Origin of the sequence: Chryseobacterium rhizosphaerae (assembly GCF_003385455.1) — a bacterium.
GTDB lineage: Bacteria > Bacteroidota > Bacteroidia > Flavobacteriales > Weeksellaceae > Chryseobacterium > Chryseobacterium rhizosphaerae.
Map to the genome: position 1 here is coordinate 57,672 of NZ_QNUF01000006.1, position 115,343 is coordinate 173,014.

The 115,343-nt window shown below is 35.4% G+C and carries 119 protein-coding genes and 1 other RNA gene (2 of these 120 cut by a window edge); 51 read left to right on the forward strand and 69 right to left on the reverse strand.

The genetic code is table 11. The annotated features are described in order from the left end of the window. On the reverse strand, positions 1 to 1,568 hold the 5' end (the start) of the coding sequence (locus tag DRF57_RS06965; RefSeq protein WP_115917624.1) for a TonB-dependent receptor. It extends 1,618 nt beyond the left edge of the window; only the first 1,568 of its 3,186 coding nucleotides appear in the window; its start codon is at positions 1,566 to 1,568; the stop codon falls past the left edge of the window. A 507-nt stretch (positions 1,569 to 2,075) separates the two neighbouring features. Here DRF57_RS06965 and DRF57_RS06970 point away from each other — a divergent pair. From DRF57_RS06970 to DRF57_RS06980, 3 genes are all read left to right on the forward strand, one after another. Beyond that, a complete protein-coding gene (locus DRF57_RS06970) occupies positions 2,076 to 4,235 on the forward strand; it encodes a T9SS type A sorting domain-containing protein (protein WP_115917626.1) in 2,160 nt (719 codons plus the stop codon). A gap of 101 nt (positions 4,236 to 4,336) precedes the next feature. Further along, positions 4,337 to 5,227 carry a DUF72 domain-containing protein gene (locus DRF57_RS06975; RefSeq protein WP_115917629.1) on the forward strand — a complete coding sequence of 297 codons (891 nt, stop codon included), beginning with the start codon at positions 4,337 to 4,339 and terminating at the stop codon, positions 5,225 to 5,227. 178 nt (positions 5,228 to 5,405) lie between these two features. After that, complete coding sequence (locus DRF57_RS06980) at positions 5,406 to 5,636, forward strand: hypothetical protein (protein ID WP_047488290.1); 231 nt, start codon at positions 5,406 to 5,408, stop codon at positions 5,634 to 5,636. Between the two features lie 51 nt (positions 5,637 to 5,687). Here the strand turns inward: DRF57_RS06980 and DRF57_RS06985 are convergent, their stop codons facing one another. From DRF57_RS06985 to DRF57_RS07010, 6 genes are all read right to left on the reverse strand, one after another. Beyond that, positions 5,688 to 6,227, reverse strand: coding sequence for a hypothetical protein (locus DRF57_RS06985; RefSeq protein WP_228406056.1), 540 nt, complete (start codon positions 6,225 to 6,227; stop codon positions 5,688 to 5,690). Positions 6,228 to 6,325: 98 nt separating this feature from the next. Next, the gene (locus DRF57_RS06990) at positions 6,326 to 6,970 is read right to left on the reverse strand and encodes an HD domain-containing protein (protein ID WP_115917631.1); all 645 of its coding nucleotides are present in this window, start codon (positions 6,968 to 6,970) and stop codon (positions 6,326 to 6,328) included. Beyond that, positions 6,967 to 7,812: an alpha/beta hydrolase family protein gene (locus DRF57_RS06995; RefSeq protein ID WP_047488533.1), complete on the reverse strand. Its 846-nt coding sequence runs from the start codon at positions 7,810 to 7,812 to the stop codon at positions 6,967 to 6,969. Before DRF57_RS06995 ends, DRF57_RS06990 begins: the two co-directional genes overlap by 4 nt. Positions 7,813 to 7,901: 89 nt before the next feature. Further along, complete coding sequence (locus tag DRF57_RS07000; RefSeq protein WP_047488274.1) at positions 7,902 to 8,792, reverse strand: ribokinase; 891 nt, start codon at positions 8,790 to 8,792, stop codon at positions 7,902 to 7,904. Positions 8,793 to 8,859: 67 nt separating this feature from the next. Next, positions 8,860 to 9,495: a DUF4241 domain-containing protein gene (locus DRF57_RS07005; RefSeq protein ID WP_084085254.1), complete on the reverse strand. Its 636-nt coding sequence runs from the start codon at positions 9,493 to 9,495 to the stop codon at positions 8,860 to 8,862. 221 nt (positions 9,496 to 9,716) lie between these two features. Next, on the reverse strand, positions 9,717 to 12,332 hold the full coding sequence (locus tag DRF57_RS07010; protein WP_047488269.1) for a valine--tRNA ligase: 2,616 nt from the start codon (positions 12,330 to 12,332) through the stop codon (positions 9,717 to 9,719). 128 nt (positions 12,333 to 12,460) lie between these two features. On the opposite strand from DRF57_RS07010, the gene DRF57_RS07015 reads away from it, so the two are divergent. From DRF57_RS07015 to DRF57_RS07030, 4 genes are all read left to right on the forward strand, one after another. Next, positions 12,461 to 12,925, forward strand: coding sequence for a DUF1573 domain-containing protein (locus tag DRF57_RS07015; RefSeq protein ID WP_047488266.1), 465 nt, complete (start codon positions 12,461 to 12,463; stop codon positions 12,923 to 12,925). A 177-nt stretch (positions 12,926 to 13,102) separates the two neighbouring features. After that, positions 13,103 to 13,972 carry a polyphosphate kinase 2 family protein gene (locus DRF57_RS07020; protein ID WP_047488264.1) on the forward strand — a complete coding sequence of 290 codons (870 nt, stop codon included), beginning with the start codon at positions 13,103 to 13,105 and terminating at the stop codon, positions 13,970 to 13,972. Positions 13,973 to 14,108: 136 nt separating this feature from the next. After that, positions 14,109 to 14,486 carry a hypothetical protein gene (locus DRF57_RS07025; RefSeq protein ID WP_084085258.1) on the forward strand — a complete coding sequence of 126 codons (378 nt, stop codon included), beginning with the start codon at positions 14,109 to 14,111 and terminating at the stop codon, positions 14,484 to 14,486. A gap of 57 nt (positions 14,487 to 14,543) precedes the next feature. Next, positions 14,544 to 15,074 carry a hypothetical protein gene (locus DRF57_RS07030; RefSeq protein WP_047488260.1) on the forward strand — a complete coding sequence of 177 codons (531 nt, stop codon included), beginning with the start codon at positions 14,544 to 14,546 and terminating at the stop codon, positions 15,072 to 15,074. A 66-nt stretch (positions 15,075 to 15,140) separates the two neighbouring features. Here the strand turns inward: DRF57_RS07030 and rnpB are convergent. Next, positions 15,141 to 15,465, reverse strand: an RNA gene (gene rnpB / locus DRF57_RS07035) — RNase P RNA component class A. Between the two features lie 138 nt (positions 15,466 to 15,603). On the opposite strand from rnpB, the gene DRF57_RS07040 reads away from it, so the two are divergent. The 10 genes from DRF57_RS07040 to DRF57_RS07085 all read left to right on the forward strand — a co-directional run bounded on the left by DRF57_RS07040 (position 15,604) and on the right by DRF57_RS07085 (position 26,908). Next, complete coding sequence (locus tag DRF57_RS07040; protein ID WP_027374652.1) at positions 15,604 to 16,095, forward strand: RNA polymerase sigma factor; 492 nt, start codon at positions 15,604 to 15,606, stop codon at positions 16,093 to 16,095. Next, positions 16,088 to 16,762: an MFS transporter gene (locus tag DRF57_RS07045; protein WP_047488257.1), complete on the forward strand. Its 675-nt coding sequence runs from the start codon at positions 16,088 to 16,090 to the stop codon at positions 16,760 to 16,762. Before DRF57_RS07040 ends, DRF57_RS07045 begins: the two co-directional genes overlap by 8 nt. A gap of 59 nt (positions 16,763 to 16,821) precedes the next feature. Further along, entirely contained in the window at positions 16,822 to 18,447 is a 1,626-nt protein-coding gene (locus DRF57_RS07050; RefSeq protein ID WP_115917633.1) for an AMP-binding protein, read from the forward strand. Positions 18,448 to 18,832: 385 nt separating this feature from the next. Beyond that, complete coding sequence (locus DRF57_RS07055) at positions 18,833 to 19,723, forward strand: carboxypeptidase-like regulatory domain-containing protein (RefSeq protein ID WP_115917635.1); 891 nt, start codon at positions 18,833 to 18,835, stop codon at positions 19,721 to 19,723. 200 nt (positions 19,724 to 19,923) lie between these two features. Further along, positions 19,924 to 20,109, forward strand: coding sequence for a class I lanthipeptide (locus DRF57_RS07060; RefSeq protein WP_047488251.1), 186 nt, complete (start codon positions 19,924 to 19,926; stop codon positions 20,107 to 20,109). A 62-nt stretch (positions 20,110 to 20,171) separates the two neighbouring features. Next, positions 20,172 to 21,089 carry an LLM class flavin-dependent oxidoreductase gene (locus DRF57_RS07065; RefSeq protein WP_115917637.1) on the forward strand — a complete coding sequence of 306 codons (918 nt, stop codon included), beginning with the start codon at positions 20,172 to 20,174 and terminating at the stop codon, positions 21,087 to 21,089. After that, a complete protein-coding gene (locus DRF57_RS07070) occupies positions 21,082 to 22,239 on the forward strand; it encodes a lanthionine synthetase LanC family protein (protein ID WP_115917639.1) in 1,158 nt (385 codons plus the stop codon). Before DRF57_RS07065 ends, DRF57_RS07070 begins: the two co-directional genes overlap by 8 nt. Next, on the forward strand, positions 22,236 to 25,286 hold the full coding sequence (locus DRF57_RS07075) for a lantibiotic dehydratase (RefSeq protein ID WP_115917641.1): 3,051 nt from the start codon (positions 22,236 to 22,238) through the stop codon (positions 25,284 to 25,286). Before DRF57_RS07070 ends, DRF57_RS07075 begins: the two co-directional genes overlap by 4 nt. A 1-nt stretch (position 25,287) precedes the next feature. Further along, the gene (locus DRF57_RS07080; RefSeq protein ID WP_052188592.1) at positions 25,288 to 26,523 is read left to right on the forward strand and encodes a DUF6625 family protein; all 1,236 of its coding nucleotides are present in this window, start codon (positions 25,288 to 25,290) and stop codon (positions 26,521 to 26,523) included. A gap of 16 nt (positions 26,524 to 26,539) precedes the next feature. Next, positions 26,540 to 26,908 carry a cysteine peptidase family C39 domain-containing protein gene (locus tag DRF57_RS07085; RefSeq protein WP_115917642.1) on the forward strand — a complete coding sequence of 123 codons (369 nt, stop codon included), beginning with the start codon at positions 26,540 to 26,542 and terminating at the stop codon, positions 26,906 to 26,908. A 67-nt stretch (positions 26,909 to 26,975) separates the two neighbouring features. Here DRF57_RS07085 and rpoN read toward each other — a convergent pair whose 3' ends face one another. The 5 genes from rpoN to DRF57_RS07110 form a co-directional block, all read right to left on the reverse strand. Continuing rightward, positions 26,976 to 28,439 carry an RNA polymerase factor sigma-54 gene (gene rpoN / locus DRF57_RS07090; RefSeq protein ID WP_047488238.1) on the reverse strand — a complete coding sequence of 488 codons (1,464 nt, stop codon included), beginning with the start codon at positions 28,437 to 28,439 and terminating at the stop codon, positions 26,976 to 26,978. A 159-nt stretch (positions 28,440 to 28,598) separates the two neighbouring features. Further along, the gene (gene asnS, locus DRF57_RS07095) at positions 28,599 to 30,047 is read right to left on the reverse strand and encodes an asparagine--tRNA ligase (RefSeq protein ID WP_047488235.1); all 1,449 of its coding nucleotides are present in this window, start codon (positions 30,045 to 30,047) and stop codon (positions 28,599 to 28,601) included. Between the two features lie 880 nt (positions 30,048 to 30,927). After that, complete coding sequence (locus tag DRF57_RS07100) at positions 30,928 to 31,527, reverse strand: CDP-alcohol phosphatidyltransferase family protein (protein WP_115917644.1); 600 nt, start codon at positions 31,525 to 31,527, stop codon at positions 30,928 to 30,930. A gap of 12 nt (positions 31,528 to 31,539) precedes the next feature. Further along, positions 31,540 to 32,199 (reverse strand): LA_2272 family surface repeat-containing protein, encoded by a 660-nt coding sequence (locus DRF57_RS07105; RefSeq protein WP_123863297.1) that lies wholly within the window; start codon positions 32,197 to 32,199, stop codon positions 31,540 to 31,542. A gap of 21 nt (positions 32,200 to 32,220) precedes the next feature. Continuing rightward, positions 32,221 to 32,856: an LA_2272 family surface repeat-containing protein gene (locus DRF57_RS07110; RefSeq protein ID WP_115917647.1), complete on the reverse strand. Its 636-nt coding sequence runs from the start codon at positions 32,854 to 32,856 to the stop codon at positions 32,221 to 32,223. 106 nt (positions 32,857 to 32,962) lie between these two features. Here DRF57_RS07110 and DRF57_RS07115 point away from each other — a divergent pair, with 106 nt between their 5' ends. The 5 genes from DRF57_RS07115 to DRF57_RS07135 all read left to right on the forward strand — a co-directional run bounded on the left by DRF57_RS07115 (position 32,963) and on the right by DRF57_RS07135 (position 38,557). Then, positions 32,963 to 33,889 carry a helix-turn-helix domain-containing protein gene (locus DRF57_RS07115; RefSeq protein ID WP_084085280.1) on the forward strand — a complete coding sequence of 309 codons (927 nt, stop codon included), beginning with the start codon at positions 32,963 to 32,965 and terminating at the stop codon, positions 33,887 to 33,889. Between the two features lies 1 nt (position 33,890). After that, positions 33,891 to 34,694, forward strand: coding sequence for a helix-turn-helix domain-containing protein (locus DRF57_RS07120; RefSeq protein WP_115917649.1), 804 nt, complete (start codon positions 33,891 to 33,893; stop codon positions 34,692 to 34,694). 66 nt (positions 34,695 to 34,760) lie between these two features. Beyond that, complete coding sequence (locus tag DRF57_RS07125) at positions 34,761 to 36,404, forward strand: serine hydrolase domain-containing protein (RefSeq protein ID WP_115917651.1); 1,644 nt, start codon at positions 34,761 to 34,763, stop codon at positions 36,402 to 36,404. A gap of 267 nt (positions 36,405 to 36,671) precedes the next feature. Beyond that, entirely contained in the window at positions 36,672 to 37,511 is an 840-nt protein-coding gene (locus DRF57_RS07130; RefSeq protein WP_115917653.1) for an SDR family NAD(P)-dependent oxidoreductase, read from the forward strand. A 131-nt stretch (positions 37,512 to 37,642) separates the two neighbouring features. Continuing rightward, the gene (locus DRF57_RS07135; RefSeq protein ID WP_084085865.1) at positions 37,643 to 38,557 is read left to right on the forward strand and encodes a helix-turn-helix domain-containing protein; all 915 of its coding nucleotides are present in this window, start codon (positions 37,643 to 37,645) and stop codon (positions 38,555 to 38,557) included. Positions 38,558 to 38,762: 205 nt separating this feature from the next. On the opposite strand, the gene rimM is transcribed toward DRF57_RS07135, so the two are convergent. From rimM to DRF57_RS07165, 6 genes are all read right to left on the reverse strand, one after another. Beyond that, entirely contained in the window at positions 38,763 to 39,305 is a 543-nt protein-coding gene (rimM, locus tag DRF57_RS07140; protein ID WP_047488208.1) for a ribosome maturation factor RimM, read from the reverse strand. A 15-nt stretch (positions 39,306 to 39,320) separates the two neighbouring features. Continuing rightward, the gene (locus tag DRF57_RS07145) at positions 39,321 to 39,887 is read right to left on the reverse strand and encodes a 30S ribosomal protein S16 (protein WP_047488204.1); all 567 of its coding nucleotides are present in this window, start codon (positions 39,885 to 39,887) and stop codon (positions 39,321 to 39,323) included. A 143-nt stretch (positions 39,888 to 40,030) separates the two neighbouring features. Further along, positions 40,031 to 40,543, reverse strand: a complete 513-nt coding sequence (locus DRF57_RS07150; protein ID WP_084085286.1) for a nitroreductase family protein — start codon at positions 40,541 to 40,543, stop codon at positions 40,031 to 40,033. A 46-nt stretch (positions 40,544 to 40,589) separates the two neighbouring features. Then, positions 40,590 to 41,225 carry a DoxX family membrane protein gene (locus DRF57_RS07155; RefSeq protein ID WP_115917655.1) on the reverse strand — a complete coding sequence of 212 codons (636 nt, stop codon included), beginning with the start codon at positions 41,223 to 41,225 and terminating at the stop codon, positions 40,590 to 40,592. A gap of 42 nt (positions 41,226 to 41,267) precedes the next feature. Further along, entirely contained in the window at positions 41,268 to 41,717 is a 450-nt protein-coding gene (locus tag DRF57_RS07160; RefSeq protein ID WP_047488195.1) for a hypothetical protein, read from the reverse strand. A 151-nt stretch (positions 41,718 to 41,868) separates the two neighbouring features. Further along, positions 41,869 to 42,399, reverse strand: coding sequence for an SRPBCC family protein (locus tag DRF57_RS07165; protein WP_047488191.1), 531 nt, complete (start codon positions 42,397 to 42,399; stop codon positions 41,869 to 41,871). Positions 42,400 to 42,609: 210 nt separating this feature from the next. On the opposite strand from DRF57_RS07165, the gene DRF57_RS07170 reads away from it, so the two are divergent. The 8 genes from DRF57_RS07170 (at position 42,610) to DRF57_RS07205 (ending at position 48,833) form a co-directional block, all read left to right on the forward strand. Next, the gene (locus tag DRF57_RS07170; protein WP_047488516.1) at positions 42,610 to 44,628 is read left to right on the forward strand and encodes a M3 family metallopeptidase; all 2,019 of its coding nucleotides are present in this window, start codon (positions 42,610 to 42,612) and stop codon (positions 44,626 to 44,628) included. 14 nt (positions 44,629 to 44,642) lie between these two features. Further along, entirely contained in the window at positions 44,643 to 45,083 is a 441-nt protein-coding gene (locus tag DRF57_RS07175; protein WP_115917657.1) for a hypothetical protein, read from the forward strand. Beyond that, positions 45,070 to 45,603 (forward strand): hypothetical protein, encoded by a 534-nt coding sequence (locus DRF57_RS07180; protein WP_115917659.1) that lies wholly within the window; start codon positions 45,070 to 45,072, stop codon positions 45,601 to 45,603. Before DRF57_RS07175 ends, DRF57_RS07180 begins: the two co-directional genes overlap by 14 nt. A 122-nt stretch (positions 45,604 to 45,725) precedes the next feature. Further along, a complete protein-coding gene (locus DRF57_RS07185) occupies positions 45,726 to 46,109 on the forward strand; it encodes a tetratricopeptide repeat protein (RefSeq protein WP_047488184.1) in 384 nt (127 codons plus the stop codon). Positions 46,110 to 46,138: 29 nt separating this feature from the next. Further along, positions 46,139 to 46,339 carry a YqaE/Pmp3 family membrane protein gene (locus DRF57_RS07190; RefSeq protein ID WP_047488181.1) on the forward strand — a complete coding sequence of 67 codons (201 nt, stop codon included), beginning with the start codon at positions 46,139 to 46,141 and terminating at the stop codon, positions 46,337 to 46,339. Positions 46,340 to 46,482: 143 nt separating this feature from the next. Then, entirely contained in the window at positions 46,483 to 46,905 is a 423-nt protein-coding gene (locus DRF57_RS07195; RefSeq protein WP_115917661.1) for a hypothetical protein, read from the forward strand. After that, a complete protein-coding gene (locus DRF57_RS07200) occupies positions 46,892 to 47,623 on the forward strand; it encodes a class I SAM-dependent methyltransferase (RefSeq protein ID WP_084085298.1) in 732 nt (243 codons plus the stop codon). The genes DRF57_RS07195 and DRF57_RS07200 overlap by 14 nt, the downstream gene beginning before the upstream one ends. A 124-nt stretch (positions 47,624 to 47,747) precedes the next feature. After that, positions 47,748 to 48,833: a serine hydrolase domain-containing protein gene (locus DRF57_RS07205; RefSeq protein WP_115917663.1), complete on the forward strand. Its 1,086-nt coding sequence runs from the start codon at positions 47,748 to 47,750 to the stop codon at positions 48,831 to 48,833. A 3-nt stretch (positions 48,834 to 48,836) separates the two neighbouring features. Here DRF57_RS07205 and DRF57_RS07210 read toward each other — a convergent pair whose 3' ends face one another. Both DRF57_RS07210 and DRF57_RS07215 read right to left on the reverse strand, forming a co-directional pair. Further along, positions 48,837 to 50,249: an MFS transporter gene (locus tag DRF57_RS07210; protein WP_115917665.1), complete on the reverse strand. Its 1,413-nt coding sequence runs from the start codon at positions 50,247 to 50,249 to the stop codon at positions 48,837 to 48,839. A 40-nt stretch (positions 50,250 to 50,289) separates the two neighbouring features. Beyond that, positions 50,290 to 50,841 carry a TetR/AcrR family transcriptional regulator gene (locus tag DRF57_RS07215; protein ID WP_115917667.1) on the reverse strand — a complete coding sequence of 184 codons (552 nt, stop codon included), beginning with the start codon at positions 50,839 to 50,841 and terminating at the stop codon, positions 50,290 to 50,292. Between the two features lie 104 nt (positions 50,842 to 50,945). On the opposite strand from DRF57_RS07215, the gene DRF57_RS07220 reads away from it, so the two are divergent. Together DRF57_RS07220 and DRF57_RS07225 are read left to right on the forward strand one after the other, a co-directional pair. Continuing rightward, on the forward strand, positions 50,946 to 51,404 hold the full coding sequence (locus DRF57_RS07220; RefSeq protein WP_228450321.1) for a VOC family protein: 459 nt from the start codon (positions 50,946 to 50,948) through the stop codon (positions 51,402 to 51,404). Between the two features lie 91 nt (positions 51,405 to 51,495). Continuing rightward, entirely contained in the window at positions 51,496 to 52,104 is a 609-nt protein-coding gene (locus tag DRF57_RS07225; protein ID WP_047488166.1) for a hypothetical protein, read from the forward strand. Positions 52,105 to 52,127: 23 nt separating this feature from the next. Here DRF57_RS07225 and DRF57_RS07230 read toward each other — a convergent pair whose 3' ends face one another. Together DRF57_RS07230 and DRF57_RS07235 are read right to left on the reverse strand one after the other, a co-directional pair. Further along, positions 52,128 to 53,147: an NAD-dependent epimerase/dehydratase family protein gene (locus tag DRF57_RS07230; RefSeq protein ID WP_047488507.1), complete on the reverse strand. Its 1,020-nt coding sequence runs from the start codon at positions 53,145 to 53,147 to the stop codon at positions 52,128 to 52,130. A 59-nt stretch (positions 53,148 to 53,206) separates the two neighbouring features. After that, a complete protein-coding gene (locus tag DRF57_RS07235) occupies positions 53,207 to 53,782 on the reverse strand; it encodes a Crp/Fnr family transcriptional regulator (protein WP_115917669.1) in 576 nt (191 codons plus the stop codon). A gap of 135 nt (positions 53,783 to 53,917) precedes the next feature. On the opposite strand from DRF57_RS07235, the gene DRF57_RS07240 reads away from it, so the two are divergent. After that, entirely contained in the window at positions 53,918 to 56,293 is a 2,376-nt protein-coding gene (locus tag DRF57_RS07240) for a TonB-dependent receptor domain-containing protein (RefSeq protein WP_115917671.1), read from the forward strand. Positions 56,294 to 56,362: 69 nt separating this feature from the next. On the opposite strand, the gene DRF57_RS07245 is transcribed toward DRF57_RS07240, so the two are convergent. Both DRF57_RS07245 and DRF57_RS24165 read right to left on the reverse strand, forming a co-directional pair. After that, positions 56,363 to 56,749, reverse strand: coding sequence for a hypothetical protein (locus tag DRF57_RS07245; protein WP_115917673.1), 387 nt, complete (start codon positions 56,747 to 56,749; stop codon positions 56,363 to 56,365). After that, positions 56,749 to 56,883, reverse strand: coding sequence for a hypothetical protein (locus DRF57_RS24165; RefSeq protein WP_262511485.1), 135 nt, complete (start codon positions 56,881 to 56,883; stop codon positions 56,749 to 56,751). The genes DRF57_RS07245 and DRF57_RS24165 overlap by 1 nt, the downstream gene beginning before the upstream one ends. A gap of 93 nt (positions 56,884 to 56,976) precedes the next feature. Here DRF57_RS24165 and DRF57_RS07250 point away from each other — a divergent pair, with 93 nt between their 5' ends. The 7 genes from DRF57_RS07250 (at position 56,977) to DRF57_RS07280 (ending at position 62,310) form a co-directional block, all read left to right on the forward strand. Then, the gene (locus DRF57_RS07250) at positions 56,977 to 57,609 is read left to right on the forward strand and encodes a TetR/AcrR family transcriptional regulator (RefSeq protein ID WP_052188590.1); all 633 of its coding nucleotides are present in this window, start codon (positions 56,977 to 56,979) and stop codon (positions 57,607 to 57,609) included. Next, the gene (locus DRF57_RS07255; protein WP_115917675.1) at positions 57,606 to 58,073 is read left to right on the forward strand and encodes a GNAT family N-acetyltransferase; all 468 of its coding nucleotides are present in this window, start codon (positions 57,606 to 57,608) and stop codon (positions 58,071 to 58,073) included. The genes DRF57_RS07250 and DRF57_RS07255 overlap by 4 nt, the downstream gene beginning before the upstream one ends. Positions 58,074 to 58,078: 5 nt before the next feature. After that, entirely contained in the window at positions 58,079 to 58,903 is an 825-nt protein-coding gene (locus DRF57_RS07260) for a helix-turn-helix domain-containing protein (protein ID WP_228450323.1), read from the forward strand. Between the two features lie 79 nt (positions 58,904 to 58,982). Continuing rightward, a complete protein-coding gene (locus DRF57_RS07265; RefSeq protein WP_115917679.1) occupies positions 58,983 to 59,573 on the forward strand; it encodes an NAD(P)H-dependent oxidoreductase in 591 nt (196 codons plus the stop codon). Between the two features lie 337 nt (positions 59,574 to 59,910). Then, a complete protein-coding gene (gene tyrS / locus DRF57_RS07270) occupies positions 59,911 to 61,113 on the forward strand; it encodes a tyrosine--tRNA ligase (RefSeq protein ID WP_115917681.1) in 1,203 nt (400 codons plus the stop codon). Positions 61,114 to 61,315: 202 nt separating this feature from the next. Further along, positions 61,316 to 61,837, forward strand: coding sequence for a 3'-5' exonuclease (locus tag DRF57_RS07275; protein WP_115917683.1), 522 nt, complete (start codon positions 61,316 to 61,318; stop codon positions 61,835 to 61,837). Between the two features lie 23 nt (positions 61,838 to 61,860). Further along, complete coding sequence (locus tag DRF57_RS07280; protein ID WP_115917685.1) at positions 61,861 to 62,310, forward strand: GNAT family N-acetyltransferase; 450 nt, start codon at positions 61,861 to 61,863, stop codon at positions 62,308 to 62,310. 12 nt (positions 62,311 to 62,322) lie between these two features. Here DRF57_RS07280 and DRF57_RS07285 read toward each other — a convergent pair whose 3' ends face one another. The 8 genes from DRF57_RS07285 to panD all read right to left on the reverse strand — a co-directional run bounded on the left by DRF57_RS07285 (position 62,323) and on the right by panD (position 69,812). Beyond that, positions 62,323 to 63,834 (reverse strand): helix-hairpin-helix domain-containing protein, encoded by a 1,512-nt coding sequence (locus tag DRF57_RS07285; protein ID WP_115917687.1) that lies wholly within the window; start codon positions 63,832 to 63,834, stop codon positions 62,323 to 62,325. A 6-nt stretch (positions 63,835 to 63,840) separates the two neighbouring features. Continuing rightward, a complete protein-coding gene (locus DRF57_RS07290; RefSeq protein ID WP_052188589.1) occupies positions 63,841 to 65,109 on the reverse strand; it encodes a PP2C family serine/threonine-protein phosphatase in 1,269 nt (422 codons plus the stop codon). A gap of 89 nt (positions 65,110 to 65,198) precedes the next feature. After that, entirely contained in the window at positions 65,199 to 66,242 is a 1,044-nt protein-coding gene (locus DRF57_RS07295; protein ID WP_084085330.1) for a TerY-C metal binding domain-containing protein, read from the reverse strand. Between the two features lie 18 nt (positions 66,243 to 66,260). Then, positions 66,261 to 66,899 (reverse strand): vWA domain-containing protein, encoded by a 639-nt coding sequence (locus tag DRF57_RS07300; protein ID WP_047488132.1) that lies wholly within the window; start codon positions 66,897 to 66,899, stop codon positions 66,261 to 66,263. Positions 66,900 to 66,987: 88 nt separating this feature from the next. Beyond that, positions 66,988 to 67,662 carry a TerD family protein gene (locus tag DRF57_RS07305; protein ID WP_047488130.1) on the reverse strand — a complete coding sequence of 225 codons (675 nt, stop codon included), beginning with the start codon at positions 67,660 to 67,662 and terminating at the stop codon, positions 66,988 to 66,990. Positions 67,663 to 67,688: 26 nt separating this feature from the next. Continuing rightward, entirely contained in the window at positions 67,689 to 68,264 is a 576-nt protein-coding gene (locus DRF57_RS07310) for a TerD family protein (RefSeq protein ID WP_047488127.1), read from the reverse strand. Between the two features lie 171 nt (positions 68,265 to 68,435). Further along, on the reverse strand, positions 68,436 to 69,458 hold the full coding sequence (locus tag DRF57_RS07315) for a lysylphosphatidylglycerol synthase transmembrane domain-containing protein (protein WP_115917689.1): 1,023 nt from the start codon (positions 69,456 to 69,458) through the stop codon (positions 68,436 to 68,438). Positions 69,459 to 69,461: 3 nt separating this feature from the next. Further along, a complete protein-coding gene (panD, locus tag DRF57_RS07320) occupies positions 69,462 to 69,812 on the reverse strand; it encodes an aspartate 1-decarboxylase (RefSeq protein ID WP_029294648.1) in 351 nt (116 codons plus the stop codon). A 399-nt stretch (positions 69,813 to 70,211) separates the two neighbouring features. On the opposite strand from panD, the gene DRF57_RS07325 reads away from it, so the two are divergent. Then, positions 70,212 to 70,502: an HU family DNA-binding protein gene (locus DRF57_RS07325; RefSeq protein WP_084085334.1), complete on the forward strand. Its 291-nt coding sequence runs from the start codon at positions 70,212 to 70,214 to the stop codon at positions 70,500 to 70,502. A 236-nt stretch (positions 70,503 to 70,738) separates the two neighbouring features. Here the strand turns inward: DRF57_RS07325 and pdxH are convergent, their stop codons facing one another. After that, positions 70,739 to 71,380 (reverse strand): pyridoxamine 5'-phosphate oxidase, encoded by a 642-nt coding sequence (pdxH, locus tag DRF57_RS07330; protein ID WP_047488116.1) that lies wholly within the window; start codon positions 71,378 to 71,380, stop codon positions 70,739 to 70,741. Between the two features lie 24 nt (positions 71,381 to 71,404). Here pdxH and DRF57_RS07335 point away from each other — a divergent pair, with 24 nt between their 5' ends. Both DRF57_RS07335 and DRF57_RS07340 read left to right on the forward strand, forming a co-directional pair. Further along, the gene (locus tag DRF57_RS07335; RefSeq protein ID WP_084085336.1) at positions 71,405 to 71,953 is read left to right on the forward strand and encodes a YqgE/AlgH family protein; all 549 of its coding nucleotides are present in this window, start codon (positions 71,405 to 71,407) and stop codon (positions 71,951 to 71,953) included. Between the two features lie 105 nt (positions 71,954 to 72,058). Next, positions 72,059 to 72,640: an N-acetylmuramoyl-L-alanine amidase family protein gene (locus tag DRF57_RS07340; protein WP_084085338.1), complete on the forward strand. Its 582-nt coding sequence runs from the start codon at positions 72,059 to 72,061 to the stop codon at positions 72,638 to 72,640. A gap of 79 nt (positions 72,641 to 72,719) precedes the next feature. Here DRF57_RS07340 and DRF57_RS07345 read toward each other — a convergent pair whose 3' ends face one another. The 14 genes from DRF57_RS07345 to DRF57_RS07410 all read right to left on the reverse strand — a co-directional run bounded on the left by DRF57_RS07345 (position 72,720) and on the right by DRF57_RS07410 (position 87,538). Next, positions 72,720 to 73,532 carry an aminotransferase class IV gene (locus DRF57_RS07345; protein ID WP_115917691.1) on the reverse strand — a complete coding sequence of 271 codons (813 nt, stop codon included), beginning with the start codon at positions 73,530 to 73,532 and terminating at the stop codon, positions 72,720 to 72,722. Positions 73,533 to 73,610: 78 nt separating this feature from the next. Beyond that, complete coding sequence (locus DRF57_RS07350; RefSeq protein ID WP_034696870.1) at positions 73,611 to 73,997, reverse strand: START-like domain-containing protein; 387 nt, start codon at positions 73,995 to 73,997, stop codon at positions 73,611 to 73,613. Between the two features lie 189 nt (positions 73,998 to 74,186). Then, positions 74,187 to 75,362, reverse strand: coding sequence for an aspartate aminotransferase family protein (locus tag DRF57_RS07355; RefSeq protein WP_115917757.1), 1,176 nt, complete (start codon positions 75,360 to 75,362; stop codon positions 74,187 to 74,189). Between the two features lie 133 nt (positions 75,363 to 75,495). After that, on the reverse strand, positions 75,496 to 76,272 hold the full coding sequence (locus DRF57_RS07360; RefSeq protein WP_047488104.1) for a hypothetical protein: 777 nt from the start codon (positions 76,270 to 76,272) through the stop codon (positions 75,496 to 75,498). A gap of 1 nt (position 76,273) precedes the next feature. Continuing rightward, positions 76,274 to 77,101, reverse strand: coding sequence for a hypothetical protein (locus DRF57_RS07365; protein WP_047488102.1), 828 nt, complete (start codon positions 77,099 to 77,101; stop codon positions 76,274 to 76,276). A 1-nt stretch (position 77,102) separates the two neighbouring features. Further along, complete coding sequence (locus DRF57_RS07370; protein WP_123863298.1) at positions 77,103 to 78,005, reverse strand: hypothetical protein; 903 nt, start codon at positions 78,003 to 78,005, stop codon at positions 77,103 to 77,105. Between the two features lie 328 nt (positions 78,006 to 78,333). Beyond that, positions 78,334 to 80,076 (reverse strand): OstA-like protein, encoded by a 1,743-nt coding sequence (locus tag DRF57_RS07375; RefSeq protein ID WP_115917695.1) that lies wholly within the window; start codon positions 80,074 to 80,076, stop codon positions 78,334 to 78,336. Between the two features lie 3 nt (positions 80,077 to 80,079). Next, complete coding sequence (locus DRF57_RS07380) at positions 80,080 to 80,553, reverse strand: Fur family transcriptional regulator (RefSeq protein ID WP_047386665.1); 474 nt, start codon at positions 80,551 to 80,553, stop codon at positions 80,080 to 80,082. 67 nt (positions 80,554 to 80,620) lie between these two features. After that, the gene (locus tag DRF57_RS07385) at positions 80,621 to 82,615 is read right to left on the reverse strand and encodes a KUP/HAK/KT family potassium transporter (RefSeq protein ID WP_084085346.1); all 1,995 of its coding nucleotides are present in this window, start codon (positions 82,613 to 82,615) and stop codon (positions 80,621 to 80,623) included. Between the two features lie 116 nt (positions 82,616 to 82,731). Then, positions 82,732 to 83,712, reverse strand: a complete 981-nt coding sequence (locus tag DRF57_RS07390) for a pyruvate dehydrogenase complex E1 component subunit beta (RefSeq protein WP_047488092.1) — start codon at positions 83,710 to 83,712, stop codon at positions 82,732 to 82,734. A gap of 100 nt (positions 83,713 to 83,812) precedes the next feature. After that, positions 83,813 to 84,430: a hypothetical protein gene (locus DRF57_RS07395; RefSeq protein ID WP_115917697.1), complete on the reverse strand. Its 618-nt coding sequence runs from the start codon at positions 84,428 to 84,430 to the stop codon at positions 83,813 to 83,815. A gap of 1 nt (position 84,431) precedes the next feature. Continuing rightward, on the reverse strand, positions 84,432 to 84,929 hold the full coding sequence (locus DRF57_RS07400; protein WP_115917699.1) for an RNA polymerase sigma factor: 498 nt from the start codon (positions 84,927 to 84,929) through the stop codon (positions 84,432 to 84,434). Positions 84,930 to 85,034: 105 nt separating this feature from the next. After that, entirely contained in the window at positions 85,035 to 85,454 is a 420-nt protein-coding gene (locus tag DRF57_RS07405) for a DUF2147 domain-containing protein (RefSeq protein ID WP_047488084.1), read from the reverse strand. 155 nt (positions 85,455 to 85,609) lie between these two features. Continuing rightward, the gene (locus tag DRF57_RS07410) at positions 85,610 to 87,538 is read right to left on the reverse strand and encodes an LTA synthase family protein (RefSeq protein ID WP_115917701.1); all 1,929 of its coding nucleotides are present in this window, start codon (positions 87,536 to 87,538) and stop codon (positions 85,610 to 85,612) included. Between the two features lie 89 nt (positions 87,539 to 87,627). On the opposite strand from DRF57_RS07410, the gene DRF57_RS07415 reads away from it, so the two are divergent. The 5 genes from DRF57_RS07415 to DRF57_RS07435 are packed head-to-tail and all read left to right on the forward strand — an operon-like array spanning position 87,628 to position 90,744. Beyond that, positions 87,628 to 88,341 (forward strand): CDP-alcohol phosphatidyltransferase family protein, encoded by a 714-nt coding sequence (locus DRF57_RS07415; RefSeq protein ID WP_115917703.1) that lies wholly within the window; start codon positions 87,628 to 87,630, stop codon positions 88,339 to 88,341. A gap of 59 nt (positions 88,342 to 88,400) precedes the next feature. Next, complete coding sequence (locus DRF57_RS07420) at positions 88,401 to 89,165, forward strand: 3'-5' exonuclease (RefSeq protein WP_115917705.1); 765 nt, start codon at positions 88,401 to 88,403, stop codon at positions 89,163 to 89,165. A gap of 3 nt (positions 89,166 to 89,168) precedes the next feature. Beyond that, a complete protein-coding gene (locus DRF57_RS07425) occupies positions 89,169 to 89,591 on the forward strand; it encodes a putative signal transducing protein (protein ID WP_047488074.1) in 423 nt (140 codons plus the stop codon). A 49-nt stretch (positions 89,592 to 89,640) separates the two neighbouring features. Then, positions 89,641 to 90,246: a fumarylacetoacetate hydrolase family protein gene (locus DRF57_RS07430; RefSeq protein WP_084085869.1), complete on the forward strand. Its 606-nt coding sequence runs from the start codon at positions 89,641 to 89,643 to the stop codon at positions 90,244 to 90,246. A gap of 60 nt (positions 90,247 to 90,306) precedes the next feature. Then, positions 90,307 to 90,744: a universal stress protein gene (locus DRF57_RS07435; protein ID WP_047488068.1), complete on the forward strand. Its 438-nt coding sequence runs from the start codon at positions 90,307 to 90,309 to the stop codon at positions 90,742 to 90,744. Between the two features lie 83 nt (positions 90,745 to 90,827). On the opposite strand, the gene DRF57_RS07440 is transcribed toward DRF57_RS07435, so the two are convergent. Further along, on the reverse strand, positions 90,828 to 91,061 hold the full coding sequence (locus DRF57_RS07440) for a DUF6341 family protein (protein ID WP_047488066.1): 234 nt from the start codon (positions 91,059 to 91,061) through the stop codon (positions 90,828 to 90,830). A gap of 42 nt (positions 91,062 to 91,103) precedes the next feature. Here DRF57_RS07440 and DRF57_RS07445 point away from each other — a divergent pair, with 42 nt between their 5' ends. Both DRF57_RS07445 and DRF57_RS07450 read left to right on the forward strand, forming a co-directional pair. After that, the gene (locus DRF57_RS07445) at positions 91,104 to 92,009 is read left to right on the forward strand and encodes a DUF6427 family protein (RefSeq protein WP_047488062.1); all 906 of its coding nucleotides are present in this window, start codon (positions 91,104 to 91,106) and stop codon (positions 92,007 to 92,009) included. Between the two features lie 6 nt (positions 92,010 to 92,015). Then, positions 92,016 to 92,600: a DUF3109 family protein gene (locus tag DRF57_RS07450; RefSeq protein WP_047488059.1), complete on the forward strand. Its 585-nt coding sequence runs from the start codon at positions 92,016 to 92,018 to the stop codon at positions 92,598 to 92,600. A gap of 77 nt (positions 92,601 to 92,677) precedes the next feature. Here DRF57_RS07450 and DRF57_RS07455 read toward each other — a convergent pair whose 3' ends face one another. The 17 genes from DRF57_RS07455 to DRF57_RS07535 all read right to left on the reverse strand — a co-directional run bounded on the left by DRF57_RS07455 (position 92,678) and on the right by DRF57_RS07535 (position 111,978). Further along, a complete protein-coding gene (locus tag DRF57_RS07455; RefSeq protein WP_115917707.1) occupies positions 92,678 to 95,539 on the reverse strand; it encodes a M16 family metallopeptidase in 2,862 nt (953 codons plus the stop codon). 137 nt (positions 95,540 to 95,676) lie between these two features. Continuing rightward, a complete protein-coding gene (locus DRF57_RS07460) occupies positions 95,677 to 96,363 on the reverse strand; it encodes a hypothetical protein (RefSeq protein ID WP_047488052.1) in 687 nt (228 codons plus the stop codon). Between the two features lie 120 nt (positions 96,364 to 96,483). Continuing rightward, positions 96,484 to 97,818, reverse strand: coding sequence for a trigger factor (locus DRF57_RS07465; protein WP_047488050.1), 1,335 nt, complete (start codon positions 97,816 to 97,818; stop codon positions 96,484 to 96,486). A 162-nt stretch (positions 97,819 to 97,980) separates the two neighbouring features. Then, a complete protein-coding gene (locus tag DRF57_RS07470; protein WP_115917709.1) occupies positions 97,981 to 98,571 on the reverse strand; it encodes a hypothetical protein in 591 nt (196 codons plus the stop codon). Positions 98,572 to 98,614: 43 nt separating this feature from the next. Beyond that, positions 98,615 to 100,936 carry a TonB-dependent receptor gene (locus DRF57_RS07475; RefSeq protein ID WP_228450325.1) on the reverse strand — a complete coding sequence of 774 codons (2,322 nt, stop codon included), beginning with the start codon at positions 100,934 to 100,936 and terminating at the stop codon, positions 98,615 to 98,617. A gap of 341 nt (positions 100,937 to 101,277) precedes the next feature. Further along, positions 101,278 to 101,634: a hypothetical protein gene (locus DRF57_RS07480; RefSeq protein WP_047488041.1), complete on the reverse strand. Its 357-nt coding sequence runs from the start codon at positions 101,632 to 101,634 to the stop codon at positions 101,278 to 101,280. A gap of 147 nt (positions 101,635 to 101,781) precedes the next feature. Then, positions 101,782 to 103,707, reverse strand: a complete 1,926-nt coding sequence (abc-f, locus tag DRF57_RS07485) for a ribosomal protection-like ABC-F family protein (RefSeq protein ID WP_115917713.1) — start codon at positions 103,705 to 103,707, stop codon at positions 101,782 to 101,784. A gap of 213 nt (positions 103,708 to 103,920) precedes the next feature. Continuing rightward, positions 103,921 to 104,169, reverse strand: coding sequence for a hypothetical protein (locus DRF57_RS07490; protein WP_047488035.1), 249 nt, complete (start codon positions 104,167 to 104,169; stop codon positions 103,921 to 103,923). 60 nt (positions 104,170 to 104,229) lie between these two features. Then, the gene (locus DRF57_RS07495) at positions 104,230 to 105,255 is read right to left on the reverse strand and encodes a hypothetical protein (RefSeq protein WP_115917715.1); all 1,026 of its coding nucleotides are present in this window, start codon (positions 105,253 to 105,255) and stop codon (positions 104,230 to 104,232) included. Positions 105,256 to 105,261: 6 nt separating this feature from the next. Further along, positions 105,262 to 105,903: a hypothetical protein gene (locus DRF57_RS07500; RefSeq protein WP_047488029.1), complete on the reverse strand. Its 642-nt coding sequence runs from the start codon at positions 105,901 to 105,903 to the stop codon at positions 105,262 to 105,264. Between the two features lie 45 nt (positions 105,904 to 105,948). Beyond that, positions 105,949 to 106,686, reverse strand: a complete 738-nt coding sequence (locus DRF57_RS07505; RefSeq protein WP_047488026.1) for a hypothetical protein — start codon at positions 106,684 to 106,686, stop codon at positions 105,949 to 105,951. Positions 106,687 to 106,942: 256 nt separating this feature from the next. Beyond that, positions 106,943 to 108,298 (reverse strand): phospholipase effector Tle1 domain-containing protein, encoded by a 1,356-nt coding sequence (locus DRF57_RS07510; protein WP_115917759.1) that lies wholly within the window; start codon positions 108,296 to 108,298, stop codon positions 106,943 to 106,945. Positions 108,299 to 108,456: 158 nt separating this feature from the next. Beyond that, positions 108,457 to 109,134: a response regulator transcription factor gene (locus DRF57_RS07515; RefSeq protein ID WP_047488024.1), complete on the reverse strand. Its 678-nt coding sequence runs from the start codon at positions 109,132 to 109,134 to the stop codon at positions 108,457 to 108,459. Beyond that, positions 109,100 to 109,834: a sensor histidine kinase gene (locus DRF57_RS07520; RefSeq protein ID WP_228450327.1), complete on the reverse strand. Its 735-nt coding sequence runs from the start codon at positions 109,832 to 109,834 to the stop codon at positions 109,100 to 109,102. The genes DRF57_RS07515 and DRF57_RS07520 overlap by 35 nt, the downstream gene beginning before the upstream one ends. 50 nt (positions 109,835 to 109,884) lie before the next feature. Next, on the reverse strand, positions 109,885 to 110,508 hold the full coding sequence (locus tag DRF57_RS07525; protein WP_047488021.1) for a hypothetical protein: 624 nt from the start codon (positions 110,506 to 110,508) through the stop codon (positions 109,885 to 109,887). Between the two features lie 13 nt (positions 110,509 to 110,521). Continuing rightward, on the reverse strand, positions 110,522 to 111,292 hold the full coding sequence (locus DRF57_RS07530) for a hypothetical protein (protein ID WP_228406064.1): 771 nt from the start codon (positions 111,290 to 111,292) through the stop codon (positions 110,522 to 110,524). Between the two features lie 65 nt (positions 111,293 to 111,357). After that, the gene (locus DRF57_RS07535; protein ID WP_115917717.1) at positions 111,358 to 111,978 is read right to left on the reverse strand and encodes a DUF5715 family protein; all 621 of its coding nucleotides are present in this window, start codon (positions 111,976 to 111,978) and stop codon (positions 111,358 to 111,360) included. Between the two features lie 221 nt (positions 111,979 to 112,199). On the opposite strand from DRF57_RS07535, the gene aqpZ reads away from it, so the two are divergent. After that, a complete protein-coding gene (gene aqpZ, locus DRF57_RS07540; RefSeq protein ID WP_047488488.1) occupies positions 112,200 to 112,916 on the forward strand; it encodes an aquaporin Z in 717 nt (238 codons plus the stop codon). A gap of 53 nt (positions 112,917 to 112,969) precedes the next feature. Here aqpZ and DRF57_RS07545 read toward each other — a convergent pair whose 3' ends face one another. The 3 genes from DRF57_RS07545 to DRF57_RS07555 all read right to left on the reverse strand — a co-directional run. Further along, on the reverse strand, positions 112,970 to 113,515 hold the full coding sequence (locus DRF57_RS07545; RefSeq protein ID WP_084085368.1) for a hypothetical protein: 546 nt from the start codon (positions 113,513 to 113,515) through the stop codon (positions 112,970 to 112,972). Between the two features lie 189 nt (positions 113,516 to 113,704). Beyond that, positions 113,705 to 114,691, reverse strand: a complete 987-nt coding sequence (locus DRF57_RS07550; protein WP_115917761.1) for a LuxE/PaaK family acyltransferase — start codon at positions 114,689 to 114,691, stop codon at positions 113,705 to 113,707. 199 nt (positions 114,692 to 114,890) lie between these two features. Beyond that, positions 114,891 to 115,343, reverse strand: partial view of a UDP-2,3-diacylglucosamine diphosphatase gene (locus tag DRF57_RS07555; protein ID WP_047488010.1) — the 3' portion only. It continues 318 nt past the right edge of the window; 453 of the gene's 771 nt are visible here — the last part of the coding sequence; the start codon falls outside the window, past its right edge; the stop codon is at positions 114,891 to 114,893.

Sequence of the window (115,343 nt, forward strand, 5' to 3'; positions counted from 1 at the left end):
GTACCTCTTATTCTTGCAGGGTTGGAATTATAAAAATCATTGAGACTTTTGTAAGAAATTCTACCATTCAAGGCATTTACAAAACCATAATTAATATTATACAACTCATTATGAGTTCCCAATAAAAAAGTATGATTTCCTGTTTTATAAGTCAGATTATCCGTAATTTCAAAAGTCTTCTGTTTCATATTAAAAACGGTAGCTTCTCTATCGTTTCCCAACAAAATAGTTCCGCCATTATACGCAATTTCAACCTGGGGAAACATTGCGTTACCTGAAGTAGGATCTCTGTAATCATGAATAGAAGAATACCCTAGAACTAAATTATTATTCCATTTATCATTAAAACGACTTTTCAACTCAAGTGTAGTGGTGGAAGCCGTATTTTTCTGAATAAAATCCATACTGGAAAATCTGAAATTGGCACCGTCTCTTTCCAGGTTGGAAGCTTGTGAAAATACTGTATTATTTTTAATAGATAATGTATGTTGATCATTGATTTTCCAATCTAGTTTATTAAAAAGCTTAGAACTTTCAGAGAAATTGTTGTATTGATTAAAACTACCTACATTGAACCCGTATTTAGTTCTTACAAAATCTGAAATCCGCTGTGCTACTCCCTCATTAACCAAAGCATTGGGATCATTAGCATTATAAAACACAGGATCTGTTCTTTTGGTATACTCCAGATTGGTAAATAGAAATAATTTATCTCTTACAATCGGTAATCCTACTCTTCCCCCGTAAATAAAATCTGAAAAATCTTTTGGCATTTTTGAATTATCTCCCACTCTGTTATTTCCCGTAATGCTTGCATTCCTTCCATATACATACATGGAACCCGTTACATCATTACTTCCACTGCGCGTGACAGCATTGATACTTCCTCCAAGAAAATTCCCCAGCTTTACATCATAAGGAGCGATATAAACCTGTACATCCTGAATAGCATCTAAACTTATGGAATTGGAGCGGGTACTGCTTCCCGGCATTCCCGAAGTACCTGTTTGCCCTCCTAGAGAAGGGCTGAAACCAATTGCATCATTATTGATGGAACCATCAATAGTAACGTTATTATAACGGAAATTGGTTCCGTTAAAAGAATTATTAGCACTCTGAGGAACCAATTTGGTAACATCCTGGATTCCTCTGTTGATATTAGGTAGTCCTGAAATCTGTGCCTGACTGATCCCTATACCGTTTTTCACACTGTTTTTTTTAGAGGTAATCTTTACCTCATCAAGAGTCCTTTCTGTATTTCCTAATTCTACTACCGGCAAATCATTACTTCCCAAAGCAAGTTGTACGTTCGTATTTTCGTAAATAATTTTTGAGCCATCAGATATCATTATCTTATAAGGACCACCAGGCTGAAGATTATCCAGACTGAACTGCCCTTTACTATTACTTTTGGTTTCAAAAGTACTATTGGTAGGTATATGTATTACCTTTACTGTAACTTCAGAAGAAATTCCTTTTAATCTCCCAAAAATTTTAGAGCTTGTTTCCTGTGAAAATGCAAATCCAAAAGACAGTAAAGCAAAAGCACAGATCAATTTTTTCTTCATATTTTTATTACTACGAATTTGAAGGTAAAATTAGATTTCAGAGAAATGAAGTACGGTAACATATAATTAACATTACGTAACATAAAGTTTAACATTTCCTTAAAAAAAACTTAATATCTATATCATATCAGCTGTGTAAATTCTCATCTTTTCTATAGAAATCAATGAAAAAAAATGCTTATTTTAAAGATTAAAATAATTTAATATGAAATTCGGACAGGTAGAAGCCCTTTATAAAATAGATTTTGCTCTTCCCAAAAATCACTCTAAAACCAAAGAAATTTTAAATAGATCACATAGATATTTTTCTATACAAAAGAATAATACCATATTTATTTTTTAAATTCATTAAAAATTTTAATCACAATACACTAAAACCACCATATTTAGCATATAAAAAACAAAAACACATTTAAAACCACTAATAATCAACCTATTAAAAAAGGACTAATTTAGCATTCACATGAATGGATAGTCAAAAAATCTAATACCATTAAAAACTCAATTATGAAAAAAATACTATTTACTTTATCAGTAAGCTGTTTTTCTATGGCTTATACTCAGACCCTCAACTTTTCTGATGTAAAATTCAAAGCACTTCTGCTAAGTGCCAATCCCACCAATCAGATTGCAAAAGACCTTAATGGAAATGCTATTGTTATTGACCAGAATGGGGATGGAGAAATTCAGCTTCCGGAGGCTCTACAGGTAAAAATTCTGAATATAAAGGTGGATGCTGACCAGATGTATATTAATCCTGCCGGAGACCGAAATGATCCTAACAATATAAATTCTACCTATTACAACAGCCATCTTCCTGATGGTATTTCAGACGCCTTACTTTTCTCCAATCTTGAAGAACTTTACTTTTGGAATACCAGAACCGCCAATATCAGCTTTATCAATAACGGTAAAATCAAAAAAGTACAGGGAAGACCTTTCTACTATGACCTCTCTCAATCCGGACAATATACAGCAGCCCCTATTAATCTTTCATTTGACAACTGCCCGGGAATCCAAAATATTACAGATGTCATCGCCTATCAGGCTACAGGTAATCCGTGGTATTCTCCTGAAAACAGTTTAAGTATAAAAAACTGTCAACAGATCAACAGCAATGCGATTATTGATTCAGCTGAACTTAAAGAACTTCATATTCAGAACTCAAGTATTACCAGTTTAACTTTTAATTCGTGTAAGTTTTTATCAAAAATTTCGGTTCCTAATCTAAGCACTTTAACAAAGATATCCGTACTGGGTGATAACGGAACATTTTCCTCCAGCAACAGTCAGGATATCGAACTGATTGCCAACAACTGTACTAATTTGCAGGAAATCATAGCAGACACCGATCACTATTCTTCAACCGGAGCCTATTTTTCTGCAGTGAACCTGAATGGCAGTACTTCATTAAAGAAAATAAAAGGACTGAATGCTCCCACTATTGATTTTAGTACAGCAGGGCTTGTTAATCTGGAAGAATTAGATTGCTCTTTCTACAACAGATACGGATACAATACTACATCTGGTATTTATTTTGGGAATGTAAATGCACTGAACCTTGCGGGTCTTCCAAAACTTAAAATATTAAAGGCTTTTAATCAGAAAATATCCAATAGTATCAACTTCATTGCTGCACAAGCTTTGGAAAATATTGATATCACCAACTCATGTGGTTATATGAATACAGTAAATGTTAGTAATCTTGCGAGTCTTACCACTTTAAAAACCGGCAGAGTCGAGGCCTTAAATACTCAAGGTAACGATGATCTACAAAAAATTACTGCTAAAAATTGTACCTCATTAGCAAATTTCATTTTTAATGGCAACAGTCATTTAAAAGAATTAGATATAGAGAACTGTACTGCTATACAAAAAATAGCGATCGGTTATTACGTAATAGAAAGAGATGGTGTTTTTCCTGAATTAAATTCAATTAATTTATTACAATGTACTGGTATTAAAGAAATTACCATTCATAATACAGAAATAAATACCTTAAATACTTCACAATGTTCCGCTTTAAAAACATTAGAGCTTAAAGATGACAACTTACTATCTTCTATTGACATTTCTAACAATTTTAACTTAGAATCCATTACGTTACAGTCACTACCTCTAATTTCACAAGTGAATACTTTAAATAATATAAAGCTAAAAACTGCATTTATTAGCAACAGTCCTCAAATAACACAACTGAATTTTTCTACTGCAACAAATTTTGAAGGACTTTCACTTTGGAATATGCCAAACCTCACTTATGTTAATATAAGAAATGGATCTATAGAGGAATTTCATGATTACAATGGCTATAACATCAATCTCCAAATGTGTGTCGACGATGCCCAATTAAGCGATCTACAATCAATGTATCCTGATATTACATTTACAGCAAACTGTGGGAGCTTTCTTCAAAACAGAAATGTAAAAGCTAATATAAAATCTTTCCAAGTTTTCCCAAATCCTGTAAAAGATATCCTGCAGGTTAATTCTGACTCTGTTATAAAAAATATAAAAATAGTTGATACTCAGTCAAGGATTATCTTCAACCAGGATTTTAATCAGGAACTTATAAAAATTGATCTTTCAAGCTATCCTAATTCAGTTTACATCATGAAAATAACCACTGATAAAGGACAAGTAACGGAGAAGATTATAAAAAGATAATCTTCTTCAAAACACATCTTTTTTACCAAAAATCATAGAACGTTCTATGATTTTTTTGGTTTATATTTGTGTATATTGTTTAATACCATAAAACGAGATATATGAAATTCGGACAAGTAGAAGACCCTTCAAAAATAGATTTTACCCTTCCCAAAGATCATTCTAAAACCAAAGAAATTTTAAATCTTAATAAAAAAGGGTTTGAAAACCTATCTATAGGATGCGCCAAATGGAACAAAACCGACCTTAAAGGATTTTATCCTAAAGGAACAAAGGATGAGCTGACCTATTATGCCACTCAATTTAATTCTATTGAACTGAATGCTACATTTTACGGAATGCCTACTCCGGATCAGGTGAAAACATGGAAGGAAAAAACACCTGAAAATTTTAAATTCTTTCCTAAGATCACCAATACGGTATCGCATTTCAGAAGACTTATTGACGTTACGGATCCTGTAACTCATTTTGCTTCTGCCGTCATGAATTTTGATGAAAAATTAGGAATGGCTTTTCTTCAGCTTCATGATAATTTTAAACCGAAGGATTACGACAGGCTGGAAAAGTTTGTGAAAGAATGGCCCAAAGAAGTTCCTCTGGCTATAGAGCTTAGAAATACGGAATGGTTTACTGACGAAGAGATACTCAATACAACCTGCGAGCTCTTTGAAGCCCATAACATCACCAACATCATCGTAGATACTGCGGGAAGGAGAGATATGCTCCATATGCGTCTTACTACTCCTAATGCATTTATCCGTTATGTAGGAGCTAACGCAGAGAGTGACTATGAAAGATTGGATGACTGGTTAAAGCATCTGACAAAATGGAAAAAAGAAGGTTTACAAAATCTTTATTTCTTTGTTCATCAAAATATAGAAAAAGCTTCTCCTCTGCTGTCTGCTTACTTCATTAAAAAAGTCAATGAAGAATGGAAAACTGATATTCATGTTCCGCAGATGGCCAGTGAAAGTACAGGAACATTATTTTAGTCCAAACAGAGTACTGTCAAATAATAATATACTCATTCACAAAAACTTATATAGAATGATTCCAGTTTATTGCTAAAATTCATTTCTCAGTGATAAAAACCTTTTCTTATCATAAATTTTTATACTTTAGTGAACTAATATATTTCACACAACAGTGTAAACTTAAAAAAACGAGATAATGGAAAAGGAAATCTGTAGAATTAGCATCGCCAACAACTGGTTAGGCGATGAGTATATTTTTTATGAAAATGGTACCATAAAAAGAATATATGATAACCATAGTATGAGCTCCAATGTTACTGAATGGTTGGAACCCGGACAAATAAGTAAACTGAATAAAGATAAATTGGTTAAAAGCTGCCCGGAAGAACTTAAAGAGCAAGTCATGCATATTCTGGATTATCCTTAATATAAAATAAAAAAAAGAGTAATAAACTATGGTTTATTACTCTTTTTTCATTTAGTGTGATTTATTTTTTCTCAGAAGCAATACCAGATTAAGGAATAAAAGCAGAAAATCCAATGAGATCCAGATTCCCAGTTTTGTATTTTCATAATTGTAGGCATCAACCTGTTTTTTTGCAGCTTCAGAAAGCTTTACACTTTGATTGATATAATTTTGTACCTCTACGATCTGATCAATATTCTTATTGGGAACAGAATGTTGAGAAAAATAAACAAGGTTCTTTTTCCCCAAATACCCCACAATCCAATACTCATCAGATGTATCCATTTTAAGATATTCTATCCTATAGTATTCCGGACGTATTTTCCCTATATGCTTAGGCTCTAGTATTATGTTTGACTGTACCTTATTCACATTGATCAGATAAAAATCCAGCGTCTGTGGAAGTTTATTCACAACCTGAAGCCCCACTGAATTGTCAACAAATGCGACAGCGCTTTTTTTGATAAACCAATACGCAAAAAAAGAAATTGAAAAAACAACCGTGAGAATACGGAACAGCTTTGCCCATTTTGCCACCTTTCCTGATTTCACTTTATAAAAAACCAAAGAAAACACACAAGCCCAAAAGATAACAAAAATGATAAATTCCATATTGCAAAGATACTGATTTCAGAATTTTCAGGAGAGCCTTAGTCTACATTCCATTCTTTATAGAACTGGTCAAGGAAGTTTAGCATATAATTGTGCCTTTCTTCAGCCAGTTTTTTCCCCGTCTCCGTGTTCATTAAATCTTTCAGAAGCAATAATTTTTCATAAAAATGATTGATGGTTGTCCCATTTGATTTTTTATACTCTTCTTTAGACATATGTAGGCTGGGTTTAATTTCAGGGTCGTACATCGGATTATTTTTGAATCCTCCGAAATTAAATGTTCTGGCAACCCCAATGGCACCAATAGCATCAATACGGTCTGCATCCTGTACTATTTTAAGCTCTATAGAAGGATCTAAAGGAGCATTGCCTCTGTTTTTAAATGATATATTTTCAATAACAAAAAGAACTTTCTCTATAGTCTCTTCAGAAACATTTTGCTCTGTAAGAAATTCTCTGGATATTTTAGGAGCTATCGTTTCATCTCCATTATGAAATTTAGGATCTGCGATATCATGAAGAAGCGCCGAAAGTTCTACCACTTCCTGATCGCAGGTTTCGGTTTCCGCAATCTTTCTGGACAGTTTCCAAACTCTTTCAATATGAAACCAGTCGTGTCCGGCTTCTGCCCCCATTAATTTTTCTTTTACAAATTCTACGGTGTTGTCAATTGTACTTTTCATTTATCTATCAGTTCATTTAAAATAATATCCCAAAGTTTTTTATTATAATTTCTAAAAAAATTAACGTGTCCTATTTCTTTTTTTTCAGATTCGGAAGTTTTTACAAGTCTGTACGTGGGTGTAAGGTTAGGATAGGTATTGTTTAATAAACTTAATACTCCTTTCTCTGTTAACCATATATCATCTTCCGCCCTGACCACGAATACTTTTTGTTTTAAATTTTTAGAATAGTCATCAATTTTCTCCAACAGCTTGTTGGTTGATTTCTTGTTTAAAATTAAGGTTCTCCAGTCATATGCACAATTTTTTGGAAGACTTTCTCCAAGCCCAAACCAATGCGCCGGAAAATACCCTAACAGTGAGGTCGTTAAGGGCTGCACAATTCCAAAGCCAAGATAAGCTTCAATTTTTGTTCTCTTTTTAAGGTTTCCCACAAAAGCATTCTGAGTTCCCACAAAAATAAGTTCTTCAAACATCTCAGAATCTTTATTCATTCCCAGAATTAATGCTCCTACGGAATGTCCCAAACAATACTTCCTGTAGTCTGAGAATTTCACCTTGATATAGCGGGTGAGCTCTTTATAGTCTTTTGAGCCCCAAAGCCTCATAGAGCCATGAAATCCTCTCATATTCTCAGGTTTGGAAAGCCCTATTCCCCTGTAATCATAAGTGATAACTGTGAATCCCTGTTCCGAAAAATATTGGGCAAATGAAAAGTACACCTGTTGTTTAACCCCTGTTGCGGAATTAATAAGCAGTAATTTTCCATTGCTTTTTTCAGGCCTGAAAAGGTGTGCTGTTAAAGAAACATGATCTTCTGTGGTAAGTATTAGTTTTTCCATAGTATAAAAGAAAAAATCCACTATAAAAGTGGACATTTTCATTATATTTTTATGTTAAGTTTTTAAATTTTAATATGCCTCAAATAATTTTAAGAAAAGAATTCCGACATCTTAGGTAATCCCGTCTGTGAACCTTTACCTCCTGAGACTCTTGCCGAAACTTCATTTCCAAATTTCACGCAATCTTCTATCGTATTTCCATGGCACAGGGCTATAGCAAATCCTGAAGTGAATGCATCTCCCATCCCCATCTTATAAACAGTCTTATCTTTGTCATTCCTGAAATATTTCATCTCAGTACCGTCAAAATAAATTGTAGAATTCGTATCATCTCTTACAAATACTTTGTTGAAGTATTTTTTAAGGACTTCTTCCCTTTTCTCTTCGCCAAAAATAATATAGAGTTCATTGCTTTTCGCTACAATAAAGTCGACATTTTCAATAATTGCTTCATTTACAGGCATAGCAGGAGAAGCATAAAGCCCCACTTTCTTGCCATATTTTTTTGCTTTTTTTACTGTATATTCTACAACCTCGATAGAAACTTCAAGCTGCACAAGAACAAGGTCTGCGCTATGAAAATACCGGTCTGCTTCATCTATATGAGCTTTATTAAGATATTTATTTGCCGCCGGAACCACTACAATAGCCGCATTTCCGTTACAGGTTGTTACATAAGCTGTTCCTGTGGACTCTTTGTCTGTTTCATGAACAAAACCTACATTCACATTTTCACTCACAAGATTCCTCATGATCTGCTGGCCCAGTGGATCCATCCCCACACACCCTATAAAATAAACACTAGCCCCAAGCCTCGCCGTTCCTACCGCCTGGTTGGCTCCTTTCCCTCCAAAATAGCTGTCTGAATTAACGGCTAAAACGGTTTCATTAGGTAAAGGAAGCTTTTCGGTTTCTAAAACCAAATCTATTGATGAGCTGCCTACAACAATAATTCTGGGTTGTTCTGAGGAGAATTTCATTGTGCTTTATATTAGTTTTAACATTTATATCTGGTGAAAATCAGTGATCCAAAAGTAACTATTTTAATTAACTTATTTCAATAAATTCAGTAATTATCTTTACAGGCTGCTGATCCTTATCATAAGCTATATAACTGGCATAAAAACCTTCACCATATCCGGTCTCAAAAGCAAATATAGTTCCAGGGTGTTCGTCTGCCGGTTTCAGGAAGGCATATTGATCTATAGCGCCATTCTCATCAAAGAAATAGTCGTGGAAAAATTCTTCATAGATTCCCATAAAGTCTCCTCCTTTCTTTTGATACAGTTTTTGTTCCAAATCATTAAGACTGGTTTGGGTATCCACATCCATCAGACAACCCATTCCACTTTCTACAGGATATCCGAAAACTTCTCCTTCTGCAAGATCTTTGATATTCTGTCCCGCTGTAGTAGCCAGTTTCCAATCTGTAATCGCAGAATTACTGAATATTATTTCTGCATACGCTACACAATTGCTTTCTCTTTCTTTGTGTAACATCACTGAGAAATTTCCTTTTGGAAATTCTGTGGTAAAAGGAAGCATATCATTGGTAATTAAGGGATCACAAGCGATCAGTTTTCCACTGGAAAGGTAAATTTTCCCAACTTCAAAACTCTCCAACAAAGGGCTTTCTACAAAGTCTTTTGAGAATAGTTTCCGTATGTTTTCTATATGTGTCATGTTATTTATTACTTTTTTTCAATGGCCAGCTGGATATCGTCGAAAATAAAACCTTCAACTGATCCAGTGATCGTTGGCAATGGTTTATTTTTCATTCTACTCCAGCCGTACACTTATTTTTCAGGCGCAGGGGCCTGATTTCTATCATTAATACATAAAAGAAGACGAGATTAACTGGTCTTCTTTTATAGGTATAGCTTTCAGGGAATTTCCTTGATTAATTACAAGCTTTTCAGTTTCTCTTCCAAAATGGCAATTTTATCCTGAGCGTCTTTTTGTTTTTTACGCTCAACTTCTACCACTTCAGGTTTGGCATTGGCAACAAACTTTTCATTGGAAAGTTTCTTTTCAACTGAAATTAAAAACCCTTTTAAATACTTTACTTCTTCTTCAGTTTTAGCTTTTTCTTCTCCCAGGTCTAGGTTTTCACTTAGAGGAATAGACACTTCTGTCGCTCCTACCAGGAAGGTGAAACTTGGCTTATCTGTTTTCAATCCAAAGTGGATCTCCGAAATATTAGCTAATTTTCTTACCACATTATCATTGGCAAATTCAGAAGCATTTGTAAATATTTCAACTTCTTCTCTTGGAGAAATCCCTTTGGTCTGACGATAATTTCTAACTCCCGAAATCAGTTCTTTTGCGATTTCAAAGTTTCTGATGATTTCTTCATTAAAGCTATCTGCATTTTTCTGCTGAGCAATAACAAGAGCTTCTTCCATACTTCTTTCTGAAATCAACTGCCAGATTTCTTCTGACTGGAAAGGCATGAACGGATGAAGTAGCTTCATTAATTCTTCAAAGAAAACAATTGTTCTGTCATATACTTCTTTAGAAATACCCTCTCCATAATTAGGCTTAATAGCTTCAAGGTACCATCCGCAAAAATCATCCCAAATTAATTTATAGATCAAATGCAGGGCATCAGAGATTCTGAATTTATCAAACTGATCATTGATTTCAACAATCGTTTTATTTAATTTGTTTTCAAACCATTCAATAGCCTGATGGTCTGTAGCTATTGCAGGTTTGTCTTCATGCTTCCATCCTTGAATCAAACGGAAAGCACTCCATATTTTTGTCATGAAATTTCTTCCCTGAAGCATCAGATCTTCATCGAAAAGAAGGTCATTTCCAGCTGCGGAACTCAATAGGATTCCTACACGAACACCATCAGCACCATATTTATCCATCAGCTCAAGCGGATCCGGAGAGTTTCCTAAAGATTTTGACATCTTTCTTCTCTGCTTATCTCTTACAATTCCTGTAAAATAAACATTTTTAAAAGGAACTTCTTTTCGGTACTCCAACCCGGCCATAATCATTCTTGCTACCCAGAAGAAAATAATATCCGGACCGGTAACCAGATCAGATGTCGGATAATAATAATTAATATCTTTATTATCAGGATCAATCAATCCATCGAATACAGACATTGGCCACAACCATGATGAGAACCACGTATCTAAAGCATCATCATCCTGTCTAAGGCTTTCTGCGGTTAATTGCTGATTTCCTGTTTTTTGTTTTGCCAGTTCTAAAGCTTCTTCTTTAGTTTCAGCTACTACAAAATCTTCATCTCCTGTACCATAATAATACGCAGGGATCTGCTGTCCCCACCAAAGCTGACGGGAAATATTCCAGTCACGGATGTTTTCCATCCAGTGCTTATAAGTATTTTTAAACTTTTCAGGATAGAATTTCACCTCATCATCCATTACTACATCCAAAGCAGGTTTAGCAATGTCAGACATTTTAAGGAACCACTGTACTGAAACTTTAGGCTCAATAACAGCGCCTGTTCTTTCCGATGTTCCTACTTTATTCACATAGTCTTCTGCTTTTAACAAAAGATCTTTTTCTTCTAATTCTTTAGCGATCTGTTTTCTTACTTCAAATCTGTTTTTCCCTGCATAATGAAGACCGTGCTCATTAAGATTTCCGTCATCATCCAAAGCATCAATCATTTTCAGCTGGTGCTTCTGACCGATCTCATAGTCATTGGTATCGTGTGCAGGAGTAATTTTCAATGCTCCGGTTCCGAATTCAATATCTACATATTCATCTTCAATAATCGGAATGATGCGGTCTACAATCGGAACAATTACATTTTTACCTTTCAGATGAGCATATCTCTCATCATTAGGGTTAATACATACAGCGGTATCCCCAAAAATAGTTTCAGGACGGGTTGTAGCCACTGAAAGAAATTCTTCAGAGCCTTCAATTTTATATTTAAGGAAATAAAGCTTCCCGTTCTGTTCTTTAAATATTACCTCTTCATCTGAGATATTGGTTTTCGCTTCCGGATCCCAGTTTACCATTCTGTAACCTCTGTATATTAATCCTTTGTTATAAAGATCTACAAAGCTTTTAATTACCTGTTGTGAAAGTTTGTCTTCCAGGGTAAAACGGGTTCTGTCCCAATCGCATGAACATCCTAATTTCTTTAGCTGCTCAAGGATTGTTCCTCCATATTTATCCGTCCATTCCCAGGCATGCTCCAGGAATTGTTCGCGGGTAATATCTGACTTACTGATTCCTTCAGACTTCAGTTTAGCAACAACTTTAGCTTCGGTAGCAATGGAAGCATGGTCTGTTCCCGGAATCCAACAAGCATTAAATCCACGCATTCTTGCACGACGGACCAGAACATCTTGAATGGTATTGTTCAGCATATGTCCCATGTGTAATATCCCCGTAACGTTTGGCGGAGGTATTACCACAGTATATGGAGGTTTCTCATTAGGTTCTGAGTGGAAATACTTATTTTCCAACCAGTAATTGTACCATTTTTGTTCTGTTTCCTGTGGATTGTACTTTTCTGAAATCTGCATAAATTCTATTTCTTTGGCTTGCAATTTGCAAAAATAGTCTAAAGAAAAAAATTTTTAAGCATGAATTAAAATAATTTTTAACTTTGTTTCACAAAATTTATCTAACAAACATATTAACATTCAAGAATATGAAGAAATTAATTGCAGGAATTGCTTTATTCGGAACATTTGCTCTGGCATCTGCACAAACTATTACATTTGACAAAACTACTTTCGACTACGGTACTATTAAGCCTAATGCCGATGGAACAAGGTTTTTTACAGTAACAAACACTGGTGACAAACCTTTGATCATTTCAAACGTAAAACCATCTTGCGGATGTACAACTCCGGAATTCAGCCAGGATCCTATTATGCCAGGAAAATCTGCTAAGATCAAAGTTGGATACAATACAGCTCTTAATGGAGGATTCAACAAAATGATTGAAGTTTTCTCTAATGACCCTGCCAACAGCAGAAGCGTAATTTACATCAAAGGTAATGTAGATGCTAACGCTCCTGAAGCAAAAGTATTGACTCCTGCTGAGCAGAAAGAAGCTGCAAAAGCTGAGAAAAAAGCTGCAAAACTAGCTAAAAAAGCTGCAGTGAAGTAAATTCTACTTAAAAAAATAAAGAAACCGTCTCCTTTGAGGCGGTTTTTTTATTACATTTATATAAGGGTAGATGTTTAGCGAAGTCCTTTTAATCTTTTAATCTTTTAATCTTTTAATCTTTTAATCTTTTAATCTTTTAATCTTTTAATCTTTTAATCTTTTAATCTTTATACATATATGGACACCAATTTCTCAGATGATTTTCAGGTAAACGGCAAATTCTCGATAAAAAAAACGCCAACAGCGTATAAGGGAAAACTTACCAAAGAAGAAGGAGCACAATTGTTAATTAAAGAAAAGGAAAAGCTCCGTGAATTACAGGAAAAATTATATGCAGACGGTAGCCAGTCTCTGCTCGTTATATTACAGGCAATGGATGCTGCCGGGAAAGACAGTATGATAGAACATGTCTTCGGAGGAGTAAATCCACAAGGCTGTAACGTAACCAGTTTTAAAACGCCAAGTTCCCGGGAATATTCGCATGATTTTTTATGGAGACATTATCTGGCACTACCTCAGAAAGGAATGATCGGAATATTCAACCGTTCGCATTATGAAAGTGTCCTGGTATGTAAAGTACATCCTGAATATAATCTAAGTGAGAAAACCTGGTCTTCGGTAGAAGATTTTGATAATAAATTCTGGGAAAACCGGTATGAAAGCATTAGAAATTTTGAAAAGCATCTTTCGCAAAATGGAACAACCATTATTAAGATCTTTTTGAATGTGTCTAAAGATGAGCAGAAGAAAAGGTTATTGGACAGAATTAATGAACAGGAAAAAAATTGGAAATTTTCTGCCGGAGATCTTCCGGAAAGAGCATTATTTGATCAGTATATGGAAGCTTATGAGACTGCTATCAATGAAACATCAAAGGATCACGCACCATGGTATGTACTTCCTGCCGATAATAAATGGTTTGCCAGGGTGGCCGCTATACAGATCATTATTGATACTCTTGAAAAAATGAATTTAAAATACCCGGAGCTTTCTGAAAAAGACAAACAGGGTCTTATAGACTCTAAAAACATTCTTGAAAATGAATAATAATTTAATACAATTAACTATTTAATGTAAATATTTTCAACATAAACACTAAATAATGTGAATAATTTTCTATTCACATTATTTTTTTATATATTCATCACCTCAATTTTTTACCTATATCATTAAAACTTTAACTATGAAAAAACAGCTCTTGCTATCAGCCTTTATTCTCTTAGGCTTAGCTTCCTGCAGTAATGAACAAACTGCTCTCAACACTATGGAGAATATGAAAACTTCCGAGATGGAGGCCTTTGATAAAGCTTTTATACGCTTAGGGGAACCGCAAAATCAGCCTACACAAGAAGAAAGAAGGAATAACTCTGTAGAACTTAGTGACCGTAGAAAAGAAATTCTTATTCCGGCTTCCAAAGCATTAATTATCTCCACAGGGGTTTCAGAAACGGAAATAAACAAAAAAACCGGAGGCGATAAAGCAAAAATTATAGCCTGGGCTCTAGATATTAATTTTAAAAAGAAAGATGAAATATATAGAAAAATGAAATCTGACCATTAAGCTCAAACATTTTTTAATCATTTATTTATTATTTCTATTCCATTTAAAATTATTATCATGAAAAAAATAATGTCATTCACGTTGTTCCTTTTAGGAATACTCAGCTTTTCACAAACACAGGATAATGTACTTGTGATCTCCAACCATACTTCACTCACCATTGAAGGCAGATTAATCACCTGTAATCCTGTTAATTTTTACCCTGTTGTTAAACCTATATCTACCAATCCTTCCGGACTGTTTACTGTGCCCCCACATACTGAAATGAAGTTTGATTCTTTTGATACATCTGGTACAGCCATAATCCCCGTTTATCAATGGGCAGTTACTACATCTCTCGGTAATACAGCCATCTATAATTATAATGATCCCTATATTACAAGCATAATGCCTAATACAAGATGGGCATTTTATGACTTCAGAACAGTCGATAGCTCGGGAGTAGTTTGGGATGGCTTCCAAATGGGAGATCCCAATATCTACCCGGCACCTGTTAATACAATCCAATATGGACTACAAATGCCTAACGTTCATGCAGAATGGATTCAGTTTGCCGACTATGTAAGCTTACATGTATATGAAAACTAAAAAAAATAAGCGGAGAAAAGTCTCCGCTTATTTTTTATACTATTTGAGTATCTTCAATACAAGAAAAATACGAGAAAATCTATAAGCCGGATTTTGTACTTCCGAAGAAGTGCCTGTTATTTATCTACGTCTTACATTGCTGCAAGACTTGAGCTGATTACCCCTCGGCTTTCAGGACGAGCCGCCCCTATTTCCATTGCTGAAAAGAACCGATATACTTACCATTGCACCGCAAAGAGTTTACCTGGTTTCACTACAGCCGAACTGTACCTGCTTTCTGTTGCACTTGTCCTACCCTCACGGGTGACGGATGTTATCCGCTTTGCTGCTCTATGGTGTCCGGACTTTCCTACCTCCCATAAGATGGGAAATCAACAAGCCGATTTTCTCGCGGATGCAAAGATACATAAATTTAAGGAAGGCTGGAAAACCGAGCAGATAAATAAGTCGATTTGCTATTTTAGCATTTGTCCAATATAATTCTTCATCAATTACCACATTATTATTATCTTCGTGCCATTATACATCTATGAATTCCAGGGAAAAAGAATTTGCGCAGCTTATTAAAGATAATCAGGGTCTGATTATTAAAGTATCTCGCTTATACACCAATTCTCTTGAAGATGAAGAAGATCTTTTCCAGGAAATCGTCTTACAGCTTTGGAGAAGTTATGATTCTTTTAAAGGAAATTCCAAAATTTCGACATGGATGTATCGTGTAGCGCTTAATACAGCCATTACTCTTTTCCGAAAAAAAAGCAAAAGCCTTCCTACCAATGAACTGGACATCAACCACAAAGATTTTGTGGAAGATGACGATGAAAAACAACAACAGATTTCGCTTTTGTATACTGTAATCAAGACTCTTCCTAATATAGAAAGAGCCATTGTCATGATGTATCTTGACGATCTGCCTTACAAGGATATTGCAGAAAACCTCGGGATTACCGAAGTCAACGCACGTGTGAAAATGAACAGATTAAAGAAAACCCTTAAAGAACAGATGGAAAAATATGCCTGAATTTGATTTAGATAGCTTTAAGAAGACATGGCAGGAACAGCCTGTACAGCCAAAATATGACAACACTGAGATCCTTCAGATGCTGAATAGAAAATCACGCAATTATGTAAAGTATATTTTCTGGATCAGTGTTGTAGAATTCCTTTTCTTTTCTGTTTTAGGGTTGTTTTATTTTTTCCAGGAGGAGGAATCAGACAGTTTCCGTAAAGTACTGGAAAGGTTGGGTGCGCAGGGAGCTCCTGAAGTAGAAGATAATTTCGGTCATGCTTATTTAGCAATAAAAGTTTTAAGCCTGCTCATCACAGCATACTTTGTATTGAAATTCTATCAAAACTACCGTAAAATAAAGATTGAAGAGAATCTTAAAGGGCTTATTACAAGAATTATCAAGTTCAAGAAAACAGTGAATGCCTTTATTCTCATTAGTATTGTTCTTTTGGTAGCCTTCACCTTTGTGTTAATTGCGTTCATATTTTATACTTTAAATTCCCAGAATATCCAGCCTTCCAATTCTAATCTCACAATCATTATTGTCGGAATTGTAGTCAGCACCCTTCTTGCTGTATCGATGATATGGTTTTATTACAAATTAGTATATGGAAGTATCATTAAAAAGCTTGACAAAAATCTGGACCAGCTGAAAAGGATAGATTCCGAGGAAAATTAATATAGACAGCCCATAGTTAAAGATATATTTGTTAAATTTATTTAACCAAATCTTATACTATGCCACTATCTTATGTCTACGGAGCTTCTGAAATTCCGTTATTAGGACAAACTATCGGAGGAAATCTTAAAAATACAGTTGAAAAATACCCCAACCAGGAAGCATTAGTCTGTGTTCATCAGAATTACAGAGCCACGTATCAGGAGTTTTATAATCAGACAACCGCTATTGCAAAAGCCTTATTATTTTTAGGAGCAAAATCCGGAGACCGGATCGGAATATGGTCTGCTAACCGGTATGAATGGGTACTTTTACAGTATGCTACTGCCAGGATAGGAACTATTCTAGTCAACATTAATCCGGCCTACAGAACTCATGAGCTCACCTATGTTCTCAACCAGTCTGAGGTACGCTTTATTTTTTCTTCATTAAGTTTTAAGTCCAGTAATTATAAGGAAATGGTAGAGTATGCAAAAGAAGTATGCCCTAGCCTTGAACATGAAATTTTCTTTGACGAAAACTGGGATGATTTTGTGAATAACGGACAGGATATTTCAGATGAGGTCCTTCATAGTTTTGAGGAACATGTACAGTTTGATGATCCGGTTAATATTCAATATACCTCAGGTACTACGGGATTTCCGAAAGGCGTGACATTATCCCATCATAATATTTTAAATAATGGCTACTTTATAGGAATAAGGTTGAAATACACAGAAAAAGACAGAGTCTGTATTCCTGTTCCTTTCTATCACTGTTTTGGGATGGTTATCGGAAATATATGCTGTACGACCCACGGAGCCTGTATGGTCATTCCTAACGACAGTTTTGATCCCGATATGACATTAAAGACAGTTTCTGATGAAAAATGTACCTCATTATATGGCGTCCCTACTATGTTTATTGCAGAACTGGCTGTCAAAGATTTCGATACTTATGATTTTTCAAGTTTAAGAACCGGTGTTATGGCAGGATCGGTCTGTCCGCCGGAAATCATGAAAAAAGTGGAAAACCTTATGAATATCAAAGAAATGAGCATCTGCTACGGAATGACGGAAACATCCCCTGTTTCTACTCAGACGCTGATAGGAACTTCTTTGGAAAAGCAGGTCAGCACGGTAGGAACTGTTCAGGATCATTTGGAAATAAAGATCATTGACGAGAATGGAAGAATACTAAAACGGGGAGAGCATGGCGAACTATGTACCAGAGGGTATTCTGTCATGCTGAAATACTGGAATGATTCTGAAAATACCCAAAAAGTACTGGATACTGCCCGATGGATGCACACCGGTGATATGGCGGTCATGGATAAGGACGGATATATTACAATTTCAGGAAGAATTAAAGATCTTATTATCAGAGGTGGAGAAAATATTTCCCCAAAGGAAATTGAGGATTTCCTATATACATACACCCATATTCTTGATGTTCAAATCATTGGCATACCCAGTGAAAAATTTGGAGAAGAAGTAATGGCCTGGGTAAAGGTGAGAAAAGGTTTCACAATCACGGAAGAAGAATTATTAGACTATTGTAAAGGAAAAATTGCTCATTATAAAGTCCCAAAGTACTGGAAATTTGTAGATGAATTTCCAATGACCATTTCCGGAAAGGTAAGAAAAGTGGAAATGAGAGAGATTTCTATAAAGGAATTAGGTATAGAAAATTCAAGAAATTTATAAAAAATCCGGAATCGCCCACTATAAAGGAAAAAAAGGAAAAAAATGCTTTCCTTTTTTTTATGAAAAATTTTATAAAAAAGCGGAATGAGTTCACCATTTAATCGGTGAACTTTATTTTTTTCGAAAAAAATTATGCTTCTCGAATTAAAATATAAAAAAATTAGAATTATGTAAGGTACGACTGAGTGAAAAGCTCTTGAATAAAGGATTAGAGCCAACATAAAGCCATTGAATATTCAATGCTTATTTTTGATATTTAATGTGAATAAGTTATCTATTTTAAGGAAAATACATACATATGACAAATAAAATTTGTTTTTTTCTCCTTTACAAGTGAGTAATGTAGAATAAAATCCTATATTTAGACCAGACAAAAAAACTAATAATGAAGATCGGACTGGCAATTTGTGCTCTACTACTTACTATACATATGTATGCACAAAAAATTTCAGGAACTGTCAAAAATGAAAACAAAGAAGTTATTTCTTACTGCTCAATAAGTTTTGGGAATGAAAACATAAGTACTATTACCGATATCAATGGTAACTATTCTCTGGAAATTCCTCAAAATACCGATAAAAGTGACGAGATCATTTTTGAATCCAACGGCTATGAAACTAAAAAACTGAGCGTCAACGAAATAACTGAAAACCCAAACATTATTTTAAACAAAAGAGTATATGCTATTCAGGAAATTAATATAAACGGAAGAAAAACCAAAAGAGAAATCATAGGTGCAGAAAAAAGACCTATGTTTACCTTCTCTAAAATGTTTGATAAAAACATTCCCACCGTTGAACAGGGGCAGATATTTGATATCTATAACTGGACAAAGCTAAACGCTTATAATTTTTATATTATTCCAAGCTCCAGGTTCAAAGAAATTACCTTAAAATTAAATATATATACTGTTAAGGATGGTTTACCAGAACAAACTCTCCTTAATGAAAATATAATATATAAGACCAGTACAACGGGCTGGCAGAATATCGATCTGCAACAATACAAACTGATCTTTACAGGCTCAAGCAAGCTGGCTATTACCCTGCAGCTTGTAGATTATATACGGGAAGATGCTATTGATTTTGTCTTTGGAATCTCTGCTAAAAAGACCTTATCCAATGACTTGCTCTATCGTTATCAGAGCCAGGGAAAATGGGAGGCCAGGAAAGGAAGTTTTATCTCAAATATAGATATTAATTATAATAAAGATAAACCCGGAAAGGTAAGTACAATGAAGAATCAGGATGAAGCTGTTTCTAAAAGTATAGAATAAACCACTTCTAATTTTATAACGATAATTGCTTTACGCAACACATTATGTTCTTTATAGAGCAGTATACCGTTATATTTTAAAACCAAAGGACTGGTTTTTCATTTAAATACTGATAAACAAGGTATTATATAATAAATACATATAAAAAAGCGGAAACCGAAAAGCTAACGAGTAGGTAAATTATTTAAATTTTTTTAACCATGAGCAAAAAGCTTACAAAAAAGTTAACTCTTAAAAAAGAGAAGTTATCTCAATTAAACTCTGACGAAATGAAATCAGTAAAAGCTGGAAAAGAGGCATTTTTATCTATTTTTGATTGTACACACTGGACATGTACAGCTGGAAGCAGCAGATCTTCTGAACTGTGTGTTTGTACTGAAGTATAATATTTCACAAAAAGTATTAAAGCTACTCCTTTGCGGGAGTAGCTACTTTTTAATAACTAGTTATGGCAAATAAATTAAAAATAGGGCTTTTGGAATTTGGTATAAGAGAAAATTCTCTTAACAATTCTAAAAAATCGTTGTACGATATCATTGACTATGCAACCCGAGCAGACGAGCTTGGTTTTTCGAGGTTTTGGGTTACTGAAAATTATTTTTCAAAAGCACATGACATGGCCTGGTCTACTCCTGAAATGCTTCTACCCATACTATTGGGATTAACAGATAAAATAAAGATAGGAATTGCTGGGGTTATTATGCCATTACAAAGTCCATTCAGAGTAGCTCATAATTATAAACTATTATCCAGCTTATATCCTAAAAGGTTAGATCTTGGTTTTGTAAAAGGGCTAGTGGGAGAATATGATCTTCAATACTTTAACGTAGATGTTGATAAAGACAGCTATTTTTCATCATTTCTTCCGAAGCTTGAATCTACTCTCCGGTTTCTGAGGGAAGAAAACGAACTGTTGAAAGAAAATTTAATTATCCCACCTTACAAAGGAAACATTCCTGACGTATGGTATATGGGATCTTCACATTCAGGGTTGAAAGTAGCTTTGCAGCACGACCTCAATTTTGCGAGATCTATATTTCATGGAGAGTCCAACAAAGATTATCTCAAGGAAGAGCTACAAAACTTCAGAACAGAATACAAAGCAAAGCACGGAAAAGATCCATCTATGGTATTGACATTTTCCGGATGCTGCCATAAAACCAAACAAAAAGCACTAAAAGTAGCAAAAAGCGGTACTAATGGTTCTATAGACAATATAAGTCTTATTGGAGACGGAAGTTTTTTCCAGGAAAAATTACTGGAATTTAAAGAACTCTACGGATACAATGAGTTTATGTTTAATAATGTTTCCAGAACACACAAAGACTCTCTAACAGCTATTGAAATATTAAGCCAATATGTATAAAGATAAAATTGATTTTTTTTTAAGCGAGATTTCAAAAAAATGTATTGCAGATAAAGGTGACAATATCACATTCAGCTTGGGGAGTAATTATTACTCATTATTCTACAATAATGATATTGAGATTGAAAAAATTGAAAGTCTGATAGACCTGGCTTCTGAAGACACTTATTATTCTTTTGCCAGCGGAAGTTTAGCTGTGATTTATTTCATGAGGCTTCTTCATACTTCCAATATTATTACAGATGAGGATATTGATGCAATAGAAGAAGATTCTATAGAATTCTTTTTAGAGTTGATCTCTATTTATGCAGACAAAAAAGAATATGACCTGTTTACAGGTTTGATTGGATTAGGTCTTTACTTTCTGGAAATCCAGAAACTTGATACAGTCGCAAAAATAGTGTCATATATTGACCACTTAAAATATGAACAAAACAAATCCATTTTCTGGGTTGATCATAATATAACAAAAGAAGAAAACATCTGTGATCTGGGTCTTGCCCATGGTCTTCCTTCAATCATATCCTTTTTAGCAGAATGTTATCATAAAGGCTGTGAAAAAGAAACCTGTAAAAGACTGATCCAAGGAGCGGTACATTTTCTTTCTGAACTGTATGAGGAAAATAAAGATTCTCAGTATATATTTCCTTCAAAAATCAATGTCGTTACCCGCAAAAAGCAACCCGCAAACAGGTTGGCATGGTGCTATGGTGACTTAGGTATTGCGATAGGGATATGGAAAGCCTATACTGTTTTGCAGGATGAAGACCTGAAAACAATGAGTCTTTCTATCATTTTGAATTCATCAAAAATCAGATTGGATAACGCCGGGGTTTTTTACAGTAACAAAAATGATTGTATAGACACTGGGATCTGTCATGGATCATCCGGAATTTCACATATTTTCAATAAATTTTACAGAGTATTTAAGCAGGAAGAGCTCAAAGAAGCACATGATTATTGGATGGCTATTACCCTTCAGCAACTGGATAAAGGAACCAAGTTTCCTTATGATCTGAAAAATGATGAATGGGTAGAACATACCGGATTACTGGAAGGAATTTCAGGAGTGGGAATGGTATTACTGGATTATCAGTATCCTGAGAAAGCTAAAGATTGGGATAAAATTTATTTAATGAACATAGAATGAAATACAACGACATAGAAAAGCTGAACTTTTACCTGTTGAGGACTCCTCTTTTTCCACAAAAAAGTATTGATACATGGGAAAAAGACATCAATAGTGAAAACTTTCGTAAGGCAATTTATTTATCTTCCCCGGATCTCTATGAGCAGCTTATCAATTGGGATGAAAAAAAACTTTCGAAAGAAAAAGCAGATAAAATAAAAAAGTCTTTGCTTAAATACTGGCTTAGAATACATTTCAGAACCATCCCCTTTGGAACCAATGCAGGAGTAAGCATGGGACAATGGGACAGTAATACCCTGATCACACTGGATAAAGGGCAGGATAAGATTTATGCACGACTGGATATGCAACTGGTACATGATATCATTACAGAACTGGAGCAAAAAATGTTTGTCAGACAAATCTGTAAGTTCTATACCAACAATACCATATACAGTACCAAAAATAAATACCGTTATATTGAGTCTTCTGCAAATAACGGAGGATTGAAATATGAAATTATTTCTACAGAAAAAAACAAATATCTGAATTCTATCATAAAAGCCTGTACCAACGGGCTGGAGCTATCATCCATAATAGAGGTATTGGTTAAGCAGGATATTTCTTATGAAGACAGCTTTGACTATGTCAATGAGCTTATCGACTCAAAAATACTTGTCAGTGAACTTTCTCCAAAGGTTACTGACAAAAACTTCCAGGATTTTATCTATCAGTTTTTAAAAGGACTGAAAATTCCTGCTACCCAAGAAAATAATGAGGATGCAGCTTTCATTCGCCACATCATCAGCATATTTGAAATTGTTCAAAAAATAAATATAACCAATGACATTGATGATGCTGTTGAGAAAATTACTCAAATCTTAACTGAAGCAGGGATTAAAAGCTATAAAAAAAATATTATCCAGACAGACCTGCTAAAAGGTAAAGTATCCAACACACTGAACAATACTATTTTTAAAGATTTCAAAAAGGTACTTTCAACAGTCTTTAATATCGGTACATCAGATAAAATTGATGCACTGGAGAGTTTTAAAAATGTATTTCTTGAAAGATATGATCAACAGGAAATACCTTTATTGTTAGCACTTGATCCCCTATCAGGAATCAATTATCCCGTACATTCAGATAATGATGCTTCGGATCTGATTGGAGGAATCCAGTTCAAGTCTGAAAATAATTCTAATATTATTCAGGGATCTGTAAAATGGAATCAATTTTTGGGTGAAAAATTAATTAGTGCCGTTAAGAACAACGAAGATAAAATTATAATCACTCAAGATGAGGTTGCTCCGTTTTCAGACGAAAATAAAAATATACCTTTTTCAATGTCTTCTCTGGTACAGGTATATAAGGACGAGGAGGGACAACCTGTCATTTTTCATAAATTCAGTGACGGACCTTCGTCCTCTACTTACCTGGGACGTTTTTGTCATTTGGACAACGAACTGGAAGAATCAGTAAAACAAGCTTTATTAGAGGAAGAAAATTTCTTTGAAAATCAGATCATTGCTGAGATTGTGCATAATCCGCAACCAAGGGTAGGTAATATCCTTCTCAGACCGCATCTGAGAAAATATGAAATTCCCATTCTTAGCCCCCATCATTCAGACAGTGAACCGATCTACCTGAATGACCTTATGATTTCCATCAAGAACAACAGGGTTGTCCTTCGTTCCAAAAAATACAATAAAGAGGTTATTCCTAGTCTTTCATCTGCCCATAATTATAATCTGCATAAAGTACCGACGTATCATTTCTTATGTGATCTTCAGTATCAGAATATCACCCCGTCTTATAACTGGAACTGGGGAATGTTTACCAATTATGATTATTTACCAAGGATAATGGTCAACAACGTCATCCTGTCAAGAACATCATGGCGACTGTCATCCGAGAAAATATTCAATGGAAAGCAGGCTTCAGTAGCTATTCTCAGGGATTATCTAAGAGAAAAGAATATTCCTGAAATCTTTACTTTCTCGGAGAGGGATATGGAACTCCCTGTATTTATGAACAATGACCTTTCTCTGGAAATCTTACTGGATCATCTTGCGAAGGAAAAGACAATAAGAGTGTTCGAAAACCTTGCAAATCAATATGAAAGTATAGCCAAAGATACGGAAGGAAATATCCATAGCAATGAGATTGTTATTCCATGGCATAACCTAAGCAGTACGAAAAACAAAGAACTTTCCGTCTTTCCTGTTAAGAATACCATTACCAGAAATTTTATTCCGGGAAGCGAATGGCTCTTCTATAAAATCTATAGCAGTACCAAAGTTTCGGATCAGATCATCAAAGATTCTATTTATAAATTTGCCAGTGGACTCATTAAAAAAGGGATTATCAAAAAGTGGTTTTTCATCCGTTATAGCGATCCGGATCATCATATCAGAATAAGGTTTCTGACAACATCATCTGATCATAATATATCCAATCAGATCTATCAATTGCTCGATAAGTATTTGACACAGGAGATGATTATCCATAAAATTGTTCTGGATACCTACAATAGAGAGATTGAGCGATATGGAGAGTCTACCATAGACTACATGGAAAGTATATTTCATTTTGACAGTGAATGCGTTTGCCAGCTATTGAAAGAGGCTGAATTGACGGAAACTGCAATTTGGAAAGGAGCTATTGTGGGAGTAAACAGGATTTTGGATGATTTTGGCTATGAGCAAACCGAAAGAAGAGATATTATGAATCACCTGGCCAATGGGTATGGTATGAGGCTGGATGAAAACTCTAAGGCAGCTTTAAAAGATAAATATAGAAACCACAGAAGTGAAATATTGGGTCTCTTAACAGGTGGTGATGATTTTTCTGCGATATTGAATGGCAGAACCAAGAAAACAAAAAAATATATAGCTGAAGTTAAGGAGCTCCAATCTAAGCAAATGGTTAAATCATTAGTGATAAGTTATATTCATATGTTTATTAACCGAATGTTTGCCTCGAAACCGAATCTCTATGAGTCCATTCTTTATTATTTCTTACACAAAAGTTATGACTCATTACTCAATATTAAAAAACTGACGTAGGATGACCAAAATCGCATTAATAAATTGTTATTTCGGAAAAAGCTGGCCATCTTATTTCAGCCATTTTTTGTTCAGTTGCAAATATAATCCGGATGTTGATTTTATATTGTTTACTAATTTAGAAGCTCCTTTTCATATCCCCAATGTACACTTTGTGCACATTAAGGACCTTACTGAATTCAGTGCATTAGCCAGTAAAAAGCTCAATCTGAATATCAACATTCTGGATGGCTACAAATTATGTGATTTTAAACCTACCTATGGGCTGATCTTTCAGGAATATCTGAAAAATTATGATTTCTGGGGATATTGTGATATCGATATTGTTTTCGGTAATATCAGGTATTTTATGACTGAAAAAATATTGCAGAAATACGATGTCATCAGTCCTCATAAGAATTATCCTGCAGGATTTTTCACCTTATTGAAAAATAATGAGCAATGTATCAATCTCTTCAAACAGAGTAAAGATTATGCCCGTATTTTAGAGAACAGCCGTCATTTCTGCTTTGATGAATGCAATTTTGAATTCAACAGGGTTCATACTACAGATATTACCCAGATCAATACAGAGATTGAAAGCTTCACCTTGGTGTTAAGAAGACTGGAACTTCAAAAGGAAATTAAGTATTATCATAAACCCATTGTACAGGAATTTACCTATACAGATGTCGTTCACCATTGGGTAGAGGGTAATATTTTCAATAGTATTACTGAAAAACAGTACCTACTGATTCATCTTATCAATGTAAAGGACAATCAATTTTTCTTTATAGATCCATTTGAAAACAAAGCTAAATTTTCGATTTCGCCAAAGGGCATCCACTACAAATTCAGCCAGTATTCTCATACCTTAAAAAAAATAAAAAGCAGGATCAATGAAAATATCAGACAAACCAATTACAGGTTTCTGCTGCTAAAATCAAAATTGCTTTCTTATACCCAAAAAGAACATGTAAATTTTCTGGAAGAGCAATCATACAAAATCGGAAAAACACATATTACCTTTTATCCGCAGGATAAAAACAAGCTGGTCATTATCAATGAAGCAGACTATACACTGCACTACAATCAGTTTTCCCTTTATAAAATTAAGGACAATAAATGGATAGGAATCAGTAAAAAGGCAATCAGTACAATCGATTTTCATTATAAAAATGAAGAAGATATTCCTTATAAAATAAGTATAAATAATATCCAGAAACGGATCAACGAAAACGCATATTATATCTATTAAATATATTTCTGCATCTATGACTGAAAAAAATGGACATGTGACCTCCTTTAATTTTTTACTGAAAAAATTTATACAACAAAATATAAAGCCCGGTAAAATAAAAAATTACGACATCCCTGTGGAAGATTATAATTTTTTGAGTTTCCACACGATCTTAAAAGATGATTTTGATATTGAAACGATGGTGGTAAGACTGGAGCTTGAAGATCTTGAAGACCTTCCCTTCCCTGCCATTGCATTTTTGAAGATCAATAGCGGTACTTTTGCATTAATTAATGATTATAAAGAAGGGAAAGTGTATTGGGAAAATAAAGAATTTGGAAAACAGATCAATACCCTCAGTCTTTTTAAAAGAATAAGTGATACTGTATTTCTGATCTCTTAATATATACAATAAAAAAGGTGAACATTAGCGTTCACCTTTTTATACATTGAAAGTACAGTATTGACAACTATAACTCTTTTCTTAATCTTGCTACAGGAATATTCAGCTGCTCACGGTATTTTGCAATTGTTCTTCTTGCAATATTGTAGCCCTGTTCTTTTAAGATCACTACCAAAGCATCATCGGTAAGCGGTTTTCTCTTATTCTCCTTACTGATCACTTCCTGAAGGTGGGTTTTAATCTCTTTTGTAGAAACTTCTTCCCCATCATCATTAGTTAAACTGTCCGAGAACAGATCTTTAAGATATACAATCCCGTTTGGTGTATCAGCATATTTACTTTTTACTACTCTTGAAATGGTAGAAATATCAAATCCTGTAATATCTGCTATATCTTTTAGAATCATCGGTTTCAGTGACTTTTCATCCCCTGTGATAAAGTAATCCTTCTGGAACTTTACAATGGCCGTAATGGTCTGTAAAAGGGTATTCTGACGCTGATTAATGGCATCAATATACCATTTGGCAGCATCAAGCTTTTGTTTGATAAATAAAGCAGCCTGTTTATGCTCAGATGAATTTTTATCATGAGAGTAGGTGGTAAGAATATCCTTATACTCCTCTGAAACTCTTAAAGTAGGTGCATTTTTGCTGTTAAGCATAGGAATTACCAATCCATCCTTTACCTGGATCACAAAGTCAGGGATAATTTCCTGGTTGATTGTAATAGTCTGGGTATCAAAGTTCCCTCCCACTTTAGGTGATAATTTTGAGATTTCTTCCAAAGCATCTTTCAGATCTTCTTCCTCAATATCATATTTCTGAATAATCTTATTATAGTGCTTATTCGTCAACGCATCAAACTGATGTCTCAGAATGCTTGCAGCTAAAGAAACCGCTTTATCCGAGCTTACTTTCTTTTCAATCTGAAGTAATAAACATTCCTGAAGACCTCTTGCCCCTACTCCTGATGGATCCAGTTTCTGAACATAATTCTCCAGGATATCTTCCACTTTTTCTTTTGTAGTATAGATTCCCTGTGAGAAAGCCAGATCATCAACGATAGACTTGATTTCCCTTCTTAAATATCCATCCGTATCCAGATTTCCAATAAGGTATTCCGCGACTCTTAAATCTTCATTATTGATATTTACCAAATGAATTTGTTCCATCAGGTAATCATACAATGACTGCCCCTCTGTTAAAAGACTTTCATTATCAAATTCTTCATCGTCAGGAGAATAGTTGCTGGATGCCGTTTTATAGTTGGGTTCGTCGTCATAAATATATTCATTGACGTCAAAATCTGTTTCAATGCTATCGGTACCCTCATCCTGATAGGTTTCTTCCAAAGAAGCATAATCATCTTCCTTAGATTCTTCCTTTGCAATTTCTAATGCAGGGTTTTCTTCTAGCTCTCTCTCCAACTCCTCTTCAAATTCAAGAGTATGAAGCTGAATAAGCTTCATCAACTGGATCTGCTGGGGAGCCAGCTTCTGTCCTAATTTGAGTTGTAAGTGTTGTTTAAGCATAGTAATATTGGCGTTTTAACATAACATATTCTACGAATTTAATAAATTTATTTGATAATAAACACATTTAGCATGATTTTTGCAGTATAGTTCTTATCATAATAAACTACTAAAAAATAAAAAAAGCCTTAAATTTCATTAAGGCTTTTTTTTATTATTCTAGAATTCAGCACTTTTCGGCGTCCTTGGGAAAGGAATTACATCTCTGATATTCGTCATCCCTGTCACAAAAAGAACTAATCTTTCTAATCCTAAACCAAATCCTGCATGAGGAACAGAACCAAATTTACGGGTATCCAGATACCACCAAAGTTCGTGCTCATCTACATGCATATCAGTCATTTTCTGTTTTAGTACATCTAATCTTGCTTCTCTTTCGGAACCACCGATGATTTCACCGATTCCAGGGAAAAGAACATCCATTGCTGCCACAGTTTTGTTGTCGTCATTCAATTTCATATAGAAAGCTTTGATCTCTTTCGGATAATCAAATAATACAACCGGGCTCTCAAAATGTTTTTCAACAAGATATCTTTCATGCTCAGACTGAAGATCTGTTCCCCATTTCTCAACAGGGTAAGCAAATTTACCTTTCTTATTTTCTTTAGAGTTTAGTAAAATTTCAATAGCTTCTGTATAGCTTACACGCTTGAAACGTTTAGCAATCACATTCTGAAGTTTTTCAATAAGACCTTCTTTTGCTCTTTCCTTCTCAGGTTTTGTTTTCTGATCTTCTTCAAAACGCTTATCCAGGAATTCAAGATCGTCTTTACAGTTATCCAATACATACTGGATCACATACTTTAAGAAATCTTCAGCAAGGTCAATATTGTCTTCCAGGTTATTAAAAGCAACTTCCGGCTCAATCATCCAGAATTCAGCAAGGTGTCTTGTTGTGTTTGAATTTTCAGCACGGAAAGTAGGTCCGAATGTATAAATTCTTCCTAATCCCATAGCTGCAGTTTCCCCTTCAAGCTGTCCTGAAACTGTAAGATTTGTTTTTTTACCAAAGAAATCCTGTGAGAAATCAATTTCACCTTCTTCTGTTCTTGGCATATTTTCAAGATCAAAGTTGGTAACTCCAAACATTTCTCCCGCTCCTTCTGCATCTGCACCGGTAATTACTGGTGTGTTGATATAGAAGAACTGATTCTGGTTAAAAAACGAGTGAACCGCAAAACTCACGGCATGACGTACTCTGAAAACAGCTCCAAATAAATTGGTTCTGAATCTTAGGTGGGCCTGCTCACGAAGTTTTTCCAAACTATGTTTTTTAGGTTGAAGAATCGTACTTTGAAGCTCTTCAGTAAAGTTATCTCCTAAAACGATGATCTTTTTAGCAATAATCTCAACGCTTTGACCAGCACCCTGGCTTTCTACCACTTCTCCTACCACTTTAAGGGAAGAAGCAGTACTGATATTCTTGATAACCTCTTCATCAAAATTTTCGAAATCAACAACTATCTGCAAATTATTAATAGTAGATCCATCATTAAGTGCAATAAAGCGATTAGCACGGAATGTTCTTACCCATCCGTAAACTGTAATGTCATGATGTAATACTTTCTTGTAATCCTTCAGGATTTCTTTGATCGTCTGCTTTTTCATTTGTTGATGATAAATTTTTGTATAAAAATTAATGTTTGCAAAGTTACAAAAAAACAGCGCAACTTAATGGTTACGCTGTCTTTAAAAATCATTTATCAGGTAATTAAACTTTCTGTTCAGTAAAATTATCTTTTTTCACTCTTCTGCATTCGTTTCTAAAGTATAATTTTAAGATTCTGAACTTCATAAAATTTGTCCTGACTTGAACCTGGTACACTCACATCATATCACTTTTAAGAGGAATAAGTTGACTTATTCTTGGTTTTTTCATAAGAACAGGCTTCTTATGTATGGAAAATAGTTATTAGTTTTTAGTTTTTAAATGATAATTCTGATTTCTCAAGTTCATCATTAGCTCTGTCTTATTCAGTTAGAATTCATTCCCTGACATCGCTAATGGTTTCAAACAAATTTTGTTTACTTACAACATAATAAATTACTTTTGGTGATCACTACTCTAACTTTTTAATTAATTCATTAACTCACGTAGGATTTTAATATTTACATTCTTGTACTGTACACATACAAAAATATAAATGCTGTGTTTTTACCTTGAAGCAAAGATGCAGTAAAGCGATGTGATAATACAAGTGAATACTCTATAGATTCATAAATTTATATATCTAAATTCATGAATTAAAAAACAACAAACAATTAAAAACCAATACATTAATATTATTTCATATGGATTATGTCATTTTATTTTCACTTCATGAAAAATAGCATTTCTATTCTTTTTTTAACAGATCAACGCATCATTTATCGATTTTCTTCGCTTCATTTTTCCATAATATTCTATCATGTGGGATATTTTATGTTCAAAATTCCCCAGCATTAATAACCTCTTATCATAGAATGTTTTTTTTAATTATTTCAATACTCAATTAAAGAAAATTGTTTTTCTTCTCTTTTTTCCCTTTCTGATCATCCAGGCATGGTAACAGCTGGGGACATCATACCTCCATTGGGGAAGAATAAGAATAATCAGGATAACATCTATATGGGAAATCAATCCTAAAGTAACAGAGAGATAAAAAGGCCAGCCCGTTTCCTGAAATCCGATGAGATAGGTAAAAGCCAGTAAAAGGCTTAGTCCCCAGATTTTTGCCAAAAAAGCATGAGTACAGGTTTCCTTTCCAAATTTCCAGATACTGATGATATAGCATGAGGCTTCCATTATAAAAATGAACAGAATACTTTTCCATTCTCCTTTTATCAGTTCCGGATTAAGCTGATAGGAAATCCATCCCAGTGAAAGCCAGAAAATAAGATCCACCTGGCTGTCTAAGCGCCTTAGTTTTTCAGAAGAAACTCCTGTTTTACGGGCAATAATCCCATCAAAAACATCAGTGAATATCCCGAAATACATTAATCCTACAATATATCCGCGGGCCCCCTCTCCAATGCAGTAACCCAAATACAGAATAATCAGAGCTGCTGCAAAACGGGAAGCAATGAGTATATAAGGTATATTTTTCATAAGTCTTATTATTTAAAAATTAATGATTGGTAAGCTTCTTTTAGCATTCTTATTCCATATTCCAATCTGAAGTCCTTTCATTTTCTTAGATGAATTGACCACACCCACCTGTACACCCCTCATTTCTTCGGCCTTATTGATGAGCCCAAGCTGTAAGCCCTTCATCTTTTCAGATCCATTAAATACGGAAATGCTTACGCCTCTCATATCATCCACACCATTCATCAACCCGGAGATGACGATACCATTTCCTTTATCAATAGAAGTGGAGAGCCCGGAAACCAAAAAGCCATTCACTTTTCTTCCATAATTATAAACAGAAACGGAAAGTCCATTTTGATCCACATTTCTTCCATATCCGGCACCGGAAAGTGTAATTCCGTTTATCGTAAGAAAAGTATGTTCATTTTTTTCTTTAGCGGGATCAAAAAACATCCAGATGAGAAGCCCCACGGGATTAACATCCAGATTAAGCCCGTTAATGGACTGGGTACGTTGTGTATTACGATCAGCAAGACTGCCTCCCAATCCCACTGCCAGCCCATTAACTTCTTGTACATGTTCACTCAGTGGAGTCAATGATACCCATCTTGTTTTTATTTCAGGAGCATCCTGGCTGTATAGTATTCCTGACAATAAAAAAATGCCTGTTATTAAAAATAATTTTTTCATGATCTGTTATTTTTATGGTGATTATTGCTTAGAGCCTTTAAAGTTCCAATTGATCAAAGGAAGTTTTCTCTTCCCGTTCTCATTCCATGCCCCGATCTGGATACCTCTGAAATCATTACATTTATTATACAGACCAATCTGGACTCCTCTGCATTTCTGTCCCACATTGGCTAAGGATGCTACAGAAACCCCTTTTATCTCATCATGTATATTGAAAAGTGGTGAAACAGAAACTCCGTTCGTCACGGTATACACTCCAATATTGCTTGAGATATTTACCTCCAGTCCATTGGTTACAGTAGGTTCCATATTGATGAGTGAAAGCTGTACACCGTTAATTTTGTTCATACGCTCCCTGGGCATGATCTCATAACTGTTAAAGCTCCAGTGATCGGCCCCTGGTAGGTTAAATAGTAAAAGTGGCGGAATAAAAATACCTACAAGATTAAATCCCATTCCTAAGCCATTTACTTTTTTAGGCGTAAACCCCTCTTCTTCGTCAAAATATTTAAATAAAATTCCGTTCACATTGCTGGTATTCTTCGAAGGTGAAGCGGCAATAATTTTAGGCTTCAAAGAATCTGCTTTTATGGTATCTGATGCATACACCAGACTATTCACAAAAAAAACTGTTATTAATAAGATTCGTGTTTTCATAACTCATTATTTTAAAAATTACATTTCAAAATTATCATCAGAACACCATCTCCTGAATGTGAAAAAGAATTAAAAAAAAGGTTACATTTGTGAAAATCACAAAACCATGCATCAGGAAGCTTTATTAAAGGAAATCCGAAGAAAGATTGGTGGCAAATCATTAAACGATGAAATTGCCAATATTCTAAATATCAGCTACGATGCAGCGCACCGGCGAACTTCTATGAAGGCCAAATTCAGCTTTGAGGAAGCCCTGGAACTTGCTAAATACTATCAGATTTCCCTGGATCAGTTTCTGGGAACAGAAAACCAACTGGTTGTAAGACGCACCCAACCCGTAAAAACAACTGAAGATCTGTTAAACTATTTTGAAAGCTCTCTGAAGATCTTGCATGTATTTCAGGATATTACAAACTCCCAGGTATTTTACTCCGCGAAAGATATTCCGTTTTTCTATACCATTTCAGATTCAATACTGTCGCGCTTCAAGTTTTATGTCTGGATGAATTTATTGAATCAGGATAAATTTTTAAGTCCTTTCGATACGTTTAATTTAGAATATCATTCTGTAAAAAATGAACTGCTCATTGATCTTTATGAAAAACAAAATGTCACTGAAATATGGAATGACACAACTATTTTAAGTGCTTTACGGCAGATTTCCTTCTATTTTGAAATCGGATTATTAAAAAAGAATGACACGGATCTTATATTGGATGATCTAAAAAGTTTAATAAAAAATCTAGAACATAAAACACTTGAAAAACCTAATTTTCAAATATTTGTAAATGATTTGGTTATTTTAAATAATAGTATTTTATTTAAAAATGAACAGCAGTCTTCTTTTTTTATCCCGTTCAGTATGTTTGGGTATATGATGACTACGGATGAAATGACATGCCAGGATTCTCTGAGTTATTTTGAACATCAGATTAAAAATTCAAAATCCCTGAATGCTTCGGGAAACCGTGATCGGGCCTTATTTTTCAATACAATGTATGAACAGATTGAAAGTTTAAAACAAAAATTATAAAATGAATACCCTTTATAATGGAGAATTCTTTGGGCAGACCAATGAAACCCTGAATTTTGACGGACTCACAATTACAGATACAGAATATACACATCCTTATGTAGATTGGCATTATCATGAAAATGCTTATTTCACGTTTCTTATTCAGGGAAATATGAAAGAAGGAAACAAAAAAGAAATCTACGACTGCTCTGCCGGAACTTTACTGTATCATCATTGGGAAGATGCTCATTATAATATAAAACCGGATATTTTTACAAGAGGTTTTCATATCGAAATTTCAGAAAGCTGGTTTGAAAAATTTCAGATTTCACACAATAGAATTGAGGGTAGCCTTAACATCAAAAATCCCTCTTTACAGCTCTCAATTCATCAGATTTTCAAAGAAACGAAAATGAATGATCTTTCTTTTGAACTCTCGGTTCATCAACATCTGCTTACTATTTTCAGTCAGCTATCCAGAAAAAATGAAAATACAGATAAAAAGCCCGGTTGGGTACATAAGATTGAAGAGATGCTTCGTGAAAATTTCATTGAGAAGCAGAGCCTCACAGAACTCTCGAAGATTTTGGATATTCATCCGGTTCATTTGAGCAGAGATTTTCAGAAACATTTTAACTGCAGCTTAGGGGAATACATTAGAAAACTGAAGGTCAATAAATCCATAACGCTTCTTCACACTTCTCAATCTTTATCCGAAACAGCACTGGAATGTGGTTTCGCAGATCAGAGCCATTTTATCAGATCATTCAAAGAAAATACAGGAATTACCCCTTTACATTACAGAAATCTCTTAAAGAAATAGCAATGTTAATTTCATTCTATTTTTTCATAACATTACACCCTATTTTTGTTTAAATAAAATACTGAAATGAAATCTATCCTTGTATATAGCTTATTTCTTATGTCTGGCCTCTATTTCGGACAAATTAACAACATTATTGATCCTGAACCAGCCATAAATACTATCCATAAAAAGTATACCGGCAACATTATTTTTCTATCAAAAGCAATTTCTCTGGACAGCCTGAAAGAAGCTGATTTCATTACCCAAGAAGTATTTCAGGAAGATAAAGATTTAAATCTCCGTATTTTTTTAAACAATTCTTTAGTGAATTACCTGCATCAGCTTGAACCTTCTTTAGCTGTAGATGAACTGCTGAAAAAAGGAAATTATCAATTTAATTTTTACATTGACGGAACATTAATCTATACAGAAAATCTGAATCCCGGAGCAGGAACGGCCGAAGATAAAAAGAAGAAAACCACTTTTAGAATTCCTCTCATCAGTTCAAAAAATGAAGATTCCTGGGGAAGATATTTATGGATGAGATTTTATCTTGTCAATGGGGGAATTGATCAGCTCAATGAAGGAAATCACCTTTTAAAAGTTGAAATAAAACCTTATTTGAAGGCTACTACTTTAAAGGTAGGAAATACGATTGCTTCGGGTGAGATTCACTTAACCATTCCAAAAAAAAATATTTCAGAACAGCAGATTGCTATTCAAACTATAAACCCAAACAGCGGATGGAAAGTCTCTGATGAAAAATTGGATAAAGAAAAAATAAGGCTTTTAAATAAAAAAATTGCAGAAAACAGATTCAGGAATATCACAGGAATCGTGGTCATCAAAAATGAAAAACTTCTGGTGGAAGAATACTTCAGTAATTCCGCCAGAGATTCACTGCAGGATACACGTTCGGTTGGTAAGTCGTTTGCCTCAGCCTTAACAGGAATTGCGATTAAAGAAGGCTATCTTAAAAGTGAAAACCAAATGCTGAAAGACTTCTATGATCTTAAGCAATTCAAAAATTACTCATCTCATAAAGACAGCATGACTATAAAAAGCTTATTGACCATGAGCTCAGGTTTTGACGGCAATGATGCGGATGAGGAATCACCTGGAAATGAAGAAAATATGTATCCTACTGATCACTGGGTAAGATTTACGTTAGATTTACCTGCAACAGAAAATAAAATCGGAAAAAACTGGCAGTATTTCACAGCAGGTGTTGTAGTGACAGGAGATATCCTCAATCAGTCTGTTCCCAAAGGGCTGGAAAATTATGCAGAACAGAAATTATTCCATCCACTGGGTATCAAAAACTATAAATGGCAGTATACCCCACAGCAAAAACCTTCTCTGGCCGGTGGATTGCGCATGAGAGCATTAGACTTCGCAAAATTTGGACAGCTTTATAAAAATAAGGGAATATGGAATGGTCATAACATTATTGATAAAAGTTGGATAAAAAAGTCTTTTACCAACTACTTTACCAATGACAAAGACTTTGAGGGATATGGCTATTTATTCTGGAGAAAAGTATACCGGGTGGGAAACCAAAGCTTTGAAGCGTATCAGTGTAGTGGAAATGGGGGTAACAAAATTATTATATTTACTGAAATTCCTGTAGTGATGGTGATCACAGCTAAAGCCTATAATACATCTTATGCCCATTCCCAGGCTGATAAAATTGTACAGGAATATTTACTCCCGGCAATTGGGAATTAGCAGATACCTTAAGCTTTTGAAATCATGGTTCCGCATCGGAGCACAACATTGAAGATCCACCCTATTCATCTCAGCAGGGATTATTTCCAATACAATCTGAGTGATTACACCCTGAAATCTTTTAAAAATCACCCAAAAACATGTTTACACCAAAGGAGATAGCATCATCATCCACGATTTAGATACATCATTCCCCGATTTGGATACATTTCCCTTTTCGCAAGTTTCCATCTTTGTATCATCATTTAAACAAAAAAATATTTAAAAATGGAAACAAAAAAAGTATGGTTCGTAACAGGAGCTTCAAAAGGTTTAGGATTTGAGTTGGTAAAAAAATTATTATCCGAAGGATTTCAGGTTGCTGCAACCAGCCGAACTGTTGAATCTCTTTTCTCAACTATTGGAGAAACATCAGAGAATTTTCTTCCGCTGAGCGTCAACATCACAGACAACAACGACATAAAATCTGCCATTGAAAAAACAGTTGACCATTTTGGACGAATTGACGTGGTTGTCAACAATGCAGGCTATGGGCAAATCGGAACCCTTGAAGAGCTTACTGATGAAGAGTCAAGAGAAAATTATGCAGTGAATGTTTTCGGAACATTGAATGTGATCAGAAATGCCATGCCTTATCTTCGTGAACAAAGATCAGGGAATATCTTCAATATATCTTCTGTTGGCGGATATTCCGCTAATTTTCCAGGTTGGGGAATCTATTGTTCTACAAAATTTGCTGTTGCTGGATTTACAGAGGCATTGGCCGAAGAAGTGAAAGACTTCGGAGTTCATGCTACTGTTGTTTATCCCGGATATTTCCGTACAGATTTTTTAACTAAAGATTCTGTGAAAACGCCTTCTAATCCTATCCAAGCCTATGAAGCAGCAAGAAATTCAGAACAGGCTCACCTTAATGAAATCAATGGAAACCAGCCTAATGATCCCGAAAAAGCAGCTGATGTCCTGATTCAGATCAGTAAAGAGAAAAATCCTCCGGTACATCTGTTATTGGGTGTAGGAACGATGGAATTTCTGAATAATAAGATTGATATTTTAAAAAAGGATGCTGAAAAATGGGAAAGTCTGACAGTTTCAACAGCGATTTAACTTTGTAATAATAATCTTCAGCTCCGTTCGGGATGACCTTCCTGATACTTACAAAAGTCGGTCAGAATGGAGCTGAAGGTTTTCTAAAACAGTTCATTATACTTTTTACAAAAACAATTAACTTCGCTATTATGAAACAGCCTGTCCGCTTTAACTCTATTTCAGATTTTCATGCTTTCTGTGGTCTGCCCAATCCTGAACATCCGCTGATCAGTTTAATAGATTACAGCAAAGTCCATTATACTGTAGACAATGAAGAACTGAAATGGATTCAGAATTTTTATTCAATTGGTTTGAAAAAGAATGTCAGCCGAAAGTTCAATTATGGACAACAGCAATATGATTTTGATTCCGGAGTCTTGTGCTTTGTTTCACCCCAGCAGTTTTTAAGTCTTGAAATCAATCCCGATGTTGAGGTAGAGCCTACCGGATTTTTATTGCTTATACATCCTGATTTTCTGTGGAACACTTCATTAACAAGGAAAATAAAATCTTATGACTTCTTCAGCTATCAGGTGAAAGAGGCTCTTTTCCTTTCTGATAAAGAAGAGAAAATCCTTGTTAATATTCTTAAAAATATTGAAAGGGAATATCAGTCAAATATCGATAGGTTCACACAGGAGCTTATCATTGCTCAGATTGAATTATTACTGATTTATTCTGAACGTTTTTATGAACGTCAATTTTTCACCAGAAAAAAGTCAAGCCACGAATTGTTATTTAAGTTTGAAGACATTCTTTCCCAATATTTTAAAAGCGAAAATCTCCTCGAAAATGGTATTCCCTCTGTGAAATGTATTGCCGAACAGATGAATATTTCTCCTAATTATCTTGGGACCTTACTTCGTCTTCATACTCAGCAAAACACACAGCAGCATATTCAGAATAAATTAATTGATTCTGCCAAAGAACGTTTGAGTACTACAAGTTTGTCTGTGAGTGAAATTGCTTACGAACTGGGGTTTGAACATCCACAGTCTTTCAGCAAACTCTTCAAACAGAAGACGAATCAGTCTCCGGGAGAATTCAGAAAGTTATTTAACTAGATTCTATAGGGAATCAGTAGATACCTTAACCTTTTAAAGTCATGGTTCCACATTGGAGCATAACATTGATCAAATACATAAAAATTGATCAAAGAAGACCATACAAAACCGATGGTTTCTGATCCTATACAAAAGTTATGGGAAATATTTCTTAGTAAATAATGCGAAAGAGAATAAATTTCAGGTGTATTTTCTGAAAAAGAGATTACTCATCTTTTTTTGATGGAACAAGGAAAACGTCCATCAGGCCTTCCGGCAACTGCATTTTAATAAATCTTTCTTCTCTGTTCACTTCCAGGATCCAATCTTTAATAAGAGGGATCACAATTTCACGGCCTTCAAATCCAAGAATGAAATAATTTTGGGCCGTCTGATCGTTTACAGATCGTATTACCCCACAGTCATTATCATTTTCGTCAAGGATATTATACCCTATTATTTCGTGATAATAGAACTGTTTTCCTGAAAGTTGGGGAAGGGTAGCAAGCGGCAGGTAAACACTTTTACCTAAAACCTGATCTACCATAGATTCTGAGGAGCCTTTAAAAGCAAGGTTTAAAGCATCTAATTTGCTCCATGAGGATTTTTCAATAAAAAATGGAACCAATAATCCGTTGATTTCAACGAATATTGATTCCAATTTATTGTAAAGCTTGGGCTGATCGGTATCCAATTTAAGGATAACGTTACCCGCAAGTCCATGTCTGCGTGTGATTTTACCTAAAAAATAGCAATCTTCTTTACGCATAACAGGATTTGTTTATTAAGCTTCAGTGTTTTCTTCAGTTTCAGCAGCAGGAGCTTCTCCTTCTGTAGCTTCAGCAACAACTTCTTCAGCAGGTGCGTTAGCAGCTTCCTCAGCAGCTTTAGCATCAGCATCAGCTTGTGCAGCAGCAGCAATTCTAGCTTCGTTTACTTTAACTTCAGCTTCTAAAGCAGCTTTCTTAGCGTCAGCCTGAGCTTTAGATAAACCTTCTACTTTACCTTGTACTTTAGCATCTTTAGCGTCTACCCAAGCAGCAAATCTTTTTTCAGCTTCTGCTTCGTCAAAAGCACCTTTAGCTACACCACCTTGTAAGTGTTTTTTGTAAAGGGCACCTTTGTAAGAAAGGATAGCTCTAGCAGTATCAGTAGGCTGAGCACCATTGTTTAACCACTGTACAGCAGAATCAACGTTTAATTCAATAGTTGCAGGGTTAGTAATTGGGTTGTAAGTTCCTAGTTTTTCGATGAATCTACCATCTCTTCTTGCTCTAGAATCTGCAACCACGATGTGGAAAAAAGGTTTACCTTTTTTACCGTGTCTTTGTAATCTGATTTTTACTGACATAATGTTTGAATTTTACGGGAACTCGTCCCAGTTAAATATTTAAGAGTGCAAAGATAAACAAATTTTTCAATTTGGTAATTTGAAAATGGGATAATTTGATATTTTTTTTCACTCATTCATTATCATCTCTTCAAAATGATTCATTAATCCACTGCCCCCATATAGAAAAGCCCTAAACACTTTTGGTTTTCCTCAATGGTTAAAGATTCCTTCAAAAGGTCAACAATAGAGGGAGAACTCCAGTAACATCCTATATTATGGGCCGTACAGGTAAGATACATATTCTGAACAGCCATTGAAGTGGCAGCAATCTCTTCCCATTCCGGAACCATCCCGCTGAAATTAACCACTATGGAAACAACCACATCAGCTTTATTGATTTTAAAACCGATATCATTAAATTTTTTCTCTAAAAAAAGCTGTTCAGGCTGTGTAGCTTTATAGATAGCCTGCATTTCTGAAGCCAGATTTGCCTTTTCCTCCCCTTTGAATACCTTGAAGCGCCAAGGCTTTGTACGCTTATGATTGGGTGCAAATGTTGCCGAGCTTAGAATTTCATCAATAACCTCCTGAGAAATTGCTGCGTCTGTATAATCTTTTGGAAAAATACTTCTCCTTTGTTCTATGATTTGTTTTACTATTTCTGCTTTATTCATAACTGCAAATTTACAATATGAGATCCAATCTCCAACATTTAAAACATCAGGTATTTACTACTATTTTACAGTTTTTATAGGCTTTATAATTGCTTGTAGCAAAGGTCAGCAGAATTATTGCTGCAAATGCCTTCGTTAGCCACTTTTCATATACCGCTCCATGTACGGGATCCAGCATATACAATACGATAAAGCTGAAAGCATATATCATTCCTGCAATAATCCAGATACGGCCGGGATCAGGATATTCCTTAACGATACTCGATTTGTTATAATTAAAAATTGGAAGCAATTTATGCCCGTCCCATATCAGTAATATAGAAACAGCAAGCATCATTAACGAAGTGATCATCCAGGTTCCGGAGAATGAAAGACTAAGTGTAATCACCCAAATATTAGTCAATATTGCAAAAAACACTAAGGCTCCCAGCGTTGCATAACGCTGTGTCAGCAGTAAAATGCCTGCCGTTACCTGTGCCCATCCTAAAAAGTTCCAGTAGAAACCGGATTGGTACAATGCTTCAAAAAAGTAACCTATTGGATTTTCTGTTGAAATACGGGTAAACCTATTTCCTATTAATTTGGTTAATCCTGATGGAAAAAAAGCAAAGCCCACCAGATAGCGCAAATGGATAATAATCCATTGATTGATTCTGTTTGTTCTTAAATTAGCGAATTTCATGGGTATTGTGGATAGTTATGGCTTCATCATCAGAGTATCTTCTTACAATACTTCCACTATTTTTTGATGAATTTTGTTCAACACAAACTCATCTCCAGCCTTCATTCCCATTATCTTTTTAGCCATTGGGCTCTCGGGTGAGATCGCATAGAAACGGTCTCCTTCAAAAAAGAATTCACCTAATGAAACTGAAATATAAAAACGGGCTTTATTGGTAATCACCAATGAGCCTAGCTGTGCTCTGTCTGTACTTGTGTTAAGAACTTTTGCCATATTTCTTTTAAGATCATTCAAAGCTCCCAATTGTCGTTGCATCTGGTAAATCTCCTCCTGCATTTCTTCTCTCATACTGTCATATTTCGGAGTTTTTTTGATGTCACGGCTTGCTTCCAGAGTAAACTCAATAAATCTTTTAAGTTTTTCAATTTTCTCTGTAATGGTAGTTTTTACGAAGTCTCTGATATCACTTTTTTCAAATACAATCTTCTCCATAAATCGAATCTTTATATAAAGATAATATTTTTCTCATAATAAATTATATTTTCATTTCTTCATCAAAAAATGAATGATTCAAATCCTACCAGCAAGGGTAATAATCCTTAAAGCAATAGAAAAGCCTTGTAAAATTTACAAGGCTTCTGTTTTATTTTTCTGATATTTGTTTCAGTCCGTCAAGTCCCTGGCCAAACATTTTATCCATATTATTATCCATCATAGGTTTCATAATCTTCATCATCGTATTCAGCTCATTATCGATCATCCAGGTTACTTTTGTTCCATTTCCCTCGGGAGTCAGTACAAAGGTACTTTTAGCATTTCCTTCAAAAGGCTGTATAAAATGAAGTTTGGTAACCATTTTTTCATTAGGTACTATTTCGGCAATTGCCTGTTCTCCCTCGCCTACATTTTTATCTCCTTTCCAATGATAGGAATCTCCTATTTTGTCACCATCACCTGAATAGGTAATCACTATATTTTTATCTGCTTTAGAGAAAGGATCCCATACATTATATTCTTTTAAAGAACCTACATGTGACCATACTTTTTCTTTTGGAGCTTTAATAACAACAGATTTTTCAAAATGATAATCTTTACTGAAAGCCAGCATTGCAATAATAGCATATACAGCAATCAACAGAATGATAATTCCGATAATTTTTAAGAGTGTTTTCATAGTTTATATATTTAGGTTATTTATTGTAATGACAACGTTTAAATCTGTTCTCAAAATTAAATATTTCAACATCACCCCCACTTTCCATATGACAAGATTATTTAAAGATAAGTATTTTTGTCATAACTTGTTATTCAGGCATTATTTTTGAACTTTTCGGCTGTGATTCCTGATGAATCACTACATTTAACTTTAATTAAAAATCAAAAAATGAATATTTTAACTGAAAAATTTAACACTCCATATCATTCCGCACCGTTTACTTCTATTAAAAATGAAGATTATCTTCCTGCTTTTAAAGAATTAATTCAAAAATCTGAAGAGGAAATCAATGCGATTGTTAATAATCCTGAAGCGCCTACTTTTGAAAATGTAATTGAAGCTTTAGCGTATTCTGGGGAGCAGCTGGATGTTGTCTCCAATATATTTTTCAATTTAAATTCTGCAGAAACAAGTGATGAAATCCAGCAGATTGCTCAGGAAGTTTCTCCTATTTTAACAGAATATTCTTCAAAAATTTCTCAAAACGAAGCTCTTTTCAGCAAAATCAAAAAGGTATATGATGAAAAGGAAAAATATAACCTCAACGGGGAACAAAAAATGCTTCTGAATGAAACCTATAAAGGTTTTGTAAGAAGTGGAGCTTTGCTGAATGAGGAAGACAAAGAAAAATTAAAAAAGATCAGCATGGACCTTTCTCTGAAATCCCTGCAGTTCGGACAAAATGTACTGGCCTCTACCAATGCTTATTTCAAACATATTACCCAGAAAGAAGATTTGGCAGGTATCCCCGAAGCTATTATTGACCAATATGCTGAGGAAGCTAAAGAAAGAAACCTTGAAGGCTGGGTTGTTACCTTGCAGTACCCAAGCTATATCCCATTCATGACTTACGCGGAAAACCGTGAACTGAGAAAAGAACTGGCCCTGGCCAATGGCAAAAAATCTTTTGATGGTGGTGAGTTCGATAACCAAAATATGATCAAAGAACTTCTGTCCTTAAAGCAGCAAAAAGCCGAACTTTTAGGTTATCAGGATTATGCTGATTTTGTCCTTGAGGAAAGAATGGCCAAGTCCCCGGTAAAAGTTTTTGATTTTTTAAATGAACTTCTAACCAAAGCCAAACCTTATGCTGATAAAGAAATCGAAGAATTAAAATTATTGGCTAAAGCAGATGGCATTGAGGATATGCAAGGATATGACCATGCTTTTTACGCTGAAAAACTTCGTAAACAGAAATTCGACCTTAATGATGAGGAACTGAAACCTTATTTCCCTTTAAACCAGGTACAGGATGCTGTTTTTGGATTGGCTGGAAAACTTTTCGGATTAACATTTGAAGAAAGAAATGACATTCCGAAATACCATGAAGAAGTAAAGGTATATGAAGTAAAAGAAAATGGCACTTATAAATCTCTGCTTTACGTTGACTATTTCCCAAGAAAAGGGAAAAGAGCGGGTGCATGGATGACAAGCTACAAAAATCAGTATCAGCAGAACGGAGAAAATTCACGTCCGCATATTTCTATTGTCTGCAATTTCAGTAAACCGACAAAAGATACTCCTAGTTTATTAACATTCCAGGAAGTGACCACCTTATTCCATGAATTTGGACATGCCCTTCACGGAATGATGGCCAATACCCAATACCCTTCTCTTTCGGGAACTTCTGTAAAATGGGACTTCGTGGAACTTCCATCCCAATTCCTGGAAAACTTCTGCTATGAACCTGAGTTCTTAAAAACTTTTGCGAAACATTACAAAACAGGAGAAGTTCTTCCTGATGAAAAAATTGAAAAGATTGAACAGTCTAAAAACTTTATGGAAGGATATCAAACTCTGAGACAGATTGGTTTTGGACTTCTGGACATGAATTACCATACTAAAGCTGGAGAATTAGAACATGAGACTGTAAAGGAATTTGAAGATAAATACACCAAAGCAACTACGCTGTACCCTACAAATCCGGAAACAGCAATGAGCCCAAGTTTCTCCCACATCTTCCAGGGAGGATATTCTGCGGGATACTATTCTTATAAATGGGCAGAAGTATTGGATGCTGATGCTTTCCAGTATTTTAAAGAAAACGGAATCTTCAATCCGGAAATTGCAGCTCAGTATAAAGTACTTCTTTCCTCTGGGGGAACGAAAGACCCCATGGAACTGTATAAAGATTTCAGAGGAAGTGAGCCCAAAGTTGAAAGCCTATTGAAAAGAGCTTTCGGATAATCCTACCACTGAACATGATACAGGAACTTAATAAATTTGAAGCTGTTTTTAGGGATTCTCTAAAAACAGCTTTCATTAATGTAGATCCCGAATACATTGATGCTCTCCTCGATAAAAGAGACCTTCCCGAATTTTCAGATGGATGGATGGAAGCCTATCAGGCTGTGGACGGAAAAGCAATAAACTTGGAAACAGAGGAAAAAATCAATGATATCCGAAAGGATATTTTTGTATTTGTTTTCAGAATCACTGGTTCATCTGATATGTCGGCCTATATTTCTGATGATGTAGGTCTTATTTGCGCCTATTACATTCATAATATTGATCATAAATGGCTGAACGATTTATTTTTCACTTATCTCACTCATCAGATTCCCCACGGTGAGCTTATGAAAACAGACCAAACAATAAGAGAATTAATCAACTCCTACCCCCTCAACGATGAGAAATTATAAATATTGGGAAACCTGTATTGAATTGATAGAAAGCAGAAAGATTGAAGAAGCAACCCATTTTGTTCTTGAAACGACTTCAAAACTTGGACTTTCTAAAGAATTAGTGGAAAAAATAATGACTGTTTCTTTAAAGGGTTTTGAGAAAAAAATTGAAGGAAAAATGAAGGATTGCCTGGAAAAGGCAAGAGAAGAAAATGCCGAAGCCCTTTGTTTGTATTATAGTGTAGACAATGGCTGGGATAGTACCATGTATATCTGTAAAGGTTATACCAAGGAGAACAGTTCCTGGATTTCTGAAAGCAGAAGCTGGATTGAACTTGGAAAAACAAGAGGTTTCTCAGAAATCTACAAAAAAACCGCAGAATCAGCTTTTTTCACCAACAAAATAAGTTCAGCCGTTTGTATTCTTTTAATGTTTAGAACAAGCATTGCCTTTTATAATGTGGCTCAGAAGTTTCCAGACTGTGGATTCAAGCTTTGTATTACCGCAACGGAAAGTGACTTTGTAAGAGTTGCATAAGCCAACCCTGTGCAATATATTGAGAGGTAAAGCAAATAGATCACATTCTTTCAGCAAGATTTATTTTAAGAAAGCTAAATTTGTACTGTACAACATAAGCATTCATTCTGTAATTTTAAATAATGAGCAATATAACATCCAGATTAGAAAACGTAAAAAAACTTCAGGCAAAAAGATGGGAAAATGAAGATCATTGGGATACTTTAAATGATTTATTAGTCCAGGAATTAGATGAAATTTTACTTATTGAGCCTGAAAACACCTCCGCTTTAATCAATATCGGGGCTATTTATTCTGATATGGGAGAAAATGAAAAGGCATTATCCTATTTAAAGAAGGCCTTAGATCTTGGGTCGAGCGACAAAAATTTATATGTAAATCTTGCGGTTGTGCTTATTTATATGGAAAAACACCAGGAAGAATATTTGGAATACCTTGAGGAAGTGGAAGATAAAATTGAAGATCCGCTTACTTTTAAAGCGTATTTTGATCCTCAGTCTCATTAGAAATCTAATATTAATTAAAATTTTAACCCATGTTACTAGCCATTTTACTTCCCTTCTTATCCTTTATGGTTCGTGGAAAAATTATCACCGGAGTGATCTGCCTGATTTTACAGATCACCTTAATCGGCTGGCTTCCTGCTGCCATATGGGCGGTTTTATCTTTAAATAACGCAAGAGCAGATAAGAGAACGGATAAACTGATTAAGGCCATGCGCAATAATCAAAAATAAATTGGCGTTTACCGTCAGAATCTCTTTATTCACGCAAGGGAATTTTTAAGACTTAATTATACCTTCTTCATCAGAAATTACTAAATAATTGTCGTATTTTTACAATAGACTCGGTTGACCCCATTCAACCGGATTACCCTATCATGGAAATTGCGTTTAAGAATAAAAGAATTATTACCAATATAGCACTCGGTCTTGTTTGGATCGGGATAGGAAGCAGTTATTTATTTGAATCAGAAAAAAAACTATGGAAGCCTTATGTCATTATAGCATTGGGAATAGCTTATATCATCATGGCTTCTTATGAATATTTCTATAAATATCTCATCATTAGTGATAAGCAGATTCAGGTTAATATATTCCCTAAAAAGCAGATCAATATTGATGAAATAACTTCGGCAGATTACAATCTCAATGACTACACGTTCACTACTTCCCGTAAGACCCTGAAGGTGGTAAGATCACGGATCAGCCCGGATGATCTTCCAAAGTTCGAGACGTTCTTTAATGAAGTTCGGTCAAAATTAAGAGACCAAGATCCACTTTTATCCTATGAAAGAAAATAAATATGACAACCCGGCTTTTTTTGACCAGTATGAACAAATGCTTCGGTCACAATTAGGCTTAGAAGGAGCAGGAGAATGGCATGCTCTGAAAAATATGTTACCCGATATCAAAGGAAAAAAAATTCTTGATCTGGGTTGTGGATTCGGATGGCACTGCCGCTATGCTATGGAAAACGGAGCGAAATCTGTTATTGGAATTGACCTTTCGGAGAAAATGCTTGCTAAAGCTAAAGAGATCAACAATCTGGAAGGCATCCATTATGAAAGAAAAGCACTGGAAGATGTAGAATACCCTGCTGAAAAATTTGACCTTGTTTTGAGTTCACTAACCCTTCATTATGTGGAATCATTTGATGCTCTTGCTCAAAACATTTACCACTGGCTGGTCTCAGGAGGTCATTTTGTATTTTCAGTGGAGCATCCTGTGTTTACCGCGGAAGGAGGTCAGGATTGGGTATATGATAAAAATGGGGAAAAAGTTTGCTGGCCCGTTGACCGGTATTTTATCGAAGGGAAAAGAAACACCACCTTTTTAGGTGAAAATGTCATCAAATACCACAGGACTTTAACCTCTTATCTCAATACTTTATTGAAACACGGTTTTAAAATTAAAGAAATCATTGAACCGGAGCCCAGTCACAATATGCTGAAGGAAATTCCGGAAATGAAAGATGAACTTCGCAGGCCAATGATGCTGTTAATCTCTGTAGAAAAATAATCGTCCTTTCAATACCCTTGAAAATCAACATCCTATTTTTAAATCAAGAAAACACCAATAGCTATTTTGTATAACATGGTAATAAAAATAATTTATATCTTTGTATAACACAATACAAATCGATATGATTATCTCAAAACTTATAACCACTCTTATACTACTTGTGTTCTTTAGCAGTCAGATGAGTGCCCAAGCCCTTGAAAAAAGCGTTGAAAAGAAAATTGACAGCCTGATCCAAACCGAATTTGGAAATAAAAATGAGCCGGGCGGTGTATTTATGATGAGTCAACATGGCAAAAACCTCTATCGGAAGGCTTTTGGAAAAGCTAATCTGGAACTTGATGTCAATATGACTCCGGACCAAGTTTTTCAAATCGGATCTATGACCAAACAATTTACAGCCGTTGCCATTCTGATGCTGGAACAACAGGGGAAACTTTCTGTAAACGATCCTGTTTCAAAATACATCAAAGACTATCCTTCGGGGGACAAAATAAGTATTCATCATCTTCTGACCCGTACTTCGGGAATTAAGGATTTTACAAAGATGAAATCTCTTTCCGGTATTGCCCAGAAAGAAATGAAACCCATAGAAATGGTAGATTTTTTCAAAAATGAACCGGCTGATTTTGCTCCGGGAGAAAAATTTGAATACAATAATTCCGGCTATGTGGTTTTAGGATATATTATAGAACTTATTTCAGGAGATACTTATGAAAACTTCATCAAGAAAAATATTTTTGATAAGACAGGAATGTCGAATTCCTACTACGCTTCCGATAGAAAACTTATTCCCAAAAGGGCTTATGGATATCATAAAAAAGAATCTGGATTTGTCAATAAAACAATGATCAACTTTAGCATTCCCTTTTCGTCTGGCTCATTAATGTCTACTGTGGATGACATGCTGAAATGGCAGCAGGCTTTAAACCAGAATATTCTATTAAATGCTAAAGAAACCCAAAAAGCATTTCAAAAATACAAACTGAATTCGGGTGAAGAATTTACCTATGGATACGGATGGCATCTGAAAGATACTAACGGCATTCCGGACCGGGAGCACGGCGGAAGTATTTTTGGATTCAAAAGTATGGAAGTTTATATCCCGGGCAAAGATATTTATGTGATCGGTTTAAGCAACTGTGACTGCCATTCACCGACAGAAATTACCCGAAATATTGCGAAAATCGTGTTGAATCATTCGAAATAGCACTTACGGATTCTTTGCCATCTTACTTTTCGGAAGGATATGCTCAGGAAGCATAAAAATAGAAGCTGCTACAAAAACCAGACATACAATATTGATAACAATAGCCATTAAAAAAGCATAATGGTAATCTTGCGCTGACGGCTGTTTTCCCAGAAAATAATAAAAAACACCACCCACCGCAATAATTCCGATGATCGCTGCCACCTGCTGAAAGGTATTGTAAACTCCCGACGCATTTCCTACAAGGGTTGCAGAAATCCCGGACAATGCCATATTGGCAAGAGAAGGGATAACAGAACCTACTCCTGCTCCATGCAAAAAAAACAGGAGGTAAAAAAGGTAAAAAGGTGTCTGCAAATTGAAAGTAAAAATCTGTATAATAAGAACACCAGCGATCAGCCCTATCCCTCCAATTAGTGTATTCTTTCCATATTTTAAAACCAGTTTTGCAGAAAAAAGGGAAGCCAAAATAAACCCAAGCCCCTGAAAAACAATAATCTCACCGGCATGCAGCGGACTGATTCCTAATCCATCCTGAAAAAAAAGCGATACAATATAAAAGTAGGAATCCAGCATAATAAAAAAGAAAACCACCGCCCAGATTCCCAGGTTGAAATTCTTATACCTGAACAATTTAAAATCAATCAGATAAGGGCGGTTCTTTTTTATTTTTCCTTTCTGATTTTTTATAAAATAGATCAAAATACAGCCTGAGATCAGAAGAAGGGCAGTGTTTTTGAGATTAAAGCCCTGATGTTCAGACATCGTCAAAGCATATGTTGAACAAAAAAGACCAGCAGACAAAGCTGCTACCCCCCAAATATCAAAGGCATTTTTTACCGGAGTTTTAGATTCATTCAAAAATTTCATGCTGAAAAATACAGATAAAATACAGATAGGTACATTTATCAGAAAAATCAGTCTCCACGGTTCCTGCATAAAGGATAGCGATGAAAAATACCCTCCAAAAAACTGTCCTGCAATGGTTCCAATCCCAATTGTTATTCCGTACCATCCCATTGCTTTTGTTCTTTCTTCATGAACCGGAAACAGGATCTGTATCATAGACAAAACTTGTGGGGCCATCAAAGCAGCACTCATTCCCTGAATAAAACGGGCAATGATCAATGGTCCGGCACCCGTTGAAATTCCGCAGCCTACAGAGCTCAGCATAAAAAATATCAACCCAACAATGAAAATCTTTTTCCTGCCATATACATCCCCCATCCTTCCCCCTGTAATCAGAAAAGAAGCAAATCCAATAAGATAGGAAGAGATCATCAGCTGCATTTCTCCATTGGAGGCATGAATATCCTTCTGGATAGATGGAATAGATACATTTATAATAAAGATATCCATGATGGTAAGCAATTGTCCCGAAAGTACAATCAACAATTTCAAATATTTAGAGTTCATAATTATATAGATATATCTATTTTTTGACAGTAAAAAAAAATTAAAACAACAGTCCCTGAACAATTTTTTTAGCGTGATCGAAAGAATCTGTTTTTTTTTGGATTGTAGAGGTTACCACAGCACCTTCAATAAGCAGAAAAATAGTTTCCGCCGCAAGATCAATATCCGGTAATTGACTTTGTTCCACTAATGTTCTGATGAGATCTTTCTGTTTTTCTTTATGTTTCTTTACAAAGTCAGACACCACAGGATTAGTGTCTCCAATTTCTGAGATGATTTTAATAAAATGACATCCGGCAAAAGTAGAGGATTTTTGCAGCTGCTTCCTGTAATCCATTAAAGCTTCTATTTTTTCTTTAGGATCCGAGCAGCCTTCAATACTTTTTTCAACACCTTCAAACCATGCCAGTTCTTCTTTAATAAGATATGCATGTAAAAGCTCATTCTTGGATGAAAAATGATTATACAGGGACCCGATTGCAATATTGGCATCAGCAATAATCTGATTGATCCCGGTAGAATTATAGCCCTGTCTGTAAAACAGATCCGAAGCTACCCTGATGATTCTATCTTTCACTTTTTCTTTTTTCATCCTGAAAATTTTTACAAAACTAAATAAAAAATAGATAAGTCTATCTATTTTTAAATGATAAATAATATTTTTATCTTAGTCTATATAAACTGGTCAAAAAATTTATGAGAAGGGCTGCATCAATTATTATTTTTTCTTTCTGGATGGTCCTATCTTGTAATCAGGCTCCCAACCCCAATCCTATGAGTACTTCCAACCCTGTTGTTTATTTTGAAATTCCTGTCAGTAATCTGGACCGTGCAGAAAAATTTTATACTGCCGTTTTTAATTTTAGTTTTGAAAAAGAGTTGATCGACCATTATGAAATGGCGCTGTTTCCATTTGAAGAAAAAAACAGTGGAATTACAGGAGCACTGGCTAAAGGAGATGTATACAAACCTTCTAAAGACGGCGTCATTATTTATTTCAAAACCGAAAATATAGATGAAACCTTACAAAAAGTTATTCAAAATGGAGGAAAGCTGCTCTATTCAAAGAAAATAGATCCAAAACACGGCTTTGCGGTTGCTGAATTTGAAGATTCCGAAGGAAACAGAATTGCATTACATGAGACGATCGATTAATACAATTTAGTACATATTATTTTTTCATTGAAATATCTGCATATTTTGTATCTTTAATTACCATATTCATAAAAATATTGGGTGAAAATTTATGACAGAAGAACTTCATTTTATCAAAACAAACCCTAATATTGCTAAAATTAATTTATACAATAAGCTCTGTCGGGAAGAAGAGAACATTTTAAATTTTCTCCAAACCAACAACACGGCCCAGCTTGAAACCATTAAGGAGAAAGTAAAAGAGTCTGTAGATGAGCTTACCAAGGAAGAATTGATGAATATCTTTTCATGGTTCAGCCATATGTATCCTTCAGATCCTGAAGAAACCAAAACACAGCTTTTCATCCATGGTATTGATCTCTTTTACGAAATACCATCTAATGATAAGGTACAAAGTTTCCAGCAGATTCTTTCAGATTATGAAAAGTACTCACAGCAGCCCATGGGTTATATTGTCAATTCTCAGAATTTTAACCAGTTCCTGATTTACGGAATATTTATCACAGCATTACTCCATAGAGACCAGGAAAATATTCTTTGTGATTATTTAAAAGCTGACCATCAGGATTTATATGTTCTGGCTGAAAACCAGTTGTATTTAAAAGAATCTGATATCCAAAACAGTACTAATCTTCAACTTTATTTCAATGATCTGTATGATATGACAAAATTTTATAAAGGTTCTATTATCCAGCTTTAAAGTGACCGTCATAAAAGAGGCTTTCAGGCCTCTCTTAAGATTTCAGGATTTTTTATCAGGTAGCTTAAAGCCTCAGCCACAGCCTGCTCAGGTTTTTTCGGATTAAATCCTAATTCATTTCTTGCTTTGGAAATATCAAAATCCTGCTGCAATCCTGAAAACATGGCAATATCTTTTCTGGTCAGTACCGGAGCTTTTCCACTTAGTCTGGCTGTAAATTCCATGATGGCAGCAATACCCAACAAAACTCCTTTTGGAACTGAGCTAGGTATTTTAAGTTTCAGTTCAGGATAAAGTCTGTTTGCTAAAATGGTGGTGTCTGTAATGCTCATGCATTTTTCATTGGCAAGAATATAACGTTCTCCGGATTTTCCTTTTTGGGCAGCAAGATAACACCCTTCTGCAACGTCTTTTACATCTACCCAGTTTAGGGTAATTTTAGTATCTACAGGGATTTTTTTATTCAGAATAAGTTTCAGAACTCCATAAGAAACGTTCAAGGGTGAAAACGCTTCACTCCCTATCATAGCAGCAGGCATTACAGAAACAAGCTCTATTCCGAGTTTGGCAGCCAGCTCAAAAGCAAGTTTTTCACCGTCATTTTTGGAATTATAATACATATCCCTTCTGTCCGGATTGTAACCATTACTTTCTTTGGTGGGAAGTTTTGTATAATTCAGTGCAGCAATAGAACTTACATAGATTATTTTTTTCACTCCTGCTTCTGCAGCGGCTTCAATAGTATTACGTGTTCCGTTGATATTAACATCATAGATTTCTTTCTGGGGATCCTGAGCCCATAATTTAAAAGAAGCACCTACAGCATAAAATGTTTCTACTCCCTGTAATGCTTTTACAAAAGAGGCTTTATCAGTGATATCCGCATGAACTACTTCACAATCCAGCCCTTCAAAAGGCTTTTTATTCCTTATATTCCTTACTGTTGCCCGTACGGGAATTTTCTGCTGCAATAAAAATCGCACTAAATTATTTCCCAAATGTCCGTTTGCTCCTGAAACCAGGCTTAAAGTATTCTTTGTCATTGCATTCATTTTAATGCTGCAAAGTTCACTTTCCTGTTTGCGGAACCACTTGACTTTTGTTAGTTAATTATTTTTCTCCTGATTCTGCTGAGACTTTCCGGTTTCATCCCTAAAAATGAAGCGATGTATTGAATGGGAACATGCTGAATGATATCGGGAAATTCTTTCAATAATTTAAGGTAGCGTTGCTCAGCACTCAAAGCAGATAATTCTCTGGAGCGGTTTTCATTGTAGGCAATAGACTGTTGAAAAACCGAAATACTGAAATCTTTCATCATCCGGCTATGGGCAACCAGATGATCAAGATTCGCTTTGGAAATCCGCAAAAGTTCACAATCTGTAATGCATTCCACAAAATCATCAGATCTTGTTTTGTTGATAAAATGAGTATAAGACGTAAAAAAATCGGGCGGACAGTTGATATGGGTAGTGACCTGGTTTCCATTCTGATCCATATAAAACAACCTGAGGTATCCTGAAACAATATAATAAAGATAGTTGGGTACTTTACCTGCTTCTTCTATCACCGTGTTTCTGGAGAATTTTACCGGTTCAAAACAGGTTTTTACCGTTTCAATTTCTTCGGGGGTAATCTCCTGTCCTAAGCGTATATATTGCAAAAGTTTATCATGCATTGAGGATGAATATTGATGAATCTGTCACAAAAATAGCCAAAAGAAAACTTCGGACCCTCTTCCGGCTAAAAAAAGATTTTTCACAGACCAATGTAATATCTTTCTCCTAAAAATTGTCTTGTATAAAAACTAAGTATGAATCGGAAGATAATTATTCTTTTAAGTCTTGTATCAAGTTCATTCATTTTTGCACAAAGCATTGAAGGAACTATTACGGACCAGGAAAATAAACCGGCGGCGGAAACAGAGGTACTGATCACAAAAGATAATCTTAAATTTTCTGCGATCACAGATGAAAAGGGAATGTTTAAAATCCCTTTAAAAGAAAATGGAAATTATGTATTTGAAATTATAAAAGACGGGATAAAAACAAACAGTGAAAAAATAGCAGTAAAAGGGGCCGTCAAAAAAGATGTTCAGTTTGGTGAAGCTCCTCCTACAGTACAGAAAGTAGAAGGGGTAACCATTACAGCCAAAAAGAAATTATTTGAAAGAAAAGTAGATCGTCTGGTATTTAATGTTGAGAACTCTGTGGCTTCCCAAGGCATTGATGCTATTGAAGCATTATCCAAAACCCCCATGGTAAAAACCAGTGACGATGCGATAAGTATTGCAGGCAAAAGCAATGTTGCCGTTATGATCAACGACAGACTTCTGAATTTAAACGGACAGGAACTTATTAACTATCTAAAAACACTGCGCTCTGATGATATCCTAAAAATAGAAGTCATTACCACTCCACCTGCAAAATATGATGCAGAAGGAAAAAGCGGACTGATTAATATTATTCTCAAGAAAAATGCAAATCTCGGATGGAATGGCTCTATCCAAACCTCCGGAAACTATTTTTGGGGAAAACCTACAGTTTCTACAAGAAGCGGTGCTACATTCAATTATCAGGGAGAGAAACTCTCACTAAGCACCAATCTTTCCGCAGGGGATAATTACTGGCAATACGATACCTACAATTATCTGAAAGGTACCACCAATACTAATTACTGGAACAGAGACAGTGACAATCTCAATAATTACAAATACAAAAGCGGAAATATAAAAGCGGAATACAAAATCAATGATAAGAACCTGGCAGGGATCAATTATAACTACTCGCACAGTAATCCTTTGGAGAAAGGAGAAAGTACTTCAGCCAGATTCAATGAGGAAGGTCTGCTGAATATTCTCTCCAATTTTAGAAACAGGAACAGCAGGGATGTTCACAATGCCACAGCATTCTATGAAGCCAAATTAGACAGTGCAGGAGGAAAACTGAATTTGACAGCAAATATGATGATCAATAATTCCAATGCAAGAAACTTCTCTAATACTATTACTTCGGAAACTATTGCTACCCTGGCAAACCCTATCAGTAAATACAGAATTTATTCCGGGCAGGCCGATATGGAAAAAACTTTTGCCAAGATAAAGACCGAATCGGGACTGAAATATACCCGGATCAAAAATGACTCAGAGTTTAATTTTTTCAATATTGAAAATGATCAGTATGTGCTAAACCCAGGTCGTACCAATACTTTCTTTTACAATGAAGAAAACTATGCCGCTTATGTATCGACCAATTTTAAAATCAATGATAAATGGGATGCTAAGGCCGGGCTCCGTTATGAGTACACTACGCTGGAAGGAGTTTCAATGAATGATAATACTTCAGCAAAGATAAAATATGGTAAATTCTTCCCTACAGCCTATATAAGCTATAAGCCCAATGAAAATCATGCTTTTTCACTCAACTATTCACGGAGGATTTCGCGTCCTTACTTCGGAAATCTGAACCCATTCAAATTTTATACTTCAGAATATGAATACAGCACCGGTAACCCGTATCTGCTGCCTTCATTTTCAGACAATTTTGAATTTGGATATGTGCTGAATAATAACCTGAATATTACTTTATACTACAATTATAATAAAGATAACTGGGACAGAATCCAAATGGTTGATGATCAAACAAGATATTCTATCGTGAAGAATTTCTATAATGAAGACCAGGCAGGAATCAATGTCAGCTACAATTACAATAAACTGAAATGGCTGGAATCTACTCTTTTTGTGAATGGGTATTATGCAAAATCAAAATCCTATGATCCTGCCATTCTTCCGGCACCGGCCGGTTACAGTGCTAATATTAATCTGGACAATAATTTCTTTCTTAATAAAGAAAAGACAGTCACCTTAATGCTAGGGCTTTGGGGCAGTCTTCCGAACAGAAATGGAAACACCTATTACTATACCAATGCCTCTCTGTATACAGGATTAAAATTAAGCCTGATGGATAAAAAACTTCTCGTTAATTTATATTTAAATGATATCCTGAATACCAACCGTGAAAAAGGTATAGAATATTACCCCACATATACTATAGATTATCAGTACAAGGGTATTACCCGAAATGTTCACCTTTCTCTTACCTATAAATTCGGGAACAATAGTGTGAAAGGAGCTACCAAGCAGGTAAAATTTGAAGAATCCAACAGAGCAGGTGGTAATGGTAATTAAAACCTACTCTCCTCAATAATCTAAAAACGGATAAAAACTATAACTTGGGTCAACAGAATCCTGCATTTGTCAGGATCTGTTGGCCTTTTTATCAGAAAATTGTACCAAGCTGAATGTTTTAAGTCGAAAAAAATAATAAACCATTCCACCGGCAAAATACGCCAGTACATCCAAAATATCTCCTGTAAACCGATGTGATACTCCCGGACAAAGCACTTCAAATAAAAAAGATAAATACAGTACTGAGGTCAGAACAAATTTTAAGTTAGGTTTCCAATGATAGCCTAATAAGCTGTTCATTATATATTCTATCAGGTAACAATACATAGGAACGGTAATACAATCCGTAAAATGATCATTGATCACTGGAATATACAATCCTTTTTTTCTTAATACAATGATGAATATCCAGGCTATCAATCCCACAAAAAACCAATAAGAAATTCTTTTTCTCATCACATATGCAACAATGCCATTATTACACCGATGAGTACCTGCAGAACTTTTGCCAGAACATCCTGAATATTACTTTCGTTTTTCTTGTCTTTTTTTCCAGCTTCTTCATAATCAAATATTTTTTTCCCTTCCATATTGATTATATTTTTTTATCACAAATATACTTCAAAATTAGAACAATTGTTCTAATTTTAAAAATAGTATCAATAAAATATTATATTTGTTAAATGATGAAAACCAAAGAAAAAATTTTACTGAAGGCCCTCGAACTCTTTAATGAGAAAGGTTATACTACAATCACTACCAGACATATCGCTGCGGAGCTCAATATCAGTCCGGGAAACTTGCATTATCACTTCAAACATTCAGAAGATATCATTAAAATACTCTTCCAGGAACTCGTACTGAAAATGGACGAACTGCTGAATACAATGAAAGAAATGGAAAATAATACGCTGGAAAACCTTTATCAGTTTACTTTTTCAACGTGTAAAATATTTTATTCTTTCCGGTTTATATTCGTTAATTTTGTAGATATCTTAAAAGAAATTCCAGAAATAAGATCACAGTATGAAGAGATCCATACCAGTAGAAAAGAAGAATTTCAGATGATCTTTTCCGGATTACAAAAGAATAATATTTTTAAAAAAGATGTACCTGAATTTATGATGGACAGCCTTATCCAGCAGATTTTCATTATTGCCGATAACTGGCTTACCCACAACAGGTTAATTTTAAAACTGGATCAAGAGGCAGCGATATCGCATTATACCTTGCTGCAGATGAATCTTTTCTATCCTTTTCTGAATAAAGAACAGCAGAAATTATATGAAAAACAATATATCACCCCTACACCATGATCATCAGGAAAGGAAACACAGCTGATCTTGCGGATATGAAGCTTCTTTTTGCGGAAACCATTACGGATGTCTGCAAGGAAGACTACAATAACGAACAGATTGAAGTTTGGAAGTCAGGTACTGAAAATGAAGAAAGATGGCTAAAAGTAATAGAGAAACAGCACATTTTGATTGCTGTTTCTGAAAATAAAATGATTGGGTTTTGCACCCTCGATCAGGGAAACTATATTGATTTGCTCTTTGTACATAAGAATTATCAGCATCAGGGAATTGCAAAGGCATTGTATACTCAGATAGAACAGGAAGCCCTACAACAGGAGGCATCCATACTAAATGCCGATGTCAGCAAGACAGCAAAACCTTTTTTTGAAAAAATGGGTTTTAAGGTGAATGCTGAACAAACTGTACACCTCAAAGGAGTTGACCTCATCAACTATAAGATGAGTAAAAATCTGATTACATAAAAAAGATGATGCCTGACCAACTGCCCGAATATCATGAATTTAGAATTCCTGTTCCCCAGGAGTTTGAAAATGTATTCACTCATTTCTATTTTGCTGAAAATACTTCTGCTGGGGCTATCGTCAAAACTTTACTTCCCACTTACCAAACCCTGTTATTATTCTGCTTTGGGGAGCAGGCATCCATGTCTACCCGTGAAAAAACGATTATCAGTGTTGATAAGTGTATCGTTTTCGGTCCTGTAAGACAAGCTTTTGATTATATGCTTCCGGCAGGTTCTTCTATACTTGTAGCTAATTTTAAAGATGATGCATTCTTTAGGTTTTTTGGAAAACTTTCTTTTGTCCATACAACAGCTAAACACCCTGATCAACTTCTGGATGAAAATTGCTTTACTAATTTATGGTATGAGCTTTCCCACCTCCAGTCTGCTACAGAACAGGTGAATCATATTTTAGAATTCTGTATTCCATATTTACAGGATCAGGATACTATAAGCAAACTTTTAAGTGGTATTGAAAATGATCATTTGAATCCGATAAAAATCGTTTCTGAACAGACGAACCAGACCGAAAGAAATATTCAGCGCAAACAGAAGGAACAATTTGGATATTCTATTAAGGAAATTAACCGTTACAACCGCTTTTTAAAAGCCATAAAAATCATAGAAAAAGAGACCGCAAAGCAGGAAAAAGTTCAGTGGTTTCACATCATCGATGAATGCGGTTATTATGATCAAAGCCAGCTTATTCATGATTTCAAACATTTTTTGAATATTTCCCCTGCCCAATACCTGAAGTTTCAACAGGATATCTGCAATCCTAAATCCTGATCTTCAGATTTCGTTTTCTTACAATTTTTAACATTCCCACTGCTTTACATTTGTCTTATAAATTTAAAAAAGCAGCGCAATGAAACATTTAATTATTTATGCACACCCTAACGAAGGCAGTTTAAATCACAACATTTTAAGCCACATTATAGAAACGCTTCAGTCTGAACATCACGAGCTCAGAATCAGGGATCTTTATCAGATGAATTTCGATCCTGTTTTATCGTTAGCAGATATGCAGGGGCAGCGTAGTGGACAAGTAGCTGATGATATACAGCAGGAACAGGATTTTATTTCATGGGCAGATCAAGTCACCTTTATCTATCCCATCTGGTGGACTGGACTTCCTGCTATCATGAAGGGATATATAGACCGTGTTTTCAGTTACGGTTTTGCCTATCGTTATGACCAGGGAATACAAAAAGGACTTTTAAAAGGGAAAAAAGCCGTTATCATCAATACCCATGGAAAGTCTCATGAAGAATATAAACAAACAGGAATGGATACGGCACTTTCTCTTACTTCTGATCAGGGTATTTTTACCTATTGCGGCTTTGAGATCATCCAACATCTCTTTTTTGACAAAGCTGACAGAGCCTCTGCGGAAGATCTTGAATTATGGAAAAAACAGATCTCAGCAGCTTATCTCCAGCCTGTTCTTAATCACTAAAATAAAATTTTATAATGGCATGGTATTCGCTTAAAGATTGATAAGTAAAATTGTTTTGAACCATTATTTTAAACCATTAAGATTAGTAATTAGTTAATTTTTAACATCACTATATATCTTGATGGTTTAAATATTGGCTTTCGATTAAAAAGTTTCTATATTTGTATCTCATGAAACACTTAAACAGCATATTGCGTCTTCCATTTTTCAGTGAGTATTACTCCCCGACCTATCGTTCGGGAAGACTTTCTATAGCTATTATTCAGTAAAATTATCTACATATATATAGAGCCCGGACAGTATCTGTCCGGGCTTTTTCATTTTAAAATTATTCAATATGATCAGTACATTACAAGAAAATGTGGCCATTACTCTTCCTGAAAACGGGTTGGAGGAAAAGCTGAAACTCGCCAAAGAGGAAAACAGAAAATTAACTGTAAAATTGGGCTTTGATCCAACAGCCCCTGACTTACATTTAGGGCATGCGGTGGTGCTAAAGAAACTGAAACAGTTTCAGGATCTGGGACATCAGATTGTGATTGTTGTAGGAAGTTTCACAGCAAGAATTGGTGATCCCACAGGGAAAAATAAGGCAAGAAAACCTTTAAGTTCCGAGGAAGTAGAGCATAATGCCAAAACCTATATCAATCAGCTATCTAAAGTTATTGATGTAGAAAAAACAAAAATCGCCTTCAATTCTGATTGGTTAGACATTCTTGATTTTTCGGAGGTTATTCAGCTGATGTCAAAAGTAACGGTAGCCCAGCTCATGCACAGAAACGATTTCAATAAAAGGTTCGCAGAAAATACCCCTATTGCCATGCATGAATTGGTATATCCTATCCTTCAGGGTTTTGATTCAGTGAAAATTGAATGTGATATTGAAATGGGAGGAACTGATCAGCTTTTCAACTGTACTATGGGGAGGCAGCTCCAGGAAGTTCATCAGTTACCTGCACAAATTGTCATGTGCATGCCCCTTTTAAAAGGACTTGATGGAAAAGAAAAAATGAGTAAATCTCTGAATAATACGATTGGTCTTACTGATGAGCCCAATGAGATGTTTGGGAAAACCATGTCTATTCCGGATTCTTTAATTGATGAATTTATTGAACTCACCACAGATTTCTCACCGGAAGAAAAAGCTGTATTAACATCAAGGATAGAAAATGGAGAAAATCCAATGAATATAAAAAAGCTGATTGCCAGAAACATCATCAGTCAATACCATGATAAAGTCTCTGCCGAAAATGCAGAACTCTTCTTTAATCAACAGTTTCAGAATAAAAATTTTGAGGAAAAAAGTTTTGAGCCTGTTTCGATTGCTATTGTGTTGAATCATCTCCAAAATAAGACGACTATCCTTGAACTATGTCATCATTTAAAAAACAGCCTGAGTAAATCTGCTGTGCGGAGGCTCATCCAAAGCGGAGGTGTTCAGCTCAATTCTGTCAAAATCATAGAACCGGATCAGGAAATTGAACTTTCAAAGGGGCTTAAGATAAAAATAGGAAAGAGAAGCTTTTTTGAATTAGAGTAAAAAGAGAGAAACCGAAGGCTGGAAGAAGGAAAAAATAGTTTTCATTCAGTAGTATGGCTATGCTGAGGGATATCCTGTTGCCAAACACAGGTTCAAACGATACTTCCGGCCTTTTCTTTCAGCTTCTGTTCTCACATAGTGAAATTTAGTGTTTGGAGCTCAGGTTAAATCAATATCTTCGTTATTCTAAAATCAGTATTCAATGAGCTATATCATGGTCGATATAGAATCGGACGGTCCGATTCCCGGGGATTTTTCTATGGTATGTTTTGGTGCCGTGCTTGTAGATGGGGAACTGGACAAGACTTTCTATGGGAAGCTAAAGCCTATTTCTGGAAAATACAATCCCGATGCTTTAGCGGTTTCAGGCTTCACAAGAGAAGAAACCATGGATTTTGAAGATCCTGAAAAAGTGATGTCTACTTTTGAAGAATGGATCAAAACTCATTCTAAAGGAAGACCTATTTTCATCAGTGATAATAATGGTTTCGACTGGATGTTCATCTGCTGGTATTTTCATCATTTTCTTGGACGAAATCCTTTCGGCTACTCTTCAAGGAGATTGTCTGATCTGTATTGTGGATTGGAAAGGGATACTTTTGCCCAATGGAAACACCTACGTAAAACTGAACACACCCATCATCCGGTAGACGATGCCCGCGGAAATGCTGAGGTTTTGTTATATTTGAAAAAAGAAATGGGACTGAAAATTGCATTGAAATAGCATCACTAATTTTTATCTTCAACATGGATCTTGACCTGCATTACGAAAAAGCCAATGAAAATGATATTGATTTCCTTCTCGATCTGAGAATGAAAACCATGAATCCTCATTATGCTGAATCTCATCTTCCGACCGACAAGGAAACGACTCTTAAAAGGATTCTTTATGAGTTTGATAAAGCTCATATTATTTTCCTTAATCAGCTTCCCATCGGGCTCTTAAAAATAAACAGAACTGCTGAGAAAACAGAAGTTCTCCAGCTTCAGATCGATCCCGAATTGCAAGGCCGTGGAGTGGGAAGAAGTATTTTAAAAAATATTCTTGATGAAGCTTCGGAAACAGGAAAAACAGTATCATTAAGTGTTTTAAAAACCAATAAGGCACAGCAGCTTTATTCCAGTTTAGGCTTTCAAATTGTAGGAGAAGATGAGCATTCTTACTTTATGGAAGTGAAAAATGAACAGGGCAATTAAAACAAAGAAACACTACTGATTAGCCATCGTTACATAAATCAGCCGTCCCCCTTCATCAGCAGACAACAGTATTTTTTTACCATCCGTAAGTTCCACCATAGAACCAGGAGGAATTTCTTTCTGTTCTGTAATATCTTTCATACCGGGTAAACTTTGATTCACCAATACCCATTTCCCCTGATGAAAAGTAAAATATCCTACAGGCATTTTATCCTGCATGGTAAGGTTTTCATTTCGGATGACCTTTCTGGACACATGCCATTTGAATAAATACTGGTTATGATACACCATCAGCCTGTGATTTTCAGGCTTCCATACCTCATCATCAAACTTAAAATATAAATCTAAAACGGGCAGACTTCCCTGATGAGGTGTTCCACAAAAAGGACATCTGGGTGTACTTGTATTATCAAAGACATACCATTTTTCTGTACAGGCAGAATGATGACAAGGCTGTATTAAATCTACTGTTTTCAGTAAAGCCGTTTCCCATTCATTAGCTGTAGGACGCCTGATAGGATCGTGTAATCCATCTACAAATGCTTTTTTAAACAGATCGGAAAGATAAGGTCCAACAATGGTATAAGGTATATTTTTAGGATCTCCCCAGAAAGCATCCCATTTTCTCAGCTGATCGGTTTTCACATGATTGGTAGGGTCTTCAGGATGTTCCACAAACATTGCTTTCTCTCCCATGGATAGTATTTCGTCTTTTTCAGACTCCAGATCCCATATTTTTCCTCCACGCAGCGGGTGCCTTCTTAAAAGGTACATATAAATCAGAGCGGCAAGAGCATGAAGATCCGTCTTCTGATTGGGTAAATACCTATCCGGATCGGTAAGGTTCAAATGCTGCGTTTTTAAAACTTCAGGAGCAATAAAATCTGCTGTCCCGATAACTTCAGGGGGAAATAACTTAGGAACTACAAGACCATCAATATCAATAATACAGGCTGATTTTGTAACCGGATCCACCAAAATATTATTGTAAGAGAGATCGGAATGGGCCAACCCCATCTGATGCAGCTTTTTAACGCCCCGGCTGATATTGATAGCGATCTGAAAATAGCTCAGCCAATCTCCAAGTTCAGACTGATCAAGCCTTAGCGGATATTGATGATTCCGGAACATTGGTGCTGTAAACCATTTCCCTACTTTATCCTGACCCAGGATATTATCTGAACCCACATATCCTTTAGCAAAGAAGAATTTTTTATTATAAATCGGGACAATGATCCCCGTCAGTTTATTTTTTTCAACAATATCATATGGCCATCTGAATATTTCGTTCAGAAAGTATTCCGAAGCATTCCCGTTCTGTATATTTCCCAAATATGTAGAAACAATTCTCATGATCCTTTCTTTCTGTCCTTCATCCAGCGGACTTCGGTAAAAAGCTACCACATAGTCCTTATCAGGTGAGAAGTAAACATCTTTCACGCCACCCCGGATCGGGCTTTCATCAACATATTCATAAGTTTTGGCTGCATCTAAAACAGAAACGACCTTAATTGTTTTTTTCATACTTTATTAATAGATTATGGCCAAAGTTCGGTCATCATGGTTTCCTCTGCTCCAGAAATCCGCCCAGGTCAAAAGCTGCTTATCAATCTCTGCATCACTGAGAAAATCTACCTTTGCCCTGTCATCATTATTCCCACTCAGATCATTAAAGAATAATTTCCAGCTGTCAATATCTTCCAGCTTATTTTCTGTAACAAATTTAGGATCATAGATACCGTCTGTCATCAGGCTAAGGAAAGAAAAATCTTCCACACAGGTGATTCTAAAACGTGATGCCATCTGATCATTAAAAATTTCTTTCATCGTAATAAATCGGGTACCACCACTGAACTCTCCTACATCCATTGAATTCAGAAGCTGTACTTCTGAAAAATCTTTACTGATAAGGTTAATCGGGCAGTCTCCTACTCCAAAACTGAGAATTACATACCCAAATTCAAATTTTCTAGCCAGCGTAAAGATCAAGGTAGTATGCAGATCATTGATAGATAGACTATGCTCAGCCGCTGCTTTTTCTAAGGTATAATAAACCTCCGTGACACTTTCATATAAATATTTTACAATATTCTGCCCGGCTTCATCTTTTCTATCCCGGGGATATTCAGTATCATAGATTATCCTGACATTTTTTTCAATTTCACGGAGTATATCTGTTGCACTGAAAAACATATTCACCGAATTAACCGCTAATCTAGCCCCCTCCCTAGCGGCCTTTGCCGAGCCTGCTCCATCTGAAACAGAAACTATACTCCAGGAGGAAGAAAGCTCATTGACTGCAAAATCATCATCCCTGAATTTTCCTTCGTGGGCATGAGAACGGCCCCGTTTAGAAACCACAACAATTTTTTTGTCTAAAAAATTACCTTTATAGGAAGTCTCATCCTGTTTAGGAAACTCAGCATCCTGAGCACTTGGAATATTTTTCCACAAATCTTTGGGGTTAGCATTGACAAACAACTGTATGGGTTTTATCTCCATGCTGCCTTCATCATGGATATGAAAGAACTGGATATCTAAATGATACACATTACTCGTTACCGGAGTTCCTGACAGGGTATTGTTTTCGAAAACAAGTCCCGTTTCTTCAAGATTTCCTATACTTTTAATCTTTATATTCGGAAACATTGCCAGGTCAAAAATGAATTCATAAAACTGTTTTGAATTGGCATTTTTCAGGACCCAATGAGCCTCTTTAAATTCCTCTTTTTCTCGATCAATAACAGTTTTTTCCATGGTCTTTTTCTGAGTTCCAAAATAAATTTTAGGTATTTTCATGCGTGGTATATTCAGCAATTATTACTATAATTCTATCCCATATTTTCTAAGCCGGATAATGAATCATTTTTTTCAGCTCAGTCCTGCTGCTAGCCCAACGTCCTGTTAATATCAAAACCTTCACTGGAAAACCCATAATAATCCGATGTTCCACACCATGGGCATTTGTTATATCCTTCTCCCTGCAGACAGTGGATACCTCCACAGGAACAGGTTGCCAGCGCAATAGGATTAGCACAATGAGGACATGAAGTTCCGCCCTGTAATTCTTCTATGGAAATTTTCAGTATATTTTTCTGGGAAGAAGAAAGTCTGAAATACGCTTTTTCATCAATTTTATAGGCTCCATCCAATTTGTAATATCTCGTAGACATTCCGGGTATACCTGATGCAGCAAATGTTTTTTTAAACTTCATCAAATACAGCTTTTCTGTTTCTGAACACTTACCATTTAAAACCACAAAATTATTATCCGGGAACCGTTGTTCCATTTCCGGGTCTACCTTTTCTAAAATAACAGAATCTATCTTAGAAAGATTAATTCCTTCTTTTTTAGCCTCAGTAACACTCTGGCTGGTGGTTTTTATGGAATCTGTCACCCATTTGAAAAACTCTTTATAGGAATTTTCATCCGTATTGTTAAACAATAAGACATTATCTGCCAGGGAGCCCAGTAGTTTATAGTTTGTATTCTCACCTATAGAAACAGCAATGGTATTAGCTTTTCCTCCATATTTGGTATTCCACCTATCAATGGCTTTAGTAGCATCATCAGTGGGCACTCCATCGGTAAATAAAAAGACAATAGGCTTCCAGTCTCCTTTCCTGTCATACGTTGTTTTCACAATATCACGGTCTATACAATCCATGATTTTAATAAGACCCTGGGATAAGGATGTCCCGCTTCCGATGGGAATTTTTGGAGGGTAAAAGCTGATGATATCCTGGAGAGGGACAATAACCTCCGCCTCACCGGCAAAACCTACCACAGAAATATAAACGGTTTCCAGTGAATAGGGATCTTTTTTCAATTCTCTTACAATATTGGCGATACCTTCCTGTACCTGCTCAATAGGTTCTCCTACCATAGATTCGGAGATGTCTACTAAAAAATAAATAGGTAGTCTTCTCATGGTTGTAAAGACAGTTTTTTAAATAATAATATTAAGTTCAGATGGTGGCGGGGGAAGTGTTATGTTTTCTCCTGTACTTTGGGAGTGCCCACCCTGTGTAATGGAAGAACTTACCCATTTGAAAAAAGAGGAAAGTGTAATGGCATCTGTAGCATCCAGCTTTACCACATGATCAGTAAGTTCTTTAAGATACTGCTCGTCCGCTTTTGGACCTGCTGCACAGCCTACAATAGCTCCAAATTCAAGCCCTTTGATCACCGGGATCATCTGCCTGTATTTCTGAATATCTGAGGGTTTTCCATCTGTAAATAGGAAGAGTAAAGGCTGCCAGTCTCCTTTCACTTCAGAAGTTGCTTTTACCAGATCTTTCTGAACGAGCTCCGAAACCATTTCCAAAGCAGCTCCTGTATGGGTGGGTCCACTATCCGGGCAGGTAATTTCCATAGGATAGAAACTCGCAAGATCCACCAGGGGAACATTATTTTTAACTTCTCTGTCAAAAGTAATGACACTGAGATGAAGGCTCTCCATCGCCTGCGGATCTGCACGAAGCATACTGATAAGCCCATTGAATCCGTTATTCAGGGCCTGAATGGGCTCTCCGTTCATAGAACCTGAGGTATCCAATAAAAAATAGGCTAATAATCTTCTGGTCATTATAAGACAAGTATTAATTGGGAAGCCGGCGGAGGAAGTCGAAGACTTCCAAGCCGGCATTCATTTTTATGGTTAATAGAAATAAAGTTTAGTTTGGGTAAGCGTACTGCTGTCTCAGAATATCAATAAAGTTATCTGTCTGGTGCGGCTCTCCCACTGCCCGGAATTTCCAGTCGCCGTTATGGCGGTATGCTTCGGCAAAAACCATTGCACACATTCCGTTCATGCTTGAATCTCCGGATAAACTATATTTTGTAATCTCTTTTCCTGAAGCATCTACTGCACGAATAAATGCATTGTCGATCATTCCGAAATGCTGATTATTGCTTCTTCCCTGATAAATGGTAACTACAAAAACAATTTTCTGATAACTTTGATCCAGCTGATCCAGTTTAACAATGATCTGCTCATCATCCCCATCTCCGGCGCCTGTTCTGTTGTCTCCGGTCAGCCATACATTCCCACTTGGATGCTGCATAGAATTAAAGAAGACCACATCACCCTGATAAAGCCCCATCTGTCTTCCGTCATTGGTTTGGACAGTTCTTCCAAGATTGGCTACTTTTCCGTTTCCGTCTAAAAGGAACGCTACTGCATCAAGATCATATTCAGCTTCTTTATTAAATAATTTTCCAAAGAAACCTCCTTGTTTTCTTACATCCCATCCTAAACCGATCGTAACTTTCGAAAGGTCATAAATACTTTCTCCACGGTCATTTTTTCTTAAATCAATCGTCTGACCTTTCTGTAAATTAATTGCCATAGTTATCGTTTTGTGTGTTTGATAATTTATTTAATGATTTGTCCTTTATAATATTTTTCCAGGAAGAATCCTAAATCTGCTCTGTAGCCTATTCCGGAAGCTTCAAACTTCCAGCTTCCATTTCTTTTATACAGTCTTCCAAACTCAACTCCCGTTTCAATAGAAAAATCTTCATCCAGTTCATATTTTGCAATTTCCTGGCTGTTATTATTATCCACTACTCTGATATATGAATTTCTTACCTGTCCGAAATTCTGTCTTCTTCTTTCAAAATCCTCTATTGTTACTACAAAAAGGATTTCTTCCACTCTTGCATCTACCTTTTCAAGATCTATAACAATGGCTTCATCATCATCTCCGTCGCTATTTTTACCGTTTGGATCATCACCGGTATGCGTTAATGCACCATCCGGAGACTGTAGATTATTATAAAAAACAAAATATTCTTCGCTTACTAATTTTCTGTCGGAATCAATCATGATGGCAGAAGCATCCAGGTCGAAGTCATAGCCTGTTCCTTCATTCGGGTCCCAGCCTAATCCTATTGTCATTTTGGTCAGCCCCAGTTCAATCTTTTGTCCTTTCTGTAAATTAATTGCCATAATGTACTATGTTATAAATTATTTTTGCCTTAAGTTAAATTTGATTTATGAACTGACCAAATTTATTTATAAAAAATAATCCGGACACTACACCTTTGTGTAGTAGAATTCCACAAAAAAAGTCCAATTTTTCAATTGAACTTTATAAGGTATATTATGTGAAATTTATTCTTAAAAATTTTTATCCGAAACCGCAGCATTTCTTGCTTTTGCCAACATCGGAATAGAAATCAGTCCCATTACCAGCATAATGACAATCTGAAGCGGCAGGGAAATAAATGAATAGGTAAGTCCCATTTCACCTCCCAGATCAGCACTTTTCCCTATGGAAATAAAGAGTGCCATAAATCCGTATTTCATCGCCAGGTTATACGCCCCGATTCCTCCGCTTGCGGGAATGATCATTCCTAATGTTCCTACAACAATAATAAAAAAACCATCTGCCATTGTAAATCCTGAAGTTTCAGGAAGTGCAAAACATACCAGGTATGCCGCAAAATAATAGGAGATCCAAATCCCTAAAGTATACAGGATAAACTTTCCTTTCTCTTTTAATTTAAAAATAGTGGTTAGGCCCTGAAAAATCCCGTCTATAAAATTGACTATTTTCCCTAAAAAAGGAACGCCTGCAAGTTTCTTTTTAAATACAAAAAACAGAACTGTTCCTCCTGCCAATATCAGAAGAACAAGTAAAATTTTATTAGGATTGATATTCACTCCCGAATTTTCGTAGAAAGAAAGAATAGCATCATATTTAAAGAGCAAAGTCAGTCCAAGAAAACCAAGCATACATATAAGGTCTACGACCCTTTCCAGAATGATGGTCCCGAAAGATTTATCTACCGGTACTTTTTCCACTCCGTATAAAGCTGTTGCTCTTGCCAGTTCCCCACTTCTGGGAATCGTAAGATTCATAAGATATCCAAATGATATAGACCAAAGTGCATTAGAGTTGGAAATCCTGTGCCCCATAGGTTCCAGCATCAGATTCCAGCGAATTGCTCTGAACCAGTAAGCAAGAAGCCCAAAAACAGAAGCAAATAATACCCAAAGGTAATTTGCCTTAGCTAACGATTTTTGAATCACTTTAAAATCAAGCCCTTTTAAGGCAAGCCATAAAAAAAAGCCTGCAAAAGCAAGCGATATTACTATTGTAAGTATTGATTTTAAAGGATTTTTTGATGTTTTCTCCATGAATTAGGTAAGAAGATTTGTTTTTTCATCCGGGAAAACTATTTTCGGCTGGAAATCTTTCGCTTCTTCAGGAGTCATTTGCGCATAAGCAATGATAATGATAATATCATCCCTCTGTACTTTTCTGGCTGCCGGGCCATTAAGGCATACTTCTCCAGACTTTCTTTTCCCTTTGATAACGTAGGTATCGAAACGCTCCCCATTATTCACATTAACAATATAGACCCTTTCTCCCACCACCAAACCGGCAGCTTCAATAAGATCTTCATCTATTGTGATACTTCCTATATAATTAAGGTCTGAGGCCGTAACTCTCACCCTATGAATCTTGGACTTAAAAACTTCTATTAACATGTTGCAAATTTATTAATAAAAATTAATAAAACAGGTGTGTCTTATCATTTTAAAACTCCCACAAACACAGCTATTTATTTTTACAAAATATAAAAATTTTGAATTTTAATTACAGAATTAACAAACATATGCTCAAAAACATTAAAAGTTTACACACAATTTAGGATTTAATAAATACAGGAAATAATATTAATTTTTTGCTAAAGTCAATACACATAAGCATTTGGCATGATTTTAGTAGCCCGTAACGTAGATTTTTCGTGGAAACCCGAATTATCATATTTTAACCATTTTCACGTAAAAGTAAAAAAATTGCGCAAGTTTTAATAAAAAAATTGCACAATTAGAAAATAGTATTATATTTGCTATAATTACGAACTAACTTTAATATTAAAAATTATGAACAAGTCTGAATTAATCGACGCAATCGCAAAAGATGCAGGGATCACTAAAGTTGCAGCTAAAGCTGCTTTAGAATCTTTCATTTCTAATGTAACTACTACTTTAAAGAAAAAAGATGGAAAAGTTTCTTTAGTAGGATTTGGTACTTTCTCAGTAGCTGAGAGAGCTGCTAGACAAGGTATTAACCCTGCAACTAAAAAACCAATTAAAATTGCTGCTAAAAAAGTTGCTAAATTTAAAGCTGGAGCTGATTTATCAAATGCAGTTTCTGGTGTTAAGAAAAAATAATCATTCAGATTACAAAAATTCAAGGGCTGTTTCTTAGAAACAGCCTTTTTTTATGGTCTAAATCCCCACATTTCCTATCTCCTATTCCGGCAGAATAAACTTTGAATATCTATAATCCATGATTACCTTGACTAATCAGAAATAGACTTAAAGCAGTGTTATGTAAAAGGCTGAGAATAATAAAATAAGCGTTGAATAATTTTCAACGCTTGTATTTTAAATTTCTGTCTAAAAAACTATGGTGCCAGTCTGGAAATCTTCCAATCCAGGTCTTCAAGTTGATAAATGATTCTATCGTGAAGGCGGTTTGGTCTTCCCTGCCAGAATTCGATTTCGTATGGTTTTGCTATATACCCTCCCCAATTATCAGGTCTTGGAACTTCAGTATTTTCATATTCTTTTTCCAGATCTTTCAGCTTTTCTTCCAAAAATTCCCGGTTAGGAATAACCTGGCTCTGAGGAGAAACAGCTGCTCCCAGCTGGCTGCCTTTCGGTCTTGAGTGAAAATAACCATCACTGAGATTTTCAGCTATTTTTTCCAGATTAGCTTTAATAATAATCTGTCTTTCAAGATTCGGCCAAAAGAAATGAAGACAGGCTTTATGAGTATGTGCTATTGCTTTTCCTTTTCTGCTGTCGTAGTTTGTATAAAAAATGAATCCTTCATGGGTATAAGCTTTAAGCAATACCATTCTGGTTCTTGGACACCCATCTTCTTCTAGTGTAGAAACCGCCATAGCATTGGCTTCAGAGATCATTTCGCTCTCATTGGCCTCCAAAAACCAGTCTCTGAACTGCTCAACAGGATTTTGTTTTATCTCACTTTCAATAAGTTGGGATTTATCATACACTTTTCTTTTGTCATGCAGGTTTTCCATAAATATTTTTTATTAAATTTGAGTATGAATCACTCATACAAAGGTAAAATATTAATCTCGACCCCTGACATTTCCGGCGATATTTTTTCAAGATCGGTAGTGCTGGTTATTGAACATAATGAAAGTGGAGCATTTGGTTTGATATTAAATAAAAAGAACAGCCAGATGAGTACTAAATTCAAAGATTTCTTTGATTTCAAAATTGAAGTTTATGACGGCGGACCTGTAGAAAATGATAAAGTTTTTTTTATTGTAAAGGGGAAGAAAGTAACAGAAATTTTCACTGATATCACAGATGAATTCTATCTTACGGAAGACATTGAGCGGATTATCAATGCTGTGTTGAACAATGAGCTTGACATTCAGGACATCAAGATCTTTTCCGGATATTCCGGATGGTCTCCCAATCAGCTGGACACAGAGGTTCAAAGAAAAGTGTGGACCGTAGTGGATGTATATAATCTGGACTATACTCTTCCTAATGATCAGACACTCTGGAAATCTATTATGCAGAATCTTGGTGGAGAATTTTTACTTTGGGCTAATTCCCCTGAAGACATTTCATTGAATTAATAACCGATCCATCTATAGTTTGAATATAATTAACAAATTTTAAGATTATGTTAACTAATTTTTAAAAAAGTTTTTCCGTTATTTGAAAAACCAAAATCAATAAAAATGAAAGGTATAAGATTACTTGCTTTATCCATCTTTTGTATAGCATTTTTATCATTTACCCCTATTAACAAGAAATACATAATCATAGACGCCGGTCATGGTGGAAATGATCTTGGTTCAGTATATGGGCATTTTTCTGAGAAAGATATTTCATTGAATATTGCTAAAGAAATTCAAAAGATTAATGAAGGTCAAAACAAATATGAAATCGTTTTAACACGAAACGATGACAGCTATCCCAGTCTTTCTGAAAGAACAACCCAGATTAACAGTTTAAATCCTGAAATGGTCATCTCCCTTCATGTTAACAGATCTCCTCAAGAAGAAACGGTACAGCAGGGAACTGAAATCTATGTTCAAGACACGGAAAATTCTAAAAAGCTGGCTGAAAAAATTTCTAAAAAATTTGATGCACGCAAAATTGAAGGGCGTAACCTTCATATGCTGAGAGAAACCAAAGCTCCCACTGTATTGGTAGAACTTGGATTTATCAATAATTCCAAAGACCGGGAATATATAACCAGTGAAAAGGGGCAAAAAGAAATCGCACAAAAATTCGTTGACGTTTTTGACGAATATTAAGAATAAGAAACAATTTCTGATTTACTCAGAATAAAACCCGGTAAAGGACTTTGTTGTTGTTTACCGGGTTTGTCAATTTTTATTGAAAACTGTTTTTCCAGCTTTCCACCAGCTCCGTAAAACGGGTGTTTTCAAAAGTTTTATTTCTTATTTTACCTACAGAGAATATACCTTTTTCATCCGAAATCATTAAAATCTCTTCAGCTTTCTGGGATTCAAATGCTATGATTTCATGTTCCTGAATATCGGCAAGATTATTTTTATGCAGATGCGTCACAAAATTTTCCATTAATGGAGAGATGTAAGCCCCTTCCGACTGTTTTGGAACTTTAATAACATTGCCTTCCAAAAATAAAAGGTTTCCTGAAGTAGCACGTGCAATTCTTTTATTGGGATTCAAAAGAATCACATCATCCAGGTCATTTTCCTGTGCATAAATCCCACCGTAAATATTTTCCGGGCAATGAACCCTGATATTGCTTAACAGGTTGTTATTAACGTTAATTTCCTTAATCAGATCCATCTCTAAAGGTCTTCCATGAACAGCCAAAACATCATCCATTTCCACAACTTCATAAAAATAGGAAACTGAAGATTTTGCCAGCGTTACCCCATCAGTGTTTCTGAAAACCTGAAAATTGATAATCCCGTTCTGAATTCCTTTTCCATCAATAATATCTTGTTGAAAAATATTCTGAAAAAATTCCAACGTATACGTAAGAGGAATATTCATTCTCATCTTTCGCATGGAAGCCATCAGAAAGAAGTAGCACTCTTCATCCATGATCAACCCTCCATTCTTTACGAAGAAAGAAACTTTCACAGTATCGCCCCAAAGAAAGGCTCTATTCTTTACATTTAATGTATCTGAAGTAAAATATTGATTTTCCAATTTTTGCTGTGATTTATTTATAAAAAAATAATGAACGATAAATCGTTCATCAGTTTTATCATTTCATATCGTCCGACATTATGCCGCACCTAACTTTATCCTAAGATTTTCAATAAGGTTTTCCCAATACATTGCGTTTTCTTCTTCATCTCCTTCTTCACAGAAATCTGTAATATTAAGAGCTAAATCTTCTGTAATATCATCTATTGTGATAGTCATTTCAAAGAAATTTTTAGTTCCTTCATCCTCTTCCCATCTGAAACGTACGAAACCTTCAGGCTTATATCTGATTAAAGTAGCTTTTTCTGCAGGTCCTCCTCCCCAGCTAAAAAAGAAATCATCGCCTTTCTCTGTCACCTCATCCGCAAACCATTCAGACAACCCCTCTGCAGTCGCCAGATATTCATATAAAATCTCTGATAAACAGTGCATTGGAAATTCGTAATGGACTTTATGTTTCGCCATATAATCTTTGTTTTTATCGTTCCGCAATATATAAATTAATTTTTTTATTACACAAAAAAGCAATTACTTTTTTAAAGAATCTGTATGATATTTATCAGAGGGATTAAATCTACATTATGTTAAATACCAGCAATTAAAGTTACCATGCAAAGCATAAAAAAATCCCTCCGATTTGGAGAGATTTAATCTTTAATTTTCATTCAGTATATCAAGTATAATCTGACAACCTTGCCTAATTTCATCCATGGAGAGAGTTAATGGTGGAGAAATTCTGAGATATTCATTTCTGTACAGCTGCCAGAAAACAATAAGTCCTTTTTCCATACATTTTTTGGCAACCTCCAGTGTATATTCCGGGGTACCAAGGTTTACAGCCAGCATCAGGCCTTTACCATTGATATTTTTAATTTTTGGATGTACCAGCAGTTCTCTGAATAATTTTTCCTTTTCTGCCACCTCATTCATCAGGCCACTTTCCAGCACTTCTTTTAAAGTAGCATAGCTTGCTGCCGCAATCAGTGGATTTCCTCCAAAGGTAGTAATATGCCCCAGCTTTGGAGAATGGGATAATGTTTCCATAATTTCTCTGGAACTCATAAAAGCTCCTACAGGAACTCCTCCACCCATTCCTTTTCCCATCACCAGGATGTCAGGGACAATTCCAAAATGCTCAAAAGAAAATAGTTTTCCCGTTCTTCCAAAACCAGGTTGGATTTCATCAAGAATCAACAGTGCTCCCACATCTTCACATCTTTTTTTCAGTTTGATCAGATAATCATCATTGGGAACTAAAAACCCCGCTGCCCCCTGAATGGTTTCTAAAATAACACAGGCTGTTTTGTCTGTAATTTTTTCAAGATCTTCTTCATTATTGAACTCAATAAAAGAGATCATAGGCAACAAGGGACGAAATTCTCTTTTATGGTTTTCATTTCCTGAAACACTTAATGCTCCATGTGTATTACCATGATAAGAATTTTTGAAAGAAATGATTTCTTCTCTTCCCGTATATCTTTTTGCTAATTTTAAACTTCCGTCAATAGCTTCTGCACCACTATTTACCAAATAAGTAACTTCTAACGGCTCCGGTGTAGCTTTTGCAAGCAATTGACATAAAGCGACAGGTTTCTCCTGAGCATATTCACCATAAACCATTACATGAAGATATTTATCTGCCTGCTCTTTGATAGCATTGACAATTTTAGGATGTGAGTGTCCCAATGTATTGGCAGAAACTCCGGCTACAAAATCCAGATACTTTTTACCGTCAGTTCCATAAATATAGTTTCCAACAGCTTTTTCAACCTCAAAACCTGCAGCAAATTTTGTTGTCTGCGCCTGATATATAAAAAAGTCTTTGTGCATTTCCATCGTCTCAAAAAATTTCAGCAAAGCTATAAAAGATTCGTCAAATGCCGAAATTATTGATTGGGAATAAAAAGATCACCCTTAGTAAATTAAGGGTGATCTTTAATTGAAATATTAAGATTTGTTTGATCTACAATACTTTTTCTACCGTTACATAACTGTTATTAGTCACATTATACGTGGTAGTTCCACTTACCTCTGAGATGGATTCCAAAGTAATATATTGTCCCTGAACAGCATATACGGAAAAATCTAAATTGATTTTACGGTTAGTACCATCAAAATTGACTGTTTCTTCCAACAATTGGAACCTCTTCACATCATTCACATATAAACTGGCTCCTAACCTGTTGCTAAAAGAACCTGCAGCACCTGTAAAATTCAGGTTTACATTAATCCTGTATAATCCTGTCTGCCGAACATACAATCTGTTAAGATCAGCACCTGTTGTAGGTACATTTGTTTTAAGCTTTAATGGATCTGCAAGGAAATTAGGTTTATCAATAAGGGAGTTTATAGGCAACAAAGCAGTACCTGTAGTTGTTGAAACAGCATTCAGCTGAAACCTTGAGATATTATCAGATTCTATTTCAAAAGCTTTACTCCACACCAGCCCGTCAAAAACCATTACCTCGCCTGTACTTTTGACAAACAAAAGCAGTCCCCGCAACACCTCTATTCTTGACCCCGGAGCATTTACTCCTGTATAAGGAAGATCTACCTCTGCATTTACTGCAGGAAGTCCAAAACCTTTTACTCCTGCTGCTTCATTCGTATTGGTAATATACATCATTACCTGATCGTTTCCATTGGCATTTGAATCAGGGTTAGGAATATTTGTAAAATTCACCTGTGCGCTGTAGATATTCATGATGAATAAAGACAGTCCGAATATATATTTTTTCATCTTAAAAAGCTTTAATTAAACGTGCTGCAATATAAGAACTGATCGAATTGGAATCTGTACCATAGGCAGACAGTGCCCCTCCGGAAATAGAAGTTGAGCTGATAGACGGAACGACCCTAAGCTCTGCTCCTGCTGGTAAGAAAATAGTATGTGAGAAACTTGATGTTTTGTTTCCTTGGGTATCTACGATAAAAACAATAGAATAGTTGGTCTTTGAAACCACTGTTTCCCAATCTGATGAAGCAGTATATTTTACTTGTAATGTCAACTTAAACTCAGTAACTCCTATTTGTGCTCCAAAACTTCCACCCGTAAAGCCTAAAGAAACCCCCACATCATATATCCCATTTTGTTTAACACTTACGTTACCTGTACTTTTCAAGCCTAAATTATCCACAAGAACCTGGCTTTTGTCATCCGGAGCCAAATAGGTAGGAGTGGTGCCCGCAAAACAGAATCCTATTCCAAATGAGATACAGGGAATAGTAATACCTGAGGATAGCCCCAACCTCGACCCTTTTGGCTGATAAATTCCCTGAATTTGTCTGGCAGGATTCCAGGCATAACCATCATATTTATAATACTGATCATCAGCTTTATTGTAGATAAGGCCACCAACAAGATTAGGATAATCGTTAAACTGATCCGGTGACGCATTATTATATTTGGGAAATCCGGTATAAGTATTGGAAAAAGGTAAAATTACTCCCTTCGTTCCATCCTGAACTTTGACTATATTTTTAGTGCTTACAAAGTTACCTCCTATAGCAACCTGTGCATTTACACAGTATTGAGCTACGACCATTAGAATAAGTATAATTTTTTTCATCTTATTGCATATTTATTTTTTCAACAATAACCTCCGATATTGCATTTCCAATCTTGGTCATTGCAAAACTCATATTATTTCCTCCTAAGGCTCCTGAACATATACCAGTTCCAATATTTTGGGACCCTGCAAGTGATAACCTCAATTTATCACCGGGGTTAAAAACACCTACATACGTAAAGGCTAAGGATTGACCTACATCAATAGAACCAGGTAGCAAGCTGGCTACAGATAATGCTCCTGAAGTAGAGGTACTGGTTGTATTATTAATAGGACGCCAGGTAGCATCAGCAGTTGTACTCAATTCCAAATTCAATGATGATTTTAAATTAATAGTAACTCCCACACATAAAGGAGTGCTTATATCAATAGCTCCGCTTTTAAAAGATATCTTGTAAAGGCCTTTAGTATTAATATTGATCACATTACTAGTTGCAGCTGCTAATGCTACATCCGCAGAGATTTCATTAAAACTAGGGGCTGTAGTCGTAAAGTTAATATTAGTTGCCGTACATGTTTTTACTGTAAATCCGCATGCCAGTCCACATGTTCCGCAACTGGTCGTCACGTTACCCGATCTGATAAAACGTGCCATCTTATTGTTCTTCATAGTAGTAACAATCGGATCTGAGATCTTCCAGCTTGTACCGTCATTCTGAACAATACTTCCTGTTTCTCTGTTGAATATTACAGAGCCCTGAGTTCCATCTCCGGTAGTACCTGTTAATGAAGTAGGAAGAACTGCCGCGGTATTTGCTCTTGGCATTCGGGCCGCAAAATTATCCTGCTTCACATGCAGCTGTGTTCTCGTATCTGGATCAAAAGTGAGGGCTTTTGAAATCCCAACCTGTGCACTCATCCCAAATGAGATAAGAGAGAACATGATAATAGATTTTAATTTCATTTTGTAATTTTTTACTTGATTTGACATATTAAAATTAATAAATATTATAATACCAAATATTACAATTTTATTAAAAAATCAAAAAAAAGTATTTACATCAAAAAAAAATAAAAGAAATGTGAATTTTTAAAGAGCATAATCTAAATTAGATCTTATATATCAGCAGTTTACAATTTAATAATTCACCATTAAATTTTCCCTATAAATCAGAAAAACATATAATACATGTCACTAATAAGTGATTTAAAATGGAAATTATATAAATATATTTAACAATAAAATTCAAAAAAATATCCGCTTCACAAATTGTGAAACGGATATTGATATTTTATTTTCTGACTCTTTTCGGTTTCTTTGCCTCTTCTTTAGCCTTTTCTTTTTCTATAGCATTTTGAGCTTCCTCATAGAGCTCATTATCTCCGGTATATTTTATTTCTTCATTATTAGGAGTATCTACAAGAATATCCTGCCATTTCCTGATCCTATCTTTAGTATTCCAGTTAAAGTCAGGGAACTTCTTTTTTGCCGGTTCTATTTTACTCATAGAATAAGTATCTGATGTAGCTCCAATACTGCAGGAAATAATTTGCAGTCCTTTTTCTTCAAACAAAGCCCCAATAATACCGCAGGCAGAAAGTGTGATTCCTATTCTTTCCGGTTTTTTAGTCTCCTGGTCAGTATCATCTACATAAGCAATAGACTGTGCATTTCCTACCACTCTTGCTTCTTTAATGTCATTATTTTCATAATAAACGGTCATGAACTTTCCTTTCACCTGGTTGAATTCATCTTTTAGATTTAATGAATCTACCTTACTGATAGCAAGAGCATTTCCAATGACTTTCAATGAATCTATATTTTCATTTTTGGTGTTAAAATATGCTTCTACCTTATCACCTGTCACCTGTTTTTCTCCACTCCAAAGAATAGGTTTTGTGTACATATGCATTACTCCGTCTGTTTCATTGAAAGCAATAGAGTCTGCTCTACCCTGGGCATTTGATTTGTAAATACGGGCCTTTTTATAGGCTCGTAAAAAGCTTTTCTTTACTTTGATATCTAAAGAATCCGGTCTTTGGTAAGAAAGGATTTTTTCGGCAGCAAAATAAATTGAATCTTTTTCCATTACTTTTACAGCGTAAGGGCTTTTGGTCATCATGGCAGAATCTTTTTTCTCAAAAATTTCACCATAACCACCTTTGATGTACCTTTTTTCTTTAGGATCATCAAGCATTACATTTCCTGTTGCCTTACCAAAACCGGTGATCTGATTGAAATACATATCGTCTCCGGTAAGGATTTTGTCATTGTAAAAGATCTTGGAATTTTTATTCAGGAAAGCTTCTTTAGTTTCCATCCTATAGGTACCTCTTTCCGTATATATCCTGTTTTTAGGATTAGCTCTGTTTGTAATCGTAGTAGGACCAAAAAACTCAGCCACTTTCGTGTTCTGATTCTGCTTGATGTTGACACCTTCGATAATATATTGTGCATTGTCTATTTTAACATTACCCACAAAATCTATCATTTTGGTGTTTAGAAAATAGGTCGCAGACTTTGTATACATGACATTACCCTGACTGTCATTAATGGTCCCTCCGGTATTAAAATAAGCCTGGTTGGAAAGCCTGTCATAATAAAGAATATCTGTTTTTATGGTCTGCTTGGGGTCTGTAAGGACAACATTTTTTCGGGCAACACCTTTCTGGGTATTACCATCATATTCCATTTCCCCCGCCGTAATTACTGATCCGTCAGTATTTTGAAGCCTTGTATTGCCTATTGCTTTTACAAAATTCTCTTCATTATACAGCACCACTTCGTCTGCTGTAAGTATGGATCCCTGATGTTCAATCTGAACATTCCCGGTAAAGTATTGATTACCCTCGTATTTTGCAGGATCTTTTATAATTTTATCCGCATGGATAATTTTTATTTTATCTTCAGGTCTCTGCGGTTGTGGTTTTGCCGTTGAAGGATTCTGTAGATACGGATCTCTTTTCACAGGAATTTTGTCCTGCGCAAAGCCAAGCGTAGAAATACAGAGTAACAGAAAAAAGATTATTCTCATTAATTAGTCATTCTTAGTGCCATAGAAATACAGCGAATGAGAATCAATTCTTACGCCAAATGCTTCTTCAATGGCTTCTTTGATTCCTTGAATTCGTGGGTCACAGAATTCGATAATCTCTTCAATCTCTTTATCAGAGTCTTTTTTATAGATCACAAGGTGATCATGCTGCTTGTCAAAATAAGACTTCTCATAAGACGAAGAGGTTAACGTTTTTTCTCCAAACTGATGCTTACGAATAAGACCTGCATCAAGGAAAATTTCAATAGTATTGTAAATGGTCGCTTTGGAAACATGATACTTTTTTTGCATCATCAGAAGATACAGATCATCAACGTTAAAGTGATGATCCATATTATAAATCTCTTCCAATATCGTATATCTCTCAGGTGTGTTTCTAAACCCTTTTTCTAATAAGTAGTTTCTCAAAACATCCTTGATCAAAGCTATATTCTTTTCTTTTTGTACTGTATCCATTAAAAAAATTATCTACAAATTTATCGATTTTTATTTAAATAGATAGTATGATTACATGACCTGACATTTAAGAAGTGTGTCGGAAGTACCCGGACTGTTCAATTTTATTGTCATAAACAGTAAGTTCTGTAATCGGCGCAGATTCCACTTCAACGTTATGAGAAGACACTCCCCAAGCCTTAAAGTCATCACTTCCTATATACTTCACAAAGTTGTAAATATTAAGGGTAATCTTCTGTTTAACAGTTAAAAGGATATCGTTGATATATGTATTATCTATAATTACATATTTCAAATCCGGCGGTATATCATGAGCTCTTAAAGAGGGATGACTGCTTCTTGAAGGAATGGTACCATCTGCCATTAAGTCTTTCAGTACCATATTGAAATAATCATTAATTCTTCGGTCCACTTTAAATCCTAAAAGGAAATTAACTTTATAAACCGTTCCCGGAAGAATTTCATCTACCGTATACTTGAAAGTATATGGATCCTCCTGATTGACAATACTTAGAATAAAATAGTGATCAGCTCTTTTCGGCTGTTTTTTAATGATAGAATAGATAATTTTTGATTCTACCTCATCATTTCTTTTCGCTCTGCTCAGATAAGCAAGATTCGTTGCATATTTTGGAATGGTTTCATCCAGTTTCATATCTTTAATGATAGATACGTATTTATCTATTTTCACAAACTGGATAAATCTTGTTTTTATTAATCTTCCATTATACCATGCGTACATAGATATCCCTATAGAACCAGCTAGTACCACTGTAATCCAACCGCCTTCCATGAATTTAATAATATTGGCACTGAAGAAACCTAGCTCAATAGCCATATATACCAAAGCAAAAAGAAGTATCAGTACTTTGCTTACTCTGCGTTTCAACAACCAGAAAACTAAAAGAACTGTTGTCATCAGCATCGTTACCGTAATAGAAAGACCATAGGCAGCTTCCATTTTTCCAGATTCTCTAAAATGGAGAACTACAATGATACATAGAATAAGAAGTCCCCAATTGATTCTTGGGATATACATTTGTCCTTTAACTCCAGAAGGATAATCAATTTTTTGATTAGGCCATAAATTAAGAGACATTGCTTCAGAGAAGATGGTAAAGGAACCTGTAATTAAAGCCTGGCTTGCAATAATCGCAGCAGCAGTGGCTAAAATTACTCCCGGTATGATCATCCATTCTTCCATAATTCCAAAGAATGGGTTTACTACAGAAAAGCCAGGTTTATTATAATTGGTTAAAAGCCATGCTCCTTGTCCAAGATAGTTTAAAATAAGCATAATCTTAACAAATGCCCAGCTTACTCTTATATTTTTAGCACCACAATGCCCCAAGTCTGAGTAAAGAGCTTCCGCCCCGGTGGTACAAAGAAAAACAGCACCAAGAATAATAATTGCACTAGGTGAATTTACGATAAGTTTATAGGCATAATAAGGGTTGAAAGATCTTAAAATTTCAAAATTCTCACTCAAATGCATTACTCCTAACCCTCCTAGCACTAGAAACCAGACAACCATCACAGGGCCAAAAAACTTTCCAATAAAGCTAGTCCCAAATTGTTGCACAACAAAAATAACAATCAAAATTCCAATTGTAATAGGAACTACAGGGGTATGAGGATTGTATATTTCAAGACCTTCAATAGCTGACATTACTGTAAGCGACGGTGTAATCACACCATCTGCAATAAGTGCTGCAGCCCCTATAATTGCAATAAGATACAGCCATCCTTTTTTAAGGTTTCTAACTAATGAGAACAAAGCCAAAATACCTCCTTCCCCTTTGTTATCTGCTCTTAAGGCAATGATTACATATTTGATGGTAGTCTGAAGAGTAAGTGTCCAGATAATACAGGACAAAGCACCTTCTATGTATTCGTTGAAAGGCATATTACTACCTCCTGCCTGTGCATTAACAATTGCTTTCATCACATAAAGCGGTGATGTACCGATATCTCCGAAAACAATTCCTAAAGAGACTAAAACTCCAATAAAAGAAAGTTTTTTTATATCAAAATGATAACCATCTTCTGTAACGTCTGCCATGTCAGCTTATTTATTTTTTAAACGCGCAAATTTATATTAATTTTATGACTCAACGAATTTTTATCCATGAATATAATAAATGAAAAAACTTCCTTTCGGAAGTTTTTTTCTATTATCTATTTAACGTACATCGCTTTTTTAATTTCCTCTTTCACTTTTTCAAGCTTAGGGAACCACTCTGCAAATAGTGCTGCAGAATAAGGCGCAGGTGCATCAGGAGTAGTAATTCTCTTGATTGGAGCATCTAAATAATCGAATGCTTTTTGCTGTACCATGTATGTAATTTCTGAAGATATTGAACCAAATGGCCAAGCCTCTTCTAAAATAACTAATCTATTTGTTTTCTTTACAGATTCTAAAACCGTATCAAAATCCAGAGGACGAACTGTTCTAAGGTCAATAACTTCTACAGAAATTCCTTCTTTAGCCATATCTTCAGCAGCCTGAATAGCCAGCTTCATGATTTTACCGAAAGAAACCAACGTAACATCTGTACCTTCTCTTTTGATATCTGCCTTTCCTATTGGTAAATAGTACTCTTCTTCCGGAATTTCCATTTTATCACCATACATCTGCTCAGATTCCATGAAGATAACCGGATCGTTATCCTGAATAGCTGTTTTTAATAATCCTTTTGCATCATAAGGGTTAGAAGGCACCACTACTTTAAGCCCCGGACAGTTGGCAAACCAACCTTCGAATGCCTGAGAGTGAGTAGCTCCTAGCTGTCCTGCTGAAGCTGTAGGACCACGGAAAACGATAGGACAGTTCCACTGTCCACCACTCATCTGACGTATTTTTGCTGCATTATTGATAATCTGATCAATTCCTACTAATGAGAAATTGAATGTCATAAATTCTACGATTGGTCTGTTTCCATTCATTGCAGCTCCTACAGAAATTCCTGTAAATCCAAGCTCTGCAATAGGAGTATCAATTACTCTTTTAGGACCAAATTCATCCAGCATTCCTTTTGAAGCTTTATATGCACCATTATATTCTGCCACTTCCTCCCCCATCAGGTAAATGGATTCGTCTTTACGCATTTCCTCGCTCATTGCCTGTGCAATTACCTCACGAAAAGTATATTCTGCCATATTTTCTTGAAAAATTTAGACTACAAAAATAGTGTTTTTTTATTATACACATAATAAAAAAGGCATCTCATTCAATGAGATCCCTTAATATTAATTTTATTTAAATTGCTTTTTCCTCCTGCAAGCTCAGTTCTTTATAGTTTTTTCTAAGGTTTTTCAGAATTTTCCCATAGGTTCTGTTATATATTGCATACAAAAGATAGAAAACAATCAGCAGGCAAATTCCAAAGACAAGGTAATTTCCCCATCCGGGTACCATTATTCCGGGATCAGTAGAAATGTTTTCAACAGATGAGCTTCTGCCCCAACCATCTTTAAATCCAGCCATAACCTCCTTTGTATTGTGTTCAAAATGAATGACACTGTCTACGATTGCCAAAAGCAATGAAATACAGGCATAGCTTAATACAAGTTTTCGTAAATTTAAAATAGCTTTCATTAATGCAATGCTATTCTGCCCTGCTGTCATCTTACGAAACAGAAATATAATCCCCGTCATAAAGGCAAAAAACAAAACCATCCTGATGTAGGGAAACTGACCACTCATATAACCGTAAAAAGTCCATAATACAATTTCAATAAGTCCTATAATTAATAAATTTTTGGTCATGGAAACAGATTTATGTTTAATCATTCCATCAATTTCGTTTTCGGAATATTCTTTAAATTCTTCAGATTCTTTATTCCAGTCTTTTTTTAACAATTCCAGTTCTTCCATATTATGTTGTGCTTATTTTCGTTTTCAAATTATTTTTTGCTCTGTTCATCTTTACCCTTGCATTGCCTTCAGTAATCCCCAGGATTTCCCCAATTTCTTTATAGGGCTTATCTTCAAGATACATCATGATGAGTGCTTTTTCTACATCAGACAGTTCATAGATGGCTTTATACATTCTTTTTAACTGATGCTCATCATCTACATATTCCTCATGCTCTATTTTCAGGGATCCAATATCCAGTTCCACGGGCTGGCCTTGTTTTTTCTGAGGCTTCCTAAATAAAGTAATGGCCGTATTAAGCGCTACACGATACATCCAGGTAGAAAATTTAGCCTCCCCTTTGAATCCAGGAAATGATTTCCAAAGCTGTATGGTGATTTCCTGAAAAAGGTCTTCATTATCTTCAGCATTATCTGTATATATTTTACATATTTTGTGGATAAGTTTTTGATTAGGTTTAAAAAATCCCACAAATAATCTTTCCTGTTCTGTGCTCATATGCTATAAGTGGAGGAATTTTATTTTCGTTACAGTTTTTTCACAAAAAAAAAAAACGACATTCCATTTCTGAAATGCCGTCTTAAAATTCTATTTAAACTTAAATTAATTAGCTTTCTCCCAAACCTGGGTTCTTCCTAATAAAGATAATCCTAAGTAACCTCTTACATTTAATTTATCTCCACTTTTTGTAATGGTACATTTGTAAGTTTTTCCTGTTTTAGGGTCGGTAATACTTCCTCCTGTAAATTCATCTCCATCTTTTTTCAATCCTCTGATGATCTCTAATCCCTGAATCGGTTTACCTTTTCTGTCATCCTTACAAGCTGTACAGTTCGGATCAGCTGGTTTTATAAGCAACTGAGAAACCTTCCCATAATATTTTCCATCTGATTTTTTAAATATCTCGACAATAGATTTAGCTTGCTTAGTTTCATCATCTATCGTTTTCCATTTGCCTTCTATCTGTGCAAATGAAAGCACACTGAATAGTGAAAGCGCGAATGTTAATAACAGTTTTTTCATATTTCTTATAGTTTTAATTCTGATACAGTAGTCTTTCCTACGTATTGATAAAAATATAAATTAATTTTCAACAAACAAAAACTTTTGTTATACAAAGCATAAAAGGTAAGAAACATTCTTTATTTTTTATCCGCAGCCTACCTATCGTCTTTGGGCTAATTCAGTTTTCTGTTGATCACTCTATTCATATAATCCTGATACCAGGCTTTTGCCATTTGTTTTCCTTTTTCTACTTCAGGAGTTTTAAGTTTACTGATCAAATTATTTTCAAGTCCTAAATCACTTTTATCGTATACCCCTATAATTTCTTTACCATCAAAACGGTACATATAGTTCCCAATAATAAACTGCTCCGAAGTTCCATCGGAATTAACGACAATAGAAGGATATTTTTTATCACTCACTAAGCTTCTTCCCCAGCTTCTTAAAGGCTTATTGTAACCGATAAGGTCTGCTAAAGTAGGATAAATATCTATCTGCTGAGCTGTCTCAGGATTCTCTCCCTTAAGCTGGTATTCGGGATTTGGAGAGTAAAAAATCAGTGGAACAGCAAAACGGTTCATTGCTTTTTCATATTCCGGATAGTATACCTGATTGGTATGATCTCCTGTAAAAACAAAAATTGTATTATTGAACCAAGGCTGTTTTTTAGCTGTTTCAAAATATTTTTTAATGGCATAATCTGTATATTGAATAGGCTCATGCATTTCTATTTTCCCTTTTTTAAATTTTCCCTGATATTTTTCCGGAATTTTAAACGGGTGGTGAGATGAAGCCGTAAATACAGTAGTCATAAAAGGCTGTGTTTTTCCTACATTTTTAGCAAAATACTGAAGGAAGGGTTCGTCCCATATAGCCCACATGCCGTCAAAATCTTCATCATGGTTATATTCTGTTTTCCCAAAGTAGTGTTTGAAACCTAAGATGTTCCCAAATCCGAGGAATCCCATCGAACCATTGGGTGCACCGTGATAAAAAGAAGTATCATAACCTAAGTCATTACATACCGAAACAATAGACTGAATTTTCTGATTAGAATAGGGTGATCCGGTAAAAGCATCCGTAAGACTCGGAATACCTGCCAACACACTGCTCATCCCATGAATAGACTGCCTTCCGTTCGCAAACGTATTTGGAAAAATAAGACTCTGTGTTGCGAGGCTATCCATAAACGGTGTGTAGGAAACATAGTCTTTGATATTTTTATCTTTATTAAAAGCCCCGGAATACTCACGTCCAAAAGATTCTACAATAAAAATAACAATATTGGGGCGGTTTTCCACTTTCCTGTCGTATACTTTGTGAGACTGTACATTTTCATCAATATATTTCTCATCTACAAAATGAACTTCTTTAAAACTATTGGTACCCAATGTCCTGAAAAAGGAGAAAGTACTGTTCAACACTACATTTCCCTGAAGCGGATTGGTTACAAAACGATTGGCGTCCACCATATTGATCGGTCTTGTACTATGTTTAAAGTCACCACGAATTCCTCCCACTACCAAAACGGCTGTGATACATAAAATAACAACCGAGGAAAGGAAATAAGGTAATAATTTTGCTGGTTTCTGCTCCTCAATTTTCACTTTTTTGTATAGAAATACCCATAATCCCATCAAAACAACAAACCATATCAGTACAAAAGGATGCTCACCAACAGAGATCATGAATGTTTTCGAAAGATTAGACTCGTGCTCCGCTACCTGCAATGCTGCTGACGTAAGCCTGGACTGTGAAAATTTATAGTAAATAAAATCACCGAAATTCATCGAATAGGCAATCCCATTGGTTATAAAATAGATCCAGAAGAGAATTTTCTGAAAGACTCTTTTAGTATTGATCACCAAAGGAATCAGACTAAGGAGTATAAACAACGAATTGACATATAGAATCGCCGTAGTATCAAAGGCTGTCCCATGATAGGCCAGCTTTAGATAATCCGAAACTGAGTCGATTTTGATCAGTCCTTTATTGAAATACCAAAATAAAAGTCTCACAATCTGATAAAAGACATACGCTAAAAAAATCCTGTAAACTAATACCAGAACTTCCTGTTTTCTCAATCCTTTTAAAAATTTCATGCGGCAAATTTACATCAAAATCACTTTATTGTGTTTTTTAGTGCATAATATTTTAAGATAGAATTTTTAAAAACATTATTTTTGTAGCTATGAATTTTATAAAAAATAATCTGGCCAATGCCTTGACCCTGGCTAATTTATTTGCAGGCTGCATAGGTGCAATACATCTTATTTTAGGAGATTATCAGACAACGGCAATTTGCCTTATCCTTTCTTCGATCTTCGATTTTTTTGACGGTTTTGTAGCCAGAGCTTTAAAATCAAACTCCAATCTTGGCCTTCAGCTTGATTCCCTTGCCGATATGGTAAGTTTTGGGTTGATTCCCGGGCTTACGATGTACAAAGCACTGGAACCTTTTGGAACCGAGCTCCTTGGCCTTCATTTGCCATTTGAAATCAAATACATGGGATTGCTGGTTACGCTTTTCTCTTGCTTACGATTGGCGATCTTTAACCTTGATGAAGAACAGAGGTATTATTTTAAAGGATTGAACACGCCCACCAACACAGTGCTGTTATTTGGTTTATATTATGCGTTTAAAGAAACCGGTTCTTTCAGTATTTTATTTGAAAATGAACTCTTATTGCTTCTATTAATCATTATTACATCATGGCTTCTGATCAGCCCGATTAAGATGATGGCTATGAAATTTAAATCCACACAATTACAAGATAACTATCCAAAAATCGTATTATTAGTGGGAGGTATTGCTATTCTGGCCATATTCCGTATTGTAGGAATCCCAATGCTTGTCATTTATTATATTTTGGTATCCCTTGTTTTCCAGAGACAACTGAAATAAAAAATAAGGTCCCACAGCATCAATACATATTATCACTTATTCAAATTATCACTATCAACATGAATTTAAAACTCCATAAACCGCTTTGTATTTTTGATCTTGAAACAACAGGAACGAATATCGGAAAAGACAAAATTGTTGAAATCTGTATTCTGAAAGTAAACCCTGACGCTTCCAGAGAAAGCAAAACATGGCGTGTAAATCCGGGAATGCCTATTCCTAAAGAATCCAGTGAGATCCACGGAATTTATGACGAAGACGTAAAAGAGGCTCCTTCTTTTAGAGAAATTGCCCCCAAAATTATGGAAATGCTTACCGGAAGTGATCTGGGAGGTTTTAATTCCAACAGATTCGACGTTCCTTTATTGGCTGAAGAACTCCTGAGAGTAGAAATTGATTTTGATCTCAGCAAATTCAGGCTGGTGGATGCCCAGACTATTTTCCACAAAAAAGAACCTAGAAACTTAGGCGCTGCTTACCAGTTTTACTGTGGAAAAACATTGGAAAATGCCCACTCTGCAGAAGCTGATGTATTGGCAACTTTTGAGGTACTGGATGCACAAATAGGGAAATATGATGATATTCCGAATGAGATAGCTCCCTTAAGTGAGTTTACTTTCCATAATAAAAATGCAGATCTTGCAGGTTTTATAGGATATAATGAAAAAAAGGAAGAGATTTTCAATTTTGGAAAATATAAAGGACAGGGAGTAAAAGCAGTATTCCAAAAGGATCTTGGTTACTACGGATGGCTTCAGAATGCTGATTTCCCATTGTACACCAAGAAAGTTTTTACAAAGATTCAACTCTCAGGAAAATTTTAAAAAATGGCCAACCTGATTCGCTTAAAATTTCATGATAATGCCCTTGAAGCCAATAGGGACAAACAGATATTGGCTGAAAACGGCATTAACAGTTTCATTGCCAATGAACAGCTTATCCAATCGGACTGGCTGCTTTCTCAGGCCGTAGGAGGTATTCAGCTTCAGGTTTTTGAAAATGATTTAGAAAGGGCAAAACAGATTCTTCAGGATTATAAAGACAATGAAGAATATTCGCTGGAGGTGGAACATACTATTGAAAATCCTGAATTCAATTTTGTCTGCCCGAAATGTGGGTCCAATCATATTTATCAGGATGAAAAACCTGGTGGTGTTTTTGGAATCAGCTGGTTGATTCTGGGATTCCCAATAAAAATTTCTAAAAACCAATACCACTGTTATTATTGTGGTAATGAATTTACCCATTAAAAAATAGAAGACTGCTTTGTTCTCATGACAAGCAAAAAAAATAAAAGTTATGAAAATAATCTGTATAGGAAGAAACTATAGCGAACATGCAAAAGAATTAGGGAACGAAATCCCTGAGAACCCTGTTATTTTTATGAAACCTGATACAGCGGTTTTAAAAGGAAATGATTTTTATATTCCCGAATTTTCAAATGATGTACACTATGAGCTTGAAGTTGTCCTAAAAATTTCAAAAGGAGGAAAATACATTCAGAAGGAGAGCGCCCACAAGCATTATGAAGAGATCGGCTTAGGAATAGATTTTACCGCCAGAGACCTTCAAAGCGAACTGAAATCAAAAGGTCTTCCATGGGAACTTGCCAAAGGATTTGATGGTTCCGCTGTCGTAGGGAATTTCTTTAAGAAAGAGAATTATAATCTCGACAGCTTGCCGTTTTCTTTACTTAAGAATAAAGAAAAAGTACAGGATGGAAACACCAGAGATATGATTTTCAGTTTTGATGACATCATAGCATTTGCTTCACAATATTTTACTTTAAGAGTAGGTGATCTTATTTTTACCGGGACTCCAAAAGGTGTAGGAAAAGTAGATGAAAATGATATTCTGGAAGCCTACCTTGAGGATGAAAAAATCCTTGATATCCGAATATTATAAGTTATTTAACATCAACTCTGGCAAATTTTTCTTATCTTTAGGTAACAAAATGAAAGGCTTATGATAAATATTGTATTACCCGTAGATTTTGGGGATAAAACAGAACAGCTGGTAGAAGGTGCCATCAAATTTGCCAAACAGCTTAATGGTAGAATTTATCTGATTCATGTAGCTCCATCTGATATCGGATTTGCGATCGGGGATATGGGATTTCAATATTTTCCGGAAGTGGAAGCGAATGAGATCAGAGAAGAACTTGTTCAGCTTAATAAAATTGAGCAGAGAATTATTGCCCACGATATTGATTGTGAACATCTTCTGAAACAAGGACTTGCTAAAGATATAATCATTGAACACGCAAAGGAAAAAAATGCTGATTATATCGTCATGGGATCACATGGAAGAAGTGGGATTTATGATGTATTTGTAGGGAGCCTTACAAAGGGGCTTACGAAAAGTTCGCCTGTTCCTGTTTTAGTACTTCCTATTCATGACTAAGAAAATTAAATTTTAATCGTTAGTAATAAAAAAACCGATCAAATTAAATTATTTGATCGGTTTTTTACTATATAACCAATTAATTAACCTTCTTTTTTATAGATTTTTGGATCGTAGTAAGGATTCTTACCTTCCGTAGGAGAATAATAGTCTTTATCTTTATCACCGCCCAATGTAGCTACCAGCACATAACACCAATAAGTAAACATTACACAACAAACGATAAATAAAATCCAGTTTAAAACATTACCAAAGGTCTCAAAGAACCCAAAAGACCATTTGAAAACTTTGCTTAAGAATAGAAAGAAAGACGTCATTATTTTCCTTTTTTAAATTAACTTTGTACAAATTTATAAAAAATGTTTAAATTACTTTCAAAAGAAAGCAATATTTTTTCAATTCCTGTTTATATTGGTTTTCTTCTTTTAGTAGTAATAATATTTAACATACTGAATCTCAATACATATGAGGCAATTGTCGCGGGTATTACTTTTCTGGGAATTGCTTTGGGATATTTTTGTTTTCACAGTATTGCTCTTAATTATCAGACCCATTTGCCTTTATTTCTGTATACGGTTTTTATTTTTGGGCTCTATCCGGGAAATTTAGATATTGGAATTGCAGTTTCCCTGCTTACCAATTCTTTTCTTATCCTTCTTCTGACCAGTGCGGATGAAGACATCAGAAAAAAGTCATATGTATTGGTGGGTGCTATTGTGGCATTGAATTTTATATTCCTTCCCACTACCTGGCCTATGGCTGTTTTTGTTATCATCCACGTGGTGGCTACATCTGCAAAAATAGGATTAAACCTCTTCAGGTTTCTGTTGGGAATGGTGTTAATTGTGTTCAGTTATTTCTCAGTGATGTATTTTGTTCAGTTTACTTCATGGAATATAGATTATTTTCCATTTGGAAAAATGAAACCCGTAACAGACTATACAGAGCTGTTACCATTGACCCCTATTGTTCTTATGCTCATCTATGCAGTATATGATCATTTTAAAAATTATAATAAGAAAAGCCCGATAAGCAGATATAAATATACTTTCCTACTGGTCTTTTCCCTTGCTCAGCTTGTAACGATCATTCTGTATATGAATACAAACTATGAATATTTGTTGCTTTTAGCATTTCCTTCAAGTATTATTCTGAGCAGGATGGTGAGGTTTTTACCAAAATATTGGATGCAGGAGGCCGGCTTATGGCTTATTATTATCAGTTTACTTGGCTTTAAAGCAGGTACAGTTTTTGATTTATTTTAAAAAATTATGATTCAGATAGACGATAAATTGATTTCCGAGGATATTTTTTCCGAAGAATTTGTTTGCAACCTTAGCAAGTGTAAGGGTGCATGTTGTGTGGAAGGAGATGTAGGAGCTCCGTTGGATAAAGACGAGCTTGAGATTTTAGACAGTATTTTTGATAAAATAAAGCCTTATCTTACTCAGGAAGGAGTGAAAGCCCTTGAAGAACAGGGAACATGGACTACTGATCCACACGACGGAATGTATGTTACTCCAATGGTGGAGGACCGTGAATGTGCTTATGTAACTTTTGATGATAAAGGAATTACCAAATGTGGGATTGAAAAAGCCTATGAAGATGGTGCTGTAGACTGGCAGAAACCTATCTCCTGTCACCTCTATCCTATCAGGATTACAGAATACTCTACTTTCTCTGCTTTAAACTATCATGAATGGAATGTTTGCAGTGATGCCTGCAGTCTTGGAAAAGAACTTCAGGTTCCTGTTTATAAATTCCTGAAAACACCATTAACCAGAAAGTACGGTGAAGATTTTTATAACGTTCTCAGCGAAGTAGCTGACGAATGGAAAAAAGAATACGGTTCTTAACCCGTAAGGATTTGAATTGAAATAAAAAAGCCGCAGAAATAATTTTCTGCGGCTTTTTGTACATAAGCTGATATAAATTATTGTTGTACACCCGCTCTATCGGTCATTCCTCCAGTGTTGGAATCAGCTTTTTTTGCATTCTCCCACCCGTCTTCCGGCATCAGAACCGCTATATTTCTGCCTTTAGACAGGTATTTCTTAGCGACATCCTGAAGATCTTTTACAGTCAGCAGCTTTACTTTATCCTGGTAATTCAGAATAGCATATGGATCGCTTCCGTCTACCTGATTTTGGGCAATTCCCTGCAACCAGAATCCATTATCTTTAAGGCTTGTTTTATATTCATTATATTCCCCTTCTTTGTATTTATCCAGGTCTTTTTGCTCAGGACCTTGATCGATCAGCTTTTGAAGTTCGGCAAGAGCACTTTTCGTAAGTTTATCTACATTTTCAGGTCCACAAGGGAAATTAATACTAAAGCTGTAGCTACTGTAGGGAACTTTACTTAAACCTCCGCTTGCGCCCCCTCCATAAATTCCACTTTCATCTTCTCTGAGCTTTTCAAGGACTTTAATCGTAGCTACCTCCCCAAGTGCTGACAATGCAAATGCTTCTTTTTCACTGTATGGCGTTTCTCCGCTATAAGAAATCGTCACAAGGCTTTTAGGTTCTTTTCCTTTTTTATAAACTTTTGTAAACTCACCTTCCAAAGGTCGATAACCGGTATCTTTAAAAGTAGAAGATTTTCCTGTAGCAGGAAGGCTGGCAATATAATGCAGCACTTCACTTTTAAGCTGGGCCTCCTCTATGTTTCCTACAAAATAAAAGTGGAAATTACCTGCATTGGCAAATTTCTGTCTGTAGATATCGTATGCTTTTTTATAGTCTGTATTGGCCCAATCTTTCTCCGTAGGAGCAAGTCCGATAAATCTTGGATTTTTCTGATTGATAAACTTGGCGTATTCATTAGAAAAATAATATTCCGGATCTGATTCTACATTAGTAAGCATTGAGGACTTCTTCATTTTATAGGCATTGAAAGAGTCCGGATTGTAATTTAAGTCCGTAAAGCAGGCATATATGAGCTCCATAGCCGTCTTCAGGTCTCTTTTAGAGCTTGTTCCTGAAACGCCTTCTGTCATTCCACTGATATAAGAACTTACACTTACCTGTTTGCCTGCCAGATAATGGGTAAGATCTGTTTTGGAAAGCCCCCCTAATCCGGCTTCCAATAAAGCATCGAAAGCAAATTCCGTTTTGTTGTAATCAGTATCAGGAATAATTGAACTTCCTCCTAAACTTAAACCGGCAAATACAATCTCATCATCTTTGAAATCTGTTTTCTTAAAAGTAACTTTTGCTCCGTTATTTAAAGTCCATGTAGTTGTTCCAAGTTTTGTATCCGTCTCCGTCTTTGTAATTTTCCCCTCAGACTTAAAAGGTTTTATTAAACTCTCAGCTTTCATTTTTTCCTGATAAGGGGTAAGATCTGCTAATTTCAACTTTTCAAACATATCCAGAACCATGGATTCTGTCGGCATTGTAATATCATCCTTCTTAGGACCGGTAATTACCACCACCCTGCTGTCATCTTTTACCTGTTTCCCGATGATTGCATTTGTTTGTACCAGAGTTACTGCAGGTAAAAACTTTTTAATCTGATCATATTCCCAGGTAATTCCCGGCATTGGTTCCTGCCTCAGAAAATGATCGACATATCCACCAATCAATTCATCGTTTTCATTCTTATCCCGATTATTATAAGCCCATTCATAAGAAGAAAGGATCTGTGTTTTTGCTCTGTCCAGTTCAGACGAGGTAAAACCGAATCTTTTTGCTCTTTCCACTTCTTTCAACAGAACTTTCAAAGCATTCAGCTGATCGCCATCTTTTGTAACAGCTGATCCCTGGAAAGCTTCTTTTGTTCTCGCATAAGTTCCACCATGATAAACAGCACCATATGTAAACGGAGGATTTGTTGAATTAATAAGCTCTCCCAACCTATTGTTCAACATCATATTCACAAGACCTTCTACAATCCGTTGATTGTACTGTTCCACAGTAACCTCCGGTTTGTAGGCTTCAGAATCTTTAATGATAAATTGTACTCCTGAGCTTGTAGCATCAGGATCGGTCTCAATAGCTACAAGGGTTTCTTTATGATTGGGAAGATCAAAACTTTTTCTTTCTTTCGGGTTTATAGCTTTTTTATACTTACCAAAGTTATCCTTTATCTTCTTTTCCATCTCTTCTACATCAATATCTCCTACGACTATAATTGCCATCAGATCTGGTCTGTACCAATCCTGATGAAATTTCCTGATCAGGTCAGGCTTAAAATTTTCCAGGACTTCTTTTTTACCCATCGGAAGTCTCTCTGCATATTGAGATTTATAAAGCTGCTTTGGAAGGTATTTGTCCTGCATTCTTTTATCGGCACCAAGACCTAATCTAAGCTCTTCCAATACGACACCTCTTTCCTTATTAATCTGTTCATCAGAGAGGGTGGCATTAAATGCCCAGTCCTCCATCACTTTCAGTCCGGCATCCAGATTTCCCAGCTTATCCAGCGGAACGGGAAGCATATAAACGGTTTCATCAAAACCGGTATACGCATTAAGGTGCTGACCAAACTTCACTCCAATTGACTGTAGAAAATCTACTAATTTATTATCCGGAAAATTTTTAGTTCCATTGAAATTCATATGCTCCATAAAATGAGCCAGCCCCCTTTGATTCTCATCTTCAAGAATAGATCCCACATTGATTGCCAAACGAAAATCCACTTTTTTTTCGGGAAGTGCATTTTTCCTGATATAATACTTCATTCCGTTCGAAAGGACACCCATTTTTACGGAAGGATCTAAAGGAATATTTTGTCCGAAAATACCTGAAGAGATCAAGCCACAAACTACCACTGAAAATAATCTTTTCTTCATATGTCATCTTTTTTCGGTACAAAAGTATATATTATTTGTAGACTAAAGAAAAGCATAGCTCTAAACTATAGTTAAACTTTAATTATAGTTCATAAAAAAAGCCGGACAATATCCGGCTTTCTTATCGATAAAAGTTCTTATTTAAAATCAGCGTCCGTTACTCCGGAATTGATTACCAATTTAGTTGTCTTGATATTCACTTTCTGACCTCCACCTTCAGCATCTACTTCGGAAGGGAATTGAACTCCATCAACAGTCATATAGCTCTTTATGGTTACATTTCCTTCTCCTGAAACAGTTTTATACAAAAGTGCGGTAGTTGCATCAAAGTAAAATTTACCTTTTTCTGAAGACAGTACATTATAATTTTTACCATCCACATTCTCCACGGTTACCGTCTTGAAATTAGCTGCATCAAAAGCTAATGCATCTACAGGTCTTCCTTTTTTCAAATCAGCAATCTTATCTGCGGGAATATCTGTTTTCTTTCCCATCTGATCAAAATACCCTTTCTCACCATCGAAAAGCTGAACCATCTGCTGTCCCATTAAAGACTGAACAGATTTAAATTTATTCCCTAATTTCTTAGTAGACATTGTAATTTCCATCCCCTGTACACTCAGTGTATTATCTGTAATGGTAGATTTTACAGCCTCCAATTTATCTTTACCTCCCAATGCCTTAAAATAATTATCTATTACTTCTTTAGCAGTCAGTTTAGATGTTGTAGCCTCTGTCTTAACAGAAGCCGCTTCTTTCTTCTGAGCTGCTGCCGGAACTGAGAAAAGCACAGCACAGAAAAAAGGAATGATAATCTTTTTCATATATGTAATAATAAGTTTAGAGGGTAAATATATGAATATTGGCCGACATACATGAAGGGCATATCCAAATAAAAAAACCGCCAGAAACTGACGGTTTTAAAATATTATAGCAGTGTATAATTATTTTTTAAGTTCTTCTAAAAATTCGTCGTGAGAAATTTTAGTTTCCTTTTTTGTTGCTTTTTCAAGAATAACATCTTTCAATTTAGCCATAGCTACTTCAGAAGAGATTTGTCTTACTTGCTCCTGATCTTTTAGCATCTCAACAGCATATTTCTGGATTTCCTCATCTCCTAGGTGGTGGATTCCATAGATAGCCAATTGGTTTTTAACTAACTGCTCAGCTTGTGCCAATACATCAGCATAATCTAACTGAATTTCGTTCTCAGTCATCAATTTACCTTCGATGATCTGATATCTTAATTGGTTTTTCTCTGCTTCTAAGATTTCTTTAGCCTGCTGCTCAGACTGAATGTTTTGGTTAGAGAATAATAACCATTTTACAAGGAACGTTTCAGGAAGTTTTACTTCTTCTTTTTCTGTTACCTGCTCTAATACTTTATTCACAAAGTGAACATCAGCATTCTGTTGGAAATACTCGTCTAATTCAGTTTTTACTTTTTCTTTAAGCTCCTCCTCAGACTTGATTGTTCCTTCTCCGTATACTTTGTTGAATAAGTCTTCGTTAAGCTCAGCTAAGTTTAATGAATAGAAGTCTTTTACTTTTACTTCTACCTCATTGTGGTGTAAGTGCTCTACTTCTTCTTTGCTGAATCCTAATTCTTTAGCTAATTCTTCATCACCAGCAAGAGTTTCTTTAGAAACTTTTACAGACTCATCCATTTTCAAAGCTTTTACTAATTTGAAAGCTTCTTTGTTTTCAGCAGTAACTGTAACGTTCTTTGGGTGGTGGTGGTGCTCTCCTTCAGCATCCTCTTCCACAACCTGAGAAACCTCTAAAGCGATATAAGAATCTTTAGTGATTTTATCTTGAGGAACTTGCTCAGCAAAACGCTTCTGCATGTTTTCAATACTCTTGTTGATTTCTTTTTCAGCAGCTTCTACTTTATAGTGAGGAGCCTCATATTTAGCTAAATCTATAGTGAATTCAGGCTCATACCCTACTTCAAAAGCAACCTCAATCTTATCAGCATTATAGTCTAATTCATTCACTGGCTGAGGAACTGGCTGACCAACTAATCTTAATTTGTTTTCATTAACATAGTTGTTCAAAGCATCAGAAACTTGCTTGTTGATTTCTTCAAATGCAATCCCTGCTTCATATTGTTTTTTAACCATACTTAAAGGCACTTTCCCTTTTCTGAATCCAGGAACTTGCGCATTTTTAGCATAATTAATCAATTGCTTTTCTACTTTTTCTTTGTAGTCAGATTTCTCCAATGTTACAGTAAGCAATGAACTTACGTCATCATGGTTTTGTGCGGTAACCTTCATTATTGATTAAAATTTTAGGTTGCAAAAATATGAATTTTTTATGAGAATAACTCATTTCAAATAAATTCTTAGCCTTCAAATATTTATAAATTAGAAAACCACTGAATGATCAGTGGTTTTACGAAATATGATATTTAAAATTTGTCTTTTTTCAAGGTCTGCTTAGTTGATAATCCCATAAGTAGCCTGGGCATCTGTTTCACCTCCGGTTTGCTGTCCGTATACCACTCCGTTTCCACTTACTGCAGAAGCTTCAGAAACTGTTTGAGGTTCATGATAAAGCGTTAAAATCAACTGGCTTTGTACTGATGCGTTCTTAATGGCTTTAGTCACCACCCATTTTGTTTTCAAACCAACATGATTATGGTCTGCTCTTGTGGAGCTCGCATCATCAGTACGGGTAAGAGTAAGATCAGAATTAGGAAAGTTGAATACTAAAAAGTGTTCGTCTTTTGCATCTTTGATCTCCTGGGTAGAATCTTCATCTCCATTTTTAAACTGTACTTCTACTTCATATGTTTTCCCATCTACCAGGCTTATCGGCTGCGCTCCACCTGCTCCAACACTATAATTATAAGTTGTTGTTGTTTGTGCAGCCACATCCTTAACCAGTAAAATAATATTGGTAAGATCTTCTTGCGGAAGGTCGTCCTCTTCTGATGCATTATCTCTCTGACAAGACATTACAGAGAAAGTAATGAATAAAACGGCTAATAATCTGGTGATATTTTTAGTATTGAATAAATTGTTCATTTTTTTGATTTAAGATTAAAAATTTTGTTTTTAAGAGTGAATATTAGAAACGGTATCTAAAATTCAGAATAAAGTTTCTTCCTGCTTCGTCTGCAAAAAAACGCATACGGTTAAGGTAATTTCTGTACGAAACATTAAAAATGTTGTTTACAATAAGCCCTGCAGAAAGATTTTTGCTAAGATTAATTCCTGTTCCGATATTCCAAAGGGAAAACCCTGCTGGTGGTGTACTTAGATCCACCGTTTTATTAACTTCCACCCCATTTTCATAAATGGTAACTGAAGCATTGTGGACAGGAAATCTGCTTTGTTTTAAAAAGGTCTGATTTTCAAGATTGAAATAAAAATTATTCCAGTTTTCTTTTTTAAACTGTAATGCATTGGAGAAATTAGGAGGCATCATCAGAATCAACGGTTCATTGTGGGTATCATCCTGCCCATACAGATAACTTCCTTTACCTGTATAAGAAAGGTTATCTGTAAGCTTCCAGTTAATATCCAGGTCTATACCATACATTTTTGCATCAATCTGCTGGTATGACCACACCGGAAACACTCCCCTTATTGTATTCTGTACTCCCGTTGGAATTTCATTAATAAAGTTTTTGGTTATGAAAAAGTAAGGGTTTACAGAAACATTCAATCCTTTAAGTACATTGAATTTTGCATCCGCAGTAAGGTTAAACTGATGTCCGTCTTCATTTTTCAGTCCCATATCCCCTATTTCTATTACCGCTGCAGAATGATGTAATCCATCAGAAAACAACTCTGCAATATTGGGTGTTCTTCCCACTTTTGCATAGTTAAATTTCAAATTAAAATTTGCATTCGGATGGTATTCCAGGCCTGCATTAAATGAAACATTCTGATAATTAAGTTTTGGACGTGTCAACACTCGGTTTTTATCAGTTTTAATATAGAATTCACGGTATGAGTCAGCATATCGGTTGCTCCAATCACTTTTGTCATACCATTTCGTTACATCATAACGGGTGAAGTCATATCTTACTCCAGCTTCAGCATTCAGTTCCGGTGAAATTTTATATTTAAATACAGAATATATTCCTGCCGCATATTTGTCATAATTAGGAATCAGACGTCTCGCTTTGGTAGCCGGATCTGAATAATTATTTTGAAAACTTGCATCAATCCCCGTTTCAAGAGACCATTTTTCTCTTTCCAATAAATCATTAAGATTAAATTGGTGAGTCATCAAGGCAAGATCCAAAGAAGGGATGTCTTTAAGATCACCTCTTCTTACATCATATTCCTGTCTATGGTTATACTGAAAACTATACGTTGCAGAAACTTTCCCAATATTTTCAAATCTTTTGAAAGCTGAAACTTTCGCAATATGATGCTCGATAACCTGTCGTGGATTATCAATATCATAGCTAAAGTCTCCTGTATACACCGGAATTTTCAGTGTCATTGCATTATAGAAATCATTATTGTTTCCTACATGAGATCCTCTGTAAATTCCAATATTCTGATTGGTAAGATAATAATCAAAAGAAATTCCTTTGTCATATTCATTTTTCTGCACGGTAAAATTAAAGGATGAGAAATCCATTCCTGTATTCATCAGATTGTAATCAGGTGTATGCTGATCACCCAGCTTTTTAATACTTCCTCCTGATTTTACCGCCCAACCGTTTTTCCATATTTTGGCAACATCTACATCCAGTCCCAATCCTCTTCCGTTGGAAATTCCCGAAAGATTGACTGACCCTTTTATAGTATCTTTTTTAGGAAAAATCTCCGGTTCCATGATGACAACACCACCTATAGCATCACTCCCGTACTTTAAAGCAGACGCTCCTTTGATCACATCAATATGCTGAAAATTATTGATGTCTACATTGGGAGCATGCTCCACACCCCATTCCTGCTCAGCAAGCTTTACTCCATTATTGAGAATGGAAATACGACTTCCGTATAAACCATGGATAATAGGTTTTGCAATATTATTTCCGGTCTTTAATGTGGCCACTCCCGATATTTTAGAAAGTAGATTTCCCAGGTTATCTGTGGCATTTCTTTCTATTTCTTTTTTATCAATAGTCTTCACAATTAAAGATCCGTTGGACTTATGATTACCGTGTATGGTAACGGTTTCAATATCTTTAATATGATGTTCCAGGGTGATAACCACGTGAATATCCTGATCAACTTTTATATTTTCAGTATAATCATGACAATCAGGATGCTGTGCCGTAAGAGAATATTCTCCGGCAGGAATTTTATCAAAAGAAAATTTCCCTTTCTTATCTGTTTTTACTGTAGAACCTCCGATTTTTACCACTGCATTTTCCAGCATTGTTTTATCATGAAAATCCTGAACGGTTCCTTGTACAGTGTACATTTTCTGTGCACTAGTAAATACTGATCCACAAAAGATCAGCAACAGGCAATATATCAATTTCATTATAATAGATTGATTGCGTACCCTTTTAACAGGTACATTTTTCGTTAAAATTTGTTGAATGGGTTTATCTTAATTTGTACAATGTACAGTGTAAAAAGTAAAAGTGCAATGTATTAATGATGAAAGAAGTTGGATGTTAGTCATGAGAAGCCGGAGACTGATATTGTGAAAATAATACAACTATCAGATGAGCCACTGCTGTATACCCCCTCAAACTTTTGGGCATTAACCATTGAACTTTAAAGCACGAAACTTTAAACCCAATATGAATGTATTGATTATGAAATTGTGGGAGGGCCCCGAAGCTGAAAGGTAAATTTGGTCTGTGACCAGATTTTCTCCTGAATGGCGATGATCTGTTTTACCTGATGCGTATAGTGCTCAAAAGTAAAACTGAATTCTTCAGGAGCTAAGGTATGTCCGGTAACCAAAAAGTGGCAGGCCAGACAGTCGCCAGCTTTCTCTTTAGTAATAGCTTTTGTAATCGTATTCTCGGTCTTTTTAAGATTAAATCCTTTAAAGTAGTCCATAGAATCATGATGGTGAAAGCTTTGAGAAAGCAGGGCGAGGAAATATACTCCAAACAATAGCTTGGAGATAAAACTCTTCAGATTTCTGCTTTCTTTTAAAATCATTCTTCAAAATTATGAAAATAATTTAATTCTGGAGCTACCCTTTTATTAAATTACTTTTATGCTTACTGGTAATATGTAGAAATGAATGGGGGTATGTTACAAAAAAAAGCTTCATAATTTTAATTTATGAAGCTTTTATATTTTAGTTTAGTTAACCTGAGTTCCCAGGTATTCCCATTCCTGCAATGCAGAATCTAATTCTTCTTTAGTTGTATTGTATTTCTCCAACGTTTCATCAGAAGGATTTTCTTTGGCAAAAGAAGCTTCCATTTCTTCCACTTTAATTTCAAGTTCGGAAATTTTCTCTTCTACTTTTTTAATTTTATTCTGTATATTTTTCTGTTCTTTACTTACAATCGTTGACTGATTGGCCGCTACAGGTTTTGCTTCCGCTTTTTTCACCTCTGCCTTTGGCTCTTCATTGTGAAGTTTAGCTTTTTCTGCAGAAATCTCTCTAATCGTTTCTTTTTGTCTGTATTCCAGATATTCATTGATATCACCAAGGAATTCTTTCATTTTTCCATCACGGAATTCGTAGATTTTATCACAAAGCCCCTGAAGGAATTCTCTATCGTGAGAAATGACAATCAATGTTCCTTCAAAATTCTGCAAAGCCAGCTTAATAATCTCTTTAGACTGGATATCCAGGTGGTTGGTAGGCTCATCCATAATCAACGTATTGAAAGGACGAAGTAATAGTTTACAAAGTGCCAGACGGTTTCTCTCACCTCCGGAAAGTACTTTTGTTTTTTTAGAAACAGCCTCTCCCTGAAATAAGAAAGATCCTAATAAATCTCTTACTCTAGGTCTTGTTTCTTCGGTAGCAGCATCTTCTGCTTCTTCCAAAACTGTTTTATTAGGTGTTAAAACTTCTTCCTGATTTTGGGCAAAATAACCGATGTTTACGTTATGTCCAAGATTCCAGGAACCTGAATAATCTTTAATATCCCCGGCCAGAATTTTAGCTAAAGTAGTCTTTCCTTGTCCGTTCTGTCCTAAAAGTGCAATCCTATCTCCTCTCTGAACGATGAAATCTACATCATCAAAAATTTGTTTTTTCCCGTAAGCCTTCCCTAAATGATCAGCTTCAAAAATAACTTTTCCGGGAACCATAGACTGTACGAAACGGATATTGAATTTTGAAACGTCTTCATTATCAACCTCGATACGTTCAATTTTATCTAATTTTTTAATAAGGGACTGAGCAAAAGAAGCTTTAGTAGCACTGGCTCTGAACTTATTAATATTGTCTTCCATCTGCTTGATTTCCGCATCCTGATTCTTTTTAGCCTGAATCAGTTTCTCACGGCGGTCTTCACGCATGATCAGATATTTTGTATAATTGGCTTTGTAATCATCTACTTTTCTATTGTTGATATCAAAAGTTCGGTTACAAACTGCCGTCATAAACTGCTTATCGTGACTTACCAGAACGATTGCTCCCGGATAGTCTTTCAGAAAGTTTTCCAGCCAGATGATGGATTCCATATCCAGGTGGTTAGTAGGCTCATCGAGAAGCATAATATCATTCTTTTGAAGAAGAAGCTTTGCCAGTTCGATTCTCATTCTCCATCCTCCTGAAAATTCATCGGTGATCTTTTGGAAATCATCCGCTTTAAAACCTAAACCAAACAGTACCTTTTCCATATCCCCTTCAAGATTGTAGGCATCATGGTTCATTAAAAGGTCATTCAGTTCAGTCATTTTATTAATCAGATCCGTGTAAGAATCGCTTTCGTAGTCGGTTCTCGTCGCCATCTGATGGTTTACCTCTTCAAGCTCATTTTTCCAGGCATTGATTTGCTCAAAAGCCTGCATGGTTTCGTTCCAAACGGTTCTTCCTTTTACAAAATCAAGATCCTGTTTCAAGAACCCGATTGTTGCGCTTCCTTCAGCTACAACATCACCTTCGAAGAAGTTAATTTCTCCTGAAAGCATTTTCAATAAAGTGGATTTCCCCGCTCCATTTTTACCGACTAAACCAATTTTATCGTCTTTTTTAATCGTGAAATTTACATTTTGAAATAAATAATTTCCCGAGTGATGTAATCCTAAACCTTGAACCGAAAGCATTTTTTTAAGTAATAATTAATAATGAATAATGAATTTTCGAGGGCAAAAATACGGAAAAAGAAATGAAATAGTCCAGAAATAAAAAAACTGCCCCTTTCGGACAGTTTTTAATCCAGATTCAAAACTTAATTTATTGTCTTAATAAATAGTTTAAAAGCATAGATTTCTGTGTTTACCTCTGAAACTTCTAAACCTTAGAAAGTTTAAAAATGTCTATCCCGGAGTGAGCGGTGGTGTTTTCTGCCCCGCTTTCACCATGACAATCATTTCTTCAAGGCTTTCCGCAGCCTCTTTATATTTTACCTGTTTGATCCCATGGTGAGAACCTATTTCATTTTGCAATTCATTCAAAGTGGTAGCTTCAGACATTGTAATCGGTTTGCTGCCATTTTTAATACTGATCTCGTAGTTGCAAGTGTCTAAAAGTTTATTGGCTTTTTTAAGCCATGCTGAAACTGTCATAATACATTGTTTTTGGAGTTAAAAAATATTGGAGTAAAGTATATTGAAGGTTGGATAGAGCTAAGCCCATTTGATGGTATATAGTTCTGCTATATTTTTAGGTCTTGTTTCCAGGCCATCTGCTTCAATATCTGTTTTTGAGGTACTTTTTGTATCAATAATACTCATAGGAGTCGGCCCATTTCCAGGGGGAATCATTGCTGTTGTGGAAAACTTTAGTCCATGATCATGCTTTTTAAAAATATCATTTTCAAAAGTACTGACATGATCTCCTGTAATGGTTCCTGTTCCAGGAGCTTTTCTTTCGGTAGCATTCATGTCTACCGTAGCCTGATTATTCCATGCCCGGCTGAAATATCTGCGCATATCCAATAACATAGAAAATCCGTTGGGTCCTTTTCCGAACCGATAATTAAGTATTGAATTTAATCTTGTGTAATTGGCATCCAGTTCAACAGGAGGATTACATAATGAAAATTCTCCTTCAGGGGCAAATTCCGTAGCGATATACTGTCTGCGTTCCCCTATCACTCCCTGAATAATACAGGGAAGGTTTTTAAGACTGATCAAGCCTAAGTTTGTACAGCAACGTGAAATTCTTATTTCGGCGTTTGGAACTTTTGATAAAACAGTGAGCATGAGCTTCGTTGCTAAGGGATTGATGATATGCAACAGATTTAATTCATGATCTCCCGTTTGAGATACGGTAACCGAACTGGAATCTATACCATCTGATAATTGTACCGTTACATCTCCGCTCACTTTTAAATTTAAAACAACCTGAGCAGAAACGGTTTCCCCGGGCAACATCTGCTTCCATCTTGGAAATTCATGAAGGGCCTGTCTGAAAGTCATTTCGTCAGAAGTCTGACTTTTTAGAATAACCAGCTGATTAGCATTTGAATCAAAAGAAATTTTTCCGTTGGCTCCGCTATCGTTATATAGCCATCCATCAGGAATACCATAAATGATGGCCCCATTTCTGGATATCTGATTGCTGAAATAGCGGAAGTCATCATTATACACTAAATTATTTTGTCCTAATGCATAGAGATAATCTTCTGTGGTACTATTTATTTTTTCCATGGTTCCTTATTTTTTTTGAGGGAGTTTTCCCATTTTGAATACATTAGTAGCTGAATCAAAATACACGTCTGTATCATCCTGAAAATCAATAGTGAGGTATTTATTTATTGTCACATTTCTGGCCTGCATTCCTGAGGGCACCAAAAGAGAAGAAGAAATGGCCATATTGGAAGAGATTCCACTTGCAGTGAAAAGCCATAACTCATCACTGTAATCAAAATAAATAATCGTATTGACAGAAGCAGAATCTGCATTGCAAACGCCAAAAGTCCCGTTTATTTTCTGAGAAATGGCCGGATATAGAATAGAGGTAGAAGTATTGTCTATCCCCAAGACTTCCGAAGGGCAATTGCCGGGGGTACCATAAAAACCGATATTTGAAACTGAATACCTGTTCCCATATTCTGCATCTGTTGATACACTACCTTTATAAACCTCCATATTTTGTGGCTGGATTCTACTTGCCAATGCTTGCCAGGAGTCTGAAAAAGTACATGGATTGTTATTAATAAAAGGCTCAAAAGCCAGACATATATACTTCAAATCAGCTGTTCCGGGATAAGATCTTATGATACCTACCAGCTGATTGGTATGGGTCAAATAGTTTATTCCGTTTTTATCAAAATATATGTTTAATGTAGTATCCATAATAAAATCCCGAAGGAATTAGATCCTTCGGGAAGATTTATCTTTTTAGAAAATATTTAAAAGCTGCGTCAATGATTCTCCTGAAGATACAGGATTGACAGGCGCTCCTCCAGGTACACTTTCAATACCGTAAGTTCCTGCGATCATCTGCAAATCATATTGTATATTCTGAGCACTGAATATAAAATTACATCCAGGTGCTGTAGCGTTCCCGGTAACAGATCCTGAAGTCATATTAGTCTGCGCGGCAAATAAGACTACTTTTTCATTAGGCTCCATACTTACAGATCCTTGTGGCGTACATATAAATGCACAGAAAGGCTGAAATTCTCCATTCACTTTTGCAGCAAGCCCTACCGTAATATTTGATGTCCCTGCTCCTCTGTCATTTTTCACCGTAATTACTCCTGCCGGAGCTCCTGAAGTAGTAGAAAAAGAACCGTCCTGGTGGAAAGTTACAGCGGTTCCCAAAGGAACTTCACTGGATAATGCCTGCATCTGAATGGTTGTATTGGTGCCAATATTTGACTTATTGAAAATATATACCTTGTATTTTGGTTCATAATCAATTTCTACTTCGCCAAACATTTCCTGGTAGCTTATAGCAAACCATGCCGGTACTCCTGTAGAAACCTGATTAGGTCCTGAAGCACCTTTGTACCCCATTAGTTTGTAATTGTTTTGTTGTAGATACTGTAAAATTGTTTTTTGATCATTGGATGTAAAATCGAAATCAATTGAGAATACAGTAGTTGCTGCTGTTTGAATGAGTGTCTTTTCCATTGGTTTTAATTTTTGATGTTCTTACTCTTTTTGTTATTGGGCTTTTCAGAATACGCCTTTGCTCATATTTTATTTTTGAAGCTTCGTTAAATGAACAATTCAAAGTAACGAGAATTAGAAGCCAAAAACTACAGTATAAAATACCAAATTACACCTTCAGTAATTATACCCAATTGATAATAAATGCCTTACAAACAAAAGGAAGCATCCAAAAGAATGCCCCCTAACCTAAATTTAAAACTGAAAAGTATTGAGATTAATTGTTAATTTCATTGACTCTGATTGCTATCGGAGTTTTTACGATTGAGCGAGTCCAGATATCATTATTCGGAACATTGGTTCCATACAGAAAGTCGGCTACAAAACTGTCTTCAGGAAGATGAAGTTCCACAGAAAGTCTTTTCTTACTTTCTTTATCTACTAAGGTACTGCTGGAGACATTCAAACCATTATTGATCAGTTCTGCATTAATTTCGGATTCTGACCTTTTCAGTAAAGCATCGCTGTATAATCCAAAATTAGCCGAAATATGGATATAGTCTGCCAGCTCATTATACTTATAAGCCGGCTTTATATCTGTAGAGATCAATTTCACATATTCTGTAAGCTGTGTATAGAACGTATTGAGGTAAGGATGCTTTCCGGAATCTATTTCAAAATATAATTCTGCAAGATTAGCATCGAATACTACCTCATTCTTATTGGTTTCTTCCAGCATAAGCTTTCCATATATTTTTGAAAGATGGTTATATACTTTATCCCGTGATACAAAAGCCTGAGAAAAATGGTCTTCATTCTCTATCTGATAACCGGAAAACAAATGCTCCCAAATCCGGTTTCCTGCGGCATCGGTTTTTGCGTTTCTTATATCTGAGATATAATTCTCAAGATCATTATCATTTATAAAATCTGTAGAGATATAGACAGACTGAGGTCCTTCCAGATATCCACCACCCACATCAGCATGAGCACCGGGGACAAATATTTCCTTCCATACGGAATTCCAATCTTCAGATTTTTTATCCTGCATTCTTTTAGAATCTTCGAAAAAGCCTGTGAGGGGGAAAAAGAATCTGCCTTCATTGATGGCACAGAGGTGAAGTGCATGCTCTATCGTGCCGGAAAGGCTTAAATCGTATGTATTAAAAGGTTTGGATTCTACAGTATCAAAAGCTCCTAAAAACTTAATTTTAATGTGCATTGATGGATAATGAGTTAAAAGCCGGTTACAGAAAGTCCGGGCAAGCATTCCCCCTCTCCCGAATCCATAGATATAGAAATGATATTCTTTATTTTCATCCCTGATTATTTCCTGTACAAAAGCATCTGCCTTCTGAATTTTATCGTCGGAAGAATATCCGTTACCGTAAGGCGGGTTGGCACATGTGGCCATGGCAAAATTATTGTCTTCACCTCCTATTACTGTTCCTATTCCTTCAATGTATATTTTTTGATTCCCATGAAATAGGTTGTATAGTTTGTAAATATTGGTAAAAGCACCATAGTAGCTTTCATTATTCTTTAGTGGTTTATCCGGCGAAAAAGCGTTTACTCCATTGTTTCCAGTACCATCAAAGAAGATCCCAACAGAAATTATGTTGCTGTCCTCCATTCTTTTAATCATTTATGTTACAGATTGATCTGCATTTTACATTCAAATTTCATCCAAAAGGTCTCTGACCTGGATATTTTCAAAGTAACAGAAGAAAGGAATACTAAACTAGCGTGAAAAGTACCAAATAAAAAATTCCGTATTTCTACGGAATGGGGTTATAATTTTTCAAGTGAATAGATATTGTTTATTATCGCGTAAATGACTATGCCTACTGTGTTTTTGGCTCCAATTTTCTCCAGAATCCGTTGTCTGTGGCTTTCCACGGTTCTTGGACTGATGAAGAGTTTTTCGCCGATTTCATTATTGGTAAATTCCTGACAAATCAGTTTTACCACATCTTTTTCTCTTTCAGACAGCTCATCTTCTGTTTCAAAAAGAGAATTTTTCTTTGCCGAGCTATTCATATAAGTGAATAACATCTGATGGTCTTCCGCAGTAAAGAAAACTCCATTTTTATTGACCATTGTAATGGCTTCAATAAATATTTTTTTATTGGAGTTTTTGGGAAGAAATGCAGAAACTCCCAACTTCACCATATATCCCAGAATAGAGGTTTTGTAATGGGAAGAAAGAATGATAATTTTCAGGTCGGGATATTTTTCTTTAAGAATCTCTACCAGTTCAAAACCATTCATGGGTTTCATCTGAACATCTACCAGGGCAATATCAGGAAAATCATTTTCCGAAATTTTCTCCAGTTGTTCAATAAAATCGGGACCATTATCTGCCGTAACGCATACCGATATATTTTTTTCATTGGACAGCAGCATTTTCACTCCTTCCAGGATCAGCTGTTCATCATCTATCAGGGCTATCTTGATTTGGGAACTCATTATGTTTGGGAATTTTAATAATTATACGACTTCCTTTATTTAAAAAAGTATTTTTCCATTTATAGGCGGCATTCATTGACTGGATTCTGGATTCGATATTCTTAATACCCATTCCTTTTTTCACCTTATCGTAATCGAAACCCTGGCCGTTATCTGAGATCACAACTGCCATATTATAAGGGTAGTCTTTAATATAGATCCAAATATCCGTAGCATCAGAATGTTTGATTACATTGGTGGTAAATTCCTGAATAATCCTGTACAGCTGTACTTCCACAAAAAGATCTTTCTTTTTGTACCCGGGCATTACCTGCATTGAAATATTGATTTTATGGGAAAGATTAGCGATCAGTTCTTCCACATACAGCACCAGCCCTACAGATTCCAGATTAACGGGGTATAATGAATGGGAAATACTTCTGGCTGCATCAATCAGGGCAGACATTTGACTGTAGATATTTTTTTTAATAATTTCATCTCCCTTAGTGTCGAGATTGTTCAGCCATAAAGAAAGGATATTGAGCCTGTTTCCGATATCATCATGAATAGTTACCGCTATTCTTTTTCTTTCTTCTTCCTGAGCTTTGATGTTTTCCAGTGCCAGCTTTTTCTGGTGAAGGACTTCTGCTTCATGCTGTACATTTTTCTCTTTTATAATTCTGCTGATAAAAGACCTGTAGGCAAGCAAAATAAAAGCCACTATAACTGTTATGGTAACAATTATAAGGATTAACAGGTTAATATTTAAACTTACTTCTTTAATTTGATGAAGGTATATAAAAATGAACAGTACAAAATCCCGGACAGGATATTGTTTGCACTAAAAATAATATAATAATCGTCCTCTGACAGGTTAGCTATCTGATGCTGAACGATAAAAATAAATACCGAAACAGAGTAATAGAAAAAAATACTGGCATCTGTCAAAAGAAAACGGTTTTGTGCAGAAGTATCTTTTATTTCCCGGATCAATGTAAATCCGGAAAGACAGATGATTATAATATTAGAAACTACTTTAGCTATATCTGCATTGAAAGGGTAATTAAACCCATATTTTGAAATCATAAATCCGGCAGCCACTAATGCAACGAGCCCCAGAAAATATTTGGGCCAATCTAATTTTCTGATAAATAAAACTGACAGCAAAAAAAACTCCCCGGCAATATAAAGAGGATAGAGAAATGATGTATCATTGAGATTGAAAATATAAGGCAGGATAAGATTCAGCAGCTCAATAAAAAAAAGAAAAGCAATACAGTGAAAATATTGCTTCTCTTTATTATTTAATATGCGGTATTTTCCTGCTCCTAACAATATCACTGATAGAAGAAGACCATAGTTCAGGAATAAAATTGCCTTATAAAAATCAGCCATTCCTCAGGTATAATTATATTGCGTCCGGTATACGGCAAATAGGAGGACAAGGTTTTGCCCAATCGTAGGTATTGGCTTCAGTTATTGCACTGCTTCCTGTATTATTGCTTTCCAGGTTTTCAAGGAAAGAAATAAAAATCAGCGTAACCAGCATTCTACCATAGATATCACTGTATCTTAATCCGAATGAACACACTATTCTGGTTAAGTTTTTGTTTGAAAGACATAAATCTTCTGTAGGAACATAAAACTTAGTAAAGATTCTCGTTCCTTTGTATACTGTACATTCCTGATAAAACCAATCCATCCCTTCATTTCTCCATCTTTCAATAGCTTCTATTGCTTTATCCTGTTCAAGGACCGGTTTGCTGGAGATAGGGAAAGACATATCTGCATTCTTATCAATATTTTGAAGGTCTTTAGAGAGAAGAGCATTTTTAACAACTGTATACTGCTGTATTTCCTGCAGTTTCAAATCATAGGCAAGCGGGCAAAGAAGACTGCACGGATATTCTTCCATATTTCTTCTCAATCCGTTTTCATCCATGGGATATAAAATAATGATCAGGTTTTCTTTGTAAACCCCTACACCAGCACAGAATTCCGGATATTCGCTGTTACCTCTCATCCAATCCAGATGTCCTTTGTTTATTTCAAAAATATAATTGGCAGGAATTAATTTTTTAACCTCTGGAAAATTGGAAAGAAGTAAACTCCACTGATCCATAGCTGTTTTGCATTCCTCTTTAGAGAGCATGAAGTCTTCGCTGTTTAATGTTGTCATAATCATAGTTTTTAAGTTGTATAAAAATATACAAACTACACATGCTATGCAAGTAAGAATTTTAATTAATAATTTCTCACTGTAATATGATAACAACGCTGTTGCTTCTCTTTGATGTAATAAATTCTACCAGCATTAGTATAATACTTTAAAACTTTCTCTAATGCCACCTCCATTTTGGGGTTATATTTCAGGACATTATTGAATCGTATGTAGGAGATATCGAAAGAATTTCCATAATTGTGGGAGCTGATCCCCAGCGAAGCATTAGAATTGACTCTTCTTAACCTGTTTTGATCTTCAAGTGTTCGGGTAATGGAAGAAACGGTAAATGTTCCACCCTTTGTATCTTTGCTAAATTTTGCACCCATTTTTTCTAATGTTGCCTTTGCTTTAGATACCATCCAGGGTCTGCTGTGATCAAGCTTCTGGACATGATACCCTTTCCCTGATTTTTTTATTTTATGGAACTTTCCGTTATTAATGTATTTCTGTACTGTTTTAGAATCTTTCAGCAGCTGTACTCCAAAACTTTTTGAAGCATCAATATGAGGCTTATAAAGAGCAGTCGGTTCAATATTTATAAACTTGATCCCTTTAAAGTCACGCATTGTATTTTTGGCCACCTGCGCATACTGTAGATTATAAATAAAAGGTACAAAGACCACACAAAGAAACTTTTTCATTAACTCCACTTTTAGATTTACTGAATGAAAGATAAAATGTTTATGTTATATCTTTCATTCCGATGATAGTACTATATAAATAAATCCCAAACAAACTTTAAACCAAATTATTGAATTTACAATTTTTGTTCTCCTATTTTTGAAATATTTTTTCAGTTTTAACTTTTTACTTTAAGATATAAATTTTACATTTGAGATACATTTTAAAAATAAACAACATGATAAAAAAACTTTTTGCTGAATTTTTCGGCACATTTTGGCTTGTTTTCGGAGGTTGTGGAAGCGCAGTTTTTGCCGCCGGAGTTCCCGATATTGGTATAGGACTTTTAGGAGTTGCTTTAGCCTTTGGTCTTACTGTCCTTACAATGGCTTACGCTGTAGGTCATATTTCCGGAGGGCATTTCAACCCGGCAGTTTCTTTCGGGCTTCTAGCCGGAGGAAGATTTTCTGCCAAGGACCTGATCCCTTATATTGTAGCACAGTGTTTAGGAGCACTTGTAGCAGCCGGATGTTTATACACTATCCTTAACGGTGCCGGAGCGGTAGATTTTTCAAAACCGGGTGATTTTGCCACAAACTTCTATGGTGAAGCCGTTTACAACGGAAAGGCATTCAGTATGGGAGCAGCATTCCTTGCTGAATTTTTATTAACAGCCTTTTTCCTTATTGTCATCATGGGAGCAACGGATAAATGGGCAAATGGTAAATTTGCAGGGCTTGCTATTGGTCTTGCCCTTACTTTGATCCATTTAATCTCTATTCCAATCACCAATACGTCAGTGAACCCTGCAAGATCCCTTTCGCAGGCAGTTTTTGCGGGTGGACTTGCCATGTCACAGCTTTGGCTGTTCTGGGTAGCTCCTATCCTGGGAGGAATTGTAGGTGGATTGATCTACAAGTTCTTACTTCAGAGAGATACTGCAGAAATAACAGATTAATAAGAATCTCTATTTATAACGAAATAAAAAATCCTGCCGGCTGGCAGGATTTTTTATTTTGTCTTTTTAATATCAAAAGGATTCTTAAAAATAAGTTCTTCGTGCTTTCCTTTAATCTCCATTTTACGCTGAAGGAGATTGAGAGCCATTTTCCTGATAAAAAGATCTTTATCATTCAGACTCCAGTAGGAATCTTCATGCAGTTTTTTAGCAGAGCGGATTGGATAAAATTCGGTTTCCCAGGTATCCACATTATGATAAAACTCAATAATTCCGCAGTGTTCAGGAATAAGGTTAGCGTCTACCATTCCCATAGGCAACAGAAAACTGAAAGTATTACAGATATAGTCGCCACAAGAAATTTTATCGTGCTTCAGAAATTTTTCACCGGTTTCTTTATTGATATATGATTTTTTGAAATCATTTTTAAAGTCACTTTTAGAAAGTTTGATTTCAATTTCATGGCTACATCCTTCTGCATCTATAATCAGAATATCTGCTTCCCAATCTGCCTGAAAATAATTAGTCAGAACGAGCTCTTTTTCAAAATCACAGTGAGAGTGAATATAGGCATGTACAAGTTCTTCTATTTTGATCATGGTATTTATAATAATGTAAAAGGTACAAAGTACAATGTATTGGATCAGAAGACAGGAGACTTAGAGATTAGATACAGGAGATTTTAAGCTGTTGAGAAGTGTATAATCTCAAGGTCCAATGTTTAATTTAATGCTTCAAATCTCAGGAACCACAAATCGCACACCTGCGTAGTTTTCAACTTTCAACTTTCAACTTACCAGCAAGCTGCAGCCTCTGATATCAGAGTGGTCTATTCTTCCCAGCACGTGAAATTTATCACCATTTATTTTCCCCAGATCCTGAGTGGCAATAAAAGAACAGGAATGGGTATTGGCAAGATCTATAATATTAATAGCCCCTGTTCTTCCTTCTTTTTCGTAAGACAGCGGGTCTTCTGCATTTCTTACCATAATCCTCATCCAGTTCGGACATTGATATTCATTATTTCCAAGAGAGTACGCTTGTGAAAGCAGTTCCGTCATCGAATATTCAGAATATATTTTGTGGGTATTAAAACCTTCCTGTAAAATGAGCAAAAGTTCATCTTTTGTCATCTCTTCTTTTCGGCCCTTCATTCCTCCGGTTTCTATAACCACTAAATTTTCAAGAAAACTTAGAGATTCATTATTGGGATTTGATTGACAATAGTCTAAAAAATCCAACAAGGCAAAAGAAACTCCAAAGAGAATGACTTTTTGATCTTTCAATTGATTTAAAAGGTCAAAAAGGTCTGCGTGATTGTAAAGGAAATATCCGTTTTCCGGTTTTCCCGATTTTTTCATCAAATAATCCACCATATAAATTAATGATGAATTTTGTTTTTCCAAATAGCTTGGTAGTAACCCCAGAAAAATAAAATCTTCCGGCTTACCTATAAACTGTTCGAAACTTTTATAAATACTTTCTTCATATAAATTCTGATCGGCAATGAAATGTTTCGACAGATTCATCTGGGTGGTTCCTGAGCTCTGAAAATATAAATCTGCAGAGACATTCTTATCCAGAATCTGATGGTTTTTGAACATTTCTATAGGCAGAAAAGGGATCTTCAATACGCTGTCTACCTCATCAGGATTCACTTTTAAAAAGTTGACAAACTTTCTATATATCTCAACATTTTCATACTGATAACGAAATGTTTCCAATGATGCATCTACAAAATCCTGTTCTGTTTGTATGTTGAATATATTTTTCAATTGATAAATCTTTTTTACACCTCCCATCCCTTCAATACAGTGAATTTCAAGAAAGAATATTTTTTATTTAATATTTTTTACTGCAAAATTAAACTTTGGTAAAATTCTTGCAATTACTTTTTCGGAATATGGATTAAAAACAAGAATGCGCTTAGGTTCATTCGAAAATTGTCTCTTTTAGGGGCAATTTTTTTTGTTTTTATTTCTCAAAAACCTTGAGTTCAAAATCTTTTTCGAAAACTCCGTAAGTAAAGTAGGAAATCCAATCACCAAGGTTGATATATTTTGAATTCTGCTCCAGATCCAGCACCATAGGAAGATGACGATGCCCATAAATGAAGTAGTCTATCTTTTCGGTCTTCAGCTTTTCTTTGGAATAGATGATCAAAAATTCTTTGTCTTCACCTAAAAATGCTTTATCCTCTTCTCCGGAAATCATTTTGTTCTTTTGGGAAAGATACAAAGCCACTTTCATGGCAATATCGGGATGCAGCCATTTGAAAAACCATTGTGCCACCGGATTTGTGAACAGCTTCTTCATTCTTTTATATCCTTTATCTCCAGGTCCCAGTCCATCTCCATGAGCCAGCAAAAACTGCTTCCCGCCCATTTCAAAATATTGTTTCTGATAAAAAACAGTACATCCTATTTC

What these genes read in the sequence shown, in the direction of transcription:
- DRF57_RS07115 (WP_084085280.1), top strand. Translation starts at nt 32,963, where the DNA reads ATGCATCAGGAAGCTTTATTAAAGGAAATCCGAAGAAAGATTGGTGGC.
- DRF57_RS07305 (WP_047488130.1), bottom strand. Translation starts at nt 67,662, where the DNA reads ATGGCAATTAATTTACAGAAAGGTCAGACGATTGATTTAAGAAAAAAT.
- DRF57_RS07430 (WP_084085869.1), top strand. Translation starts at nt 89,641, where the DNA reads ATGAAAATAATCTGTATAGGAAGAAACTATAGCGAACATGCAAAAGAA.
- DRF57_RS07355 (WP_115917757.1), bottom strand. Translation starts at nt 75,362, where the DNA reads ATGCACAAAGACTTTTTTATATATCAGGCGCAGACAACAAAATTTGCT.
- DRF57_RS07455 (WP_115917707.1), bottom strand. Translation starts at nt 95,539, where the DNA reads ATGAAGAAAAGATTATTTTCAGTGGTAGTTTGTGGCTTGATCTCTTCA.
- DRF57_RS07185 (WP_047488184.1), top strand. Translation starts at nt 45,726, where the DNA reads ATGAGCAATATAACATCCAGATTAGAAAACGTAAAAAAACTTCAGGCA.
- DRF57_RS07280 (WP_115917685.1), top strand. Translation starts at nt 61,861, where the DNA reads ATGGATCTTGACCTGCATTACGAAAAAGCCAATGAAAATGATATTGAT.
- DRF57_RS07190 (WP_047488181.1), top strand. Translation starts at nt 46,139, where the DNA reads ATGTTACTAGCCATTTTACTTCCCTTCTTATCCTTTATGGTTCGTGGA.
- DRF57_RS06995 (WP_047488533.1), bottom strand. Translation starts at nt 7,812, where the DNA reads ATGGAAAAACTAATACTTACCACAGAAGATCATGTTTCTTTAACAGCA.
- DRF57_RS07285 (WP_115917687.1), bottom strand. Translation starts at nt 63,834, where the DNA reads ATGAAAAAAACAATTAAGGTCGTTTCTGTTTTAGATGCAGCCAAAACT.
- DRF57_RS07105 (WP_123863297.1), bottom strand. Translation starts at nt 32,199, where the DNA reads ATGAAAAAATTATTTTTAATAACAGGCATTTTTTTATTGTCAGGAATA.
- DRF57_RS07340 (WP_084085338.1), top strand. Translation starts at nt 72,059, where the DNA reads ATGAAAGGTATAAGATTACTTGCTTTATCCATCTTTTGTATAGCATTT.
- DRF57_RS07370 (WP_123863298.1), bottom strand. Translation starts at nt 78,005, where the DNA reads ATGAAATTAAAATCTATTATCATGTTCTCTCTTATCTCATTTGGGATG.
- DRF57_RS07415 (WP_115917703.1), top strand. Translation starts at nt 87,628, where the DNA reads ATGAATTTTATAAAAAATAATCTGGCCAATGCCTTGACCCTGGCTAAT.
- DRF57_RS07045 (WP_047488257.1), top strand. Translation starts at nt 16,088, where the DNA reads ATGCCTGAATTTGATTTAGATAGCTTTAAGAAGACATGGCAGGAACAG.
- DRF57_RS07175 (WP_115917657.1), top strand. Translation starts at nt 44,643, where the DNA reads ATGATACAGGAACTTAATAAATTTGAAGCTGTTTTTAGGGATTCTCTA.
- DRF57_RS07365 (WP_047488102.1), bottom strand. Translation starts at nt 77,101, where the DNA reads ATGAAAAAAATTATACTTATTCTAATGGTCGTAGCTCAATACTGTGTA.
- DRF57_RS07120 (WP_115917649.1), top strand. Translation starts at nt 33,891, where the DNA reads ATGAATACCCTTTATAATGGAGAATTCTTTGGGCAGACCAATGAAACC.
- DRF57_RS07445 (WP_047488062.1), top strand. Translation starts at nt 91,104, where the DNA reads ATGTTTAAATTACTTTCAAAAGAAAGCAATATTTTTTCAATTCCTGTT.
- DRF57_RS07200 (WP_084085298.1), top strand. Translation starts at nt 46,892, where the DNA reads ATGAAAGAAAATAAATATGACAACCCGGCTTTTTTTGACCAGTATGAA.
- DRF57_RS07295 (WP_084085330.1), bottom strand. Translation starts at nt 66,242, where the DNA reads ATGAGAAGACTACCTATTTATTTTTTAGTAGACATCTCCGAATCTATG.
- DRF57_RS07515 (WP_047488024.1), bottom strand. Translation starts at nt 109,134, where the DNA reads ATGAGTTCCCAAATCAAGATAGCCCTGATAGATGATGAACAGCTGATC.
- DRF57_RS07380 (WP_047386665.1), bottom strand. Translation starts at nt 80,553, where the DNA reads ATGGATACAGTACAAAAAGAAAAGAATATAGCTTTGATCAAGGATGTT.
- DRF57_RS07215 (WP_115917667.1), bottom strand. Translation starts at nt 50,841, where the DNA reads ATGAAAAAAGAAAAAGTGAAAGATAGAATCATCAGGGTAGCTTCGGAT.
- DRF57_RS07260 (WP_228450323.1), top strand. Translation starts at nt 58,079, where the DNA reads ATGATGCCTGACCAACTGCCCGAATATCATGAATTTAGAATTCCTGTT.
- DRF57_RS07160 (WP_047488195.1), bottom strand. Translation starts at nt 41,717, where the DNA reads ATGGAGAAGATTGTATTTGAAAAAAGTGATATCAGAGACTTCGTAAAA.
- DRF57_RS07490 (WP_047488035.1), bottom strand. Translation starts at nt 104,169, where the DNA reads ATGACAGTTTCAGCATGGCTTAAAAAAGCCAATAAACTTTTAGACACT.
- DRF57_RS07390 (WP_047488092.1), bottom strand. Translation starts at nt 83,712, where the DNA reads ATGGCAGAATATACTTTTCGTGAGGTAATTGCACAGGCAATGAGCGAG.
- DRF57_RS07195 (WP_115917661.1), top strand. Translation starts at nt 46,483, where the DNA reads ATGGAAATTGCGTTTAAGAATAAAAGAATTATTACCAATATAGCACTC.
- DRF57_RS07235 (WP_115917669.1), bottom strand. Translation starts at nt 53,782, where the DNA reads ATGCATGATAAACTTTTGCAATATATACGCTTAGGACAGGAGATTACC.
- DRF57_RS07385 (WP_084085346.1), bottom strand. Translation starts at nt 82,615, where the DNA reads ATGGCAGACGTTACAGAAGATGGTTATCATTTTGATATAAAAAAACTT.
- DRF57_RS07135 (WP_084085865.1), top strand. Translation starts at nt 37,643, where the DNA reads ATGAAACAGCCTGTCCGCTTTAACTCTATTTCAGATTTTCATGCTTTC.
- DRF57_RS07180 (WP_115917659.1), top strand. Translation starts at nt 45,070, where the DNA reads ATGAGAAATTATAAATATTGGGAAACCTGTATTGAATTGATAGAAAGC.
- DRF57_RS07110 (WP_115917647.1), bottom strand. Translation starts at nt 32,856, where the DNA reads ATGAAAACACGAATCTTATTAATAACAGTTTTTTTTGTGAATAGTCTG.
- DRF57_RS07265 (WP_115917679.1), top strand. Translation starts at nt 58,983, where the DNA reads ATGAAACATTTAATTATTTATGCACACCCTAACGAAGGCAGTTTAAAT.
- DRF57_RS07100 (WP_115917644.1), bottom strand. Translation starts at nt 31,527, where the DNA reads ATGAAAAATATACCTTATATACTCATTGCTTCCCGTTTTGCAGCAGCT.
- DRF57_RS07255 (WP_115917675.1), top strand. Translation starts at nt 57,606, where the DNA reads ATGATCATCAGGAAAGGAAACACAGCTGATCTTGCGGATATGAAGCTT.
- abc-f (WP_115917713.1), bottom strand. Translation starts at nt 103,707, where the DNA reads ATGCTTTCGGTTCAAGGTTTAGGATTACATCACTCGGGAAATTATTTA.
- DRF57_RS07065 (WP_115917637.1), top strand. Translation starts at nt 20,172, where the DNA reads ATGGCAAATAAATTAAAAATAGGGCTTTTGGAATTTGGTATAAGAGAA.
- DRF57_RS07225 (WP_047488166.1), top strand. Translation starts at nt 51,496, where the DNA reads ATGACAGAAGAACTTCATTTTATCAAAACAAACCCTAATATTGCTAAA.
- DRF57_RS07210 (WP_115917665.1), bottom strand. Translation starts at nt 50,249, where the DNA reads ATGAACTCTAAATATTTGAAATTGTTGATTGTACTTTCGGGACAATTG.
- DRF57_RS07060 (WP_047488251.1), top strand. Translation starts at nt 19,924, where the DNA reads ATGAGCAAAAAGCTTACAAAAAAGTTAACTCTTAAAAAAGAGAAGTTA.
- asnS (WP_047488235.1), bottom strand. Translation starts at nt 30,047, where the DNA reads ATGAAAAAGCAGACGATCAAAGAAATCCTGAAGGATTACAAGAAAGTA.
- DRF57_RS07535 (WP_115917717.1), bottom strand. Translation starts at nt 111,978, where the DNA reads ATGAAAAAGTTTCTTTGTGTGGTCTTTGTACCTTTTATTTATAATCTA.
- DRF57_RS07300 (WP_047488132.1), bottom strand. Translation starts at nt 66,899, where the DNA reads ATGACCAGAAGATTATTAGCCTATTTTTTATTGGATACCTCAGGTTCT.
- DRF57_RS07335 (WP_084085336.1), top strand. Translation starts at nt 71,405, where the DNA reads ATGAATCACTCATACAAAGGTAAAATATTAATCTCGACCCCTGACATT.
- panD (WP_029294648.1), bottom strand. Translation starts at nt 69,812, where the DNA reads ATGTTAATAGAAGTTTTTAAGTCCAAGATTCATAGGGTGAGAGTTACG.
- DRF57_RS07315 (WP_115917689.1), bottom strand. Translation starts at nt 69,458, where the DNA reads ATGGAGAAAACATCAAAAAATCCTTTAAAATCAATACTTACAATAGTA.
- DRF57_RS07075 (WP_115917641.1), top strand. Translation starts at nt 22,236, where the DNA reads ATGAAATACAACGACATAGAAAAGCTGAACTTTTACCTGTTGAGGACT.
- DRF57_RS07230 (WP_047488507.1), bottom strand. Translation starts at nt 53,147, where the DNA reads ATGACAAAGAATACTTTAAGCCTGGTTTCAGGAGCAAACGGACATTTG.
- DRF57_RS07400 (WP_115917699.1), bottom strand. Translation starts at nt 84,929, where the DNA reads ATGAGCACAGAACAGGAAAGATTATTTGTGGGATTTTTTAAACCTAAT.
- DRF57_RS07510 (WP_115917759.1), bottom strand. Translation starts at nt 108,298, where the DNA reads ATGGAGGACAGCAACATAATTTCTGTTGGGATCTTCTTTGATGGTACT.
- DRF57_RS07350 (WP_034696870.1), bottom strand. Translation starts at nt 73,997, where the DNA reads ATGGCGAAACATAAAGTCCATTACGAATTTCCAATGCACTGTTTATCA.
- DRF57_RS24165 (WP_262511485.1), bottom strand. Translation starts at nt 56,883, where the DNA reads ATGGAAGGGAAAAAAATATTTGATTATGAAGAAGCTGGAAAAAAAGAC.
- DRF57_RS07460 (WP_047488052.1), bottom strand. Translation starts at nt 96,363, where the DNA reads ATGAAAAAGATTATCATTCCTTTTTTCTGTGCTGTGCTTTTCTCAGTT.
- DRF57_RS07155 (WP_115917655.1), bottom strand. Translation starts at nt 41,225, where the DNA reads ATGAAATTCGCTAATTTAAGAACAAACAGAATCAATCAATGGATTATT.
- rimM (WP_047488208.1), bottom strand. Translation starts at nt 39,305, where the DNA reads ATGCGTAAAGAAGATTGCTATTTTTTAGGTAAAATCACACGCAGACAT.
- DRF57_RS07500 (WP_047488029.1), bottom strand. Translation starts at nt 105,903, where the DNA reads ATGGATACTACATTAAACATATATTTTGATAAAAACGGAATAAACTAT.
- DRF57_RS07375 (WP_115917695.1), bottom strand. Translation starts at nt 80,076, where the DNA reads ATGAGAATAATCTTTTTTCTGTTACTCTGTATTTCTACGCTTGGCTTT.
- DRF57_RS07530 (WP_228406064.1), bottom strand. Translation starts at nt 111,292, where the DNA reads ATGACAACATTAAACAGCGAAGACTTCATGCTCTCTAAAGAGGAATGC.
- DRF57_RS07015 (WP_047488266.1), top strand. Translation starts at nt 12,461, where the DNA reads ATGAAGAAATTAATTGCAGGAATTGCTTTATTCGGAACATTTGCTCTG.
- DRF57_RS07480 (WP_047488041.1), bottom strand. Translation starts at nt 101,634, where the DNA reads ATGATTTTAAAAGAAAGCAGAAATCTGAAGAGTTTTATCTCCAAGCTA.
- DRF57_RS07405 (WP_047488084.1), bottom strand. Translation starts at nt 85,454, where the DNA reads ATGAAAAAACTGTTATTAACATTCGCGCTTTCACTATTCAGTGTGCTT.
- DRF57_RS07080 (WP_052188592.1), top strand. Translation starts at nt 25,288, where the DNA reads ATGACCAAAATCGCATTAATAAATTGTTATTTCGGAAAAAGCTGGCCA.
- DRF57_RS07145 (WP_047488204.1), bottom strand. Translation starts at nt 39,887, where the DNA reads ATGTCAGTAAAAATCAGATTACAAAGACACGGTAAAAAAGGTAAACCT.
- DRF57_RS07125 (WP_115917651.1), top strand. Translation starts at nt 34,761, where the DNA reads ATGAAATCTATCCTTGTATATAGCTTATTTCTTATGTCTGGCCTCTAT.
- DRF57_RS07325 (WP_084085334.1), top strand. Translation starts at nt 70,212, where the DNA reads ATGAACAAGTCTGAATTAATCGACGCAATCGCAAAAGATGCAGGGATC.
- DRF57_RS07505 (WP_047488026.1), bottom strand. Translation starts at nt 106,686, where the DNA reads ATGGAAAAGACACTCATTCAAACAGCAGCAACTACTGTATTCTCAATT.
- DRF57_RS07440 (WP_047488066.1), bottom strand. Translation starts at nt 91,061, where the DNA reads ATGACGTCTTTCTTTCTATTCTTAAGCAAAGTTTTCAAATGGTCTTTT.
- DRF57_RS07070 (WP_115917639.1), top strand. Translation starts at nt 21,082, where the DNA reads ATGTATAAAGATAAAATTGATTTTTTTTTAAGCGAGATTTCAAAAAAA.
- DRF57_RS07170 (WP_047488516.1), top strand. Translation starts at nt 42,610, where the DNA reads ATGAATATTTTAACTGAAAAATTTAACACTCCATATCATTCCGCACCG.
- DRF57_RS07050 (WP_115917633.1), top strand. Translation starts at nt 16,822, where the DNA reads ATGCCACTATCTTATGTCTACGGAGCTTCTGAAATTCCGTTATTAGGA.
- DRF57_RS07465 (WP_047488050.1), bottom strand. Translation starts at nt 97,818, where the DNA reads ATGAAGGTTACCGCACAAAACCATGATGACGTAAGTTCATTGCTTACT.
- DRF57_RS06970 (WP_115917626.1), top strand. Translation starts at nt 2,076, where the DNA reads ATGAAAAAAATACTATTTACTTTATCAGTAAGCTGTTTTTCTATGGCT.
- DRF57_RS07470 (WP_115917709.1), bottom strand. Translation starts at nt 98,571, where the DNA reads ATGAACAATTTATTCAATACTAAAAATATCACCAGATTATTAGCCGTT.
- DRF57_RS07290 (WP_052188589.1), bottom strand. Translation starts at nt 65,109, where the DNA reads ATGAAAATACCTAAAATTTATTTTGGAACTCAGAAAAAGACCATGGAA.
- DRF57_RS07310 (WP_047488127.1), bottom strand. Translation starts at nt 68,264, where the DNA reads ATGGCAATTAATTTACAGAAAGGACAAAAGATTGAACTGGGGCTGACC.
- tyrS (WP_115917681.1), top strand. Translation starts at nt 59,911, where the DNA reads ATGATCAGTACATTACAAGAAAATGTGGCCATTACTCTTCCTGAAAAC.
- DRF57_RS07395 (WP_115917697.1), bottom strand. Translation starts at nt 84,430, where the DNA reads ATGGAAGAACTGGAATTGTTAAAAAAAGACTGGAATAAAGAATCTGAA.
- DRF57_RS07250 (WP_052188590.1), top strand. Translation starts at nt 56,977, where the DNA reads ATGATGAAAACCAAAGAAAAAATTTTACTGAAGGCCCTCGAACTCTTT.
- rpoN (WP_047488238.1), bottom strand. Translation starts at nt 28,439, where the DNA reads ATGCTTAAACAACACTTACAACTCAAATTAGGACAGAAGCTGGCTCCC.
- DRF57_RS07495 (WP_115917715.1), bottom strand. Translation starts at nt 105,255, where the DNA reads ATGGAAAAAATAAATAGTACCACAGAAGATTATCTCTATGCATTAGGA.
- DRF57_RS07030 (WP_047488260.1), top strand. Translation starts at nt 14,544, where the DNA reads ATGAAAAAAATAATGTCATTCACGTTGTTCCTTTTAGGAATACTCAGC.
- DRF57_RS07525 (WP_047488021.1), bottom strand. Translation starts at nt 110,508, where the DNA reads ATGGCTGATTTTTATAAGGCAATTTTATTCCTGAACTATGGTCTTCTT.
- DRF57_RS07150 (WP_084085286.1), bottom strand. Translation starts at nt 40,543, where the DNA reads ATGAATAAAGCAGAAATAGTAAAACAAATCATAGAACAAAGGAGAAGT.
- DRF57_RS07450 (WP_047488059.1), top strand. Translation starts at nt 92,016, where the DNA reads ATGATTCAGATAGACGATAAATTGATTTCCGAGGATATTTTTTCCGAA.
- DRF57_RS07475 (WP_228450325.1), bottom strand. Translation starts at nt 100,936, where the DNA reads ATGTACACTGTACAAGGAACCGTTCAGGATTTTCATGATAAAACAATG.
- DRF57_RS07545 (WP_084085368.1), bottom strand. Translation starts at nt 113,515, where the DNA reads ATGATCAAAATAGAAGAACTTGTACATGCCTATATTCACTCTCACTGT.
- DRF57_RS06975 (WP_115917629.1), top strand. Translation starts at nt 4,337, where the DNA reads ATGAAATTCGGACAAGTAGAAGACCCTTCAAAAATAGATTTTACCCTT.
- pdxH (WP_047488116.1), bottom strand. Translation starts at nt 71,380, where the DNA reads ATGGAAAACCTGCATGACAAAAGAAAAGTGTATGATAAATCCCAACTT.
- DRF57_RS07205 (WP_115917663.1), top strand. Translation starts at nt 47,748, where the DNA reads ATGATTATCTCAAAACTTATAACCACTCTTATACTACTTGTGTTCTTT.
- DRF57_RS07275 (WP_115917683.1), top strand. Translation starts at nt 61,316, where the DNA reads ATGAGCTATATCATGGTCGATATAGAATCGGACGGTCCGATTCCCGGG.
- DRF57_RS07000 (WP_047488274.1), bottom strand. Translation starts at nt 8,792, where the DNA reads ATGAAATTCTCCTCAGAACAACCCAGAATTATTGTTGTAGGCAGCTCA.
- DRF57_RS06990 (WP_115917631.1), bottom strand. Translation starts at nt 6,970, where the DNA reads ATGAAAAGTACAATTGACAACACCGTAGAATTTGTAAAAGAAAAATTA.
- DRF57_RS07085 (WP_115917642.1), top strand. Translation starts at nt 26,540, where the DNA reads ATGACTGAAAAAAATGGACATGTGACCTCCTTTAATTTTTTACTGAAA.
- DRF57_RS07425 (WP_047488074.1), top strand. Translation starts at nt 89,169, where the DNA reads ATGGCCAACCTGATTCGCTTAAAATTTCATGATAATGCCCTTGAAGCC.
- DRF57_RS07020 (WP_047488264.1), top strand. Translation starts at nt 13,103, where the DNA reads ATGGACACCAATTTCTCAGATGATTTTCAGGTAAACGGCAAATTCTCG.
- DRF57_RS07055 (WP_115917635.1), top strand. Translation starts at nt 18,833, where the DNA reads ATGAAGATCGGACTGGCAATTTGTGCTCTACTACTTACTATACATATG.
- DRF57_RS07005 (WP_084085254.1), bottom strand. Translation starts at nt 9,495, where the DNA reads ATGACACATATAGAAAACATACGGAAACTATTCTCAAAAGACTTTGTA.
- DRF57_RS07165 (WP_047488191.1), bottom strand. Translation starts at nt 42,399, where the DNA reads ATGAAAACACTCTTAAAAATTATCGGAATTATCATTCTGTTGATTGCT.
- DRF57_RS07435 (WP_047488068.1), top strand. Translation starts at nt 90,307, where the DNA reads ATGATAAATATTGTATTACCCGTAGATTTTGGGGATAAAACAGAACAG.
- DRF57_RS06980 (WP_047488290.1), top strand. Translation starts at nt 5,406, where the DNA reads ATGGAAAAGGAAATCTGTAGAATTAGCATCGCCAACAACTGGTTAGGC.
- DRF57_RS07220 (WP_228450321.1), top strand. Translation starts at nt 50,946, where the DNA reads ATGAGAAGGGCTGCATCAATTATTATTTTTTCTTTCTGGATGGTCCTA.
- DRF57_RS07240 (WP_115917671.1), top strand. Translation starts at nt 53,918, where the DNA reads ATGAATCGGAAGATAATTATTCTTTTAAGTCTTGTATCAAGTTCATTC.
- DRF57_RS07245 (WP_115917673.1), bottom strand. Translation starts at nt 56,749, where the DNA reads ATGAGAAAAAGAATTTCTTATTGGTTTTTTGTGGGATTGATAGCCTGG.
- DRF57_RS07040 (WP_027374652.1), top strand. Translation starts at nt 15,604, where the DNA reads ATGAATTCCAGGGAAAAAGAATTTGCGCAGCTTATTAAAGATAATCAG.
- DRF57_RS07420 (WP_115917705.1), top strand. Translation starts at nt 88,401, where the DNA reads ATGAATTTAAAACTCCATAAACCGCTTTGTATTTTTGATCTTGAAACA.
- DRF57_RS07025 (WP_084085258.1), top strand. Translation starts at nt 14,109, where the DNA reads ATGAAAAAACAGCTCTTGCTATCAGCCTTTATTCTCTTAGGCTTAGCT.
- DRF57_RS07360 (WP_047488104.1), bottom strand. Translation starts at nt 76,272, where the DNA reads ATGAAAAAATATATATTCGGACTGTCTTTATTCATCATGAATATCTAC.
- DRF57_RS07410 (WP_115917701.1), bottom strand. Translation starts at nt 87,538, where the DNA reads ATGAAATTTTTAAAAGGATTGAGAAAACAGGAAGTTCTGGTATTAGTT.
- DRF57_RS07010 (WP_047488269.1), bottom strand. Translation starts at nt 12,332, where the DNA reads ATGCAGATTTCAGAAAAGTACAATCCACAGGAAACAGAACAAAAATGG.
- DRF57_RS07130 (WP_115917653.1), top strand. Translation starts at nt 36,672, where the DNA reads ATGGAAACAAAAAAAGTATGGTTCGTAACAGGAGCTTCAAAAGGTTTA.